This window comes from Pseudomonas sp. NFPP07, assembly GCF_900115645.1.
In the GTDB taxonomy this organism is placed as follows: Bacteria; Pseudomonadota; Gammaproteobacteria; order Pseudomonadales; family Pseudomonadaceae; genus Aquipseudomonas; species Aquipseudomonas chlororaphis.
The window spans coordinates 204110-295119 of record NZ_FOXG01000010.1 but is presented as its reverse complement, the minus strand read 5'-3'; the positions used below and the strand labels follow the sequence as shown (position 1 = coordinate 295119).

The following is a 91010-nucleotide window of genomic DNA, read 5'->3' as shown; positions in this document are numbered from 1 at the left end:
TAGCAGCGCGGCCATGGAACGGATCGAGTTACCTGCCACCACTGCACGCGAAATCTCTTCGCGCTCAGCCAACGTCAGAGCCAATCTGGACCTGCGGCGTACAGCGGGTCTGATACCGCCTGTTTCCGCCAAGATGCGCTGTATCGATGAATGGTTTCGATCAAATAGTTGGGCTATGTGCTGGAGAGAGTCGCCTTTCTGCCAGTGATCCCACATCAGTTTTTTCTGGCTTTCGGTGTAATAGATCCGAGGTCTCTGCTTCATCTGCAACACTCCTTCTGCTTACACAGAATTTAGTTGTGTTGCATCGACCGGTTGAATCCACAGCCAGAAGTGGACGTTCAACGTGCAGCCTCGTTAGAAGAGCGCTCAATAAGCCAGGATGATTGCTTTTGGTTTCTCGTGCCCCCCGCTGGTTTTCACCATGGACACAAGGTCCTGGCTTGTCGATATCAGACACGGATATGGCGCAATCAGGCTACTGAGCTGTCTGATTGTCCGGCTAATGTGACGCGTCTTTTCACCAAAGTAACCACATCGTGATGATGGGTTTGATAAGAACTGTGGCGGTTGAACGAGGCTTCCTCGGGGTCTGAGCAGGCAACGATGGTAATCGTTTTCCCCGGTCAACTCGCTTAAATGTCGATCAGCAGAGAATAAAAAAACCAATGATCAGCCCGAACTCCATGGATTCGAGTAGCCAATTGGCACAGGGCTTCAAGCCTCGTCATGTCACAATGCTGTCCATCGCCGGAATTATAGGCGCGGGTTTGTTCGTTGGCTCAGGGCATGCCATTGCAACGGCAGGGCCGGCGGTTCTTCTGGCTTATCTCTTCTCAGGCCTGCTCGTCGTTCTGGTCATGCGCATGCTCGGTGAAATGGCGGTGGCCAGTCCGGACACCGGCTCGTTCTCGACCTATGCCGATCAAGCCATCGGGCGTTGGGCTGGCTTCACCATCGGCTGGCTCTACTGGTGGTTCTGGGTTCTGGTTATTCCTATCGAAGCGCTGGCGGCCGGTCACGTGCTGAATCAATGGTTTGCGCAGGTCGATGCCTGGGTATTCGCGTTGGGGTCGATCATTGCGCTGGTGGTGACCAACCTGTTCAGCGTGTCCAAGTATGGTGAGTTCGAGTTCTGGTTCGCGATGACCAAGGTTGTCGCGATCATCGGCTTCATCGGAGTCGGTTTTGCCGTGTTGATGGGCTGGGTGCCTGATCGCGAAGTCAGCGGATTGAGTGGCCTTATGGCGGAGCACGGCGGGTTTGCGCCCAACGGCTTGTCAGCGGTTGTCGGCGCCTTCATCACCATTATGTTCAGTTTCATCGGTACTGAAGCGGTGACCATCGCAGCCGCCGAATCCAGTAACCCGGCGCAGAACATCGCCAAGGCCACGCGTTCTGTGATGTGGCGTATCGGCGTGTTTTACCTGCTGTCGATCTTCGTGGTCATCTCCGTGGTGCCTTGGAATGATCCGCTGCTGGCCTCGGTAGGTTCTTATCAGCGTGCCCTGGAAATCATGAACATTCCACATGCCAAGTTCATGGTCGACCTCGTCGTCCTGATTGCAGTGGCCAGTTGCATGAACTCCTCGATCTACATTGCCTCGCGCATGTTGTACTCGTTGGGGCGCCGTGGTGATGCGCCGAAAACCCTGAAGGCAACCTCTGCGGCAGGCGTCCCGCGCGCAGCCGTTATCGCCAGCACTGTGCTCGGCGCGGCGATTACCGTGTGGAGCTACTTCATGCCATCCGGACTGTTCCAGTTTCTACTGGCCAGCTCCGGCGCAATTGCCTTGCTGGTGTACCTGGCGATTGCGGTATCGCAGCTGCGCATGCGTCGAATATTGCGTCAGCGCAACATCGAGCTGAGCTTTCGCATGTGGCTGTTTCCATGGCTGACGTGGCTGGTGATCGTGTTCATCTGCGCAGCGCTGGCAGTAATGATGGTCACCCCGGAACACCGCACCGAGGTCAGTACAACCATTGGATTGGCGCTAGCGATTTCCTTCATCGGTCTTGTGACTTCGCGTCACCCTGCGCCGGCTGCGCGGGCCACGTCGGTGGGGTAGGTGTGTACACCGAAACTGATACTCCCTTCGCCAAAGCCGCGGGGAGAATGACAGGCGCCTGTGAAGCAGACCAATCTTTGCAAGGACATGATCACGATGTCATCGACCTCCGCCGTGGCCGAGGGTACGACTCAATCTATCCGCCGCCATCTCCGAAATGTCTGTCTACGAGCGCATCCGCAACAAGCAGGATCATCAGCGCGTGCCGCTCAAACATGTGGTCGGTACTCATCAGCCCAAGCTGCAAGAAGTCGTTGCCTTGATGGAGGCAAATCTCGAGGAGCCGATAGACCTGGATCACCTGGCTGAATGCGTCGATCTGTCACGTCGACAGCTGGAGCGGTTATTCAAGAAATACCTGCAATGCACGCCGTCGCGCTACTACTTGAGGTTACGGCTTATTCGCGCGCGACAACTGCTCAAGCAAACCTCCTTGTCGATCGTTGAGCTGGCGTATGTTTGCGGCTTTGTGTCCACACCGCATATGTCAGTGAGCGAAACTTTCACGCAGGGCGGCGAACTCGGTTGGTATCTCTAGATGGCGGACACCCGAACTGGCGACTGTACTCTCGGCTGAATTGCGATGGGCTTTCGTAGCCCACTCGATAGCAGGCACTCGCCACATCCAGTCCCTCGCCGAGTAACAGACGGCGTGCTTCCTGCAGACGGAGTTGTTTCTGATACTGCAGCGGACTCATGGCCGTCACTGCCTTGAAACGATGATGCAACGTAGAGCTGCCCAAATTGGCTACTCGTGCAAGTTCTTCGATGCGTAAGGGTTGGGCGTAGTGGTTGTTCAACCAATCGATGGCCCGCGTTACCCGTCGCGTTTGCGAATCACCGAGAGCAAGCTCATACAGACGACGTCCATGTACGCCTCTCAGGAGGCGGTAATACAGCTCCCGCAGGGCGAGCGGGGCCAGCATGCCGATATCTTTCGGTGTTTCCAGCAGCCGTACCAGCCGAAGCATTGTTTCCAGCAGGGGTACATCGACTTTCTCAAGGAAAAGGCCAAGCTCCGGCTCGTCCGGGACGCCCGTCGGGGGCGCATCGGCGATGACCTGAGCGATTTCCGTGGCCTCGAAATCAAAACGGATACACAGGTAGGGCGCATCCGGGCTGGCCATCAGGACGCGCCCGGAAACTGGAAGTGTCACCGATACCACCAGGTAACTGAGCGGGTCGTACAGATAACGGTCGTCACCCAGACCGATTTCTTTTTGTCCTTGCACGATCAGGCAAAGTGCCGGCTTGTGGACGGTATGGATAAGCTGCGAAGGTGCGTCAAAACGAATGACATGCAGGGGCGCTATCGCGGTCTCATATATCCCGGGTGTGGTAAACCGTTGCGTCAGCAAGCGAACCAGTTCGTCACGGTAGATGGCTGTGTTCTGAAGGATGAAAGCATCGCTCTGTTCCATTTCAAGGCTCTCACAAGTGTTCATGAGCGTCTGCCTGGGGCCTTCCAGGCAGACGATATTCACCCGATATCTTTAAATTGCTCATTGCCGATAAAGAATCATGCCGGCGTGATACAGCACATCGTCATGAAAGTGCCCATCGGCGGTGAAGCCGCTATCGTCCCAGTACTGGATGTAGTCCCCCACCATTTCGTAGCGGCCTTGATAGGCGCTCTTGTTTTTACCACGGGCCTCGTCGTAACGCCCAGTCGCCAGAAGCTCGTGACGGATGAAGCCATCGGCGGTGACCCACATACCTGCGTAACGAAGATCAGGAGTGGCTTGTTTGGCATTTTTCATTGTTCAGTCCTCATTGACGTTGTCATCTGAGTGGCCTGCCGTGGCCTGTGTCTGCATCCGTTGCGTACTTTCAGATTACGTAGCCGAGCGGAGCGGTGTTAGGACGAAACTGCCGCAGATTTGCCTGATCCTCTCGGGCTTGCCGAGCATGTCCGGCGGCTCCTTCCTGCGGTGGCTCAGCCGGCCGTGACGGTCATGCCGCCGTCTGCCATAACCACCGAACCGACCATGAAGCTGGCACGATCCGAGGAGATGAACGCGACCAGTTCGGCGATTTCTTCCGGTTGTGCGGCGCGGCCGATCGGTGCGGCTTCGCCATGTTGGGCGAGAAATGCCGGGCCATCGTTGACCACATTGTTGAGGATGTTGGTCACCACATCCCCCACACCCACGGCATTGACGCGGATGCCGTGGCCAATGACCTCAAGTGCCAGGGTGCGCGTCAGTTGGGCAAGCGCGCCTTTAGAGGCGGTATAGGCGGCAATGGTGGGGAAGGCGAAGTACGAGGCGTAGGACGCGATGTTGACGATCGAGCCGGATTTATTGGGCATCATCGCTTTGACCGCTTCGCGACTATGCAGGAATGCCGCCGTAGCATTGACCGTCTGAATGCGTTCCCAGTCTTCGCGAGTCATGTCGATGACCAGCTTGTTGATGATGATGCCGGCGTTATTGACCAGAATGTCCAGCCGGCCGAATTGCTCGACGGCCAAAGCGACCGCGCGCTCGGCGGCGCCGTCCTGAGTGATGTCGGCCACCAGAGGTACCAGGCCAGGGCGGGCCAGCGCTTCCACCTCAGGGTTTATATCTTCGGCAATGACCTTGGCGCCGCGGGCATGCAGCAGCAGTGCGATGGCCTTGCCGATGCCACTGGCCGCGCCAGTGACCAGAGCGACTTTACCTGCCACTTCGTTTGGCGTGCAGTTCTTGATATCGGTCATGATGTTCTCCAGCGTTGTGATCGAGTAGGGGATAAGCCGTGTCGGCGCCCGCAAGGCGCTTGTCATCGGCGACGGGCCTACTGTCTCGCAGCGAGGCGAAGTCAGCTTTCGTGAGATTGCCCACGATGTCGGGGTTTTGCGCCGAATATCAGTGAGGACGGTTCGGGGCTCGGTTCAGCCAGCGGGAAAAGCCCGATATCATCGATCCGGTCTCCGTCGTGCGGAGTTCGGGCAGCGTCTGGAAACCTGTCTGGCTTTGCACAGCCGAATATGAAAAGGACGTGTTCATGGCAAACACCGGGCGAACGTCCCAGGAACAAGGGTCGACATCCAGCCAGGACTTGCGCATCACAGGGCAGTCCATGCGTGAATACCTGCCAGGAGAGCCGCAGGACTTACCGCCGAGCCCGGAAATCAAGGACATTGTGATTCAGCTGTTTACCCATCGCAGCGTCATTGAACCCATTCTCGTACCTGCGGTGGTGGAGCCGCTGCTGGTGTTGGTTCTGGCGGGGGCGGCGAGGGTGGAGGAGCGCGTACTGGGCGGGGAGTGGACTGCGGCAGAGGTCTGCGCCGGCGATTTTTTCCTCACAAGTTCCGATGAGCCGTATGAAATGCGCTGGCAGACTCACGGGGGCGATACCTTCGAAGTCATGCACCTTTATCTGGGGCTGCCGCTGATTGAGCTAGCGTCGCGAGAGCTGTGGGGTGAGCACGCCGGGCCTGTGCGTTTGCGCGATATTTCAGGGGCACGTGACGGCTGCGTCGCGTTTGTCATGGAGCAGTTGCGCACTGAACTGGTTCTGGAACGCTCGCCCAGCGCTCTTTTCGCCCGTTCTCTGGCACAGGCGCTGGCCGTACATCTGGTGCGCAGCTATCGCGCCGAGGCCCGGCCCGGGCGTCGGGTCAACGCCTTGCAAGCCTACAAGCTGCGCACAGTCACTGATGCCATGAGTGCGGATCTGGGCGCTGAATTCAGCCTGGCAAAACTGGCCAGGCTGGCCGAGCTGAGCGAGTACCACTTCAGCCGCCTGTTCAAGCGTGCGACGGGACTGTCGCCGTCGCAGTACTTCATTCGCTTGCGCATGGTTCGCGCGCGGCGCTTGTTGCTGGAAACCCGGCTTAGCGTCATCGACGTCGGGCTGGAGGTCGGCTATTCAAGCCCCAGTCACTTCTCCCAGGTGTTTCGTCGTGAGGTGGGTGTAACGCCCAGCGAGTTCCGTGGCGGTTGAGTGCCGTTATGTCACACGTTTTGCGGGCGATGCACACAGACACGAATAGGCAAAAGCTGCGCAGGTTTTGGCACGCGTCGAGCAGGCCTGTGCCCTTAATCTTTTCGACGTACCCCGCAGCAACGCCCGCGTCTTCAGCGGTCGGTGCTGAACCTCAATGCTTACAGCAGGAGCTATGGATATGTCGAACATTCAAAACAAAGTCGTCCTGATTACCGGTGCAAGCAGTGGTATTGGCGAAGCGGCGGCCAGGCTGATCGCCGCCAAAGGTGCCCATGTGGTCCTCGGTGCCCGCCGTACCGAGCGTCTGGACAAACTTGTCAGCGAGATCCAGGCCGAAGGAGGCTCGGCAAGTGCCTGCGCACTGGACGTTACGGATCTGGAATCCATGCAGGCGTTCGTTGCGTTCGCCAAGGGGCAACACGGCAAGGTCGATGTGATCATCAACAACGCAGGCGTGATGCCCCTGTCACCCTTGACCTCGTTGAAGGTCAACGAGTGGAACCAGATGCTCGATGTCAATGTACGCGGCGTGCTGCACGGTATTGCCGCCGTCTTGCCGGACATGGAGGCACAAGGGTTCGGCCAGATCATCAACATTTCCTCAATCGGCGGCCTCGCGGTTTCTCCGACAGCCGCGGTGTACTGCGCGACCAAATTTGCGGTCAGGGCCATCTCCGATGGTCTGCGGCAGGAAACGGACAAGATCCGGGTCACGGTAGTGTGCCCGGGCGTCGTCGAGTCCGAACTGGCCGATACGATTTCCGATGAGGTGGCACGCGAGGAAATGAAAGCCTTTCGGCGTGTCGCGCTCAACGCAGACGCCATTGCGCGGGCGCTCGCCTATGCCATCGAACAGCCCGACGATGTGGATGTGAGTGAGATTGTGGTTCGTCCGACTGCCAGTCCACACTGAAAGGGCGGGGTAAAAATCGCAGACCCCAGAAACGAAAAAGCCCCGAATAATCGGGGCTTTAGCGTGACGAATATGGCGGAGGCGATGGGATTCGAACTCATGGACCTGTTACAGTCGACGGTTTTCAAGACCGTTGCCTTAAACCACTCGGCCACACCTCCGTTTTTGTTGCGGGCGCCATAATACCTGAATGAAACACACTGTCAAACTCTGTACATAGCTTGTTGCAGAGCGTCTGTTATGATCTTTGCCACTGAACGTTTCAAACCAACAGGAGTGTCGCCATGCGCGAACAGGATTACGCAGTTAATAACAGCGTGCAGGCCGAGCAGCTAGAAGTTAGCCGCGTCCTGCGCAACACCTACGGCCTACTCGCTCTCACTCTCGCCTTCAGCGGCGTGATGGCTTACGTGGCCCAGCAGATGCGGGTCGGTTACCCGAACATTTTCGTGGTGCTGATCGGTTTCTACGGTCTGTTCTTCCTTACCAACAAACTCCGTGATTCGGCCTGGGGCCTGGTGTCGGCGTTTGCCCTGACCGGTTTCATGGGCTTTCTGCTCGGCCCGATCCTCAACCGTTACCTGGGCATGCAGGGCGGCGCTGAAGTGGTCAGCTCGGCCTTTGCGATGACCGCCCTGGTATTTGGTGGTCTGTCGGCCTACGTGCTGATCTCCCGCAAGGACATGAGCTTCCTCGGTGGTTTCATCACCGCCGGTTTCTTCGTCCTGCTGGGTGCGACGCTGGCCAGCCTGTTCTTCCAGATCAGCGGTCTGCAACTGGCGATCAGCGCGGGCTTCGTGCTGTTCTCCTCGGTGTGCATCCTGTACCAGACCAGCGCCATCATTCATGGCGGCGAGCGTAACTACATCATGGCGACCATCAGCCTGTATGTATCGATCTACAACCTGTTCGTCAGCCTGTTGCAGCTGTTCGGCATCATGGGCCGCGACGACTGATCGTCAGCCTTGAAACAGAAAAGCCCGCTTCGGCGGGCTTTTTGTTGTCTGCGATCTGAACGTCCGGGGCACTATTCGGCAATGATCAGGCTGCCATCGGTTTGTTGCTGATAGATGGTGTAGGGCAGCAGCAAGGTGTCGAGCACACCTGAGACGGCCATATCGAGCAGCATGGCCTGGTTCGAGGCCGGGCCGGTATGAGTTGCGCCGTTCTCTGGCTCAGGAGCATGCAGGCTACAGAAATCGTAAGTCACGCCACTGTAGATACGTGGGACGCCACCGCAGTAGGTTTTTCGCTCCTTGAGTTTCTCGCTGGCCACCGCATCCTCCCTGAAGACGGTATCGATGGTTCCACAACCTGAGAGCATCAATGCCGCCAGCAACAGAAAAGAGGTTTTCACGGTGCGAATCCTTCGTCGATGAGGTCCTGAGTCTAGCCAGTTTTTGGGTGCCAGGGGCAAACGCCGTGTGTGAGCCCAGGCATTACGCCATCGGCGGCAACCGCCGTTTCACCGGGCTTTTCTTGACGATCGCGGTGTTGGTTTCCGCGCAGCTGTTGAGGTGGTCGAGCAGGCTGTCCAGTTGCTCCATGTCGCGTACATGCAGGCGGGCGATAAAGCAGTCCTCGCCCGTGACCTTGTCGCATTCGGTGAACTCGGGGATGGCCAGGATCTGTCGTTCGACTTCCTGGAGTTTCCCCGGCAGCGGCCGGATGCGCACGATGGCCTGCAATTGATAGCCGAAGAACTTCGGGTCTACTTCGACGGTATAAGCCTTGAGCACACCACGCTCTTCCAGGCGTCGCAGGCGTTCGGCGACGCTGGGCGAGGACAGCCCGCTGATCTGCGCAAGGGCCTTGAGCGAACGGCGTGAATCTTCCATCAGGGCGCTGATCAGCGCCTGGTCAATTTCGTCGATCATGCCAACCTCATTAGGTAAAACCTAAGAAACACCTTGATAAAAAAGGTATAAGCCGATTTTAGCCTACCGTTGAGTCTTGAGCGGGGTAGGAGCCGATTGTCATACTTTTGGCTCTTGTTGAGGAGAATGATCATGGACAAATTGTTACGCCGCGGCTCACTGGAAATGACCGCCGCCATGTTGATTTCCGGCACCATCGGCTGGTTCGTGCTGGTGTCCGGGCAGCCGGTGCTGGACGTGGTGTTCTGGCGCTGCGTGTTCGGTGCCGCGACCCTGCTGCTGATCTGTGCCGGCTTCGGCTTTCTGCGCCCCGGCATCCTGACGCGCACCACCTTTCTCCTCGCCGTGCTCAGCGGTGTCGCCATCGTCGGCAACTGGGTGCTGCTGTTCGCCTCCTATTCCCGGGCCTCGATCGCCATCGGCACCGCGGTCTACAACGTCCAGCCGTTCATGCTGGTGGGGCTGGCGGCGCTGTTCCTCGGCGAGAAAATCACCGCGCAGAAACTGTTCTGGCTGAGCATTTCCTTCGCCGGGATGCTGGCGATCGTCAGCGCCCATGGCGAGCAGGGCGCGGCGGGCAATGACTATCTGCTGGGAATCGCCCTGGCGCTGGGGGCGGCCCTGCTGTATGCCTTCGCCGCGCTCTTGATCAAGCGCCTGACCGGCACGCCGCCGCACCTGATCGCGTTGATCCAGGTCTGCACTGGGGTGTTGCTGCTGGCGCCCTGGGCCAATCTCTCCGCGCTGCCCACGGCACCGGAGGCCTGGGCCAGCCTGCTGACCCTGGGCATCGTCCACACCGGGGTGATGTATGTGCTGCTGTACGGCGCGATCCAGAAACTGCCGACCGCACTGACCGGCGCACTGTCGTTCATCTACCCGATCGCGGCGATCTTCGTCGACTGGTTCGCCTTCGGCCATCGCCTGGAGCTGCTGCAATGGATCGGCGTGATCGCCATCCTGCTGGCGGCCGCTGGCATGCAGCAGGGCTGGAGCCTGGGCTTGCGCCGTCGGGTGGCGGCGCAGTGAGCGTTGGGTTCCGGTGAGTGACTGGTCGCCGAATTAATACGAATGATAAGTAACTACCCGATTTACCAGCTATTTATTGCCTTGACAGGCGGGGACGCACCACTAAGGTTTTAACTCAGGTTGAAAGATTCAAGCGCAACCCTTCGTCGTTGATTCAAAGGTTTCAAGTCCTCAAACCCGGTTCTGGGTTGCGTGTCTTTTTTGCTGTTCAGGTGTGACATCTACCGCCCCCCGATTCGGGTCGGTAGGTCGTTACCGAATGCCGCCATGGCGGCGGATCCCAGGCAACCAATGCTTCTTGTCTACAGGGCAGGGGGCGTATGGGGAGCGATCATGACGACTCGACGCAAGGTACCCGGTGTTCGTAACTACGACGGCCCCGCTGGCGGCTGGGGGGCGCTCAAGGCCACCGCGACAGCGGTTAGAGAGCAGATGGATACGCTGAAGGCGCCCATCACCCTGATGCGCACCAACCAGCCTGATGGCTTCGACTGCCCAGGCTGCGCCTGGCCCGACAAGGAGCACAAATCCACCTTCCAGTTCTGTGAAAACGGCGCCAAGGCGGTGACCTGGGAGGCGACCAACAAGCGGGTCACCCCGGACTTCTTCGCCAATCATCCGGTCGCCTCGTTATTGCACCGCAGCGATTACGAGCTGGAGGACCTGGGACGTATCACCCATCCCCTGGTATATGACCGTGCCAGCGACACCTACCAGCCGGTCGAATGGGAGGCGGCGTTCGCGCGAATAGGCGAGATACTCCGGGGGCTGCAACCGGAGCAGGTCGAGTTCTATACCTCTGGCAGGGCCTCCAATGAAGCGGCCTATCTGTACCAGCTGTTCATCCGGGAATACGGCAGCAACAACTTTCCCGATTGTTCCAACATGTGCCACGAACCGACCAGCGTCGGGCTGCCGCGATCCATTGGTATCGGCAAAGGCACGGTGTCGCTGGACGACTTCGATACCTGCGAACTGATCATCTCCATCGGCCACAACCCCGGCACCAACCACCCACGCATGATGGGCACGCTGCACGAGGCCTCGCGGCGCAAGGTGCCGATCATGGTCTTCAACCCCCTGCGCGAACGCGCGCTCGAGCGCTTTGCCGATCCGCAGAACATGGTTGAAATGGCGACTTACGGCTCCACCCGGATCGCCTCGTCCTACTTCCAGGTAAAAGCCGGAGGCGACGCGGCGGCGATCAAGGGGATCATGAAGGCGCTGCTGGAGCTGGAGCGGACGGTGGGCGAAGTCCTCGACCATGACTTCATCGCCCAGCACACCCAGGGTTTCGACGAGCTGGTCGCCGATCTGCACGCCACGGCCTGGCCCGATATAGAACAGGCCGGCGGCCTGCAGCAGGCCGAGCTGGAAAAGGTCGCCGCCGCCTACGCAAAATCCAACGCCACCATCGTCACCTACGGCATGGGCATCACCCAGCACAACGAAGGCACGGCCAATGTCCGGCTGATCTGTGACCTGCTGATGTTGCGCGGTAACTTTGGCAAGCCTGGCGCGGGTATTTGCCCGTTGCGCGGCCATTCCAATGTCCAGGGCAACCGGACCGTGGGCATTACCGAGAAACCGTCGAAGGCATTTCTCGACAGGCTGGAGAAAGTATTCGGCTTCAAGCCGCCAGCGGCCCACGGCCACGATTCGGTAAAAGCCATGCAGGCCATGATCGCGGGCACGGCCAAGGCGCTGATTTGCCTGGGAGGCAATTTCGCCGTCGCCTTGCCCGATCCGGGCCAGTGTTTTCCGGCCATGGGCAAGCTCGACCTGAGCGTGCATATCGGCACCAAGCTCAATCGCTCCCATCTGCTGGTCGCCAAGGAGTCCTATCTGTTTCCCTGCCTGGGTCGCACCGAATTGGACGTACAGGACGGGATGCGCCAGTCGATCACCGTCGAGGATTCGATGTCGATGGTCCACGCATCGGCCGGCAAGCTGACCCCGGCATCCGAGTTCCTGCGCTCGGAACCGGCGATAGTGGCCGGCATTGCCCGGGCCACGCTGCCAGGCAGCAAGGTGCCCTGGCAGGAACTGGTCGCCGACTACGACAAGATCCGCGACCTGATCGAGAAAACGGTGCCCGGCTTCGAGGCGTTCAACCAGCGCATCCGCGTGCCGGGCGGGTTCCGCATGCCGCTGCCGCCCACCGAGCGCATATGGCTCACGCCCTCGGGCAAGGCCGAATTCTTTGTCTTTCCCGGGCTGCATGAAGACAAGGTGGTCGATGGCGCGGACATCCTGCGCCTGATCACCATTCGCAGCCATGACCAGTACAACACCACCATCTATGCCATGGACGATCGTTATCGCGGGGTCTTCGGCCGGCGCGACGTGCTGTTCATCAATCAGGCGGACCTGGATGCCCGTGGCCTGGCCCATGGCGACCTGGTGGATATCGAGACGGTCACCCAGGGGCGCAAGCTGCGCTACGAGAAAATCACCGCGATCGAATACAAGATTTCCCCGGGCTCGGTCGCGGCCTATTACCCCGAAGCCAACCAGCTGGTGCCGCTGGATTACATCGACGTGGATAGCGGGACGCCGTCCTACAAATCGGTTCCGGTACGGATTGTGCGTTCGACGCTGAACTGACCCTGGCGATCCAGGGAAGGGGGCGCATGGGGCGCCCCTTTTTTCATCGGTGGGCTTTCATGAGCGCGAGGCTCGCTGCCGGACTGCAGCGCCGCGATTATTTGCTACTCTGCGGTCTTTCCCGTTCCGCCGAGTGCTCATGCCCATGTCCAACGATATTCCTGAACCGCAATCCGTCTGTAACCCGATTACCAGCAGCGCGATCTTTATCGTCGCCACCCTGGCCCCCGGTCGTGACGCCGCCGCCAAGGTGCGGGGCTGGTGCGAGGATGTGGCGGGCCTCACCCGTTCGGTCGGCAAGCGGGTGCCCGCGGGTAACCTGTCGTGCGTCTGCGGTTTTGCTTCGGCGGCCTGGGACCGGCTGTTTGGCGGTCCGCGTCCGGCCTCGCTGCACGCCTTTCGCGAGTTCGGCCCGCAAGAGCGCCGGGCCGTGGCGACTCCCGGCGACATCCTGCTGCACATTCGCGCGGACCAGATGGACCTGTGCTTCGAACTGGCGACGCAACTGATCGGGGCATTGGGCGATGCGATCTCGGTGGTCGACGAGGTGCAGGGTTTCCGCTATTTCGACATGCGCAGCATCATCGGTTTTGTCGATGGCACGGAAAACCCGGTCGGGCGCAAGGCCATCGAGTTCACCCTGGTCGGCGATGAAGACCCGGCGTTCAGCGGCGGCAGTTATGTGCTGGTGCAGAAGTACCTGCACAACATGAACGCCTGGAACGAGCTGTCGGTCGAGGCGCAGGAACGTATCATCGGGCGCAAGAAGCTGTCCGATATCGAACTCGACGATGCCGTCAAGCCGACCTCTTCCCACAGTGCCTTGACCACCATCACCAAGGACGGCGAGGAGGTGAAGATCCTGCGCGACAACATGCCGTTCGGCCGGCCGGGGGCGGGGGAGTTCGGCACCTATTTCATCGGTTACGCGCGCTCGCCGGAGCCTATCGAGCAAATGTTGGAAAACATGTTTGTCGGCCGGCCGGCGGGCAACTATGACCGCTTGCTGGATTTCAGCACGGCGGTGACCGGCGGCCTGTTCTTCGTGCCTTCCGCCGATCTGCTGGAAGCGTTGGCCGAACGCCAGCCCTGATCCGGATGTAAAGAGCCCGCGAGGTGAGGGCCTCGCGGGCTCGTTGCATCTGGCGGATGCTATTCAATGGTTGCCGGGACCGCGCACCGGAAAAGGCGCCGGGCCTTTACCGGTGCGATCAGCAATCAGTGAGTGCTCATGCCGGCCATGTGCATCATCAGCCGCAACAGGCCGGCCACCGCACCCAGGGCCAGCACACTGCCCAGCCAGATGCCCACCAGCCATGCCAGCCGCCGATACCAGGGGGCGCTCGGGCTGCCCGTGGTCGATACCTCAGAGCGTTCCATAAGCCAACTCCATCATCAGTGCGGTGGCGGCGGCCAGCATCACCAGCCCGCCGAGGAACAGCAGGCTCAGCTGTGCCACCTGCTGGTAGAAAGGCCTCTGCCTGGTAGTGGTTCGAAGGGTTTCGCTGTCAATGGTAACCATCGCCGATCCTCACTTTGCCGCGGAACACGTAGTAGCTCCAGCAGGTGTACATCAGGATGATCGGCAGAATGAACAGGGTGCCGATCAGGATGAACAGCTGGCTGGACGGGGGCGATGCGGCCTGCCACAGGCTGATGGAAGGCGGCACGATGTTCGGCCAGATGCTGAAGGCCAGGCCGATGTAGCCCAGGAACACCAGCGCCAGGGTGAACACGAACGGCCAGTGCGAGTGATGCTGGCGCAAGGTGCGCAGCAGCCCGAACAGCGCCAGCAGCGCGAGAACCACAAGCGCGCCGAAGACCACGATATGCGCGTGGGTGAACCAGCGGCTGGCGATCTCCGGGTGCAGCATGGGCGTCCACACACAGAGCACCGCGACCACCGCCATCAGCACGAACGCCAGCGGCCGGGTGTAGTGGCGCATGCGCGATTCGAGCATGCCTTCGGTCTTGACCAGCAGCCAGGTGCTGCCCAGCAGTGCGTAGGCGACGATCAGGCCCAGGCCGCAGAACAGCGGGAACGGCGCCAGCCAGTCCAGGTTGCCGCCGGCGAACTGGCGATCGACCACCGGGATCCCGGCGATATAGCTGCCAATCACGATGCCCTGGCAGAAGGTCGCCAGCAGCGAGCCACCGATGAATGCCATGTCCCAGATATGGCGTTTTTCCGGGCTGGCCTTGAAGCGGAACTCAAAGGCCACGCCGCGGAAGATCAAGCCGGCCAGCATGAAGATCAGCGGCAGGTACAGGGCCTCCAGAATCACCGAATAGGCCAGCGGGAAGGCCCCGTACAGCGCCGCGCCACCGAGGATCAGCCAGGTTTCGTTACCGTCCCAGACCGGCGCCACGGTGTTCATCATCACATCGCGCTCCTGCGCGTCCGGGATGAGCGGGAAGAGGATCCCCAGTCCCAGGTCGAAGCCATCCATGATGACGTACATCATCACCCCGAAAGCGATGATCACGCCCCAGATCAACGACAGATCTATACCTTGAATGCCCATGGGCAAGCTCCTTGTTCAGTTGGCGGGGTTGCCGGACGCGAAGGTCTCGGTGACCGCGGACAGCGGCCGGCGCGGCGTGCGGTCCTGGCCGGGGCCGCCTTGTGGCGGATGATCGTGATGCGGCTGCGGGCCTTTGCGGACCAGCTTCATCATGTAGGCGATGCCCACGGTGAACACCGAGAAGTAGATCAGCACGAACAACGCGAGCGAGATGCTCAACTGGCTGACCGAGTGGTTCGACGCCGCGTCGGCGGTGCGCTGCAAGCCGTACACCACCCATGGCTGGCGGCCGACCTCGGTGGTGATCCAGCCGGCCAGCATGGCGATCAGGCCGGTCGGGCCCATGAATAGCACCAGGCGCAGGAACAACCGGTTGTGGTACAGCGCGCCGTTGCGGCGCAAGGCCAGGCCGAGCAGGCCGGTGAGGATCATCAACATGCCCAGCCCGGCCATGATCCGGAAGCTGAAGAAGATGATGGTCGCGTTCGGCCGGTCCTCTTTCGGGAAGCTCTTGAGCGCCGGGATCTGCTTGTCCAGGCTGTGGGTCAGGATCAGGCTGCCCAGGTAAGGCACTTCGATCGCATAACCGGTCTTCTCGGCGTCCATGTCGGGGATGCCGAACAGCACCAGCGGCGTCGGTTCGTTGCCGATGTTTTCCCAGTGGCCTTCGATGGCGGCGATTTTCGCCGGCTGATGTTCCAGGGTGTTCAGGCCATGGGCATCGCCGACCACTGCCTGGATCGGCGCCACGATCAGGGCCATCCACATCGCCATCGACAGCATCTTGCGCACTTGTGGCGTGTCGTTCTTGCGCAGCAGGTGCCAAGCCGCGGACGAGCCGACAAAAAACGCGGTGGCGACGAACGCGGCAATCGCCATGTGCGCCAGGCGGAACGGGAACGACGGGTTGAACACGATGGCCAGCCAGTCCATCGGCACGATCCGCCCATCGACAATGGAGAAGCCCTGTGGCGTCTGCATCCAGCTGTTGGAGGCGAGGATCCAGAAGGTCGAGATCAGCGTGCCGATGGCGACCATGACCGTGGAGAAGAAGTGCAGCCCACGGCCGACCCGGTTCCAGCCGAACAGCATCACCCCGAGGAAACCGGCCTCGAGGAAAAACGCGGTCAGCACTTCATAGGTCAGCAGGGGCCCGGTAATGCTCCCGGCGAAGTCCGAGAAGCGACTCCAGTTGGTGCCGAACTCATAGGCCATGACCAGCCCGGAGACCACCCCCATGCCGAAGTTGACGGCAAAGATTTTCGACCAGAAGTGATACAGGTCCTTGTAGACCGAGTTATTGCTTTTCAGCCAGAGGCCTTCGAGCACTGCCAGGAAGCTGGCCAGCCCGATGGTGATGGCGGGAAATATGATGTGGAACGAGACCGTGAACGCGAATTGAATTCGCGCCAGGTCGAGCGCTTCCAGGTTTGGCATGACGATACCCTCAGAGTGGCTCGATACGTATGCACGGCCCGGCCGACCGCGTGAGCCTCGCGGCTCGCGGTCAACGGCAATGCAGGCTTCGAAAGGGCCGGGGCGACGCTCGTCGCCCCGGGCAGGTTCAATCGACGGAGGACTGGATCAGGTTGCTGACCGGCGCCGGTTCAAGGCGAATCGCGATGAACTTCGAGGTCGGGGTGAAGGTGCGGTCGCCGTAGCTTTCCAGCGGCACCAGAGGGTTGGTTTCCGGGTAATAGGCAGCGGCCTGGCCGGCTGGAATGTCGTAGGCGATCAGGGTGAAGCCGCTCACCCGGCGCTCGCGACCGTCGCCCCACAGCGAGATCATGTCGACCTTCTGCCCCGGCTCGTAACCCAGCTTGCGAATGTCCTGCTCGTTGACGAAGACCACATCGCGCATGCCGTAGACCCCGCGATAACGATCGTCCAGGCCATACAGGGTGGTGTTGTACTGATCGTGGGAACGCATGGTCTGCAGGATCAGCTCCGGCTTCACGCCCAGGTCGCGCACGCCCTGGCTCACCAGGTGTTCCGGCAATACGCCGGGGGTGAACTGGGCCTTGCCGGTGGCGGTTTTCCAGATGCGCTGGGCGGCGTCGTTACCCAGGTGGAAACCCCCGGGGTGCAGCAGCTTCTTGTTGAAGTCCTTGAAGCCGGGAATGGTGTCGGCGATCAGGTTGCGGATGCGGCTGTAGTCTTCGATCACCCAGAGCCAGTCGATGGGGTGGCTGCCGAGGGTGGCGTTGGCGATCCCGGCGATGATCGCCGGTTCCGAACGCATCAGCGGCGACTTGGGTTTCAGCTGGCCGTGGGAGATGTGCACCATGCTGAAGGTGTCTTCCACGGTGACGCCTTGCGGGCCCTGGGCTTGCAGGTCGATATCGGTGCGCCCCAGGCACGGCAGGATCAGCGCCTCGCGGCCGGTGACCAGGTGGCTGCGGTTGAGCTTGGTGGCGATGTGCACGGTCAGCTCGCAGTTGCGCAGCGCGGCGTGGGTGCGCGGGCTGTCGGGGGTGGCCTGGGCGAAGTTGCCCCCCAGGCCGATGAACACCTTGGCCCGACCTTCTTCCATGGCGGCGATCGCCATCACCGTGTTGTGCCCGTGCTTGCGCGGCGCCTTGAAGGCAAAACGCGCTTCCAGGGCATCGAGCAACTCGGTGGGGGCCAGTTCGTTGATGCCCATGGTGCGGTCGCCCTGCACGTTACTGTGGCCGCGCACCGGCGACAGCCCGGCGCCCGGACGGCCGATATTGCCGCGCAGCAGTTGCACGTTGACCACTTCCTGCACGGTCAGCACCGAGTGGGTGTGCTGGGTCACGCCCATGGCCCAGCACATGATTACCCGCTTGGCCTTGCGATACATGCGCGCGGCCAGCTCGATGTCCTCCAGGGACAGCCCGGACTGTTCGAGGATGTGCTCCCAACTGGTAGCGTCGACTTCGGCCAGGTAGGCGTCCAGGCCCGAGGTGTGCTCGGCGATGAAGGCGCGGTCGAACACCGCTTCGCCGTTGTTGGCCAGGGCTTCGCGTTCCCACTGCCAGAGGAACTTGGCGATGCCGCGCATGGCTGCCATGTCGCCGCCCAGGGCCGGGCGGAAGTAGGCGGAGGAGGTGGGCTCGGAGCCGTTGGTGAGCATCTCCAGCGGATGCTGCGGGTGCTGGAAGCGTTCCAGGCCACGCTCTTTCAGCGGGTTGAAACAGATCACCTGGGCACCGCGTTTCACCGCTTCACGCAGCGGTTCGAGCATCCGCGGATGGTTGGTGCCGGGGTTCTGGCCGATGACAAAAATCGCGTCGGCTTCCCCCAGGTCCTCGAAGGTCACCGTGCCCTTGCCCACGCCGACACTGTCGTCCATGCCCAGGCCGCTGGCCTCGTGGCACATGTTCGAGCAGTCGGGGAAGTTGTTGGTGCCGTAGGCACGCACGAACAGCTGGTAGAGGTAGGCGGCCTCGTTGCTGGCCCGGCCCGAGGTATAGAATTCGGCCTGGTCGGGCGAGTCCAGCCCGTTCAGGTGCCTGGCGATCAGGGCGAAGGCATCGTCCCAGCTGGTTTCGACGTAACGATCCAGGCTGGCGTCGTAACGCATCGGGTGGGTCAGGCGGCCCTGGTATTCGAGCCAGTAGTCGCTTTGCGCCGCCAGTGCCGACACCGTGTATTTGTTGAAGAAGGCCGGGTTGACCAGGCGCCCGGTGGCTTCCCAGTTGACCGCCTTGGCGCCGTTCTCGCAGAACTTGACCATGCCGTTTTCCGGCGACTCGCCCCAGGCGCAGCCCGGGCAGTCGAAGCCGCCGTTCTGGTTGGTCTTGAGCATGGTGCGAATATTCTTGAAAGCGTTTTCGCTGCCCAACCAGTTCCTGGTCACGGCAATCAATGCGCCCCAACCGGCGGCCGCCCCCTTGTACGGTTTATAGCGTTCAACTTCGCTCATGATACTTCTCCAGGACATTGCACGTAGGCTGCGCCTAATGCCGAGTCATTGTTAATGACTGTTTTCTTGTGTGCATAAATAACCAACTTTAAGTGGCTGTTAATTACAGGTCGCACGGTTTTATGCACTTCGCGGATTGCTTCAGGACTGCGGGGTCAAGCCTAAGCCGCTTATAAAGTGCCTGTCTAATCGCAAATAATGACCGGATGATCGAAATGCTCTATCAAGGAAAAAATCTATACTAATCAATTAAATGAATATTTAATTTGGTTCGGAGTTGGAGGATTTTTCTTCTGATAAATCCCATCGATCAACCGGTTGTTAATAGCAATTAGACGGTGATTTGAAATGTCCTTAGTCTTGCCTCAAACAAGGCCCTCTATAACGGTGGCCTTCCAATAACGGTACTCGGGTCGATACACCTGAAGTGCTGACGGAGGCGGTAATGTCAGATCGAATCCTGCAGGATGGTTTTTCCAGGCGAGTCGACTATCTGCGAATGTCGGTGACCGATCGCTGCGACTTTCGTTGTGTGTATTGCATGGCCGAAGATATGCAGTTCCTGCCGCGGCAACGCATCCTGACCCTGGAGGAGCTCTATCAGCTGGCGCAAAGTTTCGTCGCCCTGGGCACCCGGAAAATCCGCCTGACCGGGGGCGAACCCTTGATCCGCCCGGGCGTCGTCGAGCTGTGCCGGCGCATCGCCGCGCTGCCGGGGCTGCGCGAGCTGTGCATGACCACCAATGGCTCGCAGCTGGGCAAGCTGGCGACGCCCTTGTTCGAGGCCGGGCTCAAGCGCCTGAACATCAGCATCGACAGCCTCGATGCCACGCGCTTTCGCGAGCTGACCCGCACCGGCGACCTGGCCCAGGTGATTGCCGGCATCGATGCGGCGAACGCCGCCGGTTTCCAGCACACCAAGCTCAACTGCGTGGTAATGAAAGGGCGCAACGATCATGAGATCAACGACCTGGTGGGCTTTGCCATCGACCGTGGGCTGGACATCTCCTTTATCGAAGAGATGCCCCTGGGGGTGATCAGCGAACACAGCCGCGCCGATGCGTTCTTTTCCAGCGCCCAGGTGCGCGAGCGCATCGCCGAGCGCTACACCCTGATCGACTCCACCGAGTCGACCCAGGGGCCGTCGCGTTACTGGCGCCTGGCCGAGGCGCCGGAGATTCGCCTGGGGTTCATCTCGCCCCACAGCCACAACTTCTGCGCCACCTGCAACCGGGTGCGGCTGACCGTCGAGGGCCGCCTCCTGCTGTGCCTGGGCAACGAGCATTCGGTCGATTTGAAGCAGGTGCTGCGCAGCCATCCGGGCGAGCCGCAGCGCCTGGAGCGGGCAATCATCGAGGCGATGAAAATCAAGCCGTACCGCCACAACTTCGCACTCAATGACGAGGTGCAAGTGGTGCGGTTCATGAACATGACCGGCGGCTAGCCCGCGCGGTTTTCCCCTCTGCAAAAAGGCTGTCTTGCGATGATCGTCAGATCCAAACCCAACCTGATCAATGTGCTGATCTCCCTCAAGGGCTCGATTGCCAAGCGCATCGCCCTGCGCAGCCTGCTGGTGACCCTGCTGGCCTCGGCCATCGTGTTTATCGAGACCCTGTACCCGACCTATTTCTCCAGGGTCAATGCCACGCCGTTCACCCTGTTGGGCCTGTCGCTGTCGATCTTCATGAGCTTTCGCAACAACGCCTGCTACGACCGCTGGTATGAAGCGCGCAAGGCCCTGGGCACGCTGGTGACGGAGGTGCGTTCGATGATTCGCGAAACCCAGGCGATCAAGGATTCGCGGCAGCGCGGCAAGATCCTGCGCAACCTCTGCGGCTTCGCCCATGCCCTCAACGCCAGGCTGCGCGAGGAAGACCAGCTGAGCGCGGCGGGCACCTGGCTGAGCCAGTTGCCGTCGGCCCAGGCGCCCAACGTGCCGGACAGCATCCTGCGCCACGTCGGCCAACAGTGTTCGACCCTGGCCGAATCCGGGGCGATCAGCGAATGGCGCTATACGCTGATGGCCAATCACCTGAGCAGCCTGACCAACGCCCAGACCGTCTGCGAGCGGATCAAGGGCACGCCATTGCCTTTTCCCTACACGCTGTTGCTGCACCGCACCAGCTACATGTTCTGCATCCTGCTGCCCTTTGCCATGGCCGAGCCCCTGGGCTGGCTGACGCCGATCTTCACGGCCATCGTCAGTTATACGTTTTTCGGCCTGGACGCCATTGGCGACGAGCTGGAAGACCCCTTCGGCCGGGACGAGAACGACCTGCCGACCAATGCCCTGGTGCGCACCATCGAGCGGGAGGTGCTCGATGCCCTGGGGGCGACCCAGCTGCCGCCGGTGCTGCAACCGGTGGATTTCGTGCTGAGCTGACCGGCGCCCATGCATTCGCCCCGGTTCCCCCGGGCCACATCACTCAACCCAGCCAACAGGCTGCGAGGATAACCATGAACCACGATTCCACGATCCTGACTCACCTGGACGCCGAAGGCCGGGCCAATATGGTCGATGTCAGCGACAAGTCGCCCACCGACCGCGAAGCCCAGGCCCAGGCCTGGGTACGCATGCGGCCCGCCACCTTGCAGATGATCCAGCAGAACGGCCACCCCAAGGGCGACGTGTTCGCGGTGGCGCGCATCGCGGGCATCATGGCGGCGAAGAAAACCCATGAACTCATCCCGCTGTGCCACCCGTTGCTGCTCAGCTCGATTCACCTTGAGCTGAAGGCCGTCGAGCCCGACAGCGTCAGGATTGTCGCTACCTGCCGGCTCAACGGCCGCACCGGTGTCGAGCTCGAAGCGCTCACCGCGGCCAGCGTCGCCGCGCTGACCATCTACGACATGTGCAAGGCGGTCGATCGCGGGATGGTCATCGACAGCATCCAGCTGCTGAAGAAACAGGGCGGGCGATCGGGCAGCTTTGACGCGGGAGTCACAGCATGATCCTGGTCAACTACTTTGCCCGTTATCGCGAGCAGCTCGGTATCGGCGGCGAGAAGATCGCGCTGGATGATTCGTTGCGCAGCGTCGGCGACGTGAGGACGTTGCTGATGGCCAGGGGCGAGGCCTGGCAGGCGGTGCTCGGCGAAACCAGCCTGATGTGCGCGCTGAACCAGGACCTGTGCAACCTCGACGCGCCCATCGAGGGCTTCGACGAGATCGCGTTTTTTCCGCAAGTCACCGGGGGCTGAGCCATGACCGTGCACGTCCAGGCCGAGGCCTTCGACCTTGATCGACTGCACCGCGAGGTGCACGGCGAGGACCCCGGCGTTGGTGCGCTGGTGACTTTCGTCGGCTATGTGCGTGACCTGAACCTGGGGGAGCAGGTCGGCAGCCTGTTCCTCGAACATTACCCGGGCATGACCGAGCGTTCGTTGCAGCGCATCGTCGATGAGGCCCATGAGCGCTGGCCATTGCAACGGGTAAGAGTCGTGCATCGGGTGGGGGCGTTGCAGGTGGCCGAGCCGATCGTGTTTGTCGGCGTCGCCAGCGCCCATCGGCAGGCGGCCTTCGAGGCCTGCGCCTTCCTGATGGACTACCTGAAAACCCGCGCGCCGTTCTGGAAGCGCGAACAGACCTCGTCCGGCGAGCGTTGGGTGCAGGGCAGAGAGAGCGACCAACTGGCCGCCAGTCGCTGGTAGGGCAGGAATGCGCCCTGCGGCGCAGCACCTTCAGTCGGCCGTGGGCGCTTGCCCGGCAAACAGTCTCCTGGCTTCGGCAAAGCACTTTTCGGCAATGGCCGAGCGCGGTTCGGTCTTGCGCATCACCAGGCCCAGGGGCGCCAGCACGCTGGCATCCGGCAGGTTGATGAAGGCCAGGTTCTCGATCGGGTTTTCCAGGCCGCTGGACAGCGGCATGATCGAGCAGCAGAAGCCTTCGTGAATCGCCTGGAACAGCTGATAGGTCGAATCGCTTTCGAGGATCGGCTGCGGGTCGAGGCCGCGGCTGCGGAAACTCAGGTCGATGGATTTGCGGTAGTGCATGCCATTGCTGATCATCCCCAGGGGCAGCTCGGCGGCCTCTTCCCAGCTCATTTCGCTGCTTTCGAAATGGAAGTGGCGGGTGTCGTACAGCAGGCCGACGCGGGTTTCGCCGATCTCGAAAAACTCGAAATAATTCGGGTTCACGTGGTCCAGGTAACACACGCCCAGGTCCAGCTGGTTGTTGCCCAGGCTTTCGATGATCTGGTCCGAGCTCATGGACGACAGGGCGAACTTGAGCTCCGGGAAACTCTTGGAAAGGCCCTGGACGTAGCCGATCGGGTTGAAGCTGCTCAGCGGCACCAGGCCCAGGCGCAGGCTACCGACCAGTTGGCCACGGCAGGCGGCGGCCTCGGCGAACAGCCCGTCATGGGCGGCGAGCAGGGTCCGCGCCCAGGCCAGCACCCGTTCGCCGGCCTCGGTGAAACCTTCGAAGCGCTGGCCGCGCTTGACCAGCACCAGGTCCAGCTCGTCCTCCAGGTTGCGCAAGCGCATGGACAGGGTCGGCTGGGTGATGTGGCAGCGCGCCGCGGCCTGGCCGAAGTGTCGGGTCTGGTCCAGGGCGATAAGGAACTTGAGTTGTTTGATGTCCACGATGGCACCTGCTGAAGAAGGGGTTGATGTCAGGGGTAAGTCCAGGATGCACGAAGCGTTTGGAAATCCCGATCCGACCTTTGGAGGAAAAGACTGTGCGTCCGTTCGGTGGCACGCGGAGCTGTTAAAAAACGCTGTTAAAAAAGCCGTTAAAAAAGTAGCTCAGGGGTGTTGAAGTTGCTCAGGCGCGGGTCGTCCTCGGCGCAGACCAGAGCCTGCGGCCGGTGCTTCGACAAGGCGCGCTGCAGGCTGCGTTCGCCGGCGTCCCAGTCGTGCTGCAGGCTCGCCAGCAAGGCCGTGGGGATCAGGCTGAACATGGGTTGCCAGTGGCCGGCCTGTTGCACCATCAGCACCGAGTCCGGGGCGGGGCGCGCCGCCAGCATGGCGCCGATCAGCGCGGCATCGATTTTCGGTGCGTCGCAGGCGAACACCAGCAGCCACGGATGACGCGCCACTGCCAGGCCGGCGAGCACACCCGCCAGGGGCCCTGGGAAATCCCTCTGCGAGTCTTCGACCAGTTGGTCGGCATAGGCCCGATACTGCTCGGCGTTGCGGTTGCAGGAGATGATCAGGTCGTCGGTGAAAGGTCGGACCGCCGCCTGCACATGGGCGATCAGCGGCTTGCCTTGCCAGGGCAGCAGGCCCTTGTCCCGGCCACCCATGCGCGCGCCACGGCCTCCGGCCAGCAGCAGCGCCGAGCAGGGGATGGGCGAAGGGGAGGCGGGGCATGTCGGGGTCATTGTTCGAGGCACACTGGTTGGGGGCTCAGACGATCTCATTGTCGCCCCTTCGAGTCCAATCGGAAGTATCGAATGAGCGATCAAAAGTCTCTATCGGCCGCGGACTTCACCGGCGTGGGCCGGTACTCCAGGGGGAAAGAGTCCTTGATAGATATGCTCGATAAAGTGGTCGGCCAGAGTGATTAGACACCGACGGTTTCAGCGCTTTAGCCTCTGGCCATGGTTTTTATGACTGCCCGCCGGAGAAAGACATGAGTGTGAAATCGGATGCATTGTTTGTCCCCCTGAATATTGCCGTGCTGACCGTCAGCGATACCCGCGAATACGCCACCGACACCTCCGGGCAATTGCTTGTCAGCCGCCTGCTGGAAGCTGGCCACACCCTGAGCGAGCGCAACCTGCTCAAGGATGACCTGTACAAGATCCGCGCCCAGGTCGCGCTGTGGATCGCCGATGAGACTATCCAGGTGGTGCTGATTACCGGCGGCACCGGGTTCACCGGACGCGACAGCACGCCCGAGGCGGTGAGCTGTTTGCTGGACAAGCGGATCGACGGTTTCGGCGAGCTGTTCCGGGCGATTTCCATTCTCGATATCGGCACCTCCACCGTGCAGAGCCGGGCCCTGGCCGGGCTGTCCAACGGCACCCTGGTGTGCTGCCTGCCGGGCTCCACGGGCGCTTGCCGGACGGCCTGGGAAGGCATCCTCGCCGAGCAACTCGACGCCCGCCACCGGCCGTGCAATTTCGTGCCGCACCTCAAGCAGGTGCACGCCTGCGGGACCCGCGGATGAGCGCCTTACCGCTGATGCCGGTGGAGGAGGCCATCGCCCGCTTGCTGGCCATGGCCGAGGCGCAACGCCTGCAGGACAGCGAGCCGGTGGCGCTGGGCGAGGCGCGGCAACGGGTGCTGGCCAGCGACCTGGTGGCGACCCTGGACCTGCCGCCCTGGCCGAACAGCGCCATGGACGGTTATGCCTTGAACCTCGATGCCTGGGACGGTCAGCCGCTGGTGGTGTCGCAACGCATTTTCGCCGGCCAGGCCCCCGAGCCGTTACGGTCGGGCACCTGCGCGCGAATCTTCACCGGCGCGCCGCTGCCCGAGGGTGCCAACAGCATCGAGATGCAGGAGAACGTCGAGCTGCTTGACGACGGTCGCGTGCGCTTCAAGCAGCCGCTCAAGGCCGGTCAGAATATTCGCCCGCAAGGCCAGGAGAACCGCGCCGGGCAAGTGCTGCTGCGCGCCGGCAAACGCCTGGGGCCTTTCGAACTGGCCATCGCCGCGGCCCAGGGCTGTACCCATCTGCCGCTGGTGCGGCGGCCGCGGGTGGCGTTGCTGTCCACGGGCGATGAACTGGCCGAACCGGGCACCGCCTTGCGCCCCGGCTGCATCTACAACAGCAATCGCACCCTGCTCAGCCACTGGTTGAATGCCCTGGGCTGCGAGGTGGTCGATGCCGGGATTCTCCCCGACCAGCCACAGCAGACCCGGCTGCGCCTGGAACAGCTGCAATGCGCCGCGGACCTGATCCTGACCACCGGCGGCGTGTCCGCCGGCGACGCCGATTGCCTCGGCCAGGTACTGCGCGAGTGCGCCACCCCGGTGTTCTGGAAGCTTGCGATAAAACCCGGCAAGCCGCTGACCGTGGGGCGCTTCGGCAGCGTGCCGGTGATCGGCCTGCCCGGCAACCCGACCTCGGCCCTGGTGACTTTTGGCCTGCTGGCCCGGCCGTATCTGTTGCGCATCCAGGGCGTCGAAGAGGTCATGCCCTTGAGCTTCCCGGTCAGCGTCGGTTTCGACTGGCCGAAAGCGGGAGGCCGCCGCGAATACCTGCGGGCCAGGCTGGAGGAGGGCCGTGCGGTGCTCTATCCGAACCAGAGTTCCGGTGTGTTGCTGGGCGCCTCATGGGCCGATGGGCTGGTGGAAATCCTTGAGGGCAGCACCTTGCGGGCCGGCGAGTCGGCGCGCTTCATTCCGTTCAGCGAGTTGTTCTAGCCGGCGCGGTCTGGCGGCAGGCGCGGCGCACTCAGATCTTCCAGTGCTCCGCGCTTTTCGCCAGGCGCTGGCGCATCTCGTTGAGGTTGGCCACCAGTTGCCGGGTCAGCAGGCGGTAGCCGTCCAGCGCGCTGTAGACCGAGGTGTCGAGGGTCGAGGAGGCCGGATCATCCAGGGGCCGCCCCAGGCGTCTGGTGGCGCCGGATTGCAGGGCGCGGGCCATGCCCACCAGCTGTATGCGCACCTGCCGGTGCTCATGCTTCATGAGCTGTTGCAACTGTTCGCGGGCTTGCGGGTCGCTGAGGTCCGGCCGGGTATTGCCGAGGATTTCCAGGGTGCTGAAGCACATGCGCAGGTTGCGCTGGATGGCGTCCAGTTCGGTCATGGAGATCCGCACTTCCTTGGACACCGAGGGCATCAGCGAGCGCAGTTGCAGCAAGGTGCTATTGAGGCGCCCGAGCAACTTCAGGTGTTCGTCGTCGGTCACCGACTGGCCGCCGATGATGCGTCCGTAAAGGGTGGCGCAGTCGCGCAAGGCGCTGGCCAGGTTGTAGCGCCAGGAGTAGACCGCATACAGCGGAATGGCGAAGGAGAACGCCAGGGCCAGGGCGATACCGATGAGGATATCCACGGTGCGCCACAGGCCATCGCTGACGTGGTTGTCGCCGTGGCCGGCGACGATGAACACGGTGATCGCCGCCAGCAGCGCGGTGTAGCCGCCCTTGCCGATGGCGTGATAGGAGAAATACCCGCACACCACCGACATCCCCAGGTAGGTCAGCCAGGACAGGCCCAGGTAAGCCTGCTGCACCACCAGCACCAGGCCGACGCCCGCGCCGATCAGGGTGCCGATGGCCCGCTCCGCGGCCTTCTTGCCAATGTTGCCGTGGTGCTGCAAGCCGCCGATCACCACCAGCATGGTCACCGACGCCCATTCGCCGTGGGGCAGATTGAGGCCGGTGGTCAGCGCGATGGTGGCCAGCAACCCCAGGGCCACGCGCACCGCATGGATCAGCTTGGCGTAGCGGTAGCGCCGATACGGGTCCAGTACAGGGAGCAGGAAGCGGCGCAACAGCGGTGGCAGGCGGAAGGTCTGGCCCAGGGGAAGTTCTCCATTTCTAGAAAATGTAATCGGTGGTCAGGAAGCTCGACTCGCGGTTACGGATGATGTCGCTGATCAGCTCCTTGTTGCTCTCCTGGAACTTGGTGGCCACCAGGGTGCGGATCGAGAAGGTGCGCAACGCGTCATGCACCGACAGCGTACCTTCGGCGGAGTTCTTGCGCCCGTTGAACGGGTAGGTGTCCGGGCCGCGCTGGCACTGGGCGTTGAGGTTGATCCGCCCGACCTGGTTGGCGAAGGTGTCCACCAGATGCCCGACTTGTGCCGGCTCGGTGCCGAAGATACTCAGCTGCTGGCCGAAGTCCGATTCCAGGACGTAGTCGACCACCGTTTCCAGGTCGCGATACGGCACGATCGGCACCACCGGCCCGAACTGTTCTTCCTGGTACACGCGCATCTGGCTGTTCACCGGGTACAGCACCGCCGGGTAGAAGAACGAGGCCCGCGCTTCGCCACCGCCGGGGTTGACCACCTTGGCGCCCTTGTCGATGGCGTCGGCCACCAGGGCGTGCAGGTAATCGACCTTGCCCGACTCCGGCAGCGGCGTCAGCGCCACCCCCGGTTCCCATGGCATGCCCGGTTTGAGGCTGAGCAGCTTGGCGTTGAATTTCTCGATAAAGGCATCGACCACGCTTTCATGGACGAAGAGGATCTTCAGCGCGGTGCAGCGTTGGCCGTTGAACGACAGCGAGCCGGTGACCGCCTCGTTGACCGCGTTATCCAGGTCCACCTCCGGCAGCACGATGCCGGGGTTTTTCGCGTCCAGGCCCAGGGCGGCGCGCAGGCGGTGCGGCTTGGGGTGCAGTTTCTTCAGGTCGCTGGCGGCCTTGTTGGTGCCGATGAAGGCGAAGATATCGATCTTGCCGCTGGCCATCAGCGCGCTGACGGTTTCCCGGCCGCTGCCGTAGATCACGTTGATCACCCCGGCCGGGAAGCTGTCGCGGAAGGCTTCCAGCAGCGGGCGGATCAGCAGCACGCCGAACTTGGCCGGCTTGAACACCACGGTGTTGCCCATGATCAGCGCTGGGATCAGGGTGGTGAAGGTTTCGTTCAGCGGGTAGTTGTACGGGCCCATGCACAGGGCTACGCCCAGGGGCACGCGGCGGATCTGGCCGAGGGTGTCCTGCTCCAGCTCGAAGCGGCTGGAACGGCGGTCGAGTTCCTTGAGGGCGTTGATGGTATCGACGATGTAGTCGCAGGTACGGTCGAACTCTTTTTCCGAGTCCTTGAGGTTCTTGCCGATTTCCCACATCAGCAGCTTGACCACCGCCGAGCGCTGTTCGCGCATGCGCCCGAGGAAGGCTTCGACGTGCTGGATGCGTTCGGCCACGCGCATGGTCGGCCACGCGCCCTGGCCACGGTCATAGGCGCGCACGGCGGCGTCGAGGGCGGTCAGCGCGGTATCGGCGTCGAGCAGCGGGGTGCTGCCGAGAATCACTTGTTCGTCGCCATGGGCGGTGGCCAGGTACACCGGGCTGCGCACCAGGGCCAGGGGCCCGTTCCAGGTCTGCAACTGACCGTCGACCAGGTACTCGCGTTGCTCGACCTGGCCGTCCAGGCGGTACTGCTCGGGGATGTCGGCTGCGACGGGAAACAGCGTGTTCAACAGAGGGGCTGTGGTCATGACTCTATTCCGTAATGGCAATGGGCAATGCACCGGCGGGCTGGATAGCGCGCCGGCGCTGACGGGCGAGACGGGTCTTCAAGGTTTGTTTCTACGCCTTGATGTCTCGGGTCTTTAGCAAAAAGCTGGGCCAAAATGGCGGAAAGTCGTGCAGCAGAGGTGTGATGGTGTGGTTCTTTGGGCCAAGAGTAGCCGCTTTTTCCCATGGAAAAACAGCCTTTGTTTCAACTGGCGCTGAACAATTGGCGGATCAGGTTGGGGGTGCTGCCGGTCCAGCGCTTGAACGAACGGCGGAAATTCGCCGCGTCGTTGAAGCTCAGGTACTCGGCGACTGCCTCGTTGCTCAGGCCCTTGATCCGGTACAGGTACAGCGCCACATGCTTGCGCACCAGGTCCGCCTGCTGCTGGAAACCGCTGTCGTGCTTGTGCAGCTTGCGCTTGAGGGTGGCCGGGCTCATGCCGAAGGCCTGGGCCGTCTGTTCCAGGCTCGGCGCCTGGCGCACCTGGGCTTGCAGGTAGCGGTAGACGCAGTCGAGAAAACTCGAGGCAAAGCCCAGTTGCTCGAGCTGGCCCTGGGCTTCCTGGCGCGCCACCTGGCCGGCGGTGGCCGAGGCGTTGGGCCAGGGCTGGGCGAGGAATTCCCGGGGGATGCGCATCAGGTCCATGGGCCGCTTGAACTGGGTGTGCTCGCCCAGGTGCACCCAGTACTGCTCGACATAACGCGGCTCGGCATGGCTGAAGCTGCACTCCCAGGGCAGGCGCTGGCCGCTCAGCCACTGACTCATGGCCACCAGCGAGGTCATGCTGGCCTCCAGCAGGAAACGCCATTGATCGCCGGCGCCACAGCTGTCCAGCCAGTAGAAATAGGCGTGCTGGTCGTCCAGCAGTAAGCGCGGGCTGGCCAACGGGCTGAGCAGCGCCTGTTGCTGCACCAGGGTGTCGAGGGCCTGGTGCAGGTTCTGCGCGTGGCGCAGGGCGTGGCTGGCGGCGCCGTAGTGCCCGGGCAGCAGGCGCTGGCCGAACAGGAAGCTGCTGTCGTCGGCGTCCAGCAGCCGTCGGCTGTTGCCGATCAGGCCGAGAAACTGCTGTGGGCTGAGGCGGGTCTGGCCGGCCAGGATGTCCTCGTGGAACAGCCCGGTGCCGCGCAGCAGGCGATGGCTGTCGATGTCCCGCGACAGCGCCAGGTCGATCAGACTGGCCGGCTGGTAATGCCCGGGAATGAACCGGCTGTCGTTTTCGTACCAACGGGTCTTCAGGGTCATGGCCGGGCCTCAGGCGCTTTTCGCCAGCGGCTGCTTGGCTCGGGCCAGGGCCAGGTTGAGGCGCTTGAGCAGCACCTCCGGCGTCTCGTCGAGGGCCATCACCACCGCGGTACAGGCGCACAGCTGCAAGCGTTCGCCGTGCTGGCGGCTCTTGTGCGCCAGGCTCCGTACCGCCTGTTGCAGCTCCTGGGCCAGCAGCCGCGCCTGGCTCTCGCCGGTGTTCGGCAGCAGCACCACGAAGCGGTCGCCGGCCAGCCGGCAGAGCAGGTCCTGGCGACGCAGGTTGAGCAGCAGCAAATGGCTCAGCGCCTGTAGCACCGCGTCGCCCTCGGCGTGGCCGAAGTCCTGGTTGATCGCGGCGAAATTGTCCAGGTCCAGGGCCAGCAGCGACAGCGGCTGCTGCTGGCGCTGGCTGTCCTGCAGGCTGTCGGCCAGCTGGCGCTTGAGGTAGTCGGCGCCGCCCAGCGGGGTGAGCTTGTCGAACAGCCGGTGCTCGCGGAACAGCCGTTCGCGTTTTTCCATCTGCGCGCTGATCGCCAGCTGTTCGCGGTGCCAGTGGTAGATGCCGATGGTCAGCAGGACCATGCCCACCGGCATCGGCGCGGATTCCAGCCAGTGATCCCAGGCGATGCTGCCGGGCAGGCGGATGAACTCGTCGAGGCTGTCGATCCACCAGGAGAAAAAGATGCAGCTCAGGCCCAGGGCCAGGTAGTTGGTGACCCGTCCCGCCGGGCGGCTTTTCAGCACCAGGCCGAGCCAGATCAGGGCCAGCAGCGCGGTGCCGCCTTCGCCGATTATGTCTAGCCAGACCCATTCGCTGACCGCCTTCAACTCGCCGCAGGCCAGGTGCAGGAGCAGGCCGAGATTGGCCGCCAGCAGCAGGCTGGCGAGTTTCCAACGGTGAGGTTTGAGCACTGAGAACATGGCCGCGATCCTTTGGCGAAGAAGCAATGCGCGCCAGCACAGCAGATGTGTGTGACAGCCGGGTGACGGCGGCGAAGCGGGTGGGGGAGGTCGAATCAGCTCACCGTGGTGGTGGGTTTTTTTGCGATCTGCTCGGCCATTGAACGGTGGTGTGGCCGCTGACGCTATCGCCAGTCCCGCGGCAAAGGTCATTTCAGCTCACTTTGTCCCTCGGATCCGGGCAAACCCCCGGTTCGAGGGCCTTCCTGGCAACCCCTGTCACGGAACCGTCATTCGCCGACCCTAGCTTGCCCTCCCAGTTGCCGGGCCCCTTGCCTGGCGTCACCGGACTCTTGGGGGAGGACCATCATGTACAAGCGCAGCAGCACCGCCGGCCTGCTCGGCTTCACGCTCACCGCCCTGGCCATGGCGATCGCCAGCGAACGCCTGAGCGCCGCCGAAGCTGATTCGAGTAAAACCACCGAACACTTGGAAGTGGTCGGCCAGGCCGTGAGCATCGACCAGGCGCTCAAGGAGCAGCGCAGCGCCGACAGCATCAAGAGCGTGGTGCACGCCGACGGCGTGGCCCAGTTGCCGGACGAGAACGTCGCCGAAGCGGCGCAGCGCCTGCCGGGCATCAGCGTCGAGCGCGACCAGGGCGAAGGGCGCTTCGTCAGCGTGCGTGGCCTGGGCCCGGACCTCAACAGCGTGACCATCAACGGCACCCTGGTGCCGGCCCCGGAAAGCGAACGCCGCGCCGTGGCCCTGGACGTGCTGCCCTCGGAGCTGGTGCAGTCGCTGTCGGTGATCAAGACCCTGACCCCGGACATGGACGCCAACTCCCTGGGCGGCACGATCGATGTGCAGAGCCTCTCAGCCTTCGATCACAAGGGCCTGTTCTACACCGGCAGCACGGAAGCCAGCTACGACCGGAACACTCACCAGACCAGCCCGAAATTCTCCGGCGCGGTCAGCGACCGCTTCAGCCTCGGCGACGGCATCGACAACTTCGGCGTGGCCGCGGCCCTGAGCTGGCAGAAACGCGACTTCGGTTCGGACAACGTCGAGACCGGCGGCGCCTGGGACTTCGAACAGGGCGCGAAACTGCAGGAGTTCGAACAGCGCGACTACGACATCAGCCGCGAGCGCGCCGGCGGCGGCCTGAACTTCGACTACAAGCCGGACGACCTCAGCAGTTACTACCTGCGCACCCTGTACAGCCGCTACAAGGACAGCGAGACACGCAACGCCGCCAGCCTGGAGTTCGCCGAGCCCCAGGCGGCCGGCGAGCTGGGCGACGCCGAAGGTAAACGCAAGCTCAAGCAGCGCGAGGAAACCCAGGAGATCCAGTCCTACGTGTTCGGCGGCGAACGTATGTTCGGCCTCTGGACCCTCAGCGGCCAGGCCGGCTACAGCCGCTCCAGCGAAGACAGCCCGGGGCACATCGCCAACGCGGTGTTCGAAGGCAACGACGACTTCGCCGACAGCGGTTTCTACGACAAGGACAAGCCGCGGCCGATCGTCGGCCAGGGTTTCTACGACCCGGGCAACTTCAGCCTGGACAAGGTCGAGTGGGAAAAGCAGCGCACCACCGACACCGAGAAAAACCTGCGCCTGGACCTGGCCCGCGACTACGACCTCAGCGGTTATGCGTCCCAGGTCAAGTTCGGCGGCAAGGTCAGCCGGCGCAACAAGGACAACGACCTCGATGCCTGGGTCTACAAGGACTTCGACGAACTGGGTTTCAGCGACGAGCAGCTCAACCTCGACCGCTTCCGCAAAGGCAGCGTCGACTATCGCCTCGGCCGCTTCGGCCCGGGCATCAGCGGCGGCTCGATCAAGCAGTTGATCGGCGGCCTGGACCGCGATGCGTTCTTCGACGAAACCGAATCCCGGGTCAACGACTTCAAGATCCGCGAAGACATCAACGCCGGCTACCTGATGAACACCCTCGATATCGACGACTGGCGCTTTATCGCCGGCCTGCGCTACGAAGGCACCGAGTTCGAAGCCAAGGGCACCGGCGCCACCGACGGCGCGTTCCAGTCCACCGCGACCAAGCGTCGTTATCACCACTGGCTGCCGGGCCTGCACGCGCGTTACCAGCTGGACAAGAACACCCAGGTGCGCGCGGCCTGGACCAAGGCGGTGGTGCGCCCGACCTTCGGCCAGCTGGCGCCCGGCTTTGTCATCGACGATGACGAGGCCAGCTTCGGCAACCCGGACCTCAAGCCGCTGGAGTCGAGCAACCTGGACCTGGGCATCGAGCACTTTATGGGTCGCGCCGGCACCGTCTCGGCCTTCGTGTTCTACAAGGACATCAAGAACTTCGTCTACAACACCGACCTGGCCGGCACCGGCGCCTGGACCGACTTCGCCGAGGCGCACACCTTCGCCAACGGCGACAGCGCCAAGCTGTACGGCCTGGAACTGGCCTACTCGCAGAAATTCGACTGGCTGCCGGCGCCGTGGAACGGCCTGCTGCTGGGGGCCAACGCCACCTTCAGTCGCTCCGACGCCGAGATCAAGGGTTTCGACGCCGCCAGCGGGGTCAACCGTAAGCGCAGCATCGACCTGCCGAACCAGTCGGACACCGTCGGCAACCTGATGCTCGGCTGGGAAAACGACACGCTCAGCCTGCGCCTGTCGGCCAACTACAAGTCGGACTACCTCTATGAGCTGGCCTCGATCGACGACAAGGCCCACGACCTGCACGTCGATGCCCAGACCTTCGTCGATTTCAGCGCCCGCTACTCGCTGACCAAGAGCCTGCAGCTGAGCTTCGAGGCACAGAACCTTACCGACGAGCCGTACTTCGTCTACACCGGCCACCGCTCCTACAACGGCCAGTACGAGGAGTACGGCCCGACCTACAAGCTCGGCCTGACCTTCACCCACTTCTAACCCACACCGCACACGCTGTAGGAGCGAGCTTGCTCGCGAAGGTCTTGAACGATGACGCGGGCTGTTTGTAAGCACGCGGGGTCTTGAGGTTTTTCGCGAGCAAGCTCGCTCCTACAGAGGGCGGTTTGCCTGACAAGGATTTTGCCTGTTCATGAGAAGTTCCTACCTGTACCTGTTGATGGCTGCGTTGACCTGCGGCCAGACGATGGCCGCCGACCTGGCTCTGCGCCCTTGGGCACCGGCACTCGAGGCAGATGCCATCACCTTCCTGCCCAACGGCTCCGAGCGCCTTGCCGCGAGCAACCGTGACGGCCTGCTGTTGCTGGATGCCGAGGGGGCCGAGCTGGCTCGCTTCAAAGGCAACTTCAGCAGCCTGGATACCCGCGCCGCCGGCCGCCAGGTGCTGGTCGCGAGCCTGGACAACGATCGCCAGCAGGCGCTGCTGGTCAGCCTCGATCCACAGAGCCGCCAATGGGGCCAGCCGCTGTACTTGCCGGCGCGGGACTTCCCGGTCAACGGCCTGTGCCTGTACCGCGACGAGGCCAGCAACCTGTTCCTGTTCCTGGTGGGCGAGGAGGGCAAGGGCGAGCAATGGCTGGTAGGCGCCGGCGCCCAACTGAGCGCCACCGCGCAACGGGTGCGCGGCGTGCCGCTGCCGCCGGCGGCGCAGTTCTGCCAGGTGGACGATGGCGCCAATCAGTTGCTGGTCAACGAAGAGAACGTCGGCTGGTGGGCCTACCCGGCGCACCCCGAGGCGCAGGTCGAGCGGCGGCCGGTGGCCATGCGCGCGCCCTTCGGCGACATCGCCAAGGCCGCCGGCGCCATGGCCCTGGTGCCGGGCGGCGTGCTGGCGCTCGACCCCAAGGCGGCGCGGCTGCACCTTTATCAGCAGGGCGACCAACAACAGGGCGAAGGCTGGTCGCCCAGGGCCAACTTGAGCTTGCCGGGCCTGAAGGAGCCGGAAAACCTCGCCGTGCAGGCCAGCGCCAAGGGCCTGCAAATACTGTTGCGCGACGATGACGACGGGCAGGTCTACCAGGGCCGGCTGGACTGGCAGGCCACCCCGGTGCCGCTGGCGCCGGTGCTGCCAAATGTGCCGGCCCTGAGCCAGAGCGAGCCGGTGGGGCGCCAGGGCGACGCGGCGGACGACCCGGCGATCTGGATTCATCCGCGCCAGCCGGCGCTGAGCCGGGTGCTGGGCACCAACAAGAAACAGGGGCTGCTGGCCTACGACCTGCAAGGCAAGTTGCTCCAGGAGTTGCCGGTGGGGCGGCTGAATAACGTCGACCTGCGGGCGAATTTCAAGCTGGGCACCCAGGTGGTCGACCTGGCGGTGGCGAGCAACCGCGATCACAACAGCCTCAGCCTGTTCAGCATCGATCGCGCCAGCGGCGAGCTGCGCGAAGCCGGGGAGATCCCCACGCCGCTCAAGGAAATCTACGGCATCTGCCTGTTCCAGCCGGCCAGCGGCGAGCTGTATGCCTTCGCCAACGGCAAGGACGGCAGCTTCCTGCAATACCGCCTGAGTGCCGCCGATGGCCGGGTCCAGGGCGAGCTGGTGCGCCAGTTCAAGGTCGACAGCCAGCCGGAAGGCTGTGTCGCCGACGACCAGCGCCAGCGCCTGTTCCTCGGCGAGGAAGACGTCGGCGTGTGGGCGGTGGATGCCCGCGCCGACCAGCCGGCCAAGCTCGCCAGCGTGATCAAGGTCGGCCCGCAGCTGCATGCCGATGTCGAGGGCCTGGCGCTGTACCAGAGCGAGACCCATGACTATCTGGTGATTTCCAGCCAGGGCAACGACAGCTATGTGCTGCTCGATGCCGAGCCGCCGTTCGCCTCCCGCGGGGCTTTCCGGGTCGGCCTGAATGCCGCCGCGGGCATCGACGGGGCGTCGGAAACCGATGGCCTGGAGGTCACCTCGGCCAACCTCGGCGGGCCCTGGAGCCAGGGCTTGCTGGTGGTCCAGGACGGCCGCAAGCGCATGCCCGAGCAGACCCAGAACTTCAAGTTCGTGCCCTGGGCCGAGGTGGCCAGGGCGCTGAAGCTGCCCTGAGCTGTCATTAACCGTTCATCAACATGTCATCGAATAGCCCCGGCGCCGTCGCGCGTTGACGGCCCGGGCGCACAGACAAAGGAGTTTCACCATGCAGGCGACACTGGAACACATGACCATCTGGGGGCTGATCAGCGATGCCAGCCTGTTGGTCAAGGCGGTCATGCTCACCCTGTTGCTGGCGTCGTTGCTCAGCTGGTACCTGATCATCCAGCGCAGCAGCGTGCTCAAGCGCAGCGAACGCCAGCTCGACGCCTTCGTCCAGCGCTTTCGCGGCAGCGCCGAACTGACCCCGCTGTACCGCGAAAGCCTGCAACGGGCGGACGGCGAGGGTGGTGTCGAGCCGATCTTCCAGGCCGGTTTCCAGGCCTACAGCCAGCTGCGCCAGCAGGGCGGCAACCCGGCCGGGGTGGTGCTCGAAGGGGTCGAGCGTTCGCTGTACGTGGCCATCAGCGAGCAGGAAATCCGCCTGGAGAAAGGCTTGCAGTTCCTCGCCACGGTCGGTTCGGTCAGCCCCTATATCGGCCTGTTCGGCACCGTGTGGGGGATCATGAATTCCTTCCTCGGCCTGTCCCAGGTGCAGCAGGCGACCCTGTCCACCGTGGCCCCGGGCATCGCCGAAGCGCTGATCGCCACCGCCATCGGCCTGTTCGCGGCGATTCCCGCGGTGATCGCCTACAACCGCTTCGCCGCCCGTGGCCAGACCCTGCTGACCCGCTACTACGCCTTCGGCAACGAACTGCAGGCGCGCCTGCATCGCCAATTGCACGGCGCGTCGTCGAACCTGGCCGTCGCGGCCTGAGAGGAGAGTGCAGATGCTAGTCAGGCCGCAACGCAAGCACGGGCCCAAGGCCGAAATGAACGTGGTGCCCTACATCGACGTGATGCTGGTGCTGCTGGTGATCTTCATGGTCACCGCGCCGATGCTCACCCAGGGGGTGAAGATCGAGTTGCCCAAGGTCGCCAGCGAGGCTCTGGCCACTGATACCCGGCAGCAGATCCTGACCCTGTCGGTGAAGGCCGAGGGCGGCTACTACTGGAACCTCGGCGGCGAGCTGGATACGCGCCAGCAGACCGACAGCGCGGTGGACCTCGACGAGATGCGCGCCAAGGTCGCGCAAATCGTCGCCGCGCGCAGCGATACCCAGGTCTACATCCGCGCCGACCAGGACGCCGGCTACGGCCTGGTGGTGGCGGCCATGGCGGCGTTGCAGCAGGGCGGGGTGAGCAACCTGGGGCTGGTGACCGAGGCCCCGCAATGACGGCGATGATCATGCACAGTCCACGGCAGGCTTTCGACGAATTCTCCCTGCAACCCTCGCCCAGGCACTGGCGGCCCCATGCGCTGGCCGCGGCGGTGGCGGTGGCGCTGCACGCCGGGGTGCTGGCGCTGCTGGTGGCGGGCTGGTCGGTAGAGCCGCCGGCCGCCGAACAGCCGGCGGTGTTGCGTACCCAGCTGGTGATGTTGCCGCCGACAGCGCCACAAGTGCCCGAGCCTGTGCCGGCTTTAATCGAGCCCGCACCGACACCCGCACCACCGGAGCCGGTGCTCGCGGCCCCGGTCGAGCCAGTCAAGCCTGCTGTCGATCCGCAGCTCCAGGCGCGCAAACTCGAACAGGCGGCCCTGGCGCGCAAACGGGTCGAGGACAAGAAACGCGAGCAACTGGCCGAGCAGCAGCGCGAGCGCCAGGAAAACCAACAGCGCAGCCGCGAAGCCGAGCAGCAGCGCCTGGCCCAGGAGCAAGCGCAACAGCAGCAGCGTGCCGAACAGGCGCGCTTGGCCGCCGAGCGCGCCCGGCAACAAGCTGCCGCCCAGGCCGCGGCCGACAGCCGCCAATACCTGCCCCTGAGCAAGGAGGCCCCGGACTACCCGCAACGCGCCCTGGACAAGCACATCGAGGGCGACTGCACCGTGGAATACAGCGTCAACCCGCAAGGCAAGGTGGAGCACCCCAAGGTGCTCGATGGCTGCCACCCGCTGTTTATCCGCCCCTCGCTGGCGGCGGCCAACACCTTCCGCTACCAGCCGCGCATCGTCGACGGCCAGGCGGTGGCGGTGCCCGCGGTGCGCAACACTTTCCACTACCGAATCAAATAGCCCTGGCTGTTGTTCTCCAGCAGCAGCGGCCGGCTGTTGCTCGATTGCCCGTGTAGCGGCGGTCCCCAGGCCCCCGCGTTATCGTTAACGGTTTTTCGCGGGCAAGCCTCGCTCCTACAGAAGCCCGCGCAATCCTGTAGGAGCGAGCGGGCGGCGATCCGACTTGCGCGCGATGAACGATAACGCGGTCCACCGGTAAACCGCGGCGCCCCCATCGTGGGCAAGCGTCTGCCCCTGGCCGCAGATGCCCCCCTCGCTGGCCTGCAATGCCCTCAGGCCGTGGCCGCGCCTGCCTTAGTGTTGGCTCTGGGTCGATCCCGACCGTCACCCGAGAGGAACACCATGCCGGCACCGACTGCCTCGCTGCGGTTTTCATCCGTCGTCACGCTGTATCGCCTGGGGCGCGTCGCGTTGTGGCTGGCGTTGGGCGGGTTGCTGGTGGCCTGCGGCGACAAGCCCGCGCCGCCCCCGGCCACCGCCGTGCAACGGATGCCCGACGATCCGGCGCTGGCGCGGATCTACGACAGCAGCTGCAAGCTCTGCCACGCCAACCCGGCGTCCGGCGCGCCGCTGACCGGCGACGTCCAGGCCTGGCGGCCGCGCATCGCCCAGGGCGCCGATACCCTGCTGGACCACAGCATCAACGGCTACAACGGCATGCCGCCGATGGGCCTGTGTATGCAGTGTTCCGAGGAGCAGTTCCTCGGCCTGATCCGCTTCATGTCCGCACAAGACCTCCAATAATCCGGCACAAGGACACTGGCATGAGCATGCCCCTCACACGACGTCAGCTGTTGCAACGCGCCGCAGTGGCCGGGACCTTCAGCGCGCTGGCCAGCAACTCGCTGCTGGCCGAGCTGGCGCGGGCGCCCCGGCTGATTCCCTGGCGCAACTGGTCCGGCGCGCAAAGCTGCCTGCCCCTGGCGCGGCTGGCGCCCAAGGACCTGGACGAGCTGGTGCAGGTGATTCGCCAGACCCCGGGCAAGATCCGCCCGGTGGGTTCGGGGCATTCCTTCAGCGCCCTGGTGCCCACCGACGGCACGTTGCTGTCGCTGAGTTTTTTCAGCGGCCTGCTCAGCCACGATGCCGCCACCTTGCAGGCCGAGTTCGCCGCCGGTACGCCGATGTCGCGCATGGGCGCGCCGCTCAAGGCGATCGGCCAGGCCCTGCCGAACATGGCCGACATCGACTACCAGACCCTGGCCGGGGCCATCGCCACCTCGACCCACGGCACCGGCGTCGGCTTCAAGTCCTATTCGGCCCAGGTGTGCGGCCTGCAACTGGTGACCGCCAGCGGCGAGGTGCTGGACTGCGACAGCCGCCGTAATGCCGAAATCTTCAACACAGCGCGGGTCTCCCTCGGTGCGTTGGGCGTGGCCACCCGGGTGCGTCTGCAGAATCGCCCGGCCTATCGCCTGCGGGAAAAACAGTGGATCGCCAAGACCGAGGAACTGCTCGAAGACCTGGCGAAAAACACCCGCGAGAACCAGCACTGGGAAATGCTGGTGGTCACCCATTCCGACTACGCGCTGTCGATTGCCCTGAATGAAACCGAAGACCCGGCGACCCCGCCCGTGGACCCGGCACAAGAGGGCGGCAACGAGTTCGTCAGCCTGATCGAGAACCTCGATAAATACCTCAGCGACTTTCCCGAAACCCGCCGTACCCTGCTCAACAGCCTGCGGCATTTCGCCCGTTTCGACGACCGGGTCGGCGACTCCTACGAGGTCTACGCCAATGTGCGCAACGTGCGTTTCAACGAAATGGAGTACTCGGTGCCGGCCGAGCACGGCCCGGCCTGCCTGCGGGAAATCCTCAAGCTGATCCGCGACAAGGACCTGCGCACCTGGTTTCCCATCGAGTACCGCTATGTCCAGGCCGACGACATTGCCCTGAGCATGTTCGAGGGCCGCGACAGCTGTTCGATCTCGGTGCACCAGCACTACGCCATGGACCACCACAACTTCTTCGCCGCCATCGAACCGATCTTCTGGAAGTACGCCGGCCGCCCGCACTGGGGCAAGTTGCACAGCCTCAACGCCCGGCAGTTGCAGGCGTTGTACCCGCGCTGGCGGGAATTCACCCGGGTGCGCGAAGCGCTGGACCCCGGCGGCAAGTTCCTCAATGCACACCTGTCGTCCGTCCTGGGCGTGGTCTGAAGGGAGATAAAAAGCATGAATCGACGCAATTTCCTGCTCGGTACTGCGGGTGTCGGCGCCTTGTTGGCGGGGGTGGGGGCCTGGCTGCGGCCCGCCGACCGGGGCGGGCCCTACAGCGACTATTTCCGCGCGCTGAACCAGGAACTCAAGGCCCACGGCCCGATGCGCCCGGTGCTGCTGATCGACCTCGACCGCCTGGACCACAACATCGATGTGGTGCTGCAGTCGGTCAAGCGCGGCGGCAAGCAGCTGCGGCTGGTGGAGAAGTCCCTGCCGTCGCCGGGGCTGCTGGCGTACATCGGCCAGCGTGCCGGTACCCAGCGCCTGATGTCGTTCCACCAGCCATTCCTCAATCACGATGCCATGCGTTTTCCCGAGGCCGATATCCTGCTGGGCAAGCCGCTGCCGGTGCGTTCGGCCGAGCTGTTCTACCAGGGCCACAAAGGCCGGTTCGACCCGAGCCGGCAGTTGCAATGGCTGATCGATACCCCGGAACGTTTGCAGCAATACCTGGCCCTGGCCCGCGGCCTGGGCACCCGGTTGCGGATCAATATCGAGCTGGACGTCGGCCTGCACCGCGGTGGGGTGAAGGACAGCAGCGGCCTGGGGCCGCTGCTGACCCTGATCGCGGCCAACCCCCAGCACCTGGAGTTCGCCGGTTTCATGGGCTACGACCCCTTTGTCGGCATGGGCGTGCCGGGCATTCTCGGCTCGCCCGAAGCGCTGTTCGCCAAGGTCATGCAGCGCTACCAGAGCGCCGTGGACTTCACCCGGCAACGCCATCCGACGCTCTGGCAGCCGGGGCTGACCCTCAATACCGCCGGCAGCCCCAGCTACCGCATGCATGAGCGGGAACAGTTGAGCAGCGAGGTGTCGGTGGGCACGGCGATGCTCAAGCCGACCCATTACGACCTGCCGTCCCTCAGCGAACATCGGCCCGCGGCCTACATTGCCACCCCGGTGCTGAAAAACACGGGCCCGGTGCGCATCCCGGCGCTGGACGACAAGTCGAAGCTGCTGGCCTGGTGGGACCCGAACCAGCGCGAGACATTCTTCATCTATGGCGGCAACTGGCAGGCCGAGTTCGAGTCGCCGGCGGGGCTGCAAAGCAACGGTCTGTTCGGTCGCAGTTCCAACCAGGAGATGGTCAACGGCTCGCCCGCCGTGGGCCTGGGGCCGGACGACCAGGTGTTCCTGCGGCCGATGCAGAGCGAAGCGCTGCTGCTGCAATTCGGCGACCTGCTGGCGGTGCGTGGTGGGCGGATCGTCGAGCGCTGGCCGGTCTATAGCTAGGTTTTTGTGCTGCTGCCGAGGGCCTCATCGCGGGCAGTCGAGCAGGCGCGTCCTTCTTCTGTAGGAGCGAGCGGGCGGCGATCCGACTTGCCCGCGATGACCGTGACGCGGAATGTCTGAACCACCGCGTTATCGTTCATCGCGCGCAAGCTGCGCTCCTCCATTACAAAGAGAACGGAATCGTCAACTTGGCCCACAGCATCTCGCCCTCGGGCCGGTTCTCCACGTCGAACTCCTTGGCCCAGCGGATCTCCGCGCTGGCGTACTTGAGGAAGGTCAGGTACAGCGCCGGGCCGATGGCGAACACCTGGCCGCGCACGCCGTCGTCCACGTCCTCGCCGAGAAACTGCACGGTGCGGCCGTACTGTTTGTCGTCGCTGGTCTGCTTCAGGTAGTAGCCGTTGAGCCCCAGGCTCAGGTTGTCGGTCACCTTGTAGCTGGCGGAATAGTCGAAGTGGAAAATCTGCCCGGACTTGTAGTCGGTGGCGTGGTTTTCCTCGTTGAAGCTGTAGGTGGTCTTCAGCGACAGCTCGGTGCGCGGAGTCGGCAGCCAGGTCACCGAAACCAGCGGCTTGTAGGTGTAGAAGTTGTTGCTGGTGTTGGCCAGGCGCGTCGCGTCGTACTTGCCGGTGGGAATGGTGATTTCCACGGCGGCGCCCAGGGTCAGGTTCTTGCCCAGGTCCCACAGGATGATCGGCGCGATGGTGGTGTCGCCCATGCTTTCGCGCTGGTCCTTGAGGCCGAAGACCCCTACCTGCTGGCGCAGATAGGGCTGCGCCACGTAACCGCCGAGGCGCCCGCCGAATACCCGCAGCGGGCTCAGGTAGTCGAGGCGGGGAATGATCGCGTCGGAGACGATCCGCACGTCCGGCACCTTGCCGCCCAGGGAACTGATATTCAGCTTCCGCGCTTCGTAGTGGTTGTAATACAGGTTGAAGGCGAACATGTGGTCCGGCAGGCCGTTGACATCCAGCGGCAGGATGAAAAAACCGTCGGTGCCGGGGCCGATATTGTCGACCCCGGATTCGCTGGCCGGGGCCAGGGCGGGCAGGGCGGCGAGGCAGGCCAGGCTGGCGGCGAGGCGCCGGGAGAGAGGGGTGCGGGTCGAATTCATGTTCGGGCTCTTATTATTGTCAGTGGGCGCGCAGTGGGCCGGTTTCCGGCCGCCCCATAGGAATAAGCCTTCGGCACCCGGGCAGGCAGGGTATTGGCGGCCACTGAGGGGGACTTTCGCGGCCAGCCTGCAATGGCTTGTTACATCCTTGCGTGAGCGCGAGCGGAAAACGCTATGCTGAGCGGGCGCTCGCCTCGCCCTGGCGGTGTCTGGGAGCGGGGCGCATAACCAGAATAAGCATTGCAGCCGAACCGGCTCGGGACCCGATGCCCATGCAGATGAAAGCCGTCGATCCACAGTACCAACTGGCCCTGGTTTCACCCTTCCTGTTGCAGACCCTGGCCGAAGTCGCCGGCAGCCACGGCGTCGACCCACACGCCCTGTGCCGCGGCCTGGGCTTCACCCTCGACGACCTGCAGGACCCCGCGCAACGCATCTCCTACCGCCAGGCCGTGGCGATGATCCAGCGCGCGCTCAAGGCCTTGCCCCGGCAGGGCCTGGGCCTGTGGGTCGGGCACCAGAACGTGCTCGGCACCCTGGGCCTGCTGGGGCATGTGCTGTCGCTGTGCAAGACCCTGCGCGATGCCTTCGACATCGGCATCCGCCACCAGCACACCTCGGGCGGCATCGTCAGCTGCACGGTGCGGCAGCAGGGCGACGAATTTTTCGTCGAGGCCGAATGCCGGCTGCCCTACAGCGACGTGCAGATCTTTGCCGTCGAAGAGTTCTTCGCCAGCCTGCCGGTCTATGGCCGTGCCTTGGTCGGCGCCGATTTCCAGGCGCTGCGGGTCGAGTTCATGCACGCCGCCCCGGCCTACCAGGACGAGTACCTGCGCCTGCTGGGGCCGGACGTGCACTTCGGCTGCCTGCACAACCGCATGGTCATCGCCGGCGAATGGCTTGATACGCGCCTGCCCAACCACCACGCCGTGGCCCTGCGCCAGGCGCTCAAGCTGCTGGAACTGGAAAGCGCCCAGGTGCACCGCAAGCTGGACCTGATCCAGGCGGTGGAGCGGGCCATCTCCCGCGACCTGACCCAGGGCAGCCATATCGACCAGGTCGCCAGCGACCTGAACATGAGCGGGCGCACCCTGCGCCGGCGCCTGAGCGAGCATGACCTGACCTTCGACGCGTTGCTGGAGCAGGTGCGCCGGGCGCGCACCCTGAGCCTGCTGGCCAACCCGCAGCTGTCCATCGAGCGCATCACCGAGGCGGTGGGCTACAGCGACGTGCGCAGTTTTCGCCGGGCGTTCAAGCGCTGGACCGGCCTCAGCCCCAGTGCCTATCGGGAGGAGGGCGGCCAGGCGTAGGGCAGGGGGCGTGGCCATTCACCGCATCACTTCATGGGTGTCTAAACCCCCACAAATTGTGGTGCTCCGGGTAAACTCCGGGCTTTCTTCAAGGAGTCGCTATGAGTTACTACCAGCCGGGCATTCTTGCCACCCCCGTTCCGAGCCAGGCTCGTCACCTGTTTTTCGCCCTCGAATCCATCGAGGCGCTGCCGGCGGCGATCGATCGTCTGCTGACGCTGGTGGACGGGAAAACGGCGGTAGCAGGGTTTGGCGCGTCGCTGGTCAAGGCGCTGGGCGCCCGCGTGCAGGGGCTCAAGGCCTTCCCGGCGCTGACCGGGGTCGGTGTCGACAACCCTTCGACCCAGCATGCGCTGTGGGTCTGGCTGCATGGCGAAGACCGCGGCGAACTGCTGCACCGCGGCAACGCCCTGGCGGCCGCCCTGGCCCCGGCGCTGCGCCTGGTGCAGATGAACGAAGCCTTCCGCCACAAGACCGGCCACGACCTGACCGGTTACGAGGACGGCACCGAAAACCCCCACGATGAAGCAGCCATCGCCGCGGCCCTGGCCGACGGCAGCGACGGCCTGCGCGGTGGCAGCTTCGCCGCGATCCAGCAGTGGCAGCATGACTTCAAGGGCTTTGCCGCGATGCATCAGGAGGAGCGCGACAACATCATCGGCCGCCGCCTGAGCGACAACGAAGAGCTGGACGACGCGCCGGCCTCGGCCCACGTCAAGCGCACCGCCCAGGAGAGCTTCACCCCCGAGGCCTTTATGGTGCGTCGCTCGATGCCGTGGATCGAAGGCGACAAGGGCGGCCTGATGTTCCTCGCCTTCGGCCACAGCCTCCAGGCCTTCGAAGTCCAGCTGCGGCGCATGAGCGGCCTGGAAGACGGCATCGTCGACGGCCTGTATCGCATGAGCCGGCCGATCACCGGCGGCTACTACTGGTGCCCGCCGCTGCTGGACGGCCGCCTCGACCTGCGTGCCCTGCAAGCGGTCTGATCCGCGCTCATCGCTGGCAAACCTTGCTCCTACAGAAGTGTGCATTCTTCTGTAGGAGCGAGGAGGACCCCTGCTCCTGGCACGCGACGCCGACAGACTCACTTGTGGCGTTATTAAGGTAAATACAAGGCATCGGTAACGTTGAAAATATCTGGTTTTATTGCCTGAAGGCCATTGTCATATCTTATATACAGGGCTGATGCTTGGCGTTATGCAAGGTGAGCGGAGTTATTAAGACGTTTCTTAAATTTTTGTGTTTTTCTTTGGCGAAAATGCGGGGGTGATATAAAGGTCGGCAAATTTTCTTGTCGGTCTTTACTGTATGTCTGTTTGTTCTGGAAGGTTATTGTTTTGTATATCGTCTGTCTTCTTGTTTGCTTGTTTTAAGGTTAATGCAAGTTGCACCGTCACGAGGTCGGATAGCGTTGTCGTTAAGTCGCTTACCGTGACACTTCCACTGAAGGCATCTGAGCCTTTTGATCCAAATGTTCCTGACGGTACGGTTATATACAGCTCTTCAGGAGAAGGAACAGGGCTGGGTGGTGTGGCCACATGCACCAGCACTGTGGGCAATGTCCAATACCGGGGGCTCGGGCCTGTAGGGAAGTTCAATACTTATTCAACTCCGGTTGCTGGTGTCGGTATCCGCATTCGAGGAGGTGTCAACGCAAGTCAATGGTGGCCTCAAGAAGTGACAAATTCTACTACTGTCTTTACCCTGGCCTCGGGGTCAGAGTTCATAGTGGAGTTGGTGAAAACGGGGCCGGTCACGGCGTCAGGACAATTGACGGGGCTTATTGGCACAACTACGGCTATTGCTCATGGCTCGGATTTTCGCAGGATTTTAATTAGTGGCTCTCTGCAGATCAAACCGAGAGTGCCTTCTTGTGCTCTTTTGACTCCTAATATATCGGTGAACCTTGGAAAGGTCTCGATCGGTTCGATGACGGGGCCAGGTGTTACTACTAAATTATCTCCGCTGGAGATTCGCCTGAAATGTTCAGGGGGGAATGAAGGCAGTACCACAAGAATGTTCGTGACCCTGACCGATGCTGTCAGCCCGGGTAACAGCTCCAGTAATTTATCGCTGGTGCCGGGTCCCACCACGGCCTCAGGGGTGAGTGTGCAGATATTGCGCGGTGACGGCACACCGGTCAGCTATGGCCCGGACTCGGCGGAAACCGGCAATCCGAACCAATGGCAAGTGGGTGAGTTTGGCAACGTCATGGTGACCATCCCGTTGAAGGCGCGTTATATCCAGACGGCCACTAGCGTCCGCCCGGGGTCAGCCAATGCGGCGGCGACCTTTACCATGAGTTATCAGTAGACGGATGACTTTTGCCGGGTTTGCCCGCGATAAACGATGATGCGGTGTGCCAGGCAAACCGCGCAGGCCTTCGCGGGCAAGTCGGATCGCCGCCCGCCCGCTCCTACAGAAGCCAAACGCTATCCAGCGGCGCTAGTGCGCTGCCGTCATGTTCGGCCGGCATGAATGGAAGATGTCCAGCCGCGGCTGGTACAGGCTGGTCTTGATCTCGAACAGCCCGAGCACCGAGTGGAACAGGTTGTCGTGGCTCAGGTCCGGCTCGCCGCTCTTGCCTTGCAGGCAGTCGCGTTGGATGCCCAGGTCATTCAGGGCCTGCTGGCCGAACCACATCAGCATCGGCACATGGGTCTGCGCCTGCGGCGCTAGGGCGTAGGGCGCGGCGTGCAGGTACAGGCCGTTTTCGCCGAGGGACTCGCCATGGTCGGAGACGTACAGCATCGAGGTGTCGAAGCGTTGCTGGTTGTGCTCGAGCAACTCGATGACCCGGGCCAGGAAGTGGTCGGTGTAGAGGATGGTGTTGTCGTAGACGTTCACCAGTTCCTCGCTGCTGCAACTGCCCAGCTGGTTGGTGTGGCAGATCGGGGTGAAGCGCTCCAGGCTTTTCGGATAGCGCTCGTAGTACTCGGGGCCGTGGCTGCCGTCGGCGTGCAGGACGATGATCGCGTTGTCGCCGAGGCGGTCGATGTATTGCTGCAGGTCCACCAGCAGGGCTTCGTCCAGGCAGTTCTTGCCGTCGCAGAAGGGGCTCGGCTGGGTCTTGGGAATGTCGCGGTTCGGCACCCGCAGGCAGGTGCCCTTGCAGTCGCTGTTGTTGTCCAGCCACAGCACCTGCACGCCGGCCCGTTGCAGCACATCCAGCAGGCCTTCGTAGGTCTTGCCCTTCTTGTCGCTGTAGTCCTCGCGGGGAAACATCGAGAACATGCACGGCACCGAGACCGCGGTCGAGGTGCCGCAGGAGTGCACCTGGGTGAAATTGAGGATGTCCTGCTTGGCCAGCTCCGGGTTGGTGTCCCGGGCATAGCCGTTGAGGGAGAAATGGTCGGCGCGGGCGGTCTCGCCGACCACCAGGATCATCAGCGACTTCTTCTCCCGGGCGCTGGCCTGGGCACTCATCGTCGCGTCCTGGCCGATCGGCTGGATCACCAGGTGTTGCTTGATCCCCAGGCTCTGCTTGGCGTATTTGCCGAGGGCGTAGATGTAGTTGGTCGGGTTGATGAAGTGGGTCAGCTTGTCTTCTTCGCGAAAGATCGGCGCGTAGGTGGAATAGAAGGCACCGACCGAGACCGCGATCACCAGCACACAGCCGGCGATCACCAGCAGCTTGTTCAGCAGGCCGCGAAAGAACGGCCGGTAGCGCACTGGGGTGCGCCAGATCAGCACCACCGGCAGCAGGCCCAGCACCAGCAGGTAGCCCAGCAGCTTGAAGTTGAACAGCGCGGCGGCTTCGTCCGGGTTGGTCTCGAACACGTTCTGCACCATCACCGTGTCGATGGTGATGCCGTACTGGTTCATGAAATACGCGGCGGCGGCCGAGGTCAGGGCCACCAGGCTCAGCGCCGGTTTCAGGGTCCAGCGGAAGGACACCAGGGTCAGCAGCAGGGTGATGGCGGCCCACAGGAACAGCCCGAAGGAGGTAAAGAACGCCAGCTTGTGCAGGCCTTGCAGGCTGATCAGGTTGCCCAGGGCGTGCCAGGTGGCGAAGTTGTAGAGCAGCACCAGCGCCAGGGAAAACAGCAGCACCAGGCGAGTCGATGTGATTGACGCGAATCGCAGTCTTTTGCCCAAGACCATTTCAGTTCGTTCCTCCAGGGAGAGATCAAGACACCAGCAGTGGCCCTGCTGACTGTATACCGGCATTGGTAAAAAAACTGTCGAAAGGGCGCTGCTTTTCGTATCGGCTCGCGCCGACCAGCGCCCGCCGGATTCAGAAGGTCTTCCTGGCACTGGCGACCCAGGTCGCGCCACACAGGTCGCTGAACCCGTAATTGCCGGTGCACTGGCTTTTCGACAGGTCGGTATCGATATAGCTCAGGCCCAGCACCACGCCCGCCACTTCGCGGGTCAATCTGGCCTCCCATTCGTGGTAGGCATCCTCGCCCTGGCCCGAGGCCGAGATCAATCGTGGGTCCTTGAAGTCCATCTCGCCGTAACGCAGCGCCAGCCCCAAGCCCAGGGGCAGCTCGGTTTCGTAGCCGAGGTAGCGGTACAGGGTGCTCTGCCGGCTGTCGATGCCCGGCGAGTCGCTGGAGTAATAGGCCGCCAGCGTGATCCCGTAGGCGCTGAAAATCCCGTAGACCTCGCTCTGGTTGAATTGCCCTTCCCTGGGGTAGCTGTACTTGAGGTAGCCCAGGTCGAGGCTGACCGCGTCGCTGGCCTGCCACAGCCAGCCGGCGTAGTAGTCGACTTCCTGGCGGGTCTTCAGGCCGCCGCCGAAATCGACGTTGGAGGTCCAGGCACCCAGGTACAGGCCGCTGCTGTGCAGCAGGGTCGCCGCGGCCTGGGCGGCGGGGTCGTTCTGGGTCTGGGAAATGCCGCGGGTGCGGTAGTCGCTGGCCAGGGTCAGTTCCAGTTCCACGGCAAAGTCATCGTTCAAGGGCAGGGCCTGGCTGCCCAGGGGCAACAGGCTCAAGGCACCGATGGCGAACAGGCTGAGGGTCTTCATGTGGGCGTCCCGTATTGTTGTGATTGTTATGGGCAGGTTTCGGGCAAGGCTGCGCCGGCCCACACGCGCAAGGACGTGGGGCGGGGCAGTGGATCGGTTTTTTTAGATGGGTCGGTTTAGCGAGATCGGGTTAGATGCATTGGGTTAGATGCATCGGGTTAGACGCATCGGGTTAGAGAGACCGGACGTAGACTTCGCGGCCGGCGAACCAGGTCTGCAGCACCTGGGTTTCGTGCAGGGCCTTTTCGTCGACCTTGAACACGTCGCGGTCCAGCACGATGAAATCGGCCTGTTTGCCGGCGCTCAGCGAGCCGATCTGCCGCTCCAGGCCAATGGCGCGGGCGGCGTTGAGGGTGTAGGCGTAGAACATGGTTTCGCGGTCCAGGCGCTCGTCGGCGTTGAGCACCCCCAGCGGCCCCTTGCGGGTGATGGCCTGGGCGATGGCGTTCCACGGGTTGGGCGAGGACACCGGCCAGTCGCTGGCCCCGGCGAGGGTCGCGCCCTGCTTGAGCAGGGAATGCGCCGGGTACTGGTAACGGAAGGCCAGGGCGCTGACGTAGGGCTTGATCATGTCCAGGGTGTAGTCGTCCGCCGAGGCCCACAGCAGTTGCATCGAGGCGATGACCCCCAGCGGCTTGAAGCGGGCGAACTCTTTCGGGTTGACCATCTGCAGGTGCGTGATGGAGTGGGCGATGCCGCTCTGGCGGTCCTTGCGCGCCTGGGCGATGCCGTTGAGGGATTCGCGTACCGCGCGGTCGCCGATCGCGTGGATGTGCACCCGCCAGCCGCGCTGGTCGATGGCGCTGACCAGTTCGCCGAAATGCTCGGGATCGATCAGCAGTTCGCCCTGTTTGTGCGAGTTGCTGTAGGGATCGATCATCGCCGCGCTCTGGGCCGGGTACTCGATCACCCCGTCGGCGAAGATCTTGACCCCGGGCAGGGTCAGGTTGGGGATGCCCTGGAATTGCTGGCGCACCTGCTCCAGGACGTCGAGGTCGGCAGGAAGGCTTTTCGGGTTGGCCACCAGCAGCGCGGCGACATGCGCGCTCATGCCACCGCTCTCGGCCAGCGCCTTGTAGGCCGGCAGCACACCGACGGTCTGGGCGGTGGGCTTGAGGGCGAACACCGCCTCGCCGGGAGCCGCGTTGGCCGCCGGGTCCATCCAGGCGGTGATGCCCAGGCTGTTGTTGTAGCGCACCGCCGATTGCGCCGCGTTGAGCAGGGCGGCGGCGCTGGGCACCGGCATTTTCGCCGCGACCCGGTCCCAGCCGGCGTCCACCAGGAAGCCGTTGGGGCGGCCGTCGGCGAGCTTGCCGATGGTGTCGCGCTCGGCCTGCGGCAGGTTCTTGAGCAGGGCGGCGTCGATGCCGGCGCGTTCGAGCATCGCGTCATTGGCCCAGGCGGTATGGTGATCGCTGCCGGTGAACACCACCGGCACCCTGGCCCATTCGCCGGCGTTGAAGCGCTGGCCCAGGGCTTCGGCCTGGGCCCAGTAGGCCGAGCTCATGCCGGCGATGCTGAGCACATCGCCATGCCTGGCCTTGCCGTCGTCGCGCCAGGCACGCAGCTTTTTCTCCAGCTCGTCGAGGCCGACCACCTCGTCCTGCAGGTTGGCCGAGGTCATTTCCAGGCCGCCGAAGATCGCGTGGGAATGGCTATCGATCAGCCCGGGCATCAGGGTCTTGCCGCCCAGGTCGATGACCCGGGTGCCGGTTTCGATCAGGGCCTTGATCTGCGCGTCGCTGCCCACCTGCAGCACCTTGCCGTCGGCCACCGCCAGGGCCTGGGCCTTGGGTTGGGCGCGGTCGGCGGTGAACACCTGGCCGTTGAACAGCACCAGATCGGTGGCGGCCATGGCTTCCATTGAGGCAAAACTCACTGCAATCGCCAGCAGATTCGGGATGAATCTTTTCATTGAGTATTTCCTTGTTATTGCGTCTGATGGCCAGCTTATTGGCTTGCCAGAGCCGACAGAACGCCTCGCTGACGAAAAACGTTTTTGCCTGAATGGAAAAAGCATGGACAAGTTGAGTGCACTGAAAATGTTCGTGGTCACCGCGCAGTTGGGCAGTTTCAGCCGCGCCGCCGAGCAGTTGGGCAAGACCCCCTCGGCCCTGACCAAGGCGGTCAATCACCTGGAAGTCGAGCTGGGCGCGCGCTTGTTCGAGCGCAGCACCCGGCGGATCCTGCTGACGGAAGTGGGGCGGCTCTACCTGGACACCGCGCGTCAGGTCCTGCAGCGGCTGGAGGAGGCCGGCGAGGAAATCGAGCAGTTGCAGCATGGCCTGCGCGGCAACCTGAAAATCACCGCGCCGCTGGCTTATGGGCAGGCCTTTCTCGACCAGGTGTGTGGCGGTTTCCTCGAGCAGTACCCGCAGATCGATCTGCAAGTGGACCTGTGCGACGAGTTCGTCAACCTGCTGGAAAGCGGCTACGACCTGGCCCTGCGCGAAGGCCATGACGACCTGCCGGGGTTGATCGCCCGGGTGGTCGGCAGCAATTGCCTGGCCTTGTGCGCCAGCCCGGCCTACCTGGCGCGCAAGGGCGTGGCGGTGACGCCGCAGACCCTCGACGACCACGAATGGCTGCTCTATCGCCATCCCTTGCTCAGCCGCGAGTTCTGGTGGGTCGAGCGGGACGGGCAGCGCCTGAGCTTGCTGCAACCTCGGGCGCCGCGGCTGCGCAGCGACAATTACGACCTGCTGCTGGCCAATGCCCTGGCCGGGCGCGGGCTGCTGCACACCCCGTTGTGGAGCGCCGCGCCTTACCTGGCCGACGGCCGCCTGGTGCGGGTGATGGCCGACTACGCCATCGACCCCGACTGTTTCGGGCCGCACATCCTCGCGGTCTACCCCAGCCATCGGCGGGCCACGGCCAAGGTACTGGCGTTCATCGATTACATCAGCGCGTTCCTGGCGAGCCGCGGGTTGGGCTGACTGGCGGTTCTTGTCAGGAAAATCCGAGAGGAGTACAAATGTACTCCATGATCACTTTGTCTCCCCGCCGCAGTGCCATCCTGACCTTTATCCGCGAGCGCATCGCCGAACATGGCCAGCCCCCGAGCCTCGCTGAAATCAGCGAGGCCTTCGGCTTCGCCTCGCGCAGCGTGGCGCGCAAGCATGTCGTGGCTTTGACCGAAGCCGGCTTCATCGAGGTCAACCCCAACCAGGCCCGGGGCATCCGCCTGCTCAACCAGCCGCCACGTCCCGAACTGCTCGACATCCCGGTGCTCGGCCGGGTCGCCGCCGGCCTGCCGATCAGCGCCGATGCCGAGGTGCACAGCCGCTTGCTGCTCGACCCGGCGCTGTTTTCCCGTACCCCCGACTACCTGCTGCGGGTCCAGGGCGACTCGATGATCGAGGACGGCATCCTCGACGGCGACCTGGTGGCGGTGCGCCGCGACAGCGAGGTGCGCAACGGCCAGATCGTGGTGGCGCGGCTGGACGGCGAGGTCACCATCAAGCGTTTCGAGCGCCTGGCCGAGGGTGTGCGCCTGCTGCCGCGCAACCCGGCCTATGCGCCGATCCTGATCGGCGAGGACCGCGACCTGGCCATCGAAGGGGTGTTCTGTGGCCTGGTGAGGCAAGGCTGATGGGCGCCGTCGTGGCACTGGAGACGCTGTTCAATGCCGGCCGGGTGTGGAAGGGCCGCCCGACGGCGCCCGCCGCCAGCCCGCAGCCCACCGGCCACGCCATGCTGGACGCGGCCTTGCCCGGCGGTGGCTGGCCGGAAGCGGCGCTGACGGAAATCCTCATCGCCGCCCAGGGTGTCGGCGAGCTGCAACTGCTGTGGCCGACCCTGGCCCGGCTCTCGGCCGCCGGCGAACGCATCGTGCTGGTGGCGCCGCCCCATGTGCCGTACCCCCAGGCCTGGCAGAGCGCCGGGGTCGACCTGCGCCAGCTGGCGGTGATCCAGGCCGGCGAACGGGATGCCCTGTGGGCCGCCGAGCAGTGCCTGCGTTCGGGCAGTTGCGGGGCCGTGCTGTGCTGGCCGCAACAGGCCGACGACCGTGCCTTGCGGCGTTTGCAGGTGGCGGCCGAAACCGGCCAGACCCTGGCCTTTGCCTACCGCTCCCTCAAGGAAGCCATCAACCCTTCGCCGGCGGCCCTGCGCCTTGCCGTGGAGGCGCGGCCGGCGCAGTTGCGGGTGCTCAAGTGCCGCGGCGGCCTGGCCCATTCGGCGCCGATCGCCTTCGCCCCGGGGCCCTGAGGTTGCCATGCGCTGGGTCTGTATTCTGTTCCCGCAATTGGCGCTGGACGCGGCGCTGCGCCAGCGCCCCGAACCTGAGGCCGCGCTGGCGCTGCTCAGCGGGACGCCGCAACGCCGGGTGATCCAGGCGGTGAATGCCGCGGGCCGCGAGCTGGGGTTGCGCCCCGGGCAGTCGTTGACCGCCGCCCAGGCCCTGAGCAAGGACTTCTCCAGCGCCGAATACGACGCCGAGGAAATCGCCCGCTGGCAGCAGTTTCTCGCGGCCTGGGCTTACCGCTTCAGTTCCCAGGTCAGCGTGCATTACCCGCGCACCCTGGTGTTCGAGATCGAGTCGAGCCTGGGCCTGTTCGGCCCCTGGCCGCAGCTGGAGGCGCGCCTGCGCCAGGAACTGGACGAGCTGGGTTTTCGCCACCGCATCGTCAGCGCGCCGAATCCGGCGGCGGCCCGGGTGCTGGCCAATGCCTACGACGGGCTGGCGGTGACCGACCTGGAGCAATTGCGCCAGGCCCTGGGGCGCATGCCCGTGGAGCGTCTCGGCCTGCCGCCGGGCGCGGCCACAGCCTTGTCGCGCATGGGCCTGCGCACCTTCGCCCAGGTGCGCGGGTTGCCCCGGGACACCCTGGCCCGGCGTTTCGACCCGGGCTTGCTCAAGCACCTGGACACTCTTTTGGGCGAGCGCTCCCTGGCGCTGGCGTTCTATCAGCCGCCGGACCGTTTCGACCTGCGTATCGAGTTGAATTTCGACGTGCTGTCCCATCAGGCCCTGCTGTTTCCCCTGCGCCGCCTGGCCAGCGATCTGGCGGCGTTTCTCTGTGGCCGTGACAGCGGGGTGCAGCGCTTCGAGCTGCACCTGGAGCATGTCGAGCTGCCCGACACCCTGGTCAAGGTCGGCCTGCTCAGCGCCGAGCGCGAGCCGGGGATGTTGTTCGAACTGGCGCGCGGGCGCCTGGAGCAGGTCCAGGTGCCGGCGCCGGTACGTGGCGTGCGCCTGGTGGCCGAGGATTTGCCGCGCTTCGTGCCGCAGCACCGCGAACTGTTCGACGAGCGCCCGCAGCAATCCCTGCCCTGGGAGCAGTTGCGCGAGCGCCTGCGCGCCCGCCTGGGGGACGAGGCGGTGCATGGCTTGCGCTTCCATTCTGACCACCGCCCCGAATGCAGCTGGCAGCCGGTCGGCGACAGCCAGGCCTGCCCGCTGCTGCCTGGGCCCCGGCGCCCGGGCTGGCTGCTGCGCGAGCCGCTGGTGCTGGCGGAGGGGGCGGCGCGCATCCTTATGGGGCCGGAACGCATCGAGTCCGGCTGGTGGGACGGCGGCGACGTGCGCCGCGATTACTACCTGATCGAAACCCGCGGCGGCCAGCAGGGCTGGGCGTATCGCCCGGTGGGCGAGGCGGGGCCCTTGCTGTTGCAGGGCTGGTTCGCATGAAGGGCTACGCCGAACTGCACTGCCTGTCGAACTTCAGTTTCCAGCGCGGTGCCTCCAGTGCCCGCGAGCTGTTCGAGCGGGCGGCGGCCCAGGGCTACCAGGCCCTGGCGATTACCGACGAATGCAGCCTGGCCGGCATCATCCGGGCCTGGCAGGCCTCCAGGGACAGCAACCTGCCGCTGATCGTCGGCAGCGAAATGCGCCTCGACGACGGCCCCAGGCTGGTGCTGCTGGTGGAGAGCCTGGAGGGTTACCAGGGCCTGTGCCGGCTGATCACCCGTGGCCGGCGCCGGGCGCAGAAGGGCCAGTACCAGCTGCTGCGCGAAGACTTCGAACAACCCTTGCCGGGGCTGTTGGCCCTGTGGCTGGCGGACGAGCAGCCACAGGAGCAACAGCAGGAAACCGGACGCTGGTTGCAACAGGTGTTCGCCGACCGGCTGTGGCTGGCGGTGGAGCTGCACTGCGGCCAGGACGATCAGCGGCGCCTGGGCGAATGGCTGGCGCTGGCCCGAGGGCTGGGCATTGCCGCCGTGGCCTGCGGCGATGTGCATATGCATGTGCGTGGGCGACGGGCCTTGCAGGACACCATGACCGCGATCCGCCATCACGTGCGGGTGGCCGAGGCCGGCCAGCGCCTGCACCCCAATGGCGAGCGGCATTTGCGCAGCCTCGAGGCCTTGCGCGGGCTGTATCCGCCGGCCCTGCTGGAAGAATCGCTGAAGATCGCCGAGCGCTGCCATTTCGACCTTGGGCAACTGCACTACCAATATCCCCGGGAGCTGGTGCCGCAAGGGCAGACGCCCGCCAGCTGGCTGCGCGAGCTGACCGAACGCGGCATCGTCAAGCGCTGGCCCGGAGGCGCCACGCCCAAGGTGCTCAAGCAGATCGACGATGAGTTGAAGCTGATCATCGAGCTGGGGTACGAGAGCTATTTCCTCACGGTGCACGACATCGTCAACTTTGCCCGCAGCCAGTCGATCCTCTGCCAGGGCCGGGGCTCGGCGGCCAACTCGGTGGTGTGTTTCGCCCTGGGCATCACCGAGATCGACCCGGACCGTTCGACCCTGCTGTTCGAGCGTTTTCTCTCCCGCGAGCGCAACGAGCCGCCGGATATCGACGTGGACTTCGAGCACGATCGCCGCGAGGAAGTCCTGCAGTACGTGTTCCAGCGTTACGGCCGCCACCGCGCCGCGCTGACCGCGGTGGTCAGCACCTACCACGGCGCCGGCGCGGTGCGCGATGTGGCCAAGGCCCTGGGCCTGCCGCCGGACCAGGTCAACGCCCTGGCCGATTGCTGCGGCCACTGGAGCGATACGCCGCCGGCCGTCGAGCGCCTGCGGGAGGCCGGCTTCGACCCGGACAGCCCGGTGCTGCACCGGGTCCTGAGCCTGACCGGGCAACTGATCGGCTTTCCCCGGCACCTGTCCCAGCACCCCGGCGGCTTTGTTATTTCCGAACAGCCGCTGGACACCCTGGTGCCGGTGGAAAACGCGGCCATGGCCGAGCGCACCATCATCCAGTGGGACAAGGACGACCTGGACGCGGTCGGGCTGCTCAAGGTGGACGTGCTGGCGCTGGGCATGCTCAGCGCGATTCGCCGCTGTTTCGATCTGATCCATGGCTATCGGGACCAGCGGCTAAGCCTGGCCAGCATCCCCGCCGAGGACCCGGCCACCTACGAAATGATCGGCCGCGCCGACACCATCGGCGTGTTCCAGATCGAGTCGCGGGCGCAGATGTCGATGCTGCCCCGGCTCAAGCCGAAGAACTTCTATGACCTGGTGATCGAGGTGGCCATCGTCCGGCCGGGGCCGATCCAGGGCGGCATGGTCCATCCGTACCTGCGCCGGCGTGACAAAAAGGAGAAGGTGACCTATCCCTCGGCGGCGCTCAAAGAGGTGCTGCAGCGAACCCTGGGCGTGCCGCTGTTCCAGGAGCAGGTGATGCAGATCGCCATTGTCGCCGCCGACTATACCCCCGGCGAGGCCGACCAGTTGCGCCGCTCCATGGCCGCCTGGAAACGCCATGGCGGCCTGGAACCCCATCGCCTGCGCCTGCGCGACGGCATGCGGGCCAATGGCTACAGCGACGAGTTCGCCGCGCAGATCTTCGAGCAGATCAAGGGCTTCGGCAGCTACGGTTTTCCCGAATCCCACGCCGCCAGTTTCGCCTTGCTGACCTATGCCAGCTGCTGGCTCAAATGCCACGAGCCGGCGGCCTTCGCCTGCGCCCTGATCAACAGCTGGCCCATGGGTTTCTACAGCCCCGACCAGATTCTCCAGGACGCGCGCCGGCATCAGTTGGCGATTCGTCCGGTGGACGTGCGCGCCAGCACCTGGGATTGCAGCCTGGAACCGTTGGCCGGCGCGCAGCCGGCGTTGCGCCTGGGGCTGCGGATGATCAAAGGCTTTCGCGAAGACGACGCGCGGCGGATCGAGGCGGCGCGTGGGCATGGCCCGTTTGTCGACATCGCCGACCTCGGGCAACGGGCGCGCCTGGACAGCCGCGCCCAGGAACTGCTGGCCGATGCCGGCGCCCTGCGCGGGCTGGCCGGGCACCGGCATCGGGCGCGCTGGGAAGTGGCGGGGGTGCAGCAACAGCTCGGCCTGTTCGCCGGCCTGCCGCGCCAGGAGGAAGCGCCGGTGGTCTTGCCGCGCCCGACGGTCGGCGAAGACCTGCAGGCCGATTACCTGAGCGTCGGCACCACCCTGGGGCCCCATCCGCTGGCCTTGTTGCGGGGCGAGCTCAAGGCCCGGCGCTGTCGCAGTTCCCGCGAGCTGCTGGAGGTCGAGCACGGGCGCCCGGTGAGCGTCGCCGGGCTGGTCACCGGGCGCCAGCGACCGGGCACCGCCAGCGGCGTGACCTTCGTCACCCTGGAAGACGAGTTCGGCAACGTCAACGTGGTGGTCTGGCGCGACCTGGCCGAACGCCAGCGCAAGGTCCTGGTGGGCGCGCAGTTGCTCAAGGTCGACGGCACCCTGGAAACCGAAGGCGAGGTCCGCCACCTGATCGCCGGGCGCCTGAGCGACCTCAGCGACCTGCTGAGCGGTATCACCGTGCGTAGCCGCGATTTCCGCTGATGTAGCCACTGCCGCAGGCTGCGACAAGGCTGAAGGCCTTCAGCGATCTTGAGACTTTTACGGCCGTTCCGGCCGATCGCAGCCTGCGGCAGCGGCTACGGGGCTGAGTTGCCTGACCGGCGTCATGGCGACTGGTCCGACAATCGCGAAAATGCGGTGAAACCATCCGCGTGGCCTGTGCTCCAAACTTGAGTACCTGTCCGTGGCGTTCGGGGCGCGGCCGGGAATGCCGTCATTCAATCGTGTTCACTGGGTCAAGCGATGTCGTTCTTATCCGATCCTCATGGTTGCCAGGGCTGGAGAGGCGAGATGGCCGGGCGCATCCAGGCGTTCGACTGGTCCGTCACCGAGCTGGGCGCGCTGGAGCAGTGGTCGTCGAGCCTGTGCAGTGCCGTGCAACTGTTGCTGGCCTCGCCGGTGCCGCTGGTCATGCTCTGGGGCCGTTCGGGCTACATGATCTACAACGATGCCTACGCCGAATTCGCCGGCGGCCGGCATCCGTACCTGCTCGGCCGCCAGGTGGAGCTGGGCTGGCCGGAAGTGGCGGATTTCAACCGCCATGTGCTGGACACCTGCCTGGCGGGCGGGACCCTGTCGTACTGCAACAAAGAGCTGGTCCTGCTGCGCAACGGCCAGCCGGAACATGTCTGGATGGACCTCTACTACAGCCCGGTGGCCGGCGACGACCAGGCGCCGGCCGGGGTCATGGCGATCGTGGTCGAGACCACCGCCCACGTGCTGTCCGAGCAGCGCCGCCAGGAAGTCGAGAATGCCTACCGCGCGGAAAACGAGCGGGTGCAACTGGCGCTCAATGCCGGGGCGCTGCTGGGTTCCTTTGTCTGGGACATCAAGGCCGACCGCCTGTCGGGCGACGAGCGTTTTGCCCGGACCTTTTCCTACCCGCTGGAGCAGTCGCTGGACGATCTGTCGATGGCGGTCGCCGACGGCCGGGTGCACCCCGAGGATCTGCCGCGGATCAAGGAACAGGCGGCCTACAGCGTGAAAAAGGGCGTGCCCTATAACGCCGAATACCGGATCCGTCGGGAGGACGGCAGTTACCTGTGGGTCATGGGCTGTGGCCGTTGCGAGTTCGACGACGCAGGACAGGCCTTGCGCTTTCCCGGCGTGCTGATCGATATCCACGAACGCAAGATGGCCGAAGAGTCGCTGCTGCAACTGACGCGCAACCTCGAGCAGCGGGTGGCCGAGGAGGTCAACGCGCGGGTCTCGGCCGAGGAGCAGCTGCGCCAGGCGCAGAAGCTCGAAGCCATTGGTGGCATGACCGGTGGCGTGGCCCACGACTTCAACAACCTGCTGCAAGTGATCGCCGGCAACCTGCACCTGCTGGCGCGCCATGAGCCGGACAATGCCAATGTGCAGCGCCGGGTCGGCGCGGCCATTACCGCGGTCGAGCGCGGCGCCAAGCTGTCCGCGCAATTGCTCGCGTTCGCCCGGCGCCAGCCGCTGTCGCCCGAGGTCTATAACCCCTGCCGGATCCCCGACAGCCTGGGTGAGCTGCTGCAACGGGCCCTCGGCGAAACCATCGACATCGATGTGCAACTGCCGGCGAAGCCCTGGTGCATCAAGGTCGATCGCAGCCAGCTGGAAAACGCCTTGCTCAACCTGGCGATCAACGCCCGCGACGCCATGAAGGGCGAGGGCACCATTGGCATCCGCGGCGAAAATATGGTGCTCGACCGCGGTTTCTGCGCCGGCAAGGGCATCAGTCCCGGTGACTACCTGTGCCTGTCGGTGGCTGATACCGGCGATGGCATGCCCCCCGAGGTGCTCAAGCAGGCGTTCGAACCGTTCTTCACCACCAAGCGCGACGGCCAGGGCACCGGGCTGGGACTGAGCATGGTGTTCGGTTTCGTCAAGCAGAGCGGCGGCCATATCGAGATGCTCAGCACGCCGGGGCAGGGCACCACGGTGCGCATGTATTTTGTCCGCAGCACCGAACCGGAACCGGGAGAGGCGCCCCGGCGCGGACAGCGGCCTGGCCATGGCCAGGAAACCATCCTGGTGGTGGAGGACAACGAGGACGTCCGCGCGGCGGCGGTCGAGCTGCTGGAGAGTGCCGGCTACAAGGTGCTGGTGGCGGCCAATGGCGATGCGGCCATGCAACTGCTGCTGAGTGGCGCCCGGGTCGAGCTGATCTTCACTGATGTGGTGATGCCCGGCCTGATCAAAAGCACCGACCTTGCGCTCTGGGCCAAGACCCAGTCGCCGGCGGTGGCGGTGCTGTTCACCTCGGGGCATACCCGCGACATCATTTCCTGCAATCACCAGCTCAGCCCGGACACCCACCTGCTGAGCAAGCCCTACAGCCCGGACGCCCTGACCGCCATGGTCAGGTCCGTGCTGGAGGCGTAAGGCCATAATCGGGAAAAAGTCCGCCGAACGTTCGACATCCGCGGTTGCTCAAAACCCCGGGCCCATGCACCCTGCACCTCGGTCGGGTGGCTGCCGGTCGCCGGTGCTGGCGCCGGGGCTTTCTGACGTGACCTCTGTTCTGACACCTCCGATACAAGGCTGCCCCATGACTTCAGCGCGCAACACGCCTTCGCCCCAGGTTTTGTCTTCCTTGCCCGCGAACAGCTCGGGTTTTGTCAGGGTGCGCGGCGCCCGCGAACACAACCTGCGCAACGTCGACGTGGATATTCCCCGCGACGCGCTGGTGGTGTTCACCGGGGTTTCCGGCTCCGGCAAATCGTCCCTGGCGTTCTCGACCCTGTATGCCGAGGCCCAGCGCCGCTACTTCGAATCGGTGGCGCCCTACGCCCGGCGCCTGATCGATCAGGTCGGGGTGCCGGATGTCGACGCCATCGAAGGCCTGCCGCCAGCGGTGGCCCTGCAACAGCAGCGCGGCACGCCGAGCACCCGCTCTTCGGTGGGCAGCGTCACCACCTTGTCCAGCCTGATCCGCATGCTCTATTCCCGGGCCGGCAGCTACCCGCCGGGGCAGCCGATGCTCTACGCCGAAGACTTCTCGCCCAACACCCCGCAAGGGGCCTGCCCCAACTGTCATGGCCTGGGCCGGGTCTACGAGGTCAGCGAGGCGTCCATGGTCCCGGACCCTTCGCTGACCATCCGCCAGCGCGCGGTGGCGTCCTGGCCGCTGGCCTGGCAGGGGCAGAACCAGCGCGACATCCTCGTGACCCTGGGCTACGACGTCGATATTCCCTGGCGCGACCTGCCGCAAGAACAGCGCGACTGGATCCTGTTCACCGAAGAAACCCCGACCGTGCCGGTGTACGCCGGGCTGACCCCGGAGCAGACCCGCGAGGCCCTCAAGCGCAAGCAGGAACCGAGCTACATGGGCACCTTCAGCGGGGCCCGGCGCTATGTGCTGCACACCTTCACCCATTCGCAAAGCGCGCTGATGAAAAAGCGCGTGTCGCAGTTCATGCTCGGCAGCCCGTGCCCGCTGTGCGAGGGCAAGCGGCTGAAGCGCGAGGCGCTGTCGGTGACCTTCGCCGGTCTCGACATCGGCGAGCTGTCGCAGATGCCCCTGCTGCAACTGGCCGAGGTGCTCAAGCCGGTGGCCGCCCAGGCTTACCTGGAACAGGCCGAGGAGGCCGGCGAGGTCTGGAGCCACGAACAGACCCAGGCCGCGCGCCAACAACGGATCGCCCAGGGCGCGCCGGGGCATGTCGGAGGGCCGGATGTGCGGCACACGCCGAACCTGTCCCTGGAAAAACGCCTGGCCGCGCAACGCATCGCCCAGGACCTGCTGGAGCGGGTCAGCACCCTGACTGGCCTGGGCCTGGGGTACCTGGCCCTGGAGCGCAGCACGCCGACCCTGTCGTCCGGCGAGTTGCAGCGTCTGCGCCTGGCGACTCAATTGGGTTCGCAGCTGTTTGGGGTGATCTATGTGCTCGACGAGCCTTCGGCCGGCCTGCACCCGGCGGACGCCGAGGCGCTGTTCGAGGCCCTGCAGCAGCTCAAGGCTTCGGGCAATTCGCTGTTCGTGGTCGAGCACGACCTGCAGACCATGCGCCGCGCCGACTGGCTGATCGATGTCGGCCCGGCGGCGGGCGAGCAGGGCGGCCAGGTGCTGTACAGCGGTCCGCCGGCGGGGTTGGCCAATGTCGCGCAGTCGCAGACCCGCGCCTATCTGTTCGCCGAACAGGCACCGGCCCGCCGCACCGCGCGCCAGGCCCAGGGCTGGCTGCGCCTGGAGGGCATCAGCCGCAACAACCTGAATGACCTGAGCGCGGAATTCCCCTTGGGCTGCTTTACCGCGGTGACCGGAGTTTCAGGTTCCGGCAAGTCGAGCCTGGTCAGCCAGGCCTTGCTGGAACTGGTGGGCGCGCACCTCGGGCGGCCGCAGGGCAACGAAGAGCCAGAGGAGCTGAACCTGGAGGACGACGCCCCGCAGGCCAGCAGCGGCGAAGTCACCGCCGGGCTGGAGCGGATCAAGCGCCTGGTACAGGTGGACCAGAAACCCATCGGCCGCACCCCGCGCTCGAACCTCGCGACCTACACCGGGCTGTTCGACCACGTGCGCAAGCTGTTCGCCGCCACCCCCGAGGCGCGCGCGCTGGGCTACGACGCCGGGCAGTTCTCCTTCAACGTCGCCAAGGGCCGTTGCCCGGCCTGCGAAGGCGAAGGTTTTGTCAGCGTCGAATTGCTGTTCATGCCCAGCGTCTATGCGCCGTGCCCGACCTGCCACGGCGCGCGTTACAACCCGCAGACCCTGGCTATCAAGTGGCAGGGCCTGGACATCGCCCAGGTCCTGCAACTGACGGTGCAGGAGGCGGTCGAGGTGTTCGCCGGACAGGCGAGCATCCGCCGTTCCCTGGAAGTCTTGCGCGATATCGGCCTGGGCTACCTGCGCCTCGGCCAGCCCGCTACCGAGCTGTCCGGTGGCGAAGCGCAGCGGATCAAGCTGGCCACCGAGCTGCAGCGCAACCCCCGCGGCGCCACCCTGTATGTGCTGGACGAGCCGACCACCGGCCTGCATCCGCGGGATGTCGATCGCCTGCTGGAACAACTGGACAACCTGGTGCGGGCCGGCCACAGCGTGGTGGTGGTCGAACACGAAATGCGCGTGGTGGCCCAGGCCGACTGGGTGATCGATATCGGCCCGGGCGCTGGCGACCAGGGCGGCAAAGTAGTGGTCAGCGGGACGCCGCAGCAGGTGGCCAGGCACCGCAAGAGCCGCACCGCGCCGTTCCTGGCCCAGGCCCTGGGGTGAGCCTTCGTTGAGCCGTCGGCCATGGCGGGTTGTTGGGGCTGGCGGTGGGTCGCGGGCAGTGCCGCTGTAGGCGACGAACGGTTACCGCTGGTCTGATTGGCGGTCGACAGACAGCGGTGGTCGAGGTCATTCTGGTAACTGGCAAGCGCGTGTAAATGGGCTTGCTACCGATCAACAAACGGAGGTGTTTCATGCCGGTGCCCCATGACCTGTATCAGGACCTGAGCTACAGCAAAGAAGACATTCAACAGCGTCGGGCCAATGACCCGCACTTGAATGCCTTGTTCGATAAATACTCCAGCATTGATGATCAGGTGCTCAAAGCGGAGGCCGCGGCGGCCGCTGACGACGAACTGAAAAAACTCAAGGAAAAGCGGCTGCTGATCAAGGATGAAATCTCCGAGAAGCTGACTGCCCGCTTCTGACCCCGACCCTGTCCTGAGCGAGATGTCCCGAGGCTTCGGGCGTCTCGCCAGGTTCTGCGCAAACCAGAGCATTGGCTGCTCTTTCCGCTATTTGCCCGTTTACTCCCCTGTATCGACCCGCACCCTTGGCGAGACGCGCCCGAGTCGGACGCGCCTGTTTCAGCGCCTGCCTGCCTCAAGGGCACTCGCAGGTGCTCGGGCCGAATACCGGGCCTGCGCAGGGATCTTCGGACGGTCCGAACACCGGGCACGCGGCCAGCGCCGACAGGGATGAAGTGAGCAGCAGGGAAGCCAGGAGGATTTTGATTTTCATGGGGGGATCCACTCTCAATGTGATGGGAATCAATCGGATTCGATTGTTTGTCTTTCCTTGGTGGGCGCCTGTGACGGCGCCGCGCGGGACAGCTTAGATCAGAATCTGGCGAGCATGTCGGTGCCCATGCCGTTATCGCATCAAGGCGCCTTTGACAGCGCGACGCTCAGCGGCAGGCGTGCCATATGCGTGGCCTTGATCGAGCCGAAGTACAGGGCGTCGGCGTATTCGCGCACCGTGGTGATGGGCGCGTAGTTGCCGGCGCTGGCGTCCTGCAGGTTGGCGATGACCTGGCCCTGGGTATCCAGGCCGAGGACGAAGCCGCGTTTTTCCACCGGCTTGGGCAGCAGGGTCATGGCCCGCACGATCATCTTGCGCACCCGCGGGTAGGGCGCGGTGCCGTCCAGCAGGACATTGCGCGGGGCATAGAGCGCCACCCAGAAACGCCCCTGGCCGTTGAAACTGAGGTTGTCCGGCAGCCCCGGCAGGTTGTCGATGAACAGGTCGTGGGTGCCGGCCTTGGCGCCGCTGAGCCAGTAGCGGCTGATCCGGTAGGCGCCGGTTTCGTTGACCAGCACATAGGCTTCCTGGGGCCCGAGGGCGATGCCGTTGGCAAACTCCAGGCCGTCCAGCAACTGTTCGGTCTGGCCGGTCTGGAAGTCATAGCGCAGCAGGCGCCCGTCGCCGCCGTGCTCGATGACCGCCTCGCCATCCTGGCCGTAGCCCCAGCGGCTGGTGGCGTCGCTGAAGTAGGCATAACGCCCGGCGGCGTCCACCGCCACATCGTCGGTAAAACCGAAGGGCAGGCCGTTGGCGGAGGTGGTGAGGGTGCTCAGCTGCCCCTTGGCGTCCAGCGCCAGCAGGCCCTTGACCGCGTCGGCGATGATCAGCCGGCCATCCGGATGCCGGGCCAGGCCCAGGGGGCGCCCGCCGGTATGGGCCAGTACCTGCAGGGCGCTGCCGTCCAGGGCGGTGCGGATCACCCGCCCGTCATGCAGGCCGCTGATCAACGAACCGTCTTCCAGCAGCAGGGCTTCCGGCCCGTCGATGTTCAGCGCGCCCACCGCCTGCAGGCCCTTGAGCTTCTGGTTTTCGGCGTACAGGCCGCTTTTCAGCGAAGGTGCTGGCGACGGGGTCCAGGCCAATGGCTGGACCTTGGTCGGCATCAGCAGCAGAAAGGCGCCGATGGCGATGATCACGACCAACAGCAGATGGCGAAACTTGATCCGACGGGGTGCGACGGGCTTCATCGAGGGCGGCTCCTGGTGATGGGTTCAGGTCGCGCTCTGCGGCGCGACGTCGGCGCCGAGGGGAATTGCCCGTTGCGCCATTTCGCACAAGGCTAGCAGGGAGTCGGCGGACTCCCGTTCTATCCGCCTTCTGAATAGCAGGCGATTGCCCAGGCGCATCAGCAGGCCGGTAAAGCGGTATTCCAGGGTGCGGATAAAGCGCGTGTGGTGGGCGTCCAGCGCCTGGCACTCGTAGGTCACCACCAGCTCCAGGCCATGATCGCCCTTGGCCGCGGCGCTCCAGCGAAACCCGGGCAGGTACTCGTCGACCCGCCAGCTCAGGTGCCCGCTGCGCCCGCCGGCGTGGATGTCTTCCTCGAAGCGCGCGCCGGCGGGCAGGGCCCCGGCCGGACCCTGGACCTTCAGCGACGAGGGGTGCCACTCCGGCCAGCGACTGGCGGCGCAGGCGTAGTCGAGCAGGGCCACCGGGTTGCGCGGAATATCGATCTGATGCTGCATGCGAGTCATGGACGAGGACCTTGTCGATAGAGAGGAGGTGGCGGGTTCCGGCTCCCAGTACAGGGTGCCGAACAGGTAATCCATCAGCGGCAGGACGATGTTGAAATTGCGCTCCTGCATCAGCTCGCGACGGTGATGCAGCTCATGCAGGCGGCGCATCTGGCGGATCCATGGCAGCCGCGCCAGCGGGTGTTCGGGCGGCAAGTGTTCGCAGGCATGGAACACCTCGTAGGCCAGGTAACCGATCAGGGTGCAGCTGGCGAACAGCGCCGCGACATTGGCATTCCAGAACTTCAGCAGCCACCACAGCGGCAGGGCGAACAGCAGGCTGTGGACCACGATCAGCCAGGCCGGAAACAGGATCACCCGCCAGTCCCGGGGGCCGTCGTAGGTCATGTAGCCGGGTACGAAGAAACTGTGGTGATCGCCGCTGTGGCGGGCGTAGAACATCCGCGCGAAGGCCTGTTTGTGGTGGCCCAGCCAGCGGTGCACGACGTAGATGCACAGGTTGAAGAACAGCAGCGCCACCGGCACCGCCAGCCACTCCAGGGGCTGTACCTGGTGCAGGGTGCTCCACAGCAGGGCGATGCATGCAATGCCATAGGCCAGCACGAAACCGCCGTGCAGCCACGGGTTGTAGCGCGGATGAACCGCGGCGCGGTAACGCTCGCGAAATGCCAGGGTGGTTTGCCTCAAGGCCGTTCTCCTGTGGGTTTTATTGTTCTTGTTGACAGCAGATTAGTCCTGCTCGAATTATCCAGCTAATGGATATTCGGAATGGGCATTATTCATGAAGCTGAATTTGCGACGCCTGGATCTCAACCTGCTCTTGGTGTTCGACGCGCTGATGCAGGAGCAGAACCTGTCCCGCGCGGCGGTGCGCCTGAACCTCAGCCAGCCGGCCGTGAGCAACGCCCTGGCGCGCCTGCGCAGCCAGCTCGACGAGCCGCTGTTCATCCGCACCGCGCGGGGCATGCAGCCCACGCCGCGGGCCCATGTGCTGCACGGTTCGGTGCGCCAGGCCCTGCGCCTGCTGCAGGAAGGCCTGGACCCGGGCAGCGCGTTCGACCCGGCGGCGTCCGACCAGACCTTTACCCTGTCGATGAACGACTACGCCCAGGCGCGCCTGTTGCCGGCGCTATCACGCCGTTTGCAAAGCGCCGCGCCCAAGGTCCGCCTGGCGGTGCGCAGCGATGCCGCCGACTCCCTGCCGGCCTGGCTGACCACCGGGATGCTCGACCTGGCGGTGGACTACCTGTACTTCGACGATCCCGACCTCTGCTACCAGCCGCTGCTGGAAGAACAGCTGGTGGTGATCGGCCGTATCGACCACCCGGCCTTCGAGCCACAGCTCGACCTCAAGGCCTATGAGCAAAGCCAGCACGTGGCGATCCCGGACCGGGGCGGGCGCGGCTCGCCGCTGGAGATCGTCCTCGGTTCGGCCAAGGTCCAGCGCCATGTGCAGCTGTTCGTCCCGCATTACCTGAGCATTCCCTTGATCGTCGCCCAGTCGGATTTGCTGGGCACGGTGCCGCGGCGCCTGGCGGAGCACTTCTGCACGCTGATGCCGATCCGCATCGCCGAGCTGCCGTTGGTGGCGCCGCCAGTGCAGGTCAGCCTGATCTGGCATCGCCAGCAGGAGCGGGTGCCGGGGCATCGCTGGCTGCGCGAGGAGATCATCGCCCTGGCCGCCCGGTTCGCGCAGCAGCCGGAGCTGTCCGGGCGCTGATGACAAAAAACCAACAAAAGATTAAGACGAGTCTGATTGGCACCGTGGACACCGCCTGTATCCTTTGGGGCCCGCTTGACGAGCAGCCGTGCTGACTCAGAGGCGCCAACCCATTGGAGATTGCATGCGTCACTCGATTCTGAACATTGCCCTGGCAGCCAGCTGCCTCTTTGGCCTGGCCGGGCAGACCGCCATGGCGGCGGTGGATGCCAGCCAGTACGTGGAACTCAAGGATGCCGTGCCGCAGGTCGTGCCCGGCAAGATCGAAGTGGTGGAACTGTTTTCCTACGGCTGCGGCCACTGCTACAACCTCGAAGCCTCGATCAACCCCTGGGCCGCCCAGCTTCCCGAAGACGTGAACTTCGTCAAGCTGCCGGCCATGTTCGGCGGGATCTGGGATGTCTACGGCCAGCTGTACCTGACCCTGGCGACCATGGACGCCAAGCCCGAGGTGCACCACGCGGTGTTCGAGGCGATCCACGGCGGCAACCGCCTGAAAACCCCCGAGGCCATGGCCGAGCTGCTCAAAGGCCAGGGCATCGAGCCGGCGAAGTTCCTCGCCACCTACAACTCCTTCGCCGTGCAGGCCAAGGTGATGGATGCGAAAAAACGCACCGCGGCCTACCAGGCCACCGGCGTGCCCTCGCTGGTGGTGGACGGCAAGTACCGCTTCGGCATGACCAACGACGGCGCCAAGGGCCTGTTCGCGGTGGCGGACCAGTTGATCGCCCAGGTGCGGGCGGCAAAATAAGCCCTCGATCCCCTGGCCACTGTCCAGCCGGCGAGGCTCGGCAGCGGCCCAAGGGCATCGAGCGGTAGTCAAAAAGGGCATCGCTAGCGATGCCCCTCACAAGCGCGGTCAGTCCTTGATCCGCGGCGCCTGCGGATGCGGGCTCGGGAACGCCTGCTCATAAGCGCGGCACAGGCGCAGCACCTGATCATCGGCAAACCGCGCCCCCACCACCTGCAGGCCCACCGGCAAGCCGTCCTCGGCGAAGCCGCACGGCACCGACGCGGCCGGTTGCTGGGTCAGGTTGAAGGGGTAGCTGAAGGGCGTCCACTCCATCCATTCGCCCAGGCCGGAACCCGGTGGCACGTTGTGCCCGGCGGCGAAGGCGGTGAGCGGCAGCATGGGCGAGACCAGCAGGTCGTAGCGCCTGTGGAACCCGGCCATGTGCGCCACCAGCGCCGCGCGGGCTTCCAGGGCCAGGGTGTAGTCGTGAAGGCTGATGCCTTGGCCCTGCCGGGCAATGCGCAGCAGGCCCGGGTCGAGCTGCTGGCGTTGCTCCTGGCTCAGTTGCCCGGCCAGCCGCGCGGCGCCGGCGAACCACAGGGTATTGAACAGTTCCAGCGGGTCGCTGAACCCCGGGTCGACCTGCTCGACGTCGGCGCCCAGTTGCGCCAGGCGTTCCACCGCCCGGGCCACCACCCGCGCCACCTGTGGCTGCACCTTCACGTAGCCGAAATCGGCGCTGTAGGCGATACGCAGGCCTTTGAGGTCAGTGCTCTGCGGCAGCCAGGGCGTGCTGCGTGGGGCCCCGGCAAGGCCGTCGCGGGCATCCGGGCGGGCGACGGTTTGCAGCATCAGCACCGCATCGTCGACGGTGCGGGTCATCGGCCCCAGGTGCGAGAGGATGGTCATGGCGCTGGCCGGCCACTGCGGCACGTAGCCGAAAGTCGGCTTGATCCCGAAGGTGCCGGTGAAGGCGCAGGGAATGCGGATCGAACCACCGGCATCGCTGCCCTGGTGCAGCACGCCGAGGTTCAGCGAGGCCGCGGCGGCCGCGCCACCGGAGGAGCCACCGGCGGTGGTGCGGGTGTCCCAGGGGTTGCGGGTGATGCCGTACAACGGGTTGTCGGTCACACCTTTCCAGCCGAATTCCGGGGTGGTGGTCTTGCCCAGCAGCACCGCGCCGGCGTTGCGCATAAAGGCCGGGAAGGGCGCATCGACGTCCCAGGGGCCGCTGGCGGAGGTGGTTTTCGAGCCCTTGCGGGTGGGCATGCCACGGGTCAGGGTCAGGTCCTTGATCGAGGCCGGCACGCCGTCCAGCGCACCGCAGGGCTGGCCCTTGAACCAGCGCTGCTCGGAGGCTTTTGCCGCGTCCAGCGCGCCTTGCGGGTCGACATGGCAATAGGCGTTGACCTGCGGGTTGAAGCGCTCGATGCGCGCCAGGGCGTCCTCGGTCGCTTCCACCGGCGATAGGCGCTTGTCACGGTAATGGGCGAGCAGTTCGACGCCGCTCATCTCGGCGATTTCGCGGTGTCGGGTCATGCCGTCGCTCCTGCTTGCGCCGCGTTGACCATGGCCCGCAGCAACACGGCGCAACCGTCGGCCAGGTCCTGGGGCGCGGCGTTTTCGATTTCGTTGTGGCTGATGCCGCCTTCGCAGGGCACGAAGATCATTCCGGCCGGACCCAGCTCGGCGATGAAGATCGCGTCGTGCCCGGCGCCGCTGACGATGTCCATATGGCTCAGGCCCAGCTGTTCGGCGCCCTGGCGTACCGCGGCGACGCAGGCGGGGTCGAAGTCCAGTGGCGGGAAGTCGGCGGTGGGAGTCAGCTCGAAGCTCAGGCCGTGTTGCTGGCAGGTGTCCTCGATCACCTGGCGCACCTCGTCGACCATGGCTTGCAGTTTGTCGGCATGCAGGTGGCGCAGGTCGAGGGTCATCTGCACCTGGCCGGGAATCACGTTGCGCGAGCCCGGGTGCAGGCTCAGGCAGCCGACCGTGCCACAGGCGTGGGGCTGTTGCTCGTGGGCGATGCGGTTGACTGCGCTGACCACCTGGGCGGCGCCCACCAGGGCGTCCTTGCGCAGGTGCATCGGCGTCGGCCCGGCATGGGCCTCGACCCCGGTCAGGGTCAGGTCGAACCACTTCTGGCCGAGGCAGCCCATGACCACGCCTATGGTGGTCTGGCGGTCTTCCAGCACCGGGCCCTGTTCGATGTGCGCCTCGAAATACGCGCCCACCGGATGGCCAAGTACCGCCCGCGGGCCGGCATAACCGATGCGCCGCAACTCGCTGCCCACCGACAGCCCCTGCTCGTCCTGCTTGCGCAGGGTGTCGTCGAGGTCGAACTTACCGGCGAACACCCCGGAGCCCATCATGCACGGCGGGAAGCGCGAGCCTTCTTCGTTGGTCCAGACCACCACCTCGAGCGGCGCCTCGGTCTGCAGGCCGAGGTCGTTGAGGGTGCGGATCACCTCCAGGCCGGCCATCACCCCGTAGCAACCGTCGAACTTGCCGCCGGTGGGCTGGGTGTCGATATGGCTGCCGGTCATTACTGGCGGCAGCTGCGGGTTACGCCCGGCGCGGCGGGCGAAGATATTACCGATGCCGTCGATGCTGACGCTGCACCCGGCCTCTTCGCACCAGCGCACGAACAGGTCGCGGGCCTGGCGGTCGAGGTCGGTCAGGGCCAGGCGGCACACGCCGCCCTTGGCGGTGGCGCCCAGCTGCGCGAGGTCCATCAGCGATTGCCAGAGGCGTTCGCGGTTGACCAGCGGGGTGGCGTCTTGCAACGGGGGTACGGACACAATCGGACGGTTCATTTCATCTCTCCCCTCAGGCGCTCAGGGCCAGGTAGCGGTTCTTGATGCTCGGGTCGGCGCGGAAGTCGGCGGCGCTGCCCTGGTAGACCACGCGCCCCTGTTCGAGGACGTAATGGCGGTCGGCGAGCTTGTCGCAGACCATCAGGTTCTGTTCCACCAGCAGCACCGGCAGGCCGTCGTCTTTGATCTTGCGCAGGATCTTCACCAGCTCGTCGACGATCACCGGGGCCAGGCCTTCGGTGGGTTCGTCGAGAATCAGCAGCTTGGGATCGTTGAGCAGGGCGCGGGCGATGGCGAGCATCTGCTGCTCGCCGCCGGACAGCGCGTGGCCGGCGTTTTTGCGCCGCTCCTTGAGGCGCGGGAACATGCCGTAGACATCCTCCAGCTGCCAGCGGCTGCTCTTGCGCTGGGCGATGCGCAGGTTTTCCTCGACGCTGAGCAGGCGGAAGATGCCGCGGTGTTCCGGCACCAGCGCCAGGCCCTGGCGGGCGATCTCGAAGATCTTCTTGCCCACCAGCTCCTGGCCGTTGAAGCGGATCTGCCCCTGGCGCGGGCAGATGATCCCGAGGATGCTGCGCAGGGTCGTGGTCTTGCCCGCGCCGTTGCGCCCCAGCAGGGTCACCAGCTCGCCGGCGTCGACCTGCAGCGAGACGCCTTCGAGGACGTGGCTCTTGTCGTAGTAGGAGTGGATATTCTCGACGGTCAGCATCAGGCGGCTTCTCCCAGGTAGGCGCTGCGCACGCGCTCGTCGGCGCGGACGAATTGCGGTGTGCCCTCGACCAGGATCTGGCCGTGGCTCATGACGGTGATGCGTTGGCTGATGGACATGACGATGCTCATGTTGTGTTCGATCAGCAGCACCGTGTGGTCGCGGCCCAGGTCGCTGATCAGCTGGGTCATGATCGGGATGTCGTCGATGCCCATGCCGGAGGTCGGCTCGTCGAGCATCAGCAGTTTCGGCCTGGAGCAGATCGACATGCCGACTTCCAGCACCCGCTGCTGGCCGTGGGACAGTTCGCCGGCGAGGGTGTCGGCGCGTGCCGTCAGTTGCAGGCGTTCGAGCACCTGGTCGGCCATCTCCAGGTGTTCGCGGCGGCTGTCGACGTGGCGCCAGAAATTCAGCGCCGCCAGGCCATCGCGACCCTGGGCGGCCAGGCGCAGGTTTTCCCGCACGCTGAGGTTCTGGAACAGGCTGGTCAGTTGGAACGAACGGGCCATGCCCAGGCCGACCCGGCCGTGGGCCGGTTTCTTGATGATGTTCTTGCCGTTGAACAGGATCGCCCCGGCGGTGGCCTGGCGTTCGCCGGTCAGGCAGTGGAACAGGCTGGTCTTGCCGGCGCCGTTGGGGCCGATGATGGTGTGGATGGTGCCGGCCTCGACTTTCAGGTTGACGCCGTTGACCGCGTGGAAGGCGCCATAGGCCAGCTCCAGGTCCTGGGTTTGCAGCAGGTACTGCGTCATGACAGTTTCTCCTCGGTCGGCAGGGCCGCCTTGCGTGGCCCCCGGATGCGTTCGAACAGGCTCGACAGGCCGCCCCACAAACCGCCGCGCATGAACACCACCACCAGGATCAGGATGATCCCCAGCAGCATCAGCCAGCGTGGCCAGAGGTCGGAGAGGAACTCGCCGAGCAGCACGATGGAACCGGCGCCCAGCAGGGAGCCGAACAGCGAGCCGGTGCCTCCGACTATGGTCATGATCAGGATGTTTTCCGACATCGCCAGGTCGATGTTCGACAGCGGCACGAAATGCAGGAGCATGGCGTACAGCGCCCCGGCGATCCCGGTGACCGCGCCGGACAGCATGAACACCAGGATCTTGAAGTGCCGGGTGTCGTAGCCGATGGCGGCGGCGCGGGTTTCGTTCTCGCGGATCGCCATCAGCGTGCTGCCGAACGGCGAGGCGATCACCCGCCGGGCGCCGATGAAGATCAGCAGGAACAGCACCGCGACAAAGGCGTAGAAGTAGCGCGCGTCGTTCAGCGACAGCAGCACGGTGTCGCCGAGGCGGATCTCCGGGCGCGGCACGCTGAGCAGGCCGTTGTCGCCGCCGGTCCAGTCGCTCAGGGTGTAGGCGATGAAGTAGGCCATCTGGCTGAAGGCCAGGGTCAGCATCACGAAGTAGATGCCGGTGCGCCGGATCGCCAGGGCGCCCACCAGCAACGCCAGCAGCGCGCCCACCAGGGCCGCGCCGAACAGGGCGCTGAACAGGCCCAGTTGCAGGTGGATCATCAGCAGCGCGGCGCAGTAGGCCCCGGCGCCGAAGAAGATGCCCTGGCCGAACGACAGCAGGCCGGTGTAGCCCAGCAGCAGGTTACAGGCCAGCGCCGCGAGGGCGAAGATCAGGATCTCGGTGGCCAGGGTCGCCGACGGCAGCACCAGCGGCAGGCCGATCAGTACCGCGACCACCAGCCACGGCAGGGCGCGCGACTGGGTCTTGGCGAACGGCAGGGGATTTTTCTCGCTCATGTTCATGCTCTCCCGAACAGGCCGTAGGGACGGACCAGAATCACCGCCGCCATGGCGCCGTAGATCATCAGGCTGGCGCCTTGCGGCCAGAGGGTGGTCATCAGGCTCTGCACCACACCCACCAGCAGGCCACCCACCAGCGCGCCGCTGAACGAGCCCATGCCGCCGATCACCACCACCACGAAGGCCACGCCGAGGATTTCCGGGCCGACAAAGGGCTGGGCGCCGCGCAATGGGGCGAACAGCACCCCGGCGATCCCGGCCAGGGCCACGCCGAGGGCGAAGGTCATGGAGAACAGGCGAAAGATGTTGGTGCCCAGCAGCGACACGGTCTCGGTGCTTTCGCTGCCGGCGCGCACCAGGGCGCCGAAGCGCGTGCGCTCCAGCAGCAGCCACAGCGCCAGCCCGACCAGTGCCGAGAAGACGATGAGGAACAGGCGGTAGTAGGGGTAGACGAAGTCGCCGACGATCAGCACGCCGCGCAGCAGTTCCGGCACCGCGACGCTTTTGCCGACGGGGCCCCAGATCAGCACGCTGGCTTCCTGGATGATCAGCGCGATGCCCAGGGTCACCAGAATCTGGAAGGTGTGGGGCAGGTGGTAGATGCGCTGGATCAATAATCGCTCGATGGCCCAGGCCAGGGCCGCGACCACCAGCGGCGCGACCAGCAGCGCCAGCCAGAAGCTGCCGGTGAGGCTGACGGCGGTGTAGCAGATGTAGGCCCCGAGCAGGAAGAACGCGCCGTGGGCGAAGTTGACGAAGTTCAGCAGGCCGAAAATGATCGTAAGGCCGACCGCGATCAGGAAGTAGATCATCCCCAGGCCGAGGCCGTTGAGGATCTGGAACAGGTAAAGATTGAGCATGCGGGTACCCTCGACAGGGGGCCGGCGACTGTCGTCGGGCGGCCCGCTGCCTCTAGCCAGCGATGAAAAGGTCGGTCGGGGTCAGGCCAGGTTGCAGCCGGTGGCGCCGACATCCGGGAACGAGCGCCCGGAGCTGAGCACTTCGGCCAGGTCGTCCTTGTCGCGCATGCTGGCCGTGGCCTTGCCCTGCAGCAGGTAGTAATCCTTGATCACCTGATGGTCGCCGGCGCGGATGCTTTCCTCGCCGGTCGGTCCCTGGTATGTCAGGCCTTGCATGGCCTTGGCCACGGTCGCGCCGTCGAAGCTGCCGGTGGCGACTATGGTGTCGAGCATGATTTTGGTGCCGATGTAGTCGGCGGCCAGCGGATAGGTGGGGTTGATGCCGTACTTGGCCTGGGTCAGCTTGACCAGCTCGCGGTTGAGCGGGGTGTCGACCTGGTGCCAGTACTGCGCGCCGAGGTAGATGCCTTCGAGCACGTCGCTGCCCAGTTCCTGGAACTGGTCGAGCCCGGCGGACCATACCAGCAGCACTTTCATGCGTTCCTTGATGCCGAAGTTGACCGCCTGGCGCAGGGCGTTGGAGGACTGGCTGCCGAAGTTGAGCAGCACCAGCACGTCGGGCTGGGCGGCGATGGCGTTGGTCAGGTAGCCGGAGAACTCCTGCTCCTGCAACGAGTGGTAGCTGTTGCCGACGTGCTCGATGCCATGCTCGGCGCACACCTGTCTGGCGCCTTCCAGCAGTGCTTCGCCGAATACGTATTGCGGGGTGATGGTGTACCAGCGCTTGGCCTCGGGCAGGCGCTTGATCAGCGGCACCATGGTTTCGCGAATGGCGCCGTAGGTCGGCACCGACCAGCGAAAGGTCGAGGCATTGCAGTCCTTGCCGGTGACTTCGTCGGCGCCCACCGGGGTCATGAACACGCCGTTGACCTTGCCCACCTCCTTGGCCACCGCCAGCGCCGAAGACGACAGGGTGCAGCCCTGGAAGAATCGCGCGCCGTCCTGGGCAATCGCCTCCTGCACCTTGCGCACCGCCTTGCCGGCGTTGCCTTCGGTGTCGATCACCTTGTAGTTCAGCGGGCGGCCGAGCAGGGTCGGGTACTGTTCCACCGCCAGGCGCGAGCCCATGTCGGCGAACTTGCCGTAGCTGGCGAAGGCTCCGGACATCGACTTGAGCCCGTAGAAGGTAAAGGGTTCGGCGGCAAAGGCGTTGCGCACCCCCAGCGGAAGGCTGAGGCCTGCGGCAACGGTCAGACTGGCTTTCAACAACGTACGACGCTGCATGGGGTAACTCCCTGGTTTAGTTATTGGCAGGAGTGGCAATGGCAAAACGGCGCAGCAGCCTGTGTTCAGGCTTTGTTATTGGCGAAGCGGCGTGTGGCGGGTACGGCGGTTATCAATGGTGGTGGTCGAACTCCAGCAGGAAGTGTTGGGTGACCTCGCCCTCGAGGGCGCTCATATGGTGTTCGGCGTCGCACATGTGCTCGTGCATCAGCTGGCGTACCGCGGTTTCGTCCTCGGCTTTGAAGGCCAGCAACAGGCGCTTGTGGTAATCGAGGTTGGCGGCGTCGAACTGCTTGCGCTTGGGCTTGTAGGCCTTCTTCAGCACTACCAGGTCGCGCAGCAGGTCGTTGAGGAACTGCGCCATGAAACTCAGCAGCGGGTTGGGGCAGGCGCGGCCCAGCAGGTTGTGGAACTCCAGCTCGGCGATGCGCTGTTCGCGCTGGCCGGCCTCGCTGTCTTCCGGGGCGCTGCAGAAGTCGATATTGGCCTGCAGCGCCGCAAAATCGTCGGCGCCCAGGCGGCCGATCACCGACACCGCCAGCTCCACCTCGATGACTTTGCGCAACTGGTACACCTGCTCGCCGTCCATATGTTGGAAGTGCAGGTAATTGCGCAGGGCGCGACTCGCCGGCTCGGTGCCGGCCTGGTTCAGGTAGGCGCCGCCGCTGGGGCCGGTGCGGGTATTGACCAGCCCTTCGACCTCCAGCGCCTTGAGCGCTTCGCGGGCCGAACCCTTGGAACACTGGAAGCTTTCCATCAGCTCGCGCTCGGTCGGCAAGCGATCGCCGGGACGCAGGGCGTTGATCACAATGGAACGCTTGACCGACTCGACAATCACGTCGGAAAGCTTCTGGCGTTTGCGGCGAACAGGTCGTTTGAGCATGTTTTCGATTTATCGTATTAATGCGGATAAATAGTACTTAATAGGGCTGGGCCCGCTGCGTCAATCGTCCGGGAGGCGAGCTGTCGTTTTCGATGTGGGAGGGTCGTAATCAGAACCAGGATGAGTGGCGGCGAGGCGCTTGCCGAAGGTCCTCCATCCTGTGTCCAGCCACTAAGCTGATGGCAGGCCATGCGCCGCCATAGACGGGAGGAAATCATGATTCTGTGCAAACGCGCCTACGAGCCGGCGAGCCCCGACGACGGCTATCGGGTGCTGGTGGACCGCCTGTGGCCGCGCAACTGTCGCAAGGACCGATTGCCGCTGGACGAGTGGTTGAAAGACCTGGCGCCGTCCACTGGATTGCGTCGCGCCTTCAAGTCCGGCGAGCTGGATTTCGCCACCTTTCGCAGCCGTTACCGCCAGGAACTGGCGGCCCGCCCGGAGCATTGGTGGGCGTTGCTGGAACGCGCGCAAAAAGGCCGCTTGACCCTGGTGTACTCGGCCCACGATGAAGCACACAACAATGCCCGGGTGCTGACCGAGTGGCTGGAGGACGAGCTGGACCGACAGGGCGAGGGCAGTTCGCCGGTGTGTTATGCGCACCTGTCGCCGCCTGAATGAAGGCGCTGCGCTTCAGGGTTGCTTCAACATCACATAGGCCTCGCCGCCGCGCCGGTCGTGCATCAGCAGGAAGGTCTGGTTGTCGAGGGTGATTTTCGCCGGCAGGTGCTGCGCCACCGGGGTGCTGGAGAACTGCTCGGCCAGCTTGAGAAATTGCTCGGTCAGGGTCTTGTCCCGCTGCGACGGCGTGGTCACCGCGCATTGCTTGCCTTTCTGCACCTGGACCCCAAGGCTGTGATCCGCCCTCAGTCCCATCCGCGCATACCCGGCATTGTCCAGCCTGGCGATGCCATAGGCCTTGGCCGCGTTGTCGGCCCCGGCGAAGGAGGGCGCGGACTTCAGGCAGATATCGCGAAAGGCCAGCACGCCTTCGGCGATGGCCGCCGCTTCCTTGTCGATGACTTCGGGCGGGCTGGCGCAGCCGGCCAACAGGGCCAGGACCAGGCTCAAAGGGCTCAGGATCGCGCGGTTCATCGGACCTCCCAGGCATTCACGGGGCATGCTTATAGCCTAGCCAAGCTTCAGCCTGCGGGGGGGCCTGGGTGATGGGCGCCTCGTACCATGAAACATTTGTCATGGGCCGCCGGCGGCGCCAGCCCCTACACTGGCTTTCACCTCCATGGCTCACGGACACCCCCATGACGGCAGCAGCGGCGGCAAGCATCCTCGAAACGGTCGAAGGCCAGCGCCTCAATGGCGAGGCCTGCGAACCCTGGCGCGAGTGGGGGCCGTACCTGAGCGAGCGGCAGTGGGGCACGGTGCGCGAGGACTACAGCGCCGATGGCGATGCCTGGGCCTACTTGCCCCACGACCATGCGCGCAGCCGGGCCTACCGCTGGGGCGAGGACGGGTTGGCGGGGTTCTCCGACAAGTCCCAGCACTGGTGCCTGGGGCTGGCCCTGTGGAACGAGCGCGACAGCATTCTCAAGGAGCGCCTGTTCGGCCTGAACAATGCCGAAGGCAATCACGGCGAAGACGTCAAGGAGCTGTATTTCTACCTTGATGGCGTGCCCAGCCATGCCTATATGCGCATGCTCTACAAATACCCGCAGGCGGCCTTTCCCTATGAGGACCTGCTGCGGGAAAACGCCCGGCGCGGCCTGGACGATACCGAGTACGAGATCCTCGACACCGGGGTATTCGAGGACGATCGCTACTTCGACGTGACCGTGGAATACGCCAAGCACGCGGTCGACGACATCTTCATGCGGGTCACGGTGCACAACCGTTTTCATCAGCCGGCGCGTTTGCGGGTCTTGCCCCAGGTGTGGGCGCGCAATACCTGGAGCTGGGGCGGCGACTCGCGCAAGCCGAGCTTGCGCCTGGAGGGCGAGCAATTGCTGGCCCGGCATCCGCGGTGCTCGCCGATGCAGGTCAGCGCCTGGGGGCCGGAGCGCTGCGAGTGGCTGTTCTGCAACAACGAAACCAACTTCCCGAAGCTCGATGGCCTCGCCGCGCCCGGCCCGTTCAAGGACGGGATCAACGACTACTTGCTGGGAGGTTCCGCCAGCGCCATTGCCCGTGACGGCGGAACCCGCGCCGCCGCCCACTTCACCCTGGAACTGGCCGGGCTGGAGAGCAAAAGCGTATACCTGCGTTTTGCTCCGACTGGCTCGCCACAGGTCAGCGCCAGGCGCCTGTTCGAACAACGGCGGGCCGAGGCCGACGCGTTCTACGCCGCGCTGCAACAGGGCATCGCCGATGCCGACGCGCGCAATGTGCAGCGCCAGGCCCTGGCCGGGCTGCTGTGGTCCAAGCAACTCTACGATTTCGACGTCAACCGCTGGCTCGATGGCGACCCCGGCCAGCCCGCACCGCCGGCGCCCCACGCGCATCTGCGCAACAGCCATTGGCGGCACCTGGCGAACTTCGACATCGTGGCCATGCCCGACACTTGGGAATACCCCTGGTACGCCTCGTGGGACCTGGGTTTCCAGGCGGTGGCCCTGGCCTTGATCGATCCGGGCTTCGCCAAGCACCAGCTGTTGCTGCTGGTCAAAGACCGCTTCATGCATCCCAACGGGCAGTTGCCGGCTTACGAGTGGCGCTTCGACGACGCCAACCCGCCGGTGCATGCCTGGGCCAGCTGGCGGGTATACCTGCGGGAAAAGGCCCTGACCGGCCAGGGCGACATGGACTTTCTCGAGCGGATCTTCCACAAGCTGCTGCTGAACTTCTCCTGGTGGGTCAACCGCAAGGACGCCGAAGGGCGCAACCTGTTCCAGGGCGGTTTCCTCGGCCTCGACAATATCGGGCTGTTCGACCGCTCGGCACCCTTGCCGCCGGGCTACACCCTGGACCAGGCCGACGGCACCGCCTGGGTCGCGGCCTATGCCCTGGACCTGATGCGCATTGCCCTGGAACTGGCCAGGCGCAACCCGGTGTACGTGGACATCGCAGTGAAGTTCTTCGAGCACTTCCTGTACATCGCCGGGGCTATCAACCGGCTGGACAACGACGACACGAGGCTGTGGGACGAGCAGGACCGGTTCTTCTACGACGTGCTGCATCGCCCCGACGGTAGCAACGAACCGCTGCGCCTGCGCTCCATCGTCGGCCTGATGCCGCTGTTCGCCGTGCAGGTGCTGGAACAGCATGAACACGAATGCCTGCCGGGGCTGCGTGAGCGCTTGCTGGAGTTCATGCACCATCGGCCGGACCTGGCCAGCCTGGTGTCGCGCTGGAACGAACCGGGGCAGGGCAATCGCCTGTTGCTGGCACTGTTGCGTGGCGAACGCACCAAGGACCTGCTCAAGCGCATGCTCGACGAGGCGGAGTTTCTTTCCGACTTCGGCATTCGCTCACTGTCCAGAAACTTCGCCGAACAACCCTTTGCGCTGCAGGTCGACGGTCACCAACTGTGCGCCCGTTACGCGCCGGCCGATTCCGACTCACGGCTGTATGGCGGCAACTCCAACTGGCGCGGGCCGCTGTGGATGCCGATCAACTACATGCTGATCGAATCGCTGCGCGAGTTTCATCGCTACTACGCCGACAACTTCTCGGTGGAATACCCCAGCGGTTCCGGCTACCTGGCGTCCCTGGAGGAAGTCGCCGACAGCCTGAGCCAGCGCCTGACCCGCCTGTTCCTGCGCGACGAGGACGGACGACGCCCATCGATGTGTGCCTACGCGCAGTTGCAGGCCGATCCCCGGGACCGGGATCTGCTGCTGTTCCACGAGTACTTCCACGGCGAGACCGGCCGCGGCCTGGGGGCGAGCCACCAGACCGGCTGGACGGCGCTGGTGGCGTTGTTGTTTCAGCGCTGATTTCTACGCAGCAGTACGGTGCGCCGAATATTCTGAGTTACGTGATTGTCGCACTCATGCATGCCAGCCAGATCCAGTACATGTATGGCTGCTTCAGGGTCGTTCAGTTTTTCCAGCTGGTAAGTCGCTTCGTCAGCGTAGAACACGGGATTGCGGATGCCTGCCTTGATTTTGGCCATGCGCAATTCGGAGGCTTCCGGGCCCCGCTTCAGTTTCTCAAGCACCTTGCCGCGAATGGCTTCGCTGTAATCGGTGGCACACAGGGATTTGTTGGCAAGATCCAAAATGCGCAACGCCTCATCGGCATCATTGCATTGCTCCAACTGGTATTTGGCTTCTTCGTTGTAGAACGCAGGGTTTTTACTGCCATCCTTTATGGCTTGGCGACGCTGAAGCGTGGCCTCATTCGGATCGCCTACAAGCTTTTGGCAGCGGTTCTGGATGGACTGGACGTGGTTGTCGACCGCGTCCGGGTAGATCTTCTCGTGCTCCTCAAGTCGCGCCAGAAACGCTTCAGCCCCCCTCGTGCCTCGCCCCAAGAGGAGCTTGCCGAGATTAGCCAGGTAGGGCGGAAATCGCGGGCTTAGCTCCAGTGCCTTTTCAAAGGCTTGCAAGGCTTCATTGCAGCTGTTTCCCCGGGTCTTCTGCAGGCATTCGCCCAGAAAACGTTGGGCCTTGTGCTCGCGTGGATGAATATTGGTCAGCAACTGCAGGACTTCCTGCTGTCGTTCAATCGATTCACCTGCGTCGCGGCGACGGTGGTAGATGGCCCACAGGGCCTCGTTGCTCCAGCCGGTTTCCTTGCCAGTCAGATGATCGACCCACTCCTCGATGGTTCCCAGTTCGTTGCAACACAGCAGGTGGTAGAAGCTTTCATTGGCCCGCTGGAAGTTGATCTGCTCTTTCTGACGCCCGATCTGGCGCTGCCAGCAATGGGCGATCAACAGGTGCATGTCCGCTACTTCTGCCGGGATATTTTCTGCGTAGTCGGGAGTGAGTTCGATGTCTTTAAGCGCCAGTTTTTTCTGCCGCGTCCAACTGGCGATGAAACCATGCAGGTAGTGATCTTTGTTGTTGTCGAGAGGCAGCAGGCCGCGCCTTCTCAGGTTCTGCCAGGCGTCCTGGATACCCAGGCGGTCCTCCAGATAGTCGGCATGGTCCTGTGGAATCGCATTACGGTAAAGCGCCAGGACCTTGAGCAATCTTTGCTCTGCATTGCCGAGTATTTCATCGTGAATGATGCCGAGCAGTTTCTCGTCCAGGCGCTCGATGACTTCATGGCGAAGGTTTTGATAGACCGCCAGGGGAGAGCTTTGCTTTTCTGCCGCGATAGTGGCGAGCAACTCGATTGCCAAGGTATGGGCGGTGCCGCCTTGTCCTCCACCCAGCCACTGGTAGAGTGCTCTCAAGTTATTGCCGGTATACGTCCACTCAGCTCTCTGCTCTTGAGGTGCCCTGGCTGCCAGAAGGGAAGCCAAGCCTGCCCGGTCGAGCCCGGGTATCTCCTGTAGCGCACAGTCGCGACCAAAACTGCCTTCTTCCGGTTTTTCGCTCAACTCATAGACCCACTTCCAGTCGGGGAATGCCTGCGACAGGGCTGCCAGGAGTGTGCGAATCTCGGGGTTGCGCCAGCCCGACGATTCGAGCAGCAGGTGGGCACCGTCGATCCAGATGAACGCATTCTGGGCATGGGGATAAAGCCGTTTAAGTTCTTGCGCCTGTTCCTCGATGCTCCCGCTGGGTGGAAGCGGATCTTCCCGTCGGTTATTCAGCGCATCCAGCAGGCGACGAAAAATCTCACCCACCGTCATCTGGCGGCTTGAGTGAATGTCTACAAAGACCGTTCCTTGAAAGGCTGCTTGTCGGTGCAGCGCCTTGATCAGGGTTGTCTTGCCATTGCCACTCAAACCGTACAACGCAATGGATGGCTTTTCCTTGAGCGTGGCGGTGAGGGTGGCGATGAGCTTGTCGCGACCAAACAATTCCGGCGGTTTTGGGATGTCATCGGACGGTAGATTGTCCAGCACTGATAATGGCGGTGCTTCTACGCTTCCCGGGACCGCGACAGATGAAACCGGGGTCGTGCGCACCGAATGTTTGAAAGGCCAGAGCCCGTCCGGTGCCATATCGGCAACCGTCTGTACTTTCCAGCCATTCTTGTATTCGAACAGATGGGCGACCCCGCTACCCTGCTGCAGGTCGAGGCTGACCAGGTTGAAGCCGAACTGGTCATCGGTCTCGGCACCTATGGCGCCTGCTTCCAGTTTGATCAGGCGCTGCCCGGGATCGAGCCAGGGGTTGTGACTATGCCCATGCAGCCAGAACTGGAAGTCATGGGCCTTGCGTTTTTTGATGATCTCGATTTCGGCCTGATTGAACCAATCCCGGGGATGGTGAATCAGGCCAATCTTCAGGTCAGCCCCTTCCAGGGCACTGCTCATGTGGTTGAACTGCCAATCCGCCCCAAGCCACATTTGCCCCTTATCATCGTTGTCGTAGCAACTCCATGCGGAGTTGAAGCCGGCGATGCCAACCTTGATACCGCTCAGATCGATCTGCCGGGCGTAGAGGTGTCGCACGGGGTCATGCAGATGCGGCAGGTACTGCGCGGTAAAGACGCCATAGTCCTCCATCCGCTTCATGTCCGCCGTGAACTCTGCCGACAGGCTGTCAAAGCGGGAGCTGATTTCGTGTGTGTGCTGCATGGAGGCTTTGGCCATGGTCCGCAGGTGGTGCTGCTGGCCCGCGAGGACTTTCTTGCGGTTCACATCATGATTGCCCGGTACGACGAACAGTCGCTCCCGCTCCAAGCCACAACAGGCAAGCAACTGGTCGAAGAAGTCCTTGGCCGGCTGGTACTGCTCAGGCATTGGACAGTCTGGCGTCTGCCCAAAAGCGATATCGCCCGTGCAGAAGATCAACTGTGGTTTGGGCAGTTTGCCGTCCCGGAACTTTTGAGTCAGGAACTCCAGTAACTTGCGGCGCGCATGGCTGTCTGACCAGGCGGTTTTTTTATGAAAGTGGATATCTGACAGATGTAGCCAATGCAGCTGGTTGTGGGTGGGCATAGTTTTGGGCAAATAGTGATGAGCGGCGGGAGGGAGTCGATGGACGCTAGCATAACCATGCTGGCAGATGGGATCCAATGTGCGTGAGGCTCATGTCGCCGTCGCGACCGAAAGTCTCGTTTTGCGCACCACGGAGCCTTGAGACACCGCGGTGCAGGCTGGCAATCAAGCCCGAAGGAGGCGGGCCGGTCAGGCACTCAAGGTATCTGGCTGCGGCACTGCCCAATCCTCGATCAACCGCTGCGGGGTGCAGCAGGTCTTGCGCTTGTAGACGAAGCTGGCGCATTTCTCGGCGAAGCCGTGGCGGTTCTGCACCATGTCCAGGTGCATCTGTTCCAACTCGGCGTTGCGGCAGTGCTGCATCAGTTGCGGGTCGGCGTTGGCCTTGCGCTCGCGCAGGGCCTGGTATTTCGGTTCGGTCAGCACGGCGTTGGCCCGTTGCAGCAACCACAGGCCGAATTCGTCGGGGCAGCGCGGGCCGATTTCCTGGACCATGCCCATCTGCAGGGCCTGGAAGGCGTTGATCGGCAGGCATTGGTCAGTGAGTTTGTGTGCCATGGCGTGGCCGACGGCGCGGGGCAGGCTGTAGGTCCAGTATTCCGAACCGTACAGGCCCATGCTCTTGTAGTGCGGGTTGTAGACGGTATTGGCCCGGGCCAGCACCACGTCGGCCGCCAGCGCCAGCATCAGGCCGCCGGCCCCGGCATTGCCGGTCAGGCCGCTGACCACCAGCTGGCGGGCGCTGAGCAGCTCCTTGCAGACGTCGTCGATGGCCTGGATATTGTTCCAGGCCTCCAGGCCCGGCACCGGCGCGGCCTGGATCACGTTGAGGTGCACGCCGTTGCAGAACGCGCCACGCCCGCCCTTGATCAGCAGCACCTGGGTGTCCCGGGCCTTGGCCCATTGCAGCGCGCTGACCAGACGCTGGCAGTGTTCAGTGCTCATGGCGCCGTTGTAGAACTCGAAGGTCAGCTCGCCGACGTGGCCCGACTCGCGGTAGCGGATCGGCTGGTAGGCCTCGTCGCTGAACGGCTCGCTGGCGACCGACCAGTCCAGGTGAGGCACGCCGTCCAGCTGGCCGGCCAGCACATGGCGGGCCGGCAGCTTGAAGTGTTCCGTGCCTGGCCGGGCCTTGCGCTTGAGGGAGCCGATCCACAGGCTGCGGTCGCCGCAGGCCACCAGCACCGCATCGTCGTGCACCGCCAGCAACTCGCCGGGGGGGCCGCTGCGGCTATCCAGGTGCGCGTCATACAGGTAGTACTGGCCACCGGCGAGGCTGGCCAGGACCCCGGGCTGGCCATCGGCGGCGTCGATGCAGCGCTTGATGAAGGCGGCGCTGTCGTGCCAGCTGAAGCTGCGGTCGTCCTGTTTCATGTTCGGTTGCAGGCGGCCGCGCACCTGCGGCTGGCTGTAGTCCAGGGGCACCGGGACGAAGTCGCTGCCGAATTTTTCCACCACATCGCGGATGCAGTAGATCGCCGCGTCGGCCACCGGCCCGTTGTACAGCTCGGACTTGCGCACCTGCGCCGGCACCTTGAACTCCCAGGTGGACCAGACCGGCCCGGCGTCCATTTCTTCCACCGCCTGCAGGGCGGTGACGCCCCAGCGCTCGAGGTTGTTGCTGATGGCCCAGTCCAGGGCGCTGGCGCCGCGGTCGCCGACGATGCCCGGGTGAATGATGATCACCGGACGGGTCGGGTGGCGCCACAGCTGCTCGGGCACCCGGTCCTTGAGGAAGGGGCAGATCACCAGGTCGGCGTCGGCCTGTTCGATCTGCCGGCAAACGTCTTCTTCGTTGGTGAACAGCACCACGCTGGGACGATGGCCGGACTGGCGCAGGTCCAGCCAGGCACGCTGGGTGAGACCGTTGAAGGCGGTGGACAGCAGAATGATCTTCAGCGATTGCATAGCGACTCTTCCTTGAGGATGAAGCGGGGCCGGCCGTTCCGAAAGCCGTCCCTGGCCGATGGAGGCGCCAGAGTAGTGGGGCTGTGCATGCGGTCTGCTGATCGAGATCAATCAAGTGTGTGGCGTGGGTTTTTGAGGCGCGGGATTGCCCGGCTGAGGATTCAAGATTGCCGTCGATGGGCTGGAGGACGCAGGCGTCAGAACGACGTCGCTGAAACGACGAATCCCGCCGGAAGGCGGGATTCGTGGACAAGACAAGGGCTTCTCTGGGGAAGCGCTTACTTAGGCCGGGAACAGTTCGCTCAGCTTCATCGCCAGCATCATGTCGCCTTCGGCGCGCAGCTTGCCGCCCATGAAGGCCTGCATGCCGTCGGTTTCGCCGCTGACGATGCCTTGCAGGGTTTCGCCGTCCATTACCAGCGTGACCTGGGCGTCCGGGTTCTCGCCTTCCTTGAGCTCGCAGGTGCTGTCTTTGACGATCAGCGAGAAGTTCTTGGTGTCATCGATACGGAAACCGAAAACCAGGTCCAGGCCGGCAGCGGCAGCTGGGTTGAACTTGGCTTTCATGGCTTGTACGGCGTCGGCTACGGAGGTCATGGTTCGATCCTTTTATGGGTTGTTACAGCAAGGGTCACAGGGATCCGGACTCAGCGGAAAGTGATGAGTTCCGGGGCCTTCAACAGTTGCAGGTGGGCATGGCTGTTGAAGGAAGCCAGGGCAACCTCGCGACCGCGAAACTTCAGCAGGTTGAGCGAGGTATTGACGATTTGCCAATTCAGTTCGAAGGCCTGGGCGGCAGGCATCCGGGTAATCAGGTGGAGCAGGGCGGTGATGGTGCCGCCGGAGGTGAACACGGCGATTTTCTGAGTGTTGTCGGCCTGTTCCAGGATGCGCTGCAGGCCGGCCTGCACCCGTTCGACGAACCCCAGCCAGCTTTCCAGGCCCGGTGGATCGTAGGTGCCGGCCAGCCAGCGGTCGATGATCAGGGCGAAGATTCTTTGGAATTCGGCGCGGTTCTGCGCGGCGTTGCGCAGGATGTCCAGGGCGTCGGGTTCTTCGGACAACATGGCGGGCAGCAGGGCGCGGATCACCGCGTCGGCATCGAATTCGTTGAACGCCGAATCGGTTTCCAGGATCGGCGTGGGCAGGCCCGCGGCGCTGAACTGCTGCAGGGCGGAATTGGCGGTGTGTTGCTGGCGACGCAGGTCGCCCGCCAGGCAGCGATCGAAGTTCACGCCCAGTTCGACCAGGTGTTGACCGAGCACTTCGGCCTGGCGAATACCCGTGGTCGAGAGGACGTCGTAGTCGTCCGCACCGAAGGAGGCCTGGCCATGTCGAATCAGATAGATGCTGCCCACGTCCGCGTCATCCCGGTACGTTGAAAGTTTTGCGAGGTTATGAGGATGCCGGTGAGCTGTCAATGAAAAAACATACGCTTGTTTGAAATGCCCGTTAGAGCACGGTAACAGGAGGTTTCGCGACTGGCCGACGCCTGTCTGCGCCGGTATGCTGGAGCCATTCCGCCACGTGTTGGCAGTGATGCACGTCTTTAAGGAGTCCCTGTGGAGTTTCTCTCCGAGTACGCCAGTTTCCTGGCCAAAACCGTCACCCTGGTCATCGCCATCCTGGTGGTGCTGATCACCGCTGCCTCGCTGCGCAGCAAAGGCCGGCGCAAGGGCGCCGGGCAGTTGCATGTGAGCAAGCTCAACGATTTCTACAAGGGCCTGCGCGAGCGTCTGGAGCAGAGCCTGCTCGACAAGGACCAGCTCAAGGCACTGCGCAAGTCCGAGGCCAAGGCCGAGAAAAAACACAAGAAGCAGCACGAGGAAAAACCGCGGGTGTTCGTGCTGGATTTCAGCGGCGACATCAAGGCTTCGGCCACCGAGGGGCTGCGCCACGAAATCACCGCGCTGCTGAGCCTGGCCACGCCCAAGGATGAAGTGGTGCTGCGCCTGGAAAGCGCCGGCGGCATGGTGCACAGCTATGGGCTGGCCTCGTCGCAACTGGCGCGGATTCGCCAGGCCGGCGTGCCGTTGACGGTGTGCATCGACAAGGTCGCGGCCAGCGGCGGCTACATGATGGCCTGCATTGGCGAGAAGATCATCAGCGCGCCGTTCGCCATCCTCGGCTCGATCGGCGTGGTGGCGCAGCTGCCCAACGTCAACCGCCTGCTGAAAAAGCACGACATCGACTTCGAAGTGCTGACTGCCGGTGAGTACAAGCGCACCCTGACCGTGTTTGGCGAAAACACTGAAAAGGGCCGGGAGAAATTCCAGGAAGACCTGGATGTCACCCATCAGTTGTTCAAGAACTTCGTCTCCCGTTACCGGCCACAGCTGGTCATCGACGAAGTGGCCACCGGTGAGGTCTGGCTGGGTGTCGCGGCGCAGGAGAAAAAACTGGTCGATGAGCTGAAAACCAGCGACGAATATCTGGCCGAGCGCGCCAAGAGCGCCGAGCTGTTCCACCTGCACTACGCCGAGCGCAAGAGCCTGCAGGAGCGGGTAGGGCTGGCGGCCAGCAATTCTGTCGACCGTGTGCTGCTGACCTGGTGGAGCCGCCTGACCCAGCAGCGTTTCTGGTAAGGGACACCGCGGGAACGAGTTTCTTCTGTAGGCGCGAGGCTTGCCCGCGATCGCGGGCGCCGCGTTAAAGATGCCGCGTTTAAAGTTGACAGACACAAAAAAGCCCTGAACCGGTTTCCCGGTCCAGGGCTTTTTGTTGGCGCGGGCCTTAGCGGCGACGGAACAGCGGCAGCGGTTCGTCGGTGGCGGCCTGGTAGGTCACGGAGAAGTCCTTGAGGCTTTCCAGGGCTTCGTACGGGTCCTTGTCGGCGCGCAGGGCGTAGGCGTCGAACCCGCAACGGCGCAGGTAGAACAGCTGGTCGCGCAGCACATCGCCGATCGCCCGCAGTTCGCCCTTGAAGCCGTAGCGGTCGCGCAGCAGGCGGGCGTTGGAGTAGTTGCGGCCGTCGGTGAAGGCCGGGAAGTTCAGGGCGATGACCTGGAAGTGCTGCACGTCATCGCCGATCTCCTCGGCTTCTTCATCGGCGTCCAGCCACACGCCCAGGCCGCCGTCGCGGGCCTTGAGGGCGTGAGCGTGCTCGCGCCACAGGGCCAGTGGCACGATCAGGTCGTCGCAGTTGGAAATGCCGTCGAGGGTCGCGTCCTTGGGCAGCAGGTGCCAGGTTTCGTCGATGACCTCGTTGTTCTTAATGATTCGCTGCATAGACGCGCTCCTTGAAGAGGTCGATGCCAATACGTTGGTAGGTGTCGATGAAGCGCTCGTCTTCGGTACGTTGCTCCACGTACACGTCGATCAGCTTCGAGATCACGTCGGGCATGTCGTCCTGGGCGAAGGACGGGCCGAGGATCTTGCCCAGGCTGGCGTCGCGGCTGGCGCTGCCACCGAGGGAAACCTGATAGAACTCTTCGCCTTTCTTGTCCACCCCGAGGATGCCGATATGGCCCACGTGGTGGTGGCCGCAGGCGTTCATGCAGCCGGAGATGTTCAGGTCCAGCTCGCCGATGTCGAACAGGTAGTCCAGGTCGTCGAAACGGCGCTGGATGGATTCGGCGATCGGGATCGACTTGGCGTTGGCCAGGGAGCAGAAGTCGCCGCCCGGGCAGCAGATGATGTCGGTCAGCAGGCCGATGTTCGGCGTGGCGAAACCTTGTTCGCGCAGCTCGCCCCACAGGGTGAACAGTTGGCTCTGCTCGACGTCGGCGAGAATCACGTTCTGCTCGTGGGAGGTGCGCAGCTGGCCGAAGCTGTAGCGGTCGGCCAGGTCGGCGATGCCGTCCAGCTGCTTGTCGGTGACGTCGCCCGGGGCTACGCCCGTGGGTTTCAGCGACAGGGTCACGGCGACATAGCCCGGCTTCTTGTGGGCCAGGGTGTTGCGCGTGCGCCAGCGGGCGAAGCCCGGATATTGTTTGTCGAGCTCGGCCAGCTCGGCGTCCTGGTTGACCAGGGCCTTGTAGTCCGGATCGACGAAGTGCTTGGCCACGCGATGCACTTCGGCTTCGGTCAGGGTGGTCTGGCCGCCGCGCAGGTGAGCCATTTCCGCTTCGACCTTCTCGGCGAACACCTCTGGGGTCAGGGCCTTGACCAGGATCTTGATCCGCGCCTTGTACTTGTTGTCACGCCGGCCGTAGCGGTTGTAGACCCGCAGGATGGCGTCGAGGTAGCTCAACAGGTCCTGCCACGGCAGGAACTCATTGATGAAGGCGCCGACCACCGGGGTCCGGCCCAGGCCGCCACCGACCAGGACCCGGAAGCCCAGCTCGCCGGCAGCGTTGTGCACCGGCTCCAGGCCGATGTCGTGGACTTCGATGGCCGCGCGGTCCGAGGTCGAACCGTTGATGGCGATCTTGAACTTGCGCGGCAGGTAGGCGAATTCAGGGTGGAAGGTGGTCCACTGACGGACGATTTCACACCAGGGGCGCGGATCGATCAGTTCATCGGCGGCGACGCCGGCGAACTGGTCGGTGGTGACGTTGCGCAGGCAGTTGCCGCTGGTCTGGATGGCGTGCATCTGCACGGTTGCCAGCTCAGCCAGGATGTCCGGGATGTCTTCCAGCGCCGGCCAGTTGAACTGCACGTTCTGCCGGGTACTGATGTGGGCGTAGCCCTTGTCGTAGTCGCGAGCGATCTTGGCCATCATCCGTGCTTGGCGCGAAGTCAGCTGGCCATAAGGCACCGCCACCCGCAGCATCGGGGCAAAACGTTGGATATAGAGGCCATTCTGCAGGCGCAGAGGGCGGAATTCTTCTTCGCTCAGCTCGCCTGCCAGATAGCGCCGGGTCTGATCACGGAACTGCTTGACGCGGTCCTCGATGATCCGCTGATCGTACTCGTCGTATACGTACATATAGATCCTGTTCTCAGGCTTATCAGGTGACGCAGAGGCGGATGTCACCCAAGAAATTCTGCGCGCACGGCCGCGCACTCCCAACGGAGCCGGGCGAAGATACCAGTTTGCAGTTATGCGCAAAAGTGATGTTTGAGTATATGCAAAGAACCAAAACGACTAACGGTATCCGACCGGCTCAAACCCACATTTGTGGTGAGGGCAATCCTCGACTTAACTGTGCTCGAGTCTTTGTGCAATCACCGATAAAACCGACAAGAGGCGATGCTATGAGCAATCCAACCAAGGCAAGGAAAAGCGACAGCGCTGTCGATGCTTGGGCCATTCTCTTTCTGATCATTCTGGTCGTGGGAACGGCGGTGTTCTGGGTCAGTCATCAATAGTTGCGGTCAAGCGATGAGCAGAGTCCGAATTGTCTGTGGGAAATGACGATTTGCCGACATTGGCCAGTATTTTGCCAGTTATACTGCGGGGCAATATTCCGGGACTCTGGTCGCAATGTTCAAGGCGTTTGGTAAGTGTCTGCTGCTGGTGCTGCTTGTACTGAGTCCAGCGTTCTGGGCCATGGCCCATGCCACCTCGGTGGTGTTTTTGAACCCGGGCCACTCCACTGAAACCTTCTGGGTCGGTTATTCACAGTTCATGCAGGCCGCGGCCAACGACCTCGGCCTGGATCTGCGCGTGCGTTATTCGCAGCGCGATTCGCAAACCACCATCCGCCAGGCCCGGGAAGCCCTGCAGGGCCCGGACCGGCCGGATTACCTGGTGGTGGTCAACGAGCAATATGTCGCGCCGGAGATCCTGCGCCTGTCCCAGGGCAGCGGGGTGAAGCTGTTCGTCGTCAACAATGCGCTGACCGCCAATCAGCAACGCTTGCTGGACGAGCGCCAGAGCCGTTATCCCGACTGGATCGGCAGCATGATCGGCAACGACGAAGAAGCCGGCTACCTGATGCTCAAGGAGCTGATTCGCCGTCATGGCCCGCTCGCTCCCGGGCAGTACATCGACCTGCTGGCGTTCTCGGGCGTGAAGAACACCCCGGTGGCGCAATCCCGCGAACAAGGCTTGCAGCGGGCATTGGCGGAGCACCCCGAGGTGCGATTGCGGCAGATGGTGTATGGCGAGTG

General features: G+C 64.1%; 78 protein-coding genes, 1 tRNA gene and 2 pseudogenes (1 of these 81 cut by a window edge). 40 read left to right on the top strand and 41 right to left on the bottom strand.

Features of this window, described 5'->3' with window-relative positions:
• Positions 1-264: pseudogene (locus BM019_RS25450) on the bottom strand (IS30 family transposase); the annotation flags it as partial.
• 404 nt (positions 265-668) lie between these two features.
• Between BM019_RS25450 and BM019_RS25445 the strand changes: the two are divergent.
• Both BM019_RS25445 and BM019_RS25440 read left to right on the top strand, forming a co-directional pair.
• Positions 669-2069: an amino acid permease gene (locus BM019_RS25445; RefSeq protein ID WP_062825353.1), complete on the top strand. Its 1401-nt coding sequence runs from the start codon at positions 669-671 to the stop codon at positions 2067-2069.
• A gap of 136 nt (positions 2070-2205) precedes the next feature.
• Positions 2206-2553: pseudogene (locus tag BM019_RS25440) on the top strand (helix-turn-helix domain-containing protein); the annotation flags it as partial.
• Between the two features lie 19 nt (positions 2554-2572).
• On the opposite strand, the gene BM019_RS25435 reads toward BM019_RS25440, so the two are convergent.
• The 3 genes from BM019_RS25435 to BM019_RS25425 form a co-directional block, all read right to left on the bottom strand.
• Entirely contained in the window at positions 2573-3490 is a 918-nt protein-coding gene (locus BM019_RS25435; RefSeq protein WP_092421290.1) for an AraC family transcriptional regulator, read from the bottom strand.
• Positions 3491-3571: 81 nt separating this feature from the next.
• Positions 3572-3829, bottom strand: coding sequence for an Atu4866 domain-containing protein (locus BM019_RS25430; protein WP_081232293.1), 258 nt, complete (start codon positions 3827-3829; stop codon positions 3572-3574).
• A gap of 176 nt (positions 3830-4005) precedes the next feature.
• Positions 4006-4770 carry an SDR family NAD(P)-dependent oxidoreductase gene (locus BM019_RS25425; RefSeq protein WP_092421272.1) on the bottom strand — a complete coding sequence of 255 codons (765 nt, stop codon included), beginning with the start codon at positions 4768-4770 and terminating at the stop codon, positions 4006-4008.
• 287 nt (positions 4771-5057) lie between these two features.
• Between BM019_RS25425 and BM019_RS25420 the strand changes: the two genes are divergently transcribed.
• Together BM019_RS25420 and BM019_RS25415 are read left to right on the top strand one after the other, a co-directional pair.
• Positions 5058-6002 (top strand): helix-turn-helix domain-containing protein, encoded by a 945-nt coding sequence (locus tag BM019_RS25420; RefSeq protein WP_092421269.1) that lies wholly within the window; start codon positions 5058-5060, stop codon positions 6000-6002.
• Positions 6003-6183: 181 nt separating this feature from the next.
• Entirely contained in the window at positions 6184-6918 is a 735-nt protein-coding gene (locus tag BM019_RS25415) for an SDR family oxidoreductase (RefSeq protein WP_085534177.1), read from the top strand.
• 73 nt (positions 6919-6991) lie between these two features.
• Here BM019_RS25415 and BM019_RS25410 read toward each other — a convergent pair.
• Positions 6992-7079, bottom strand: a tRNA-Ser gene (locus BM019_RS25410).
• 123 nt (positions 7080-7202) lie between these two features.
• On the opposite strand from BM019_RS25410, the gene BM019_RS25405 reads away from it, so the two are divergent.
• A complete protein-coding gene (locus BM019_RS25405; RefSeq protein ID WP_007929309.1) occupies positions 7203-7874 on the top strand; it encodes a Bax inhibitor-1/YccA family protein in 672 nt (223 codons plus the stop codon).
• 71 nt (positions 7875-7945) lie between these two features.
• On the opposite strand, the gene BM019_RS25400 is transcribed toward BM019_RS25405, so the two are convergent.
• Together BM019_RS25400 and BM019_RS25395 are read right to left on the bottom strand one after the other, a co-directional pair.
• Positions 7946-8275: a YceK/YidQ family lipoprotein gene (locus tag BM019_RS25400; RefSeq protein ID WP_009044532.1), complete on the bottom strand. Its 330-nt coding sequence runs from the start codon at positions 8273-8275 to the stop codon at positions 7946-7948.
• Positions 8276-8357: 82 nt separating this feature from the next.
• Complete coding sequence (locus BM019_RS25395; protein ID WP_009044531.1) at positions 8358-8795, bottom strand: Lrp/AsnC family transcriptional regulator; 438 nt, start codon at positions 8793-8795, stop codon at positions 8358-8360.
• A 132-nt stretch (positions 8796-8927) separates the two neighbouring features.
• Here BM019_RS25395 and BM019_RS25390 point away from each other — a divergent pair, with 132 nt between their 5' ends.
• The 3 genes from BM019_RS25390 (at position 8928) to BM019_RS25380 (ending at position 13524) form a co-directional block, all read left to right on the top strand.
• Entirely contained in the window at positions 8928-9824 is an 897-nt protein-coding gene (locus tag BM019_RS25390; protein WP_062826277.1) for a DMT family transporter, read from the top strand.
• Positions 9825-10157: 333 nt separating this feature from the next.
• Positions 10158-12431: an FdhF/YdeP family oxidoreductase gene (locus tag BM019_RS25385; RefSeq protein WP_092421257.1), complete on the top strand. Its 2274-nt coding sequence runs from the start codon at positions 10158-10160 to the stop codon at positions 12429-12431.
• A gap of 139 nt (positions 12432-12570) precedes the next feature.
• Positions 12571-13524: a Dyp-type peroxidase gene (locus tag BM019_RS25380; RefSeq protein WP_092421256.1), complete on the top strand. Its 954-nt coding sequence runs from the start codon at positions 12571-12573 to the stop codon at positions 13522-13524.
• Positions 13525-13649: 125 nt separating this feature from the next.
• Here the strand turns inward: BM019_RS25380 and BM019_RS25375 are convergent, their stop codons facing one another.
• The 5 genes from BM019_RS25375 to BM019_RS25360 form a co-directional block, all read right to left on the bottom strand.
• Complete coding sequence (locus BM019_RS25375) at positions 13650-13811, bottom strand: DUF2474 domain-containing protein (protein ID WP_085534193.1); 162 nt, start codon at positions 13809-13811, stop codon at positions 13650-13652.
• A complete protein-coding gene (locus tag BM019_RS30880; protein WP_009044526.1) occupies positions 13798-13953 on the bottom strand; it encodes a hypothetical protein in 156 nt (51 codons plus the stop codon). The genes BM019_RS25375 and BM019_RS30880 overlap by 14 nt, the downstream gene beginning before the upstream one ends.
• Positions 13940-14956 carry a cytochrome d ubiquinol oxidase subunit II gene (cydB, locus tag BM019_RS25370; RefSeq protein ID WP_053261802.1) on the bottom strand — a complete coding sequence of 339 codons (1017 nt, stop codon included), beginning with the start codon at positions 14954-14956 and terminating at the stop codon, positions 13940-13942. Before cydB ends, BM019_RS30880 begins: the two co-directional genes overlap by 14 nt.
• A gap of 15 nt (positions 14957-14971) precedes the next feature.
• Positions 14972-16393: a cytochrome ubiquinol oxidase subunit I gene (locus tag BM019_RS25365; protein ID WP_092421255.1), complete on the bottom strand. Its 1422-nt coding sequence runs from the start codon at positions 16391-16393 to the stop codon at positions 14972-14974.
• A gap of 127 nt (positions 16394-16520) precedes the next feature.
• Positions 16521-18845, bottom strand: a complete 2325-nt coding sequence (locus BM019_RS25360) for an FdhF/YdeP family oxidoreductase (protein WP_092421254.1) — start codon at positions 18843-18845, stop codon at positions 16521-16523.
• A gap of 445 nt (positions 18846-19290) precedes the next feature.
• Between BM019_RS25360 and moaA the strand changes: the two genes are divergently transcribed.
• From moaA to moaE, 5 genes are all read left to right on the top strand, one after another.
• On the top strand, positions 19291-20289 hold the full coding sequence (moaA, locus tag BM019_RS25355; RefSeq protein ID WP_009044522.1) for a GTP 3',8-cyclase MoaA: 999 nt from the start codon (positions 19291-19293) through the stop codon (positions 20287-20289).
• Positions 20290-20328: 39 nt separating this feature from the next.
• Complete coding sequence (locus tag BM019_RS25350; RefSeq protein ID WP_092421253.1) at positions 20329-21228, top strand: bestrophin family protein; 900 nt, start codon at positions 20329-20331, stop codon at positions 21226-21228.
• A 92-nt stretch (positions 21229-21320) separates the two neighbouring features.
• Positions 21321-21797 (top strand): cyclic pyranopterin monophosphate synthase MoaC, encoded by a 477-nt coding sequence (moaC, locus tag BM019_RS25345; protein WP_175510738.1) that lies wholly within the window; start codon positions 21321-21323, stop codon positions 21795-21797.
• A complete protein-coding gene (locus BM019_RS25340; protein WP_092421249.1) occupies positions 21794-22045 on the top strand; it encodes a MoaD/ThiS family protein in 252 nt (83 codons plus the stop codon). Before moaC ends, BM019_RS25340 begins: the two co-directional genes overlap by 4 nt.
• A gap of 3 nt (positions 22046-22048) precedes the next feature.
• Entirely contained in the window at positions 22049-22495 is a 447-nt protein-coding gene (moaE, locus tag BM019_RS25335; protein WP_009044518.1) for a molybdopterin synthase catalytic subunit MoaE, read from the top strand.
• A 30-nt stretch (positions 22496-22525) separates the two neighbouring features.
• On the opposite strand, the gene BM019_RS25330 is transcribed toward moaE, so the two are convergent.
• Positions 22526-23428: a LysR family transcriptional regulator gene (locus tag BM019_RS25330; RefSeq protein WP_092421246.1), complete on the bottom strand. Its 903-nt coding sequence runs from the start codon at positions 23426-23428 to the stop codon at positions 22526-22528.
• A gap of 149 nt (positions 23429-23577) precedes the next feature.
• Positions 23578-24168: a molybdenum cofactor guanylyltransferase MobA gene (mobA, locus tag BM019_RS25325; RefSeq protein ID WP_092421236.1), complete on the bottom strand. Its 591-nt coding sequence runs from the start codon at positions 24166-24168 to the stop codon at positions 23578-23580.
• Positions 24169-24419: 251 nt separating this feature from the next.
• Between mobA and moaB the strand changes: the two genes are divergently transcribed.
• Both moaB and glp read left to right on the top strand, forming a co-directional pair.
• Positions 24420-24959 carry a molybdenum cofactor biosynthesis protein B gene (gene moaB, locus BM019_RS25320; RefSeq protein ID WP_092421235.1) on the top strand — a complete coding sequence of 180 codons (540 nt, stop codon included), beginning with the start codon at positions 24420-24422 and terminating at the stop codon, positions 24957-24959.
• A complete protein-coding gene (glp, locus tag BM019_RS25315) occupies positions 24956-26161 on the top strand; it encodes a molybdopterin molybdotransferase MoeA (protein WP_092421234.1) in 1206 nt (401 codons plus the stop codon). The genes moaB and glp overlap by 4 nt, the downstream gene beginning before the upstream one ends.
• A 31-nt stretch (positions 26162-26192) precedes the next feature.
• Here the strand turns inward: glp and BM019_RS25310 are convergent, their stop codons facing one another.
• The 4 genes from BM019_RS25310 to BM019_RS25295 all read right to left on the bottom strand — a co-directional run bounded on the left by BM019_RS25310 (position 26193) and on the right by BM019_RS25295 (position 31091).
• Positions 26193-27233 (bottom strand): FUSC family protein, encoded by a 1041-nt coding sequence (locus tag BM019_RS25310; RefSeq protein ID WP_092421233.1) that lies wholly within the window; start codon positions 27231-27233, stop codon positions 26193-26195.
• 46 nt (positions 27234-27279) lie between these two features.
• On the bottom strand, positions 27280-28905 hold the full coding sequence (locus BM019_RS25305; RefSeq protein WP_092421218.1) for an NADP-dependent glyceraldehyde-3-phosphate dehydrogenase: 1626 nt from the start codon (positions 28903-28905) through the stop codon (positions 27280-27282).
• 224 nt (positions 28906-29129) lie between these two features.
• Entirely contained in the window at positions 29130-30167 is a 1038-nt protein-coding gene (locus BM019_RS25300; protein ID WP_092421216.1) for an AraC family transcriptional regulator, read from the bottom strand.
• Positions 30168-30176: 9 nt separating this feature from the next.
• The gene (locus BM019_RS25295; RefSeq protein WP_092421214.1) at positions 30177-31091 is read right to left on the bottom strand and encodes a GGDEF domain-containing protein; all 915 of its coding nucleotides are present in this window, start codon (positions 31089-31091) and stop codon (positions 30177-30179) included.
• A gap of 348 nt (positions 31092-31439) precedes the next feature.
• On the opposite strand from BM019_RS25295, the gene BM019_RS25290 reads away from it, so the two are divergent.
• The 8 genes from BM019_RS25290 (at position 31440) to BM019_RS25255 (ending at position 41574) form a co-directional block, all read left to right on the top strand.
• Entirely contained in the window at positions 31440-33974 is a 2535-nt protein-coding gene (locus tag BM019_RS25290) for a TonB-dependent receptor (RefSeq protein WP_092421212.1), read from the top strand.
• 151 nt (positions 33975-34125) lie between these two features.
• Entirely contained in the window at positions 34126-36024 is a 1899-nt protein-coding gene (locus BM019_RS25285) for a phytase (RefSeq protein ID WP_092421210.1), read from the top strand.
• 91 nt (positions 36025-36115) lie between these two features.
• Complete coding sequence (gene tolQ / locus BM019_RS25280) at positions 36116-36826, top strand: protein TolQ (protein ID WP_092421208.1); 711 nt, start codon at positions 36116-36118, stop codon at positions 36824-36826.
• A 13-nt stretch (positions 36827-36839) separates the two neighbouring features.
• Positions 36840-37286: a protein TolR gene (gene tolR / locus BM019_RS25275; RefSeq protein WP_009044506.1), complete on the top strand. Its 447-nt coding sequence runs from the start codon at positions 36840-36842 to the stop codon at positions 37284-37286.
• Positions 37283-38122: an energy transducer TonB gene (locus BM019_RS25270; RefSeq protein WP_092421203.1), complete on the top strand. Its 840-nt coding sequence runs from the start codon at positions 37283-37285 to the stop codon at positions 38120-38122. The genes tolR and BM019_RS25270 overlap by 4 nt, the downstream gene beginning before the upstream one ends.
• Before the next feature lie 342 nt (positions 38123-38464).
• Positions 38465-38866 carry a c-type cytochrome gene (locus BM019_RS25265; protein WP_092421200.1) on the top strand — a complete coding sequence of 134 codons (402 nt, stop codon included), beginning with the start codon at positions 38465-38467 and terminating at the stop codon, positions 38864-38866.
• Positions 38867-38886: 20 nt separating this feature from the next.
• Positions 38887-40281, top strand: a complete 1395-nt coding sequence (locus BM019_RS25260; RefSeq protein ID WP_092421198.1) for a D-arabinono-1,4-lactone oxidase — start codon at positions 38887-38889, stop codon at positions 40279-40281.
• An 84-nt stretch (positions 40282-40365) separates the two neighbouring features.
• A complete protein-coding gene (locus BM019_RS25255; RefSeq protein ID WP_175510734.1) occupies positions 40366-41574 on the top strand; it encodes a DSD1 family PLP-dependent enzyme in 1209 nt (402 codons plus the stop codon).
• Here BM019_RS25255 and BM019_RS30875 read toward each other — a convergent pair.
• A complete protein-coding gene (locus tag BM019_RS30875; RefSeq protein WP_175510732.1) occupies positions 41571-41723 on the bottom strand; it encodes a hypothetical protein in 153 nt (50 codons plus the stop codon). The two genes, BM019_RS25255 and BM019_RS30875, sit on opposite strands and share 4 nt — an antisense overlap.
• A 14-nt stretch (positions 41724-41737) precedes the next feature.
• A complete protein-coding gene (locus BM019_RS25250; RefSeq protein ID WP_092421193.1) occupies positions 41738-42688 on the bottom strand; it encodes a SphA family protein in 951 nt (316 codons plus the stop codon).
• A 272-nt stretch (positions 42689-42960) separates the two neighbouring features.
• Between BM019_RS25250 and BM019_RS25245 the strand changes: the two genes are divergently transcribed.
• From BM019_RS25245 to BM019_RS25235, 3 genes are all read left to right on the top strand, one after another.
• Positions 42961-43998: an AraC family transcriptional regulator gene (locus BM019_RS25245; protein ID WP_092421191.1), complete on the top strand. Its 1038-nt coding sequence runs from the start codon at positions 42961-42963 to the stop codon at positions 43996-43998.
• A gap of 101 nt (positions 43999-44099) precedes the next feature.
• Positions 44100-44984 (top strand): Dyp-type peroxidase, encoded by an 885-nt coding sequence (locus tag BM019_RS25240; protein WP_092421185.1) that lies wholly within the window; start codon positions 44100-44102, stop codon positions 44982-44984.
• 445 nt (positions 44985-45429) lie between these two features.
• Positions 45430-46311, top strand: a complete 882-nt coding sequence (locus BM019_RS25235) for a fimbrial protein (RefSeq protein ID WP_175510730.1) — start codon at positions 45430-45432, stop codon at positions 46309-46311.
• Between the two features lie 132 nt (positions 46312-46443).
• Here the strand turns inward: BM019_RS25235 and BM019_RS25230 are convergent, their stop codons facing one another.
• The 3 genes from BM019_RS25230 to BM019_RS25220 all read right to left on the bottom strand — a co-directional run bounded on the left by BM019_RS25230 (position 46444) and on the right by BM019_RS25220 (position 50888).
• A complete protein-coding gene (locus BM019_RS25230) occupies positions 46444-48102 on the bottom strand; it encodes a phosphoethanolamine transferase (RefSeq protein WP_092421181.1) in 1659 nt (552 codons plus the stop codon).
• 133 nt (positions 48103-48235) lie between these two features.
• The gene (locus BM019_RS25225; protein WP_009044496.1) at positions 48236-48973 is read right to left on the bottom strand and encodes a TorF family putative porin; all 738 of its coding nucleotides are present in this window, start codon (positions 48971-48973) and stop codon (positions 48236-48238) included.
• Positions 48974-49145: 172 nt separating this feature from the next.
• Complete coding sequence (locus tag BM019_RS25220; protein WP_092421179.1) at positions 49146-50888, bottom strand: amidohydrolase; 1743 nt, start codon at positions 50886-50888, stop codon at positions 49146-49148.
• A gap of 103 nt (positions 50889-50991) precedes the next feature.
• On the opposite strand from BM019_RS25220, the gene BM019_RS25215 reads away from it, so the two are divergent.
• From BM019_RS25215 to BM019_RS25180, 8 genes are all read left to right on the top strand, one after another.
• Positions 50992-51909 carry a LysR family transcriptional regulator gene (locus BM019_RS25215; protein ID WP_085534232.1) on the top strand — a complete coding sequence of 306 codons (918 nt, stop codon included), beginning with the start codon at positions 50992-50994 and terminating at the stop codon, positions 51907-51909.
• A 38-nt stretch (positions 51910-51947) separates the two neighbouring features.
• On the top strand, positions 51948-52565 hold the full coding sequence (gene lexA, locus BM019_RS25210; RefSeq protein ID WP_092421176.1) for a transcriptional repressor LexA: 618 nt from the start codon (positions 51948-51950) through the stop codon (positions 52563-52565).
• On the top strand, positions 52565-53182 hold the full coding sequence (gene imuA / locus BM019_RS25205; protein ID WP_092421174.1) for a translesion DNA synthesis-associated protein ImuA: 618 nt from the start codon (positions 52565-52567) through the stop codon (positions 53180-53182). The genes lexA and imuA overlap by 1 nt, the downstream gene beginning before the upstream one ends.
• 7 nt (positions 53183-53189) lie before the next feature.
• On the top strand, positions 53190-54605 hold the full coding sequence (locus BM019_RS25200; RefSeq protein ID WP_092421170.1) for a Y-family DNA polymerase: 1416 nt from the start codon (positions 53190-53192) through the stop codon (positions 54603-54605).
• The gene (locus BM019_RS25195) at positions 54602-57685 is read left to right on the top strand and encodes an error-prone DNA polymerase (protein ID WP_092421168.1); all 3084 of its coding nucleotides are present in this window, start codon (positions 54602-54604) and stop codon (positions 57683-57685) included. Before BM019_RS25200 ends, BM019_RS25195 begins: the two co-directional genes overlap by 4 nt.
• A 261-nt stretch (positions 57686-57946) precedes the next feature.
• On the top strand, positions 57947-60058 hold the full coding sequence (locus BM019_RS25190) for a hybrid sensor histidine kinase/response regulator (protein WP_092421166.1): 2112 nt from the start codon (positions 57947-57949) through the stop codon (positions 60056-60058).
• Between the two features lie 166 nt (positions 60059-60224).
• A complete protein-coding gene (locus BM019_RS25185) occupies positions 60225-62885 on the top strand; it encodes an excinuclease ABC subunit UvrA (RefSeq protein ID WP_092421164.1) in 2661 nt (886 codons plus the stop codon).
• Positions 62886-63076: 191 nt separating this feature from the next.
• A complete protein-coding gene (locus BM019_RS25180) occupies positions 63077-63310 on the top strand; it encodes a DUF465 domain-containing protein (protein ID WP_092421162.1) in 234 nt (77 codons plus the stop codon).
• Between the two features lie 175 nt (positions 63311-63485).
• Here the strand turns inward: BM019_RS25180 and BM019_RS30870 are convergent, their stop codons facing one another.
• From BM019_RS30870 to BM019_RS25165, 3 genes are all read right to left on the bottom strand, one after another.
• A complete protein-coding gene (locus BM019_RS30870) occupies positions 63486-63623 on the bottom strand; it encodes a PA0050 family protein (protein WP_007932359.1) in 138 nt (45 codons plus the stop codon).
• 140 nt (positions 63624-63763) lie between these two features.
• Positions 63764-64873, bottom strand: a complete 1110-nt coding sequence (locus BM019_RS25170; protein ID WP_092421160.1) for an SMP-30/gluconolactonase/LRE family protein — start codon at positions 64871-64873, stop codon at positions 63764-63766.
• A 24-nt stretch (positions 64874-64897) separates the two neighbouring features.
• Positions 64898-66067, bottom strand: coding sequence for a sterol desaturase family protein (locus BM019_RS25165; RefSeq protein ID WP_092421158.1), 1170 nt, complete (start codon positions 66065-66067; stop codon positions 64898-64900).
• Positions 66068-66161: 94 nt separating this feature from the next.
• On the opposite strand from BM019_RS25165, the gene BM019_RS25160 reads away from it, so the two are divergent.
• Positions 66162-67100: a LysR family transcriptional regulator BsrA gene (locus BM019_RS25160; protein ID WP_092421155.1), complete on the top strand. Its 939-nt coding sequence runs from the start codon at positions 66162-66164 to the stop codon at positions 67098-67100.
• A gap of 124 nt (positions 67101-67224) precedes the next feature.
• Positions 67225-67851 carry a thiol:disulfide interchange protein DsbA/DsbL gene (locus BM019_RS25155; RefSeq protein WP_062825614.1) on the top strand — a complete coding sequence of 209 codons (627 nt, stop codon included), beginning with the start codon at positions 67225-67227 and terminating at the stop codon, positions 67849-67851.
• 108 nt (positions 67852-67959) lie between these two features.
• Here the strand turns inward: BM019_RS25155 and BM019_RS25150 are convergent, their stop codons facing one another.
• The 8 genes from BM019_RS25150 to BM019_RS25115 form a co-directional block, all read right to left on the bottom strand.
• Positions 67960-69372 (bottom strand): amidase, encoded by a 1413-nt coding sequence (locus BM019_RS25150; protein ID WP_062825615.1) that lies wholly within the window; start codon positions 69370-69372, stop codon positions 67960-67962.
• Positions 69369-70649, bottom strand: a complete 1281-nt coding sequence (locus BM019_RS25145) for a Zn-dependent hydrolase (protein WP_092421153.1) — start codon at positions 70647-70649, stop codon at positions 69369-69371. The genes BM019_RS25150 and BM019_RS25145 overlap by 4 nt, the downstream gene beginning before the upstream one ends.
• 13 nt (positions 70650-70662) lie before the next feature.
• A complete protein-coding gene (locus BM019_RS25140) occupies positions 70663-71358 on the bottom strand; it encodes an ABC transporter ATP-binding protein (protein WP_007932342.1) in 696 nt (231 codons plus the stop codon).
• Positions 71358-72110 carry an ABC transporter ATP-binding protein gene (locus BM019_RS25135; protein ID WP_085534251.1) on the bottom strand — a complete coding sequence of 251 codons (753 nt, stop codon included), beginning with the start codon at positions 72108-72110 and terminating at the stop codon, positions 71358-71360. The genes BM019_RS25140 and BM019_RS25135 overlap by 1 nt, the downstream gene beginning before the upstream one ends.
• A complete protein-coding gene (locus BM019_RS25130) occupies positions 72107-73117 on the bottom strand; it encodes a branched-chain amino acid ABC transporter permease (RefSeq protein WP_092421150.1) in 1011 nt (336 codons plus the stop codon). Before BM019_RS25130 ends, BM019_RS25135 begins: the two co-directional genes overlap by 4 nt.
• A gap of 2 nt (positions 73118-73119) precedes the next feature.
• A complete protein-coding gene (locus BM019_RS25125) occupies positions 73120-73980 on the bottom strand; it encodes a branched-chain amino acid ABC transporter permease (protein ID WP_009044477.1) in 861 nt (286 codons plus the stop codon).
• Positions 73981-74061: 81 nt separating this feature from the next.
• On the bottom strand, positions 74062-75264 hold the full coding sequence (locus BM019_RS25120; protein ID WP_009044476.1) for an ABC transporter substrate-binding protein: 1203 nt from the start codon (positions 75262-75264) through the stop codon (positions 74062-74064).
• A 112-nt stretch (positions 75265-75376) separates the two neighbouring features.
• Complete coding sequence (locus BM019_RS25115) at positions 75377-76147, bottom strand: FadR/GntR family transcriptional regulator (protein WP_092421147.1); 771 nt, start codon at positions 76145-76147, stop codon at positions 75377-75379.
• 216 nt (positions 76148-76363) lie between these two features.
• On the opposite strand from BM019_RS25115, the gene BM019_RS25110 reads away from it, so the two are divergent.
• On the top strand, positions 76364-76768 hold the full coding sequence (locus BM019_RS25110; protein WP_092421145.1) for a DUF488 domain-containing protein: 405 nt from the start codon (positions 76364-76366) through the stop codon (positions 76766-76768).
• Between the two features lie 12 nt (positions 76769-76780).
• Here the strand turns inward: BM019_RS25110 and BM019_RS25105 are convergent, their stop codons facing one another.
• Positions 76781-77242 (bottom strand): hypothetical protein, encoded by a 462-nt coding sequence (locus BM019_RS25105; protein WP_092421142.1) that lies wholly within the window; start codon positions 77240-77242, stop codon positions 76781-76783.
• Between the two features lie 164 nt (positions 77243-77406).
• Between BM019_RS25105 and BM019_RS25100 the strand changes: the two genes are divergently transcribed.
• Positions 77407-80037 (top strand): MGH1-like glycoside hydrolase domain-containing protein, encoded by a 2631-nt coding sequence (locus tag BM019_RS25100; RefSeq protein WP_092421138.1) that lies wholly within the window; start codon positions 77407-77409, stop codon positions 80035-80037.
• Here the strand turns inward: BM019_RS25100 and BM019_RS25095 are convergent.
• The 4 genes from BM019_RS25095 to BM019_RS25080 all read right to left on the bottom strand — a co-directional run bounded on the left by BM019_RS25095 (position 80028) and on the right by BM019_RS25080 (position 86371).
• A complete protein-coding gene (locus BM019_RS25095; RefSeq protein WP_092421135.1) occupies positions 80028-83105 on the bottom strand; it encodes an AAA family ATPase in 3078 nt (1025 codons plus the stop codon). The genes BM019_RS25100 and BM019_RS25095 overlap by 10 nt on opposite strands.
• Positions 83106-83294: 189 nt before the next feature.
• Positions 83295-85013 carry a hydrogenase maturation protein gene (locus BM019_RS25090; RefSeq protein ID WP_092421133.1) on the bottom strand — a complete coding sequence of 573 codons (1719 nt, stop codon included), beginning with the start codon at positions 85011-85013 and terminating at the stop codon, positions 83295-83297.
• 282 nt (positions 85014-85295) lie between these two features.
• On the bottom strand, positions 85296-85610 hold the full coding sequence (locus BM019_RS25085) for an SCP2 sterol-binding domain-containing protein (protein ID WP_007921837.1): 315 nt from the start codon (positions 85608-85610) through the stop codon (positions 85296-85298).
• Between the two features lie 50 nt (positions 85611-85660).
• Entirely contained in the window at positions 85661-86371 is a 711-nt protein-coding gene (locus BM019_RS25080; protein ID WP_085534264.1) for a histidine phosphatase family protein, read from the bottom strand.
• Positions 86372-86575: 204 nt separating this feature from the next.
• On the opposite strand from BM019_RS25080, the gene sohB reads away from it, so the two are divergent.
• Entirely contained in the window at positions 86576-87598 is a 1023-nt protein-coding gene (gene sohB / locus BM019_RS25075) for a protease SohB (RefSeq protein ID WP_009044470.1), read from the top strand.
• A 148-nt stretch (positions 87599-87746) separates the two neighbouring features.
• Here sohB and BM019_RS25070 read toward each other — a convergent pair whose 3' ends face one another.
• Together BM019_RS25070 and BM019_RS25065 are read right to left on the bottom strand one after the other, a co-directional pair.
• The gene (locus tag BM019_RS25070; RefSeq protein WP_007921840.1) at positions 87747-88241 is read right to left on the bottom strand and encodes a DUF934 domain-containing protein; all 495 of its coding nucleotides are present in this window, start codon (positions 88239-88241) and stop codon (positions 87747-87749) included.
• Positions 88225-89883 carry a nitrite/sulfite reductase gene (locus BM019_RS25065; protein ID WP_009044469.1) on the bottom strand — a complete coding sequence of 553 codons (1659 nt, stop codon included), beginning with the start codon at positions 89881-89883 and terminating at the stop codon, positions 88225-88227. Before BM019_RS25065 ends, BM019_RS25070 begins: the two co-directional genes overlap by 17 nt.
• Positions 89884-90381: 498 nt before the next feature.
• On the opposite strand from BM019_RS25065, the gene BM019_RS25060 reads away from it, so the two are divergent.
• On the top strand, positions 90382-91010 hold the 5' portion of the coding sequence (locus tag BM019_RS25060; protein WP_009044468.1) for an ABC transporter substrate-binding protein. It continues 469 nt past the right edge of the window; only the first 629 of its 1098 coding nucleotides appear in the window; the start codon lies at positions 90382-90384; its stop codon lies off the right edge, out of view.

What these genes read in the sequence shown, in the direction of transcription:
- BM019_RS25445 (WP_062825353.1), top strand. Translation starts at nt 669, where the DNA reads ATGATCAGCCCGAACTCCATGGATTCGAGTAGCCAATTGGCACAGGGC.
- BM019_RS25435 (WP_092421290.1), bottom strand. Translation starts at nt 3,490, where the DNA reads ATGGAACAGAGCGATGCTTTCATCCTTCAGAACACAGCCATCTACCGT.
- BM019_RS25430 (WP_081232293.1), bottom strand. Translation starts at nt 3,829, where the DNA reads ATGAAAAATGCCAAACAAGCCACTCCTGATCTTCGTTACGCAGGTATG.
- BM019_RS25425 (WP_092421272.1), bottom strand. Translation starts at nt 4,770, where the DNA reads ATGACCGATATCAAGAACTGCACGCCAAACGAAGTGGCAGGTAAAGTC.
- BM019_RS25420 (WP_092421269.1), top strand. Translation starts at nt 5,058, where the DNA reads ATGGCAAACACCGGGCGAACGTCCCAGGAACAAGGGTCGACATCCAGC.
- BM019_RS25415 (WP_085534177.1), top strand. Translation starts at nt 6,184, where the DNA reads ATGTCGAACATTCAAAACAAAGTCGTCCTGATTACCGGTGCAAGCAGT.
- BM019_RS25405 (WP_007929309.1), top strand. Translation starts at nt 7,203, where the DNA reads ATGCGCGAACAGGATTACGCAGTTAATAACAGCGTGCAGGCCGAGCAG.
- BM019_RS25395 (WP_009044531.1), bottom strand. Translation starts at nt 8,795, where the DNA reads ATGATCGACGAAATTGACCAGGCGCTGATCAGCGCCCTGATGGAAGAT.
- BM019_RS25390 (WP_062826277.1), top strand. Translation starts at nt 8,928, where the DNA reads ATGGACAAATTGTTACGCCGCGGCTCACTGGAAATGACCGCCGCCATG.
- BM019_RS25385 (WP_092421257.1), top strand. Translation starts at nt 10,158, where the DNA reads ATGACGACTCGACGCAAGGTACCCGGTGTTCGTAACTACGACGGCCCC.
- BM019_RS25380 (WP_092421256.1), top strand. Translation starts at nt 12,571, where the DNA reads ATGCCCATGTCCAACGATATTCCTGAACCGCAATCCGTCTGTAACCCG.
- BM019_RS25375 (WP_085534193.1), bottom strand. Translation starts at nt 13,811, where the DNA reads ATGGAACGCTCTGAGGTATCGACCACGGGCAGCCCGAGCGCCCCCTGG.
- BM019_RS30880 (WP_009044526.1), bottom strand. Translation starts at nt 13,953, where the DNA reads ATGGTTACCATTGACAGCGAAACCCTTCGAACCACTACCAGGCAGAGG.
- cydB (WP_053261802.1), bottom strand. Translation starts at nt 14,956, where the DNA reads ATGGGCATTCAAGGTATAGATCTGTCGTTGATCTGGGGCGTGATCATC.
- BM019_RS25365 (WP_092421255.1), bottom strand. Translation starts at nt 16,393, where the DNA reads ATGCCAAACCTGGAAGCGCTCGACCTGGCGCGAATTCAATTCGCGTTC.
- BM019_RS25360 (WP_092421254.1), bottom strand. Translation starts at nt 18,845, where the DNA reads ATGAGCGAAGTTGAACGCTATAAACCGTACAAGGGGGCGGCCGCCGGT.
- moaA (WP_009044522.1), top strand. Translation starts at nt 19,291, where the DNA reads ATGTCAGATCGAATCCTGCAGGATGGTTTTTCCAGGCGAGTCGACTAT.
- BM019_RS25350 (WP_092421253.1), top strand. Translation starts at nt 20,329, where the DNA reads ATGATCGTCAGATCCAAACCCAACCTGATCAATGTGCTGATCTCCCTC.
- BM019_RS25340 (WP_092421249.1), top strand. Translation starts at nt 21,794, where the DNA reads ATGATCCTGGTCAACTACTTTGCCCGTTATCGCGAGCAGCTCGGTATC.
- moaE (WP_009044518.1), top strand. Translation starts at nt 22,049, where the DNA reads ATGACCGTGCACGTCCAGGCCGAGGCCTTCGACCTTGATCGACTGCAC.
- mobA (WP_092421236.1), bottom strand. Translation starts at nt 24,168, where the DNA reads ATGACCCCGACATGCCCCGCCTCCCCTTCGCCCATCCCCTGCTCGGCG.
- moaB (WP_092421235.1), top strand. Translation starts at nt 24,420, where the DNA reads ATGAGTGTGAAATCGGATGCATTGTTTGTCCCCCTGAATATTGCCGTG.
- glp (WP_092421234.1), top strand. Translation starts at nt 24,956, where the DNA reads ATGAGCGCCTTACCGCTGATGCCGGTGGAGGAGGCCATCGCCCGCTTG.
- BM019_RS25305 (WP_092421218.1), bottom strand. Translation starts at nt 28,905, where the DNA reads ATGACCACAGCCCCTCTGTTGAACACGCTGTTTCCCGTCGCAGCCGAC.
- BM019_RS25300 (WP_092421216.1), bottom strand. Translation starts at nt 30,167, where the DNA reads ATGACCCTGAAGACCCGTTGGTACGAAAACGACAGCCGGTTCATTCCC.
- BM019_RS25295 (WP_092421214.1), bottom strand. Translation starts at nt 31,091, where the DNA reads ATGTTCTCAGTGCTCAAACCTCACCGTTGGAAACTCGCCAGCCTGCTG.
- BM019_RS25290 (WP_092421212.1), top strand. Translation starts at nt 31,440, where the DNA reads ATGTACAAGCGCAGCAGCACCGCCGGCCTGCTCGGCTTCACGCTCACC.
- BM019_RS25285 (WP_092421210.1), top strand. Translation starts at nt 34,126, where the DNA reads ATGAGAAGTTCCTACCTGTACCTGTTGATGGCTGCGTTGACCTGCGGC.
- tolQ (WP_092421208.1), top strand. Translation starts at nt 36,116, where the DNA reads ATGCAGGCGACACTGGAACACATGACCATCTGGGGGCTGATCAGCGAT.
- tolR (WP_009044506.1), top strand. Translation starts at nt 36,840, where the DNA reads ATGCTAGTCAGGCCGCAACGCAAGCACGGGCCCAAGGCCGAAATGAAC.
- BM019_RS25270 (WP_092421203.1), top strand. Translation starts at nt 37,283, where the DNA reads ATGACGGCGATGATCATGCACAGTCCACGGCAGGCTTTCGACGAATTC.
- BM019_RS25265 (WP_092421200.1), top strand. Translation starts at nt 38,465, where the DNA reads ATGCCGGCACCGACTGCCTCGCTGCGGTTTTCATCCGTCGTCACGCTG.
- BM019_RS25260 (WP_092421198.1), top strand. Translation starts at nt 38,887, where the DNA reads ATGAGCATGCCCCTCACACGACGTCAGCTGTTGCAACGCGCCGCAGTG.
- BM019_RS25250 (WP_092421193.1), bottom strand. Translation starts at nt 42,688, where the DNA reads ATGAATTCGACCCGCACCCCTCTCTCCCGGCGCCTCGCCGCCAGCCTG.
- BM019_RS25245 (WP_092421191.1), top strand. Translation starts at nt 42,961, where the DNA reads ATGCAGATGAAAGCCGTCGATCCACAGTACCAACTGGCCCTGGTTTCA.
- BM019_RS25240 (WP_092421185.1), top strand. Translation starts at nt 44,100, where the DNA reads ATGAGTTACTACCAGCCGGGCATTCTTGCCACCCCCGTTCCGAGCCAG.
- BM019_RS25230 (WP_092421181.1), bottom strand. Translation starts at nt 48,102, where the DNA reads ATGGTCTTGGGCAAAAGACTGCGATTCGCGTCAATCACATCGACTCGC.
- BM019_RS25225 (WP_009044496.1), bottom strand. Translation starts at nt 48,973, where the DNA reads ATGAAGACCCTCAGCCTGTTCGCCATCGGTGCCTTGAGCCTGTTGCCC.
- BM019_RS25220 (WP_092421179.1), bottom strand. Translation starts at nt 50,888, where the DNA reads ATGAAAAGATTCATCCCGAATCTGCTGGCGATTGCAGTGAGTTTTGCC.
- BM019_RS25215 (WP_085534232.1), top strand. Translation starts at nt 50,992, where the DNA reads ATGGACAAGTTGAGTGCACTGAAAATGTTCGTGGTCACCGCGCAGTTG.
- lexA (WP_092421176.1), top strand. Translation starts at nt 51,948, where the DNA reads ATGTACTCCATGATCACTTTGTCTCCCCGCCGCAGTGCCATCCTGACC.
- imuA (WP_092421174.1), top strand. Translation starts at nt 52,565, where the DNA reads ATGGGCGCCGTCGTGGCACTGGAGACGCTGTTCAATGCCGGCCGGGTG.
- BM019_RS25200 (WP_092421170.1), top strand. Translation starts at nt 53,190, where the DNA reads ATGCGCTGGGTCTGTATTCTGTTCCCGCAATTGGCGCTGGACGCGGCG.
- BM019_RS25195 (WP_092421168.1), top strand. Translation starts at nt 54,602, where the DNA reads ATGAAGGGCTACGCCGAACTGCACTGCCTGTCGAACTTCAGTTTCCAG.
- BM019_RS25190 (WP_092421166.1), top strand. Translation starts at nt 57,947, where the DNA reads ATGTCGTTCTTATCCGATCCTCATGGTTGCCAGGGCTGGAGAGGCGAG.
- BM019_RS25185 (WP_092421164.1), top strand. Translation starts at nt 60,225, where the DNA reads ATGACTTCAGCGCGCAACACGCCTTCGCCCCAGGTTTTGTCTTCCTTG.
- BM019_RS25180 (WP_092421162.1), top strand. Translation starts at nt 63,077, where the DNA reads ATGCCGGTGCCCCATGACCTGTATCAGGACCTGAGCTACAGCAAAGAA.
- BM019_RS30870 (WP_007932359.1), bottom strand. Translation starts at nt 63,623, where the DNA reads ATGAAAATCAAAATCCTCCTGGCTTCCCTGCTGCTCACTTCATCCCTG.
- BM019_RS25170 (WP_092421160.1), bottom strand. Translation starts at nt 64,873, where the DNA reads ATGAAGCCCGTCGCACCCCGTCGGATCAAGTTTCGCCATCTGCTGTTG.
- BM019_RS25160 (WP_092421155.1), top strand. Translation starts at nt 66,162, where the DNA reads ATGAAGCTGAATTTGCGACGCCTGGATCTCAACCTGCTCTTGGTGTTC.
- BM019_RS25155 (WP_062825614.1), top strand. Translation starts at nt 67,225, where the DNA reads ATGCGTCACTCGATTCTGAACATTGCCCTGGCAGCCAGCTGCCTCTTT.
- BM019_RS25150 (WP_062825615.1), bottom strand. Translation starts at nt 69,372, where the DNA reads ATGACCCGACACCGCGAAATCGCCGAGATGAGCGGCGTCGAACTGCTC.
- BM019_RS25145 (WP_092421153.1), bottom strand. Translation starts at nt 70,649, where the DNA reads ATGAACCGTCCGATTGTGTCCGTACCCCCGTTGCAAGACGCCACCCCG.
- BM019_RS25140 (WP_007932342.1), bottom strand. Translation starts at nt 71,358, where the DNA reads ATGCTGACCGTCGAGAATATCCACTCCTACTACGACAAGAGCCACGTC.
- BM019_RS25135 (WP_085534251.1), bottom strand. Translation starts at nt 72,110, where the DNA reads ATGACGCAGTACCTGCTGCAAACCCAGGACCTGGAGCTGGCCTATGGC.
- BM019_RS25130 (WP_092421150.1), bottom strand. Translation starts at nt 73,117, where the DNA reads ATGAGCGAGAAAAATCCCCTGCCGTTCGCCAAGACCCAGTCGCGCGCC.
- BM019_RS25125 (WP_009044477.1), bottom strand. Translation starts at nt 73,980, where the DNA reads ATGCTCAATCTTTACCTGTTCCAGATCCTCAACGGCCTCGGCCTGGGG.
- BM019_RS25120 (WP_009044476.1), bottom strand. Translation starts at nt 75,264, where the DNA reads ATGCAGCGTCGTACGTTGTTGAAAGCCAGTCTGACCGTTGCCGCAGGC.
- BM019_RS25115 (WP_092421147.1), bottom strand. Translation starts at nt 76,147, where the DNA reads ATGCTCAAACGACCTGTTCGCCGCAAACGCCAGAAGCTTTCCGACGTG.
- BM019_RS25110 (WP_092421145.1), top strand. Translation starts at nt 76,364, where the DNA reads ATGATTCTGTGCAAACGCGCCTACGAGCCGGCGAGCCCCGACGACGGC.
- BM019_RS25105 (WP_092421142.1), bottom strand. Translation starts at nt 77,242, where the DNA reads ATGAACCGCGCGATCCTGAGCCCTTTGAGCCTGGTCCTGGCCCTGTTG.
- BM019_RS25100 (WP_092421138.1), top strand. Translation starts at nt 77,407, where the DNA reads ATGACGGCAGCAGCGGCGGCAAGCATCCTCGAAACGGTCGAAGGCCAG.
- BM019_RS25095 (WP_092421135.1), bottom strand. Translation starts at nt 83,105, where the DNA reads ATGCCCACCCACAACCAGCTGCATTGGCTACATCTGTCAGATATCCAC.
- BM019_RS25090 (WP_092421133.1), bottom strand. Translation starts at nt 85,013, where the DNA reads ATGCAATCGCTGAAGATCATTCTGCTGTCCACCGCCTTCAACGGTCTC.
- BM019_RS25085 (WP_007921837.1), bottom strand. Translation starts at nt 85,610, where the DNA reads ATGACCTCCGTAGCCGACGCCGTACAAGCCATGAAAGCCAAGTTCAAC.
- BM019_RS25070 (WP_007921840.1), bottom strand. Translation starts at nt 88,241, where the DNA reads ATGCAGCGAATCATTAAGAACAACGAGGTCATCGACGAAACCTGGCAC.
- BM019_RS25065 (WP_009044469.1), bottom strand. Translation starts at nt 89,883, where the DNA reads ATGTACGTATACGACGAGTACGATCAGCGGATCATCGAGGACCGCGTC.